At 71.3% G+C, this 115343-nt stretch carries 91 protein-coding genes and 6 pseudogenes (1 of these 97 running past the window's edge); 46 read left to right on the top strand and 51 right to left on the bottom strand.

Annotated features, from left to right (window positions below; all coding sequences use genetic code 11):
* The 3 genes from E0504_RS22620 to E0504_RS22610 all read right to left on the bottom strand — a co-directional run.
* Positions 1 to 1498, bottom strand: the 5' portion of a protein-coding gene (locus tag E0504_RS22620; RefSeq protein ID WP_131625817.1) for a lipopolysaccharide biosynthesis protein. Its footprint begins 209 nt before the window's first position; 1498 of the gene's 1707 nt are visible here — the first part of the coding sequence; it begins with the start codon at positions 1496 to 1498; its stop codon lies off the left edge, out of view.
* 165 nt (positions 1499 to 1663) lie between these two features.
* The gene (gene gmd / locus E0504_RS22615) at positions 1664 to 2653 is read right to left on the bottom strand and encodes a GDP-mannose 4,6-dehydratase (protein ID WP_071061174.1); all 990 of its coding nucleotides are present in this window, start codon (positions 2651 to 2653) and stop codon (positions 1664 to 1666) included.
* Between the two features lie 64 nt (positions 2654 to 2717).
* Positions 2718 to 5363 carry an acyltransferase family protein gene (locus E0504_RS22610; RefSeq protein WP_235014127.1) on the bottom strand — a complete coding sequence of 882 codons (2646 nt, stop codon included), beginning with the start codon at positions 5361 to 5363 and terminating at the stop codon, positions 2718 to 2720.
* Positions 5364 to 6225: 862 nt separating this feature from the next.
* Between E0504_RS22610 and E0504_RS22605 the strand changes: the two genes are divergently transcribed.
* The 3 genes from E0504_RS22605 (at position 6226) to rpsA (ending at position 11162) form a co-directional block, all read left to right on the top strand.
* On the top strand, positions 6226 to 7488 hold the full coding sequence (locus tag E0504_RS22605) for a glycosyltransferase family 39 protein (RefSeq protein WP_306769261.1): 1263 nt from the start codon (positions 6226 to 6228) through the stop codon (positions 7486 to 7488).
* Between the two features lie 136 nt (positions 7489 to 7624).
* Positions 7625 to 9256 (top strand): acyltransferase, encoded by a 1632-nt coding sequence (locus tag E0504_RS22600; RefSeq protein ID WP_243657581.1) that lies wholly within the window; start codon positions 7625 to 7627, stop codon positions 9254 to 9256.
* Positions 9257 to 9680: 424 nt separating this feature from the next.
* A complete protein-coding gene (gene rpsA / locus E0504_RS22595) occupies positions 9681 to 11162 on the top strand; it encodes a 30S ribosomal protein S1 (protein ID WP_112106892.1) in 1482 nt (493 codons plus the stop codon).
* Positions 11163 to 11180: 18 nt separating this feature from the next.
* On the opposite strand, the gene E0504_RS22590 is transcribed toward rpsA, so the two are convergent.
* Positions 11181 to 11879, bottom strand: a complete 699-nt coding sequence (locus E0504_RS22590; RefSeq protein ID WP_112106893.1) for a thymidylate kinase — start codon at positions 11877 to 11879, stop codon at positions 11181 to 11183.
* A gap of 198 nt (positions 11880 to 12077) precedes the next feature.
* Here E0504_RS22590 and E0504_RS53515 point away from each other — a divergent pair, with 198 nt between their 5' ends.
* Positions 12078 to 12968: a hypothetical protein gene (locus tag E0504_RS53515; RefSeq protein ID WP_306769260.1), complete on the top strand. Its 891-nt coding sequence runs from the start codon at positions 12078 to 12080 to the stop codon at positions 12966 to 12968.
* Here E0504_RS53515 and E0504_RS22580 read toward each other — a convergent pair.
* The 6 genes from E0504_RS22580 to E0504_RS22555 all read right to left on the bottom strand — a co-directional run bounded on the left by E0504_RS22580 (position 12955) and on the right by E0504_RS22555 (position 19234).
* A complete protein-coding gene (locus E0504_RS22580; RefSeq protein ID WP_112106895.1) occupies positions 12955 to 14421 on the bottom strand; it encodes a cytochrome P450 in 1467 nt (488 codons plus the stop codon). The two genes, E0504_RS53515 and E0504_RS22580, sit on opposite strands and share 14 nt — an antisense overlap.
* A 58-nt stretch (positions 14422 to 14479) precedes the next feature.
* On the bottom strand, positions 14480 to 15793 hold the full coding sequence (locus E0504_RS22575) for a cytochrome P450 (RefSeq protein WP_131625816.1): 1314 nt from the start codon (positions 15791 to 15793) through the stop codon (positions 14480 to 14482).
* Positions 15790 to 16410 carry an ATP/GTP-binding protein gene (locus tag E0504_RS22570; RefSeq protein ID WP_071061014.1) on the bottom strand — a complete coding sequence of 207 codons (621 nt, stop codon included), beginning with the start codon at positions 16408 to 16410 and terminating at the stop codon, positions 15790 to 15792. The genes E0504_RS22575 and E0504_RS22570 overlap by 4 nt, the downstream gene beginning before the upstream one ends.
* Complete coding sequence (locus tag E0504_RS22565; protein ID WP_041254845.1) at positions 16391 to 16750, bottom strand: DUF742 domain-containing protein; 360 nt, start codon at positions 16748 to 16750, stop codon at positions 16391 to 16393. The genes E0504_RS22570 and E0504_RS22565 overlap by 20 nt, the downstream gene beginning before the upstream one ends.
* Positions 16747 to 17166 carry a roadblock/LC7 domain-containing protein gene (locus E0504_RS22560; protein ID WP_041256585.1) on the bottom strand — a complete coding sequence of 140 codons (420 nt, stop codon included), beginning with the start codon at positions 17164 to 17166 and terminating at the stop codon, positions 16747 to 16749. The genes E0504_RS22565 and E0504_RS22560 overlap by 4 nt, the downstream gene beginning before the upstream one ends.
* Before the next feature lie 139 nt (positions 17167 to 17305).
* Positions 17306 to 19234 (bottom strand): ATP-binding protein, encoded by a 1929-nt coding sequence (locus tag E0504_RS22555; protein ID WP_112106897.1) that lies wholly within the window; start codon positions 19232 to 19234, stop codon positions 17306 to 17308.
* 1272 nt (positions 19235 to 20506) lie between these two features.
* Here E0504_RS22555 and E0504_RS22550 point away from each other — a divergent pair.
* Together E0504_RS22550 and E0504_RS22545 are read left to right on the top strand one after the other, a co-directional pair.
* Positions 20507 to 21250 (top strand): GNAT family N-acetyltransferase, encoded by a 744-nt coding sequence (locus E0504_RS22550; RefSeq protein ID WP_198541216.1) that lies wholly within the window; start codon positions 20507 to 20509, stop codon positions 21248 to 21250.
* A 216-nt stretch (positions 21251 to 21466) separates the two neighbouring features.
* Complete coding sequence (locus tag E0504_RS22545) at positions 21467 to 22003, top strand: glutathione peroxidase (protein ID WP_020462948.1); 537 nt, start codon at positions 21467 to 21469, stop codon at positions 22001 to 22003.
* An 80-nt stretch (positions 22004 to 22083) separates the two neighbouring features.
* Here E0504_RS22545 and E0504_RS22540 read toward each other — a convergent pair whose 3' ends face one another.
* Positions 22084 to 22530, bottom strand: coding sequence for a helix-turn-helix domain-containing protein (locus E0504_RS22540; protein WP_071061011.1), 447 nt, complete (start codon positions 22528 to 22530; stop codon positions 22084 to 22086).
* A 783-nt stretch (positions 22531 to 23313) separates the two neighbouring features.
* Here E0504_RS22540 and E0504_RS22535 point away from each other — a divergent pair.
* The 4 genes from E0504_RS22535 to E0504_RS22520 all read left to right on the top strand — a co-directional run bounded on the left by E0504_RS22535 (position 23314) and on the right by E0504_RS22520 (position 31514).
* Positions 23314 to 26607 carry a DUF2309 domain-containing protein gene (locus E0504_RS22535; RefSeq protein WP_112106898.1) on the top strand — a complete coding sequence of 1098 codons (3294 nt, stop codon included), beginning with the start codon at positions 23314 to 23316 and terminating at the stop codon, positions 26605 to 26607.
* A complete protein-coding gene (locus E0504_RS22530) occupies positions 26604 to 29267 on the top strand; it encodes a proton-conducting transporter membrane subunit (protein WP_131625815.1) in 2664 nt (887 codons plus the stop codon). The genes E0504_RS22535 and E0504_RS22530 overlap by 4 nt, the downstream gene beginning before the upstream one ends.
* Positions 29264 to 30592, top strand: coding sequence for a proton-conducting transporter membrane subunit (locus E0504_RS22525; protein WP_131625814.1), 1329 nt, complete (start codon positions 29264 to 29266; stop codon positions 30590 to 30592). The genes E0504_RS22530 and E0504_RS22525 overlap by 4 nt, the downstream gene beginning before the upstream one ends.
* A 220-nt stretch (positions 30593 to 30812) precedes the next feature.
* On the top strand, positions 30813 to 31514 hold the full coding sequence (locus E0504_RS22520; protein WP_243657580.1) for a PP2C family protein-serine/threonine phosphatase: 702 nt from the start codon (positions 30813 to 30815) through the stop codon (positions 31512 to 31514).
* Here E0504_RS22520 and E0504_RS22515 read toward each other — a convergent pair.
* Positions 31501 to 34386: a serine/threonine-protein kinase gene (locus E0504_RS22515; RefSeq protein WP_243657579.1), complete on the bottom strand. Its 2886-nt coding sequence runs from the start codon at positions 34384 to 34386 to the stop codon at positions 31501 to 31503. The genes E0504_RS22520 and E0504_RS22515 overlap by 14 nt on opposite strands.
* Before the next feature lie 657 nt (positions 34387 to 35043).
* On the opposite strand from E0504_RS22515, the gene E0504_RS22510 reads away from it, so the two are divergent.
* Complete coding sequence (locus E0504_RS22510) at positions 35044 to 35880, top strand: cobalt-precorrin-6A reductase (protein ID WP_112108238.1); 837 nt, start codon at positions 35044 to 35046, stop codon at positions 35878 to 35880.
* A gap of 11 nt (positions 35881 to 35891) precedes the next feature.
* Here the strand turns inward: E0504_RS22510 and E0504_RS22505 are convergent, their stop codons facing one another.
* The gene (locus E0504_RS22505) at positions 35892 to 36509 is read right to left on the bottom strand and encodes an NADPH-dependent FMN reductase (protein WP_131625813.1); all 618 of its coding nucleotides are present in this window, start codon (positions 36507 to 36509) and stop codon (positions 35892 to 35894) included.
* Positions 36510 to 36612: 103 nt separating this feature from the next.
* Between E0504_RS22505 and E0504_RS22500 the strand changes: the two genes are divergently transcribed.
* The 3 genes from E0504_RS22500 to E0504_RS22490 all read left to right on the top strand — a co-directional run bounded on the left by E0504_RS22500 (position 36613) and on the right by E0504_RS22490 (position 39545).
* Positions 36613 to 37479 (top strand): helix-turn-helix domain-containing protein, encoded by an 867-nt coding sequence (locus tag E0504_RS22500; RefSeq protein ID WP_112108236.1) that lies wholly within the window; start codon positions 36613 to 36615, stop codon positions 37477 to 37479.
* 262 nt (positions 37480 to 37741) lie between these two features.
* The gene (gene lpdA, locus E0504_RS22495) at positions 37742 to 39142 is read left to right on the top strand and encodes a dihydrolipoyl dehydrogenase (protein WP_071062052.1); all 1401 of its coding nucleotides are present in this window, start codon (positions 37742 to 37744) and stop codon (positions 39140 to 39142) included.
* 16 nt (positions 39143 to 39158) lie between these two features.
* Positions 39159 to 39545 (top strand): VOC family protein, encoded by a 387-nt coding sequence (locus E0504_RS22490; RefSeq protein ID WP_112108235.1) that lies wholly within the window; start codon positions 39159 to 39161, stop codon positions 39543 to 39545.
* 55 nt (positions 39546 to 39600) lie between these two features.
* Here the strand turns inward: E0504_RS22490 and E0504_RS22485 are convergent, their stop codons facing one another.
* The 5 genes from E0504_RS22485 to E0504_RS22465 all read right to left on the bottom strand — a co-directional run bounded on the left by E0504_RS22485 (position 39601) and on the right by E0504_RS22465 (position 44056).
* Positions 39601 to 40827 (bottom strand): styrene monooxygenase/indole monooxygenase family protein, encoded by a 1227-nt coding sequence (locus E0504_RS22485; RefSeq protein ID WP_071062055.1) that lies wholly within the window; start codon positions 40825 to 40827, stop codon positions 39601 to 39603.
* On the bottom strand, positions 40820 to 41434 hold the full coding sequence (locus tag E0504_RS22480; protein ID WP_071062173.1) for an ATP/GTP-binding protein: 615 nt from the start codon (positions 41432 to 41434) through the stop codon (positions 40820 to 40822). Before E0504_RS22480 ends, E0504_RS22485 begins: the two co-directional genes overlap by 8 nt.
* 36 nt (positions 41435 to 41470) lie before the next feature.
* Entirely contained in the window at positions 41471 to 41854 is a 384-nt protein-coding gene (locus E0504_RS22475) for a DUF742 domain-containing protein (RefSeq protein ID WP_112108239.1), read from the bottom strand.
* A 95-nt stretch (positions 41855 to 41949) separates the two neighbouring features.
* Complete coding sequence (locus tag E0504_RS22470; RefSeq protein WP_020462934.1) at positions 41950 to 42393, bottom strand: roadblock/LC7 domain-containing protein; 444 nt, start codon at positions 42391 to 42393, stop codon at positions 41950 to 41952.
* A gap of 10 nt (positions 42394 to 42403) precedes the next feature.
* Positions 42404 to 44056 (bottom strand): sensor histidine kinase KdpD, encoded by a 1653-nt coding sequence (locus E0504_RS22465; protein ID WP_112108234.1) that lies wholly within the window; start codon positions 44054 to 44056, stop codon positions 42404 to 42406.
* Positions 44057 to 44478: 422 nt separating this feature from the next.
* On the opposite strand from E0504_RS22465, the gene E0504_RS22460 reads away from it, so the two are divergent.
* Entirely contained in the window at positions 44479 to 45135 is a 657-nt protein-coding gene (locus E0504_RS22460) for a DUF2461 domain-containing protein (RefSeq protein WP_112108233.1), read from the top strand.
* A 123-nt stretch (positions 45136 to 45258) separates the two neighbouring features.
* On the opposite strand, the gene E0504_RS22455 is transcribed toward E0504_RS22460, so the two are convergent.
* From E0504_RS22455 to E0504_RS50470, 3 genes are all read right to left on the bottom strand, one after another.
* On the bottom strand, positions 45259 to 45660 hold the full coding sequence (locus E0504_RS22455) for a hypothetical protein (protein ID WP_112108232.1): 402 nt from the start codon (positions 45658 to 45660) through the stop codon (positions 45259 to 45261).
* 263 nt (positions 45661 to 45923) lie between these two features.
* Positions 45924 to 46634: a hypothetical protein gene (locus E0504_RS22450; RefSeq protein ID WP_112108231.1), complete on the bottom strand. Its 711-nt coding sequence runs from the start codon at positions 46632 to 46634 to the stop codon at positions 45924 to 45926.
* 819 nt (positions 46635 to 47453) lie between these two features.
* The gene (locus E0504_RS50470; RefSeq protein ID WP_165938577.1) at positions 47454 to 47864 is read right to left on the bottom strand and encodes a hypothetical protein; all 411 of its coding nucleotides are present in this window, start codon (positions 47862 to 47864) and stop codon (positions 47454 to 47456) included.
* A gap of 376 nt (positions 47865 to 48240) precedes the next feature.
* Here E0504_RS50470 and E0504_RS22440 point away from each other — a divergent pair, with 376 nt between their 5' ends.
* Both E0504_RS22440 and E0504_RS22430 read left to right on the top strand, forming a co-directional pair.
* Positions 48241 to 49371 carry an RNA-guided endonuclease InsQ/TnpB family protein gene (locus E0504_RS22440; protein ID WP_373693925.1) on the top strand — a complete coding sequence of 377 codons (1131 nt, stop codon included), beginning with the start codon at positions 48241 to 48243 and terminating at the stop codon, positions 49369 to 49371.
* Positions 49372 to 50009: 638 nt separating this feature from the next.
* A complete protein-coding gene (locus E0504_RS22430; protein ID WP_243657578.1) occupies positions 50010 to 50753 on the top strand; it encodes a BTAD domain-containing putative transcriptional regulator in 744 nt (247 codons plus the stop codon).
* Between the two features lie 69 nt (positions 50754 to 50822).
* Here E0504_RS22430 and recQ read toward each other — a convergent pair whose 3' ends face one another.
* The 6 genes from recQ to E0504_RS22400 form a co-directional block, all read right to left on the bottom strand.
* Positions 50823 to 52676 (bottom strand): DNA helicase RecQ, encoded by a 1854-nt coding sequence (gene recQ / locus E0504_RS22425; RefSeq protein ID WP_235013559.1) that lies wholly within the window; start codon positions 52674 to 52676, stop codon positions 50823 to 50825.
* Between the two features lie 100 nt (positions 52677 to 52776).
* Positions 52777 to 53811: a LacI family DNA-binding transcriptional regulator gene (locus E0504_RS22420; protein WP_071062174.1), complete on the bottom strand. Its 1035-nt coding sequence runs from the start codon at positions 53809 to 53811 to the stop codon at positions 52777 to 52779.
* The gene (locus tag E0504_RS22415; protein ID WP_131625812.1) at positions 53808 to 55307 is read right to left on the bottom strand and encodes a GH1 family beta-glucosidase; all 1500 of its coding nucleotides are present in this window, start codon (positions 55305 to 55307) and stop codon (positions 53808 to 53810) included. The genes E0504_RS22420 and E0504_RS22415 overlap by 4 nt, the downstream gene beginning before the upstream one ends.
* A complete protein-coding gene (locus E0504_RS22410; protein WP_131625811.1) occupies positions 55304 to 56143 on the bottom strand; it encodes a carbohydrate ABC transporter permease in 840 nt (279 codons plus the stop codon). Before E0504_RS22410 ends, E0504_RS22415 begins: the two co-directional genes overlap by 4 nt.
* Positions 56140 to 57144: a carbohydrate ABC transporter permease gene (locus E0504_RS22405; RefSeq protein WP_071062079.1), complete on the bottom strand. Its 1005-nt coding sequence runs from the start codon at positions 57142 to 57144 to the stop codon at positions 56140 to 56142. Before E0504_RS22405 ends, E0504_RS22410 begins: the two co-directional genes overlap by 4 nt.
* Positions 57145 to 57168: 24 nt before the next feature.
* Positions 57169 to 58437, bottom strand: a complete 1269-nt coding sequence (locus tag E0504_RS22400) for an ABC transporter substrate-binding protein (protein ID WP_241831425.1) — start codon at positions 58435 to 58437, stop codon at positions 57169 to 57171.
* A 383-nt stretch (positions 58438 to 58820) separates the two neighbouring features.
* On the opposite strand from E0504_RS22400, the gene E0504_RS22395 reads away from it, so the two are divergent.
* Complete coding sequence (locus E0504_RS22395; RefSeq protein ID WP_131625810.1) at positions 58821 to 60071, top strand: ABC transporter ATP-binding protein; 1251 nt, start codon at positions 58821 to 58823, stop codon at positions 60069 to 60071.
* Between the two features lie 57 nt (positions 60072 to 60128).
* On the opposite strand, the gene E0504_RS22390 is transcribed toward E0504_RS22395, so the two are convergent.
* Positions 60129 to 61118 (bottom strand): helix-turn-helix transcriptional regulator, encoded by a 990-nt coding sequence (locus tag E0504_RS22390; protein WP_207974583.1) that lies wholly within the window; start codon positions 61116 to 61118, stop codon positions 60129 to 60131.
* Positions 61119 to 61215: 97 nt separating this feature from the next.
* Between E0504_RS22390 and E0504_RS22385 the strand changes: the two genes are divergently transcribed.
* Positions 61216 to 62745: an MFS transporter gene (locus tag E0504_RS22385; protein WP_235013917.1), complete on the top strand. Its 1530-nt coding sequence runs from the start codon at positions 61216 to 61218 to the stop codon at positions 62743 to 62745.
* Between the two features lie 66 nt (positions 62746 to 62811).
* On the opposite strand, the gene E0504_RS22380 is transcribed toward E0504_RS22385, so the two are convergent.
* Positions 62812 to 64602 carry a LuxR C-terminal-related transcriptional regulator gene (locus tag E0504_RS22380; RefSeq protein WP_112106076.1) on the bottom strand — a complete coding sequence of 597 codons (1791 nt, stop codon included), beginning with the start codon at positions 64600 to 64602 and terminating at the stop codon, positions 62812 to 62814.
* 226 nt (positions 64603 to 64828) lie between these two features.
* On the opposite strand from E0504_RS22380, the pseudogene E0504_RS22375 reads away from it, so the two are divergent.
* Together E0504_RS22375 and E0504_RS22370 are read left to right on the top strand one after the other, a co-directional pair.
* Positions 64829 to 65814 (top strand): annotated as a pseudogene (locus tag E0504_RS22375) (hypothetical protein).
* A gap of 178 nt (positions 65815 to 65992) precedes the next feature.
* Positions 65993 to 66502, top strand: a complete 510-nt coding sequence (locus E0504_RS22370) for a lipocalin family protein (protein WP_243657576.1) — start codon at positions 65993 to 65995, stop codon at positions 66500 to 66502.
* An 82-nt stretch (positions 66503 to 66584) separates the two neighbouring features.
* On the opposite strand, the gene E0504_RS22365 is transcribed toward E0504_RS22370, so the two are convergent.
* The gene (locus tag E0504_RS22365) at positions 66585 to 67217 is read right to left on the bottom strand and encodes a bifunctional 2-polyprenyl-6-hydroxyphenol methylase/3-demethylubiquinol 3-O-methyltransferase UbiG (protein ID WP_112106073.1); all 633 of its coding nucleotides are present in this window, start codon (positions 67215 to 67217) and stop codon (positions 66585 to 66587) included.
* Between the two features lie 190 nt (positions 67218 to 67407).
* Here E0504_RS22365 and E0504_RS22360 point away from each other — a divergent pair, with 190 nt between their 5' ends.
* A complete protein-coding gene (locus E0504_RS22360) occupies positions 67408 to 67950 on the top strand; it encodes an AAA family ATPase (RefSeq protein ID WP_235013916.1) in 543 nt (180 codons plus the stop codon).
* 487 nt (positions 67951 to 68437) lie between these two features.
* On the opposite strand, the gene E0504_RS22355 is transcribed toward E0504_RS22360, so the two are convergent.
* Entirely contained in the window at positions 68438 to 68644 is a 207-nt protein-coding gene (locus E0504_RS22355) for a cold-shock protein (RefSeq protein WP_018502733.1), read from the bottom strand.
* Between the two features lie 302 nt (positions 68645 to 68946).
* Here E0504_RS22355 and E0504_RS22350 point away from each other — a divergent pair, with 302 nt between their 5' ends.
* Positions 68947 to 69132, top strand: coding sequence for an AlpA family transcriptional regulator (locus E0504_RS22350; RefSeq protein WP_112106072.1), 186 nt, complete (start codon positions 68947 to 68949; stop codon positions 69130 to 69132).
* Positions 69133 to 69392: 260 nt separating this feature from the next.
* Here E0504_RS22350 and E0504_RS22345 read toward each other — a convergent pair whose 3' ends face one another.
* The 5 genes from E0504_RS22345 to E0504_RS53510 all read right to left on the bottom strand — a co-directional run bounded on the left by E0504_RS22345 (position 69393) and on the right by E0504_RS53510 (position 75569).
* Entirely contained in the window at positions 69393 to 70061 is a 669-nt protein-coding gene (locus E0504_RS22345) for a DUF4232 domain-containing protein (RefSeq protein WP_131625808.1), read from the bottom strand.
* 128 nt (positions 70062 to 70189) lie between these two features.
* On the bottom strand, positions 70190 to 70837 hold the full coding sequence (locus E0504_RS22340; protein ID WP_112106070.1) for a hemerythrin domain-containing protein: 648 nt from the start codon (positions 70835 to 70837) through the stop codon (positions 70190 to 70192).
* Between the two features lie 53 nt (positions 70838 to 70890).
* The gene (locus E0504_RS22335) at positions 70891 to 74352 is read right to left on the bottom strand and encodes a BTAD domain-containing putative transcriptional regulator (RefSeq protein ID WP_207974582.1); all 3462 of its coding nucleotides are present in this window, start codon (positions 74350 to 74352) and stop codon (positions 70891 to 70893) included.
* Between the two features lie 50 nt (positions 74353 to 74402).
* Complete coding sequence (locus E0504_RS22330; RefSeq protein ID WP_112106080.1) at positions 74403 to 75293, bottom strand: phenylalanine 4-monooxygenase; 891 nt, start codon at positions 75291 to 75293, stop codon at positions 74403 to 74405.
* 147 nt (positions 75294 to 75440) lie between these two features.
* The gene (locus E0504_RS53510; RefSeq protein WP_255565684.1) at positions 75441 to 75569 is read right to left on the bottom strand and encodes a hypothetical protein; all 129 of its coding nucleotides are present in this window, start codon (positions 75567 to 75569) and stop codon (positions 75441 to 75443) included.
* Here E0504_RS53510 and E0504_RS22325 point away from each other — a divergent pair.
* Both E0504_RS22325 and E0504_RS22320 read left to right on the top strand, forming a co-directional pair.
* A complete protein-coding gene (locus tag E0504_RS22325) occupies positions 75568 to 76824 on the top strand; it encodes a cytochrome P450 (RefSeq protein ID WP_112106069.1) in 1257 nt (418 codons plus the stop codon). The two genes, E0504_RS53510 and E0504_RS22325, sit on opposite strands and share 2 nt — an antisense overlap.
* Complete coding sequence (locus E0504_RS22320) at positions 76817 to 77821, top strand: VOC family protein (RefSeq protein WP_112106068.1); 1005 nt, start codon at positions 76817 to 76819, stop codon at positions 77819 to 77821. Before E0504_RS22325 ends, E0504_RS22320 begins: the two co-directional genes overlap by 8 nt.
* 33 nt (positions 77822 to 77854) lie before the next feature.
* On the opposite strand, the gene E0504_RS22315 is transcribed toward E0504_RS22320, so the two are convergent.
* Positions 77855 to 78760: a Dyp-type peroxidase gene (locus E0504_RS22315; RefSeq protein ID WP_112106079.1), complete on the bottom strand. Its 906-nt coding sequence runs from the start codon at positions 78758 to 78760 to the stop codon at positions 77855 to 77857.
* A gap of 113 nt (positions 78761 to 78873) precedes the next feature.
* Positions 78874 to 79254, bottom strand: a complete 381-nt coding sequence (locus E0504_RS22310; RefSeq protein ID WP_112106067.1) for a VOC family protein — start codon at positions 79252 to 79254, stop codon at positions 78874 to 78876.
* A gap of 120 nt (positions 79255 to 79374) precedes the next feature.
* On the opposite strand from E0504_RS22310, the gene E0504_RS22305 reads away from it, so the two are divergent.
* The gene (locus E0504_RS22305; protein WP_131625807.1) at positions 79375 to 80268 is read left to right on the top strand and encodes an effector-associated domain EAD1-containing protein; all 894 of its coding nucleotides are present in this window, start codon (positions 79375 to 79377) and stop codon (positions 80266 to 80268) included.
* Here E0504_RS22305 and E0504_RS22300 read toward each other — a convergent pair.
* From E0504_RS22300 to E0504_RS52180, 3 genes and pseudogenes are all read right to left on the bottom strand, one after another.
* The gene (locus tag E0504_RS22300; RefSeq protein WP_112106065.1) at positions 80198 to 80686 is read right to left on the bottom strand and encodes an MEKHLA domain-containing protein; all 489 of its coding nucleotides are present in this window, start codon (positions 80684 to 80686) and stop codon (positions 80198 to 80200) included. The genes E0504_RS22305 and E0504_RS22300 overlap by 71 nt on opposite strands.
* Positions 80683 to 82815: a WD40 repeat domain-containing serine/threonine protein kinase gene (locus tag E0504_RS22295; protein WP_243657575.1), complete on the bottom strand. Its 2133-nt coding sequence runs from the start codon at positions 82813 to 82815 to the stop codon at positions 80683 to 80685. Before E0504_RS22295 ends, E0504_RS22300 begins: the two co-directional genes overlap by 4 nt.
* A 573-nt stretch (positions 82816 to 83388) precedes the next feature.
* A pseudogene (locus E0504_RS52180) lies at positions 83389 to 83556 on the bottom strand (IS701 family transposase); the annotation flags it as partial.
* Positions 83557 to 83714: 158 nt separating this feature from the next.
* On the opposite strand from E0504_RS52180, the gene E0504_RS22285 reads away from it, so the two are divergent.
* The gene (locus E0504_RS22285) at positions 83715 to 84683 is read left to right on the top strand and encodes an SPFH domain-containing protein (RefSeq protein ID WP_235013913.1); all 969 of its coding nucleotides are present in this window, start codon (positions 83715 to 83717) and stop codon (positions 84681 to 84683) included.
* Between the two features lie 65 nt (positions 84684 to 84748).
* Here E0504_RS22285 and E0504_RS52175 read toward each other — a convergent pair.
* Positions 84749 to 85155, bottom strand: a pseudogene (locus E0504_RS52175) (MEKHLA domain-containing protein).
* Positions 85156 to 85668: 513 nt separating this feature from the next.
* Here E0504_RS52175 and E0504_RS22275 point away from each other — a divergent pair.
* From E0504_RS22275 to E0504_RS22245, 7 genes are all read left to right on the top strand, one after another.
* Complete coding sequence (locus E0504_RS22275; RefSeq protein ID WP_112106062.1) at positions 85669 to 87813, top strand: hypothetical protein; 2145 nt, start codon at positions 85669 to 85671, stop codon at positions 87811 to 87813.
* Between the two features lie 26 nt (positions 87814 to 87839).
* Positions 87840 to 91145 (top strand): ATP-binding protein, encoded by a 3306-nt coding sequence (locus E0504_RS22270; RefSeq protein WP_131625819.1) that lies wholly within the window; start codon positions 87840 to 87842, stop codon positions 91143 to 91145.
* Between the two features lie 1153 nt (positions 91146 to 92298).
* The gene (locus tag E0504_RS50465; RefSeq protein WP_165938576.1) at positions 92299 to 93084 is read left to right on the top strand and encodes a DNA/RNA non-specific endonuclease; all 786 of its coding nucleotides are present in this window, start codon (positions 92299 to 92301) and stop codon (positions 93082 to 93084) included.
* Positions 93081 to 93383 carry a hypothetical protein gene (locus E0504_RS22260; RefSeq protein ID WP_112106059.1) on the top strand — a complete coding sequence of 101 codons (303 nt, stop codon included), beginning with the start codon at positions 93081 to 93083 and terminating at the stop codon, positions 93381 to 93383. Before E0504_RS50465 ends, E0504_RS22260 begins: the two co-directional genes overlap by 4 nt.
* Positions 93384 to 93886: 503 nt before the next feature.
* Complete coding sequence (locus E0504_RS22255; protein ID WP_131625804.1) at positions 93887 to 94936, top strand: ribonuclease domain-containing protein; 1050 nt, start codon at positions 93887 to 93889, stop codon at positions 94934 to 94936.
* A 53-nt stretch (positions 94937 to 94989) separates the two neighbouring features.
* Positions 94990 to 95421, top strand: a complete 432-nt coding sequence (locus E0504_RS22250; protein WP_207974580.1) for a barstar family protein — start codon at positions 94990 to 94992, stop codon at positions 95419 to 95421.
* A 121-nt stretch (positions 95422 to 95542) separates the two neighbouring features.
* Positions 95543 to 96220, top strand: coding sequence for an endonuclease V (locus tag E0504_RS22245; protein ID WP_112106057.1), 678 nt, complete (start codon positions 95543 to 95545; stop codon positions 96218 to 96220).
* A gap of 90 nt (positions 96221 to 96310) precedes the next feature.
* Here the strand turns inward: E0504_RS22245 and E0504_RS22240 are convergent, their stop codons facing one another.
* Positions 96311 to 96952 carry a DsbA family oxidoreductase gene (locus E0504_RS22240; protein ID WP_112106056.1) on the bottom strand — a complete coding sequence of 214 codons (642 nt, stop codon included), beginning with the start codon at positions 96950 to 96952 and terminating at the stop codon, positions 96311 to 96313.
* Positions 96953 to 97355: 403 nt separating this feature from the next.
* Here E0504_RS22240 and E0504_RS22235 point away from each other — a divergent pair, with 403 nt between their 5' ends.
* From E0504_RS22235 to E0504_RS22225, 3 genes and pseudogenes are all read left to right on the top strand, one after another.
* Positions 97356 to 98741, top strand: a complete 1386-nt coding sequence (locus tag E0504_RS22235; RefSeq protein WP_112106055.1) for an LLM class flavin-dependent oxidoreductase — start codon at positions 97356 to 97358, stop codon at positions 98739 to 98741.
* A gap of 49 nt (positions 98742 to 98790) precedes the next feature.
* Entirely contained in the window at positions 98791 to 99486 is a 696-nt protein-coding gene (locus E0504_RS22230; RefSeq protein ID WP_131625803.1) for a TauD/TfdA family dioxygenase, read from the top strand.
* A 114-nt stretch (positions 99487 to 99600) separates the two neighbouring features.
* Positions 99601 to 99864 (top strand): annotated as a pseudogene (locus tag E0504_RS22225) (rhamnogalacturonan lyase); the annotation flags it as partial.
* A gap of 133 nt (positions 99865 to 99997) precedes the next feature.
* Here E0504_RS22225 and E0504_RS22220 read toward each other — a convergent pair.
* On the bottom strand, positions 99998 to 100372 hold the full coding sequence (locus tag E0504_RS22220; RefSeq protein WP_112106053.1) for a tRNA-binding protein: 375 nt from the start codon (positions 100370 to 100372) through the stop codon (positions 99998 to 100000).
* Positions 100373 to 100960: 588 nt separating this feature from the next.
* Here E0504_RS22220 and E0504_RS22215 point away from each other — a divergent pair.
* The gene (locus E0504_RS22215; RefSeq protein WP_131625802.1) at positions 100961 to 102904 is read left to right on the top strand and encodes a TIR domain-containing protein; all 1944 of its coding nucleotides are present in this window, start codon (positions 100961 to 100963) and stop codon (positions 102902 to 102904) included.
* 300 nt (positions 102905 to 103204) lie between these two features.
* Here the strand turns inward: E0504_RS22215 and E0504_RS54305 are convergent, their stop codons facing one another.
* Positions 103205 to 103351, bottom strand: a complete 147-nt coding sequence (locus tag E0504_RS54305; RefSeq protein WP_368672067.1) for a transposase — start codon at positions 103349 to 103351, stop codon at positions 103205 to 103207.
* 124 nt (positions 103352 to 103475) lie between these two features.
* Positions 103476 to 103883, bottom strand: a pseudogene (locus E0504_RS54300) (transposase); the annotation flags it as partial.
* Between the two features lie 420 nt (positions 103884 to 104303).
* Between E0504_RS54300 and E0504_RS22205 the strand changes: the two are divergent.
* The 3 genes and pseudogenes from E0504_RS22205 to E0504_RS54295 all read left to right on the top strand — a co-directional run bounded on the left by E0504_RS22205 (position 104304) and on the right by E0504_RS54295 (position 105616).
* A complete protein-coding gene (locus E0504_RS22205; RefSeq protein WP_112106050.1) occupies positions 104304 to 104870 on the top strand; it encodes a dihydrofolate reductase family protein in 567 nt (188 codons plus the stop codon).
* Between the two features lie 31 nt (positions 104871 to 104901).
* Positions 104902 to 105393: pseudogene (locus tag E0504_RS22200) on the top strand (transposase); the annotation flags it as partial.
* Between the two features lie 52 nt (positions 105394 to 105445).
* The gene (locus E0504_RS54295; RefSeq protein WP_368672034.1) at positions 105446 to 105616 is read left to right on the top strand and encodes a transposase; all 171 of its coding nucleotides are present in this window, start codon (positions 105446 to 105448) and stop codon (positions 105614 to 105616) included.
* A 13-nt stretch (positions 105617 to 105629) separates the two neighbouring features.
* On the opposite strand, the gene E0504_RS22195 is transcribed toward E0504_RS54295, so the two are convergent.
* The 3 genes from E0504_RS22195 to E0504_RS22185 all read right to left on the bottom strand — a co-directional run bounded on the left by E0504_RS22195 (position 105630) and on the right by E0504_RS22185 (position 109833).
* A complete protein-coding gene (locus E0504_RS22195) occupies positions 105630 to 106973 on the bottom strand; it encodes a glycosyltransferase (protein WP_112108251.1) in 1344 nt (447 codons plus the stop codon).
* Between the two features lie 256 nt (positions 106974 to 107229).
* Entirely contained in the window at positions 107230 to 108795 is a 1566-nt protein-coding gene (locus E0504_RS22190) for a class I adenylate-forming enzyme family protein (RefSeq protein ID WP_071062114.1), read from the bottom strand.
* Positions 108796 to 109005: 210 nt separating this feature from the next.
* A complete protein-coding gene (locus E0504_RS22185; protein WP_112108250.1) occupies positions 109006 to 109833 on the bottom strand; it encodes a TIGR03620 family F420-dependent LLM class oxidoreductase in 828 nt (275 codons plus the stop codon).
* Between the two features lie 246 nt (positions 109834 to 110079).
* On the opposite strand from E0504_RS22185, the gene E0504_RS22180 reads away from it, so the two are divergent.
* From E0504_RS22180 to E0504_RS22165, 4 genes are all read left to right on the top strand, one after another.
* Positions 110080 to 110856 carry a peptidoglycan-binding protein gene (locus E0504_RS22180; RefSeq protein ID WP_112108249.1) on the top strand — a complete coding sequence of 259 codons (777 nt, stop codon included), beginning with the start codon at positions 110080 to 110082 and terminating at the stop codon, positions 110854 to 110856.
* Positions 110857 to 110973: 117 nt separating this feature from the next.
* Positions 110974 to 111771 (top strand): MerR family transcriptional regulator, encoded by a 798-nt coding sequence (locus E0504_RS22175; RefSeq protein WP_112108248.1) that lies wholly within the window; start codon positions 110974 to 110976, stop codon positions 111769 to 111771.
* The gene (locus E0504_RS22170) at positions 111768 to 112079 is read left to right on the top strand and encodes a hypothetical protein (protein ID WP_200835426.1); all 312 of its coding nucleotides are present in this window, start codon (positions 111768 to 111770) and stop codon (positions 112077 to 112079) included. The genes E0504_RS22175 and E0504_RS22170 overlap by 4 nt, the downstream gene beginning before the upstream one ends.
* A gap of 89 nt (positions 112080 to 112168) precedes the next feature.
* Positions 112169 to 113152 carry an arsenic resistance protein gene (locus E0504_RS22165; RefSeq protein WP_112108253.1) on the top strand — a complete coding sequence of 328 codons (984 nt, stop codon included), beginning with the start codon at positions 112169 to 112171 and terminating at the stop codon, positions 113150 to 113152.
* Between the two features lie 119 nt (positions 113153 to 113271).
* Here E0504_RS22165 and E0504_RS22160 read toward each other — a convergent pair whose 3' ends face one another.
* Together E0504_RS22160 and E0504_RS22155 are read right to left on the bottom strand one after the other, a co-directional pair.
* A complete protein-coding gene (locus tag E0504_RS22160) occupies positions 113272 to 114240 on the bottom strand; it encodes a DUF5996 family protein (protein ID WP_131625799.1) in 969 nt (322 codons plus the stop codon).
* Between the two features lie 189 nt (positions 114241 to 114429).
* Positions 114430 to 114822, bottom strand: coding sequence for a sensor histidine kinase (locus tag E0504_RS22155; RefSeq protein ID WP_112108246.1), 393 nt, complete (start codon positions 114820 to 114822; stop codon positions 114430 to 114432).
* Positions 114823 to 114877: 55 nt separating this feature from the next.
* On the opposite strand from E0504_RS22155, the gene E0504_RS22150 reads away from it, so the two are divergent.
* Positions 114878 to 115327 carry a nuclear transport factor 2 family protein gene (locus E0504_RS22150; RefSeq protein ID WP_112108245.1) on the top strand — a complete coding sequence of 150 codons (450 nt, stop codon included), beginning with the start codon at positions 114878 to 114880 and terminating at the stop codon, positions 115325 to 115327.
* Positions 115328 to 115343 lie beyond the last annotated feature (16 nt).

Raw genomic sequence — 115343 nt, 5'->3', positions numbered from 1 at the left:
CGGTCGCTCCGAGACAGGTCATAGCTCCGGCCAGCGGGAGGAGAGCGCCGGAGGCACTGGTGAAACGCGGCCCGAAAGCCAGCGACAGCAGTGTGTCGGGTGCGATCGCCGCTACGGTGAGCAGCCCCACCGCGGGCACCGCGAGTATCGCCAGCGTCGCACCGAGCTGATGCAGCGCATGCTGCCCGAGATGGTTGCGGTCCGCGGCCTCGGGCAGGAGGAACCCGGCCAGGACGATCGCGGCCAGCACGATCACCTTCGCCGCCACGGAGACGGCCGCGTAGGAGCCCGACTCGTCCGGGGCGAGCCGGCCCTGCAGCAGCACATCGATGTTCTGCAGCACACCGAGGAACGCCAGTGTCACCAGCGCGGCGCCGACCTCGATGGCGAGCCGCCGCGGCTCCGCGGTGGCCGCCGGCCCGGCGACCGGCAGCGGCAGCGTCGTCGCCCCGGTGTCGGCGTCGCCACGCCCCGCCGCCGGATGCGATCCCAACCGGCCGCCGGTGAGCCGGCGCTGGCGGGCCGGCGGTGCCGGGAGCTGGGTGGGGGCCGGGAGCTGGGCGGGGGCCGGCGGCGCCTGGGCCTGGGGGCGGGTCGGGTCGGCCTGCATGATCGCCGACGGGTGCCGGCGCAGGCTGTAACGGGTGTGCGCGAGTGCGGCGAGTACCCCGAGCAGCACGGCGATGGCCGCGCCGGCCTCGTCCAGTCCGGCCAGGACCAGCGCGATCGTCGAGCCGCTCTTGACCGCCGCGTCCACCAGCAGGTTCGTGGCGAGCGACGGGTAAAGCCGCCCGCACTGCATCAGCCCGCGGTCGACGCACAGCAGGCACCAGGCCGCTCCGGCGATGATGATCTCGGCGACCCCGCCGGCTCCGGGCAGCGAGAGCTCGCGGGCGACGAACCCGCGCGCGATGATCGCCAGGACGGCGACGGAGAGGACGAGGACGACCCCGGCCCGGCGGACCCGGCCGATCCACTCGTCGATCAGGTCGGCCTGGCCGGTGTGCTGCCAGTTCGTGATCCGCCGGACGACGCCGACGAGCAGGGCGCTGCCCGGCATCGAGACGACGAAGAAGATCGCGAAAAGCTGCGCGACGGCGCCGTAGGAGCGGGTGCTCATGGCCCGCGCGATGACCAGGGTGACCCCGAGGTTGGCCGCGTTGGCGATCAGCCCGGCGAGGGCGAGGGGGATCGCGCCCCGCATGGCCGCCCGGATCCGGTCGCTCTGGCCGCGCAGCCGCTCGGGCGCGAGGCCGGCGAGCCCGGGGAAGGCCGCGAGGCTCGGGTGCTGCCGACGCGGCTGTGTCGCCTGCCCGGGAATCATCGCCGGACCGGGCACTCCCCGCGTGCCGGGCGGCGGCTCCTCCTGCAGCCCCTGGCCCGCTACCTGCGCCGACCCGAGCGGCTGGGACGGGGCCGGCGAGGAATCCCGCCGGCCCGAACGGTGCCGCCCGCGCACCTGCGGGGGAAGAGACTCGGTGGCTGGACCTTGGTTCATCGGTTGTCCCCCGGAGTCGCGCACGCGCGTACCCTCCCCATCACACGGCGTGACATGCGCCCGGGTGTGTATTCACCCGCGCCAGGTCTCGGCGCGGGTGGTGCGGCCCGCGCCAGTCGTGCGGGCTCGGTGGCGGGCACCCGGGGAACGTCGGTCACCGGTTGGTCAGTGTCTGTCCGCCGCAGCGGCCTCGGTGGCGAGGTCGGCGTCGACCATCATCTCCACCAGCTCGTGGAAGCCGACCCGCGGCTTCCACCCCAGCACCTCACGAGCCTTCGACGCGTCGCCCACGAGGACATCCACCTCGGCCGGGCGGAAGAACCGCGGGTCGGAGCGGACGTAGCCGGACCAGTCCTCGATGCCCACCCGGGCGAAGGCGACGTCCAACAACTCACGAATGCTGTGGGTCTCGCCGGTCGCCACCACGAAGTCGTCCGGGGTGTCCTGCTGGAGCATCCGCCACATCGCGTCCACGTAGTCCCCCGCGAAACCCCAGTCGCGCCGCGACTCCAGATTCCCCAGGGACACCGAGTCCTGCAGACCGAGTGAAATCCGCGCCACCGCCCGCGAGATCTTCCGCGTCACGAACTCGATTCCCCGCCGCGGCGACTCGTGATTGAACAACATCCCCGAACACGCGAACAACCCGTACGACTCGCGGTAATTCACCGTCAGGTAATGCCCGAACGTCTTCGCCACCCCGTACGGGGAACGCGGATGAAACGGCGTCGTCTCCCGCTGCGGCGTCTCCCGCACCTTTCCGAACATCTCCGACGAGGACGCCTGGTAGAACCGCACCCGGGACAGGTCGTTACCGCCCGCGATCCGCAGCGCCTCCAGAACCCGCAGCACCCCCATACCCGTCGTCTCCCCGGTCAGCTCCGCCTGCTTCCAGGAGAGTCCGACGAACGAGATCGCGCCCAGGTTGTACACCTCGTCGGGCTGGGAGATCTCCACCGCGCCGATCAACGACGGAAGATCCGTCAGATCACCCTCCAACAACACGACCCCCGGCACCAGCCGCTCCACGGTCGCCACCTTCGGGTTCGACTGCCCGCGCACCAGCCCGAACACCTCATAACCCCGCCCAACCAGCAACTCCCCCAGATACAACCCGTCCTGGCCGGTGATTCCCGTAATCAGCGCGCGAGGCACGATCATCCTCCTGTGGCCCGTGGAGTACTGCTGCGGAAGGTTAGCGTCAGGTAAAGCGGCCGGGTCACTCGGGTGCCGGGGCCGGCCCGTCGGCACCACGCGCCGTGGCCGGGCGGGCCAGCTTGAGAAGCTCGGGTAGCACCATCTGGCCGGCCCGCGCTCCACCGCCGTTGCTGATGTGAACACCGTCGTCGTCGCGCACGCGAACGCCGTCGATCTCACCGCGGTACTCGTTGCCCGGGCTGAGTACCGCGGCGAGATCGATGACGGTGGTGACGGCGGAGTGCCGCGCGGCGGCCTGGCGAAGCAGCTTGTTGAACTGGATCACCCGGTCGGCCCGGGTTTCCGGGTAGATGCTGCCGTCCGCCGCCTCACCCTCCTCGAACATCGGGGCGGTCAGCAGCACCACCTTCGCTCCGCGGGCCGAGAGGGTGGTGATCGCCAGGTCGAGCTCGCGCCCGAGATAGGCGTCGAACGCCGGATCACCGATGTGGGTCCGTCGGCCCTCGAGGTCCTGGTCGGTGACCTCCCAGCGCCCGACCAGCAGCATGGCCAGGTCGGGACGGAGCTCGTCGACTTTCCGGCTGAGGCGGGTGGGCCACTGGTCGCACCCCGGAGGTGGCAGGTTCACCTCGCCCATGAGGAGGCGGCGCGGCGAGCGGGTCACCCCGCATCCGAGCTGGGAGCCGTCGTGGATCTCCAGGCCCTCGCGGGCGGCGGACGTGGAGAACTCGCTGAAGCCGAGGGTGAGCGCGAGCGAGTCCCCGGCCAGGACGGCCCGCAGCGGTCGGCCCGTCACCGGCTCGGCCCGGGCCGTCGGCGGTGCCGCGGTAGCGGCCCGCGCGGCCAGCTGCTCGAGGTCCGCCGCGCCGCGGCCGGCGGACGGGTCCGCGATCGTGGCGACCATCACCAGGGCGACGACCGCGCAGATCGAGGCCGGGACGGTGACCCGCGGCATGGGGAAACGGATCTTCCGTCGCCTGATCGGGTTTTCGACCAGGTGGAACGAGGCGATGGTGATCGCCGCCGTGACGGCCACGCGCACGCCCAGCAGCGCCGCGCCGCTCAGCCCCGTGCGGGCCGCGGTGACGGTCAGGAAGACCGGCCAGTGCCACAGGTAGAGGCCGTAGGAGACCCGGCCGATGGTGGGTAGCGGCGGGAGCGACAGCACCCGCGCGGCCGGCCCGCGGGGCACCTCGACGATCGAGGCGATCAGCAGCATCACGATCACCGCCACGCCCAGGAAGCCGCCGGAGTAGAGCACCCGGCTCTCGCCGTCGACGGTCGCCCAGACCGTGAGCATCGCCACCCCGGCGAGGCAGCCGGCGACGGACAGGCCCTTCTTCGTCCGCTCGGTGAGCGGTGTCCGCCGCTGGATCCGCCACACAGCCAGTGCGGCGCCGGCCAGCAGCGCCTGCGCGCGGGTGTCCGTGCCGTAGTAGATGCGGGAGGCGTCCGCGCCCAGCACGACCAGCAGCAGCCCGAGCAGCGCGGACGCCTCCGCGCCCAGCACGGCGACGGTCAGGATCAGGGTCTGCGCCTTGTGGCGCTGGTTGCGCCACCGCGCCGTGGTGCGCCCGCTGTGCCACATCAGCAGGTAGACGGCGAGCGGCCACAGGACGTAGAACTGTTCCTCCACCGCCAGCGACCAGGTGTGCAGCAGCGGGGACGGGGCGGAGAAGTGGTCGAAATAGCTCTGGTCCGACAGCGCGAACCGCCAGTTGGCGACGTACCCGAGGGTCGACAGCGCGTCCACGCGCAGTGTCTCGACCTCGCTGGGCTGGGCGACGAACCGGGCGTAGGCCGCCACGCCCAGCATCATCGTCAGCAGTGCCGGCATCAGACGTCGGGTGCGGCGGATCCAGAACGACTTCAGGTCGATGCGCCGGGTGGTCCGGTACTCGGCCACGAGCAGGCCGGTGATCAGGAATCCGGAGAGGACGAAGAAGGCGTCGACGCCGAGCAGTCCGCCCGGCATCCAGCTCAGGCCCGCGTGGTAGGCCATCACCCCGAGGACGGCGAGGGCGCGCAGGCCGTCCAGCGCGGGAGAGTGGCCCAATGGTGCCAGCACCGGTGCCGTGAGTGGTCCGGTCTCGAGCGGCCCGGTCTCCGGCGATCCGTCGTCCGGCCGCCCGGTCTCGAGCGGGCCGGTCGCATGCGGGTCGGTGGCGCCGCGGGCGCGGGCACCGGGCCTGTCCGCCTCCAGGAGGTCGTCCGCTTCGAGGAGGTCGTCCGCCTCGCCCGCGCCTCGCCCGCCGGCCGGCTGCCGTGACGTGCCTGTCTGCCGTGACGTGCCCGGCTGTCGCGGCGTGCGCGGCCCGCCTGGCTCGCGTCGCCTGGACGGGTCGGCCACCGGCTGGCGGGAACCGGCCCGGCGGGCCTCGGCCGGCTCGGCGCCGTGCGGGCGCGGCGGGCCGCTCCCGACGAGCTCGTGGCCGCCCCGCGGGCTCCGGTCGCCCGCGGGGCTCCCCGTGCGGGCGGCTCGCCCGGCACGGGCTGGGACGCGGGGGCGGGCGATGACGCGGGTGTGATCGTCGGCGTCGCGTGCCGCCTCACGTGGGTCGCGTGAGGCGGCGGCCCGGCGCTCGATGTGCTCGGTCTCGTCGCCGCTGTACGCGCCGCCCCGGCGCAGGCGGCCCTCGGGGTCCGGGTAGGCGTCGTCCTGGTAGGCGGCGTCGAGCCGGGACCGGTCGAGATACAGGCCGTCCAAATGGTCTGTGGCCTCGTCGTACTCCGTGCCACTGCCCGTGTCCGCGCGTCGGCCTGCGGCAGGACGATCGATGTCGGCACCTGGGCCCGTGGCCGCGCCCGGACCGCCGGCCGCGTCGGTGCCGGAGTCCGGCTCCGCACGGCGGTCCGCGGCTCTGCGCCGGTCCCGGGCGGGGCGCCGCGGGTTGCGCTCGGCGGCGTGGCCGTCCTCCGGCTGACCGGGGCGGGGGCGAGCCAGCGGGTAGGTGTCGGTGTCTCGGCGGCTCAGCCCGGTCCCCTTCCGATGTCGTTAGGTGCGCAGGTGTGGCGGCAGGCCACCGGATCGAGCCGGACGGGGCCTGGCACGGACGGTGCCGTGTCCGTTCGCGTACCGGGAGCAGCACATGGGCCCGATCGGCAAGGCTAATCCGCGGTTCCGGTCAGGGGAAACGCGTGGTAGTCCCAGACCGGAGATGTCGGGCTCGGCAATACCTCCAATGGGCCAGCATTGGTACCTTCCGCGGGTGCCTGACAGCAGCTCACCGTCGGTCACCGCCGGTGATCCCGACGGTCCCCCAGTTCCGCGCGATTCATCTGGTATGTCCAGATCGCCGGGTTCCGTGGTCGAGGCTACGACGGATCGATCAGACGGTGCCGCGGACGTTCTGTCGGATGAGGGTCAACTCGCGCCGACGCCCCGCCCGCCCGGGGCGCATCGGTCGGCGGCCGCGGGCCGATGGTCGAGGTCCGGAGGGCGCCCCGGCAGGGGTCGCCTGGCCGGGTCCGGCCAGCCCCCGACACAGGGGCCATCGGATCCCGGCGCGCGGTCCGCGGCACCGCCCCGGCTCGCGCCGGCCGGGCGGGCGTGGTGGATCGGCCTGCTGGTGGTGGTCGCCGTCGGTCTCGGTGTCCGCCTCGGCTACCTGTTCGGATGGATGCATCCCGCGGTCGTCGACGGTGACCCTTTCTATTACCACCAGGCCGCGAACCTGTTCGCGGACGGGCACGGCTGGCCCGATCCGTTCGAGTTGAGGTACTTCGACAGATACGTCCCGGACGCGCAGCACCCACCACTGACGAGTGCGCTGCTCGCCATCCCGTCCGTGCTGGGCTTCACCGGGTTCCTGTCGCACCAGATCTTCTCGTGTCTGCTCGGTGCGGTGTCGGTCGGCGTCGTCGGCCTGGTAGGCCGCCGCGCCGCCGGCCCGGCCACCGGCCTGCTCGCCGCCGGCATCGCGGCGCTCTACCCGGGGATGTGGCTCAACGACGCCCTGGTGATGTCCGAGACCACCGGAATCCTGACCTGCGCCCTGCTGATCGCCGCGGCCCACCGCTTCTGGGACCGGCGGACCGTGGCGGACGCCTGCTGGCTCGGCGCGGCGCTGGCCGCCGCGATGCTCGCCCGCGCCGAGCTCGCGCTGCTCGCTTTGGTGCTCGTGGTGCCCCTGATCGCGATGAGCCGTCCGCTGCCGTGGCGTCGCCGCCTCGGCCTGCTCGCGGCCGCCGCCGGCACGAGCGTCGCCGTGGTGGCCCCCTGGACGGCCTACAACCTGTCCCGGTTCGAGGAGCCCGAGTTCCTCTCGAGCGGCCTCGGCTCGACGCTGGCCGTCACCCACTGCGAGGCGAGCTACTTCGGCAAGTACACGGGGTGGTGGTCGTTCGACTGCATCCAGGCGCTGGAGCAGGCGCCGGTGGAACGGTCCGAGCGGGACGTCTACTACCGGAAGGCCGCATACAGGTTCATCGGTGACAACACCGGAGAGCTGCCCCGTGTCGCCGCCGCCCGGGCCGGCCGGACGTGGGGCCTCTACCGGCCGTGGCAGCAGACCGAGTTCGACGGCGTGGAGCTGCGCCCGCTGGGGCTGAGCCGGCTCGGCATGGTCTGCCTCTGGGCGCTCGAGCTGGCCGCCGTCGCCGGCACGGTGGTGCTGCGCCGACGGGGGGTCGTCCTGCTGCCGCTGCTGGCGGTACCGGTCACACTCACGCTGGCCTCGGTGCTGGTCTACGGCACTACCCGGTTCCGGGCGTGCGCCGAGCCGGCGGTCGTCCTGCTCTCGGCGGTCGGGATCGCGGCCATCGTCGGTGCGCTGCGCCGTCGCCGGGCGGGCCTGGCCACCGCTGAGGCCCAGCGTGAGCGCGTAAAGTGACGACACGGCTGCCTTCCGGCACCGTTTTCGGGGATCGCGTCCGGCTCGCTGGGGTGGCGCGGGCCGCCGAGCCGTCGGGTACCGCCTGGTACCTTGCGACCGTGCCAGACATCGCCGACAGTAGTGGTCACGGTCGGTGACCGCCGGTTTCGACCGCGGGAGCGGTGGCCGGGCGCCGGGCCGGCCGGGCTCCGCGGCCACGGCGAGCACGGGACCGGCCGCGCCCGCACAGGCGGAGGCGGCCCGGTCCGCGCCGGTGGTGTTCGCGGGCTTCGACGGGCTGCGCGCGATCGCGGCGCTGCTGGTCCTGGTCGTGCACGTGTCGTTCAACAGCGGGCTGACCACCGGCAACTCCATCGGCGTCTACACCGCCCGCGGTGAGATCGGCGTCGCGGTCTTCTTCCTGATCTCGGGCTTCCTGCTCTACCGCCCGTTCGCCGTGGCGCACCTGAGCGGCCGCGGAGCCCCGGACGCCGCCGGCTTCTACATCCGCCGGCTGCTGCGGATCATCCCGCTGTACTGGCTGGCGCTGGCGGTCGCGCTCAACGTCGTGCCCAACGACAAGATGGGCGTCCACGGCTTCGCCGGGCTGCTGCAGACGGCCTTCTTCATGCAGGGCTACCGGCAGCACTGGGCGATCCAGGGCCTCACCCAGGCGTGGACCCTCAACGTGGAGTTCGCCTTCTACATCTCCGTCCCGTTCTATGCCTGGCTGCTCGTCCGCCGGCGCCGCCCGGCCCGCTCCCAGCTCAGGGTCGAGCTTGTGGCCCTCGCCGTGATCTTCGTGATCAGCCGGGTCCTGCACTACGCGCTGATCGGCTCGCACATCTGGTGGGCCGACGGCTGGACGGTCTGGCTGCCGGTCTGGTGGGACCTGTTCGCCATGGGGATGCTGATCGCCGTCCTGTCGGCCTGGTACGTCCAGAACGGGCGGACGCCGGCGTGGGCGCGGTGGCGGTGGTCCGGCGGGGCCTGCTGGCTCATCGCCGCGTTCTTCTACTGGGTGGCCAGCACCCAGGTCGACCTCCCGCTGCAGCCGCTGTTCGTGCCGGACCGCACCCAGGACATGGGCCGGCACCTGTTCTACGGCCTGTTCGGCTTCTTCCTGATCCTGCCCGCGGTGTTCGGGCCGCCCGACCAGGGCCTGGTGCGGCGGTTGCTGACCTGCCGCCCGATGGCCTACCTCGGCCTCATCTCGTACGGGATCTACCTGTGGCACACGGTCGTGATCGAGGTGGTCGCCGAGCACACCGGGACGGCCGCCGGCGAGCTGGCGTTCGCCCCGTTCTTCCTGCTGGTGCTCGTGCTGACCTGTGCGGTCTCCACGATCACCTACTTCCTGGTGGAACGGCCCTGCATGACGCTGGGTCGGGAGTGGGCCCGGCGGGTGCGCGCACGGTCCCGGCCGGTGCCGGCGGGGCCCGCCGAGCCGGTCCCGGCCGGCGCGGGGGCGCCGGCCGGCACCGACGAGCGCTGGTCGGTGGAGTCCCAGGTGGACGAGAGGTGGCGCCAGGAACTGTCCGGTAGCGGACACCACGGAGCCGCTGGCGGACACCAGGGAGCCGACAGTGCCCCCGACGGCGAGTCGGCGCGGACGATGCCGCTGCGGACCGGCCGGGCGCCCGGTGCCGGCTCCGGCGGCGGACCCGGCACGCGCCCGGGTGCCCCGGCGGCGGACCGGTCGCCCGGCCCGGCTCCCCGGCCGCGCGCGGAGCCGGGCCGCGGGGCGCGGGAGCGTGGGGTACCAGGTCCCGGCGGCTCCGCGTAGCCGCCGCCGGTCACCCCCGCCCCGCGGCGCCCGGCCGGCGACCGCGCCCGGCGACCCGGCCGGGAGCCGGCCGGCGGGCCCGGCGGGCCCGGCCCGGACGGCGCCGCCGAGAGCCGACTGGGCCACATTCTCGACGGCGGGCGGGACGATGGCTGGTGACTTTTCGTACTATGAAAGCCCCACAGGGTGAGGGGTTCGGCAGGACTGGCTCCGCGTCTGTGTGCCCTCCCGTTGACCTCGTGGGACACCGCTCCCTAGACTTGGGAGTTGCACGAGGGTTCGTGGGTCTCAGACCGAGCGGATCCACTCGAGCAGTCGTTATCGGTTCTGACAGTGTCGTTCTTGCGTTCGGTGCCTGTCCCTCCGTCCCGGCGGTTCGATCCGGCCCTCGCGCTTTGGACGATTCCCAGTCGGAGCCGACCCCTTGACGAGCACCACCGACGTACGACCCGTGGAGACCGTGACCACCTCGCACAGCCCGACCACACCACAGGTTGCGGTCAACGACATCGGCTCGGCGGAGGATTTCCTCGCCGCGGTCGACAAGACGATCAAGTTCTTCAACGACGGCGACATCGTCGACGGCATCATCGTCAAGGTGGACCGCGACGAGGTGCTGCTCGACATCGGTTACAAGACCGAGGGTGTCATCCCGTCGCGGGAGCTCTCGATCAAGCACGATGTCGATCCGCACGAGGTCGTCACGGTCGGCGACCACGTCGAGGCCCTCGTCCTCCAGAAGGAGGACAAGGAAGGCCGTCTGATCCTGTCCAAGAAGCGTGCGCAGTACGAGCGCGCCTGGGGCACGATCGAGAAGCTCAAGGAGGAGGACGGCGTCGTCACCGGCACCGTCATCGAGGTCGTCAAGGGTGGTCTCATCCTCGACATCGGCCTGCGCGGCTTCCTTCCCGCCTCCCTCGTGGAGATGCGCCGGGTCCGCGACCTCCAGCCCTACGTGGGCCGTGAGCTCGAAGCCAAGATCATCGAGCTGGACAAGAACCGCAACAACGTGGTTCTGTCCCGCCGCGCCTGGCTGGAGCAGACCCAGAGCGAGGTGCGGTCGGAGTTCCTCGCCCAGCTCGCCAAGGGTCAGATCCGCAAGGGCGTGGTCAGCTCCATCGTCAACTTCGGTGCCTTCGTGGACCTGGGTGGCGTCGACGGCCTCGTGCACGTGTCCGAGCTGTCCTGGAAGCACATCGACCACCCGTCCGAGGTGGTCGAGGTCGGCCAGGAGGTCACCGTCGAGGTTCTCGACGTCGACCTGGACCGCGAGCGGGTCTCCCTGTCGCTGAAGGCGACGCAGGAGGACCCGTGGCGCCAGTTCGCCCGGACGCACGCGATCGGCCAGGTCGTACCCGGTCGGGTCACCAAGCTCGTGCCGTTCGGCGCGTTCGTCCGCGTGGACGAGGGCATCGAGGGCCTGGTGCACATCTCGGAGCTGGCCGAGCGCCACGTCGAGATCCCCGAGCAGGTCGTCAATGTCGGCGACGAGATCCTGGTCAAGGTCATCGACATCGACCTCGACCGGCGCCGGATCAGCCTCTCGCTGAAGCAGGCGAACGAGGCGTCCTCGCTGGTCGCTGAGGGCGACTCGTTCGACCCGAGCCAGTACGGCATGGAAGCCAAGTACGACGAGCAGGGCAACTACGTGTACCCCGAGGGCTTCGACCCCGAGACCGGCGAGTGGCTGCCGGGCTTCGAGGAGCAGCAGGCCGAGTGGGAGCGGCAGTACGCGGAGGCCCAGACCCGGTTCGAGGCCCACCAGGCCCAGATCCGGGCCGCGCAGGAGGCCGACGCCGCCGCGGCGGCACCGTCCTCCTACACCTCGTCGCAGTCGGAGCAGCCCGCTTCGGCGATCGACGAGGAGGCGCTGCGGCGTCTGCGGGAGCAGTTCGGCCGCGAGTAGGCCGTAGGTAAGTGATCTTCAGGGCCCGTGGGGAACATCCCACGGGCCCTGAAGCACGTTCGGGGCGGTGTCGGCCCCGCCGGCCCGCGTGGTCTGCTCGCGCCGCGCGGCGACGGCCTCGATCGCCGAGGCCGCCTGGTCGAGCAGCCTCTCCCGGGACTGCGTCCCGTCCAGCTCGACGACGTTGTCGGCCTGGGCCATGATCTTCTCGTAGCCGTCGGCCTGCTCGACGAGGTGGGCGCGCAGCGCCGCCGGGGTGAAGGCCCGGGTGCGGCGGTCGCCGCGGGCGACCATCCGCTCGTAGGCGAGCGAGGGCGGTACGCGCAGCCACAGCAGCGGGTCGGGGCGGGGGAGCAGATCCTCCATGTGCTCGAGCCACGGCCGGTGCTGCTCCCCGTAGGGGCCGCAGTGCACCTCCGACGACTGGATCCACCGGTCGAACAGCAGGTCGGGACGGCCGTCCGGGCCGGTGCGGTAGCGCAGTTGGGCGGAGAGCTCGATCAGGTGGGCCAGCCGCCGCACCGGGCCGGGGATGACCGCCTGGTGCAGGACGGTGTCGTCGGGCTCGGCGATCGCACGGAAGATCTCCACGCACACGCGCGCCGGCCGGGTTCCGCGCAGTGGGCGCAGCACCGTCTCCAGGCCGCGGATGAGCGTGGTCTTCCCGGCTCCGTCGACACCCTCCACGGCCACAAGCAGTGGATCTTTCCGGCTCATGCCCGAACTGTAGATCGCCGGCGGCGGGCGCGTCCGCCGCTCGGGTGAGCGGGGCCCACCGGAGTGTTACGACGCCGTAAATGCGGCTGCCGGCTATTGCCGGTTCGCCCGACCGGTACCAGAATCGGACGGGCACAGCTCGCCGCGGGACCATCCGCGGCGGTGATTCGCTCCCTGCTCGGTGCACCAGCTGGTTCGGTGCCCATCGAGCTCGGTGCGCCGTCGACGAACTCTGCCGCGCCGGTCCGCCTCCGCGTCGGGCGGCAGCCGGCAGCCGATCCGGTCGGGATGCTCTTGGCCAGCGACGTCTTCACCTTCGGCGCCGCGCCGGCGCGTCCCTACGCTCTGCTGGCCGTCGAAGGCCCGGCCGGAGCGGGCAAGCTCGCCCTGGTGCGGCGGCTGACCGCGGCACCGGCGGCGCTGCACCTGCACCTGGCGTCGCAGACCGACGCGGTGCTCCGGGACCTGATGCGGCGGCTGAGTACCATCGGTGAGCCGCTCGGCGCGGTCCCGGCGAATCTCGTCCACGCCGCTCGCCTGATCGAGGCCGCCGTCCAGTTCCGGTACCTGGAGGAGTTCCTGGCGGGGTTCGACCTGGTGGTGGCCGACCGCTGGATCCAGACCTGGGAGGTCTACTGCGGGGACCTCGGCGAGTACACCGAGTGGTACCTGCAGATCGCCTCGTACGTGCCCGTTCCCGACCTCGTGCTCTATCTGCGCGTCTCGCCCGAGGTGGCGGCCGCGCGGCTGGCACGCCGGGCGTCGGCAGGGCAGGCCACAGCGGGGCATGGGCCGGCGGGACAGGCTTCAGCGGGGCAGGAGCCGGGGGGGTCGGCCTCAGCGGGCCGGGAGTCCGCGGGCCGGGTGGACGAGGCCGCGGCCCTGCGGGAGGCCGTCGAGGCGTGCGCGCGCTACGACGAGGTGATGTCCGGCGTCGACTGTGTCGTCATCGACGCGGACGCGCCGGCCGCGGACGTGCTGGCGGAGGTGACCGGGATCCTGGACGCCGTCGGGATGCCGCGCCCGCCGATCCCCGGGACAGGTGGCGGGGCGGACGTGCCCTGGCCGGGGCCGCTCAGGGGGGCGTGAAGCGCACCGGGAGCGCGGCGACCCCGCGTGCCCACACCGACGGGCGCCAGCGCAGGTCCCGCGGCTCCACGGCGAGTTCGAGATCGGGGAGGCGGTCCAGGAGCACCTCGATCGCGGTGGTCGCGATCGTCTCGGCCGTCATCTGGGCGGGGAAGGGGCAGCGGTGCTCGCCGTGGCCGAACGCCAGGTGGGCGTGGTTGCCCGACGGGCGCCCGGAGGGCTGGGGACGCGCCCACGGATCGGAGTTCGCGGCCGACAGGCCAAAGATGAGCAGGTCGCCCGTGCGGATCCAGCGCCCGCCGAGCCGGACGTCGCGCCGGGCCCACCGCGCGACGAGGTTCTGGATCGGCGGGTCCGCCCACAGCACCTCGGCCATCGCGTCCCCCGCGCTGAGCCGTCCACCGGCGAGGTCGGTGGCGAACCGGGGGTCGGTCAGCATCAGCCGCAGCGTGTTCCCGATCCAGTCCGCGGTCGGCGCCTGGCCGGCGATCAGGGTCGCCATGACGTCCTCGACGACCTCGTCGTCGCGCAGGCCGGCCGGATGGGTGAGCAGCGCCGACACCGCGTCGTCGCCCGGTTGCGCGCGGCGGCGCCGGACCACCCGGGTGAGCATCGCGTGGGCCCGCCGACGCGCGTCGCGGGCCCCCGTCCCGCCGCTGACGAGCAGGGTCAGATCCCGGGCGAGCGCGGTCAGGTCGGTGTCGGGCAGCCCCCACATCCCGGCCGCGACCATCGCCGGCAGCGGGCTGGCGTACTGGGTCATGAGCTCGGCGCGGCCATCGCCGGCCATCGCGTCGATCAGGGCGTCGGCGCCGCTGGCCGCCCGCGCCCGCAGGCCGTGCGGCTCGAACATGCCCAGCACGTCGCCGACGGCGCCCAGCCGGCGGGCGTGGGCGGGCCCGTCGAGGGCGCGTAGCGACGGCCGCTGGCCGACCACCGACTGCAGCGGCCAGGCCGGCGGGACAAGATCCCAGGCGTTCCAGATCCGGCAGTCCCGGCCGAACAGGGCCGGGGTGCCGGCGACGTAGACGACCTCGCGGTAGCCGAGCACCAGCCAGGCCGGGACGTCCCCCTCGAGCAGGACCGGGGCGACCGGGCCGTGCTCGTCGCGGATACGCCGGTAGAACGCGGCGCGGTCGTCCCCGGGGCCGTCGGCCGGTAGCCGGACGGCGGTGGCGTGCGCTGGCCAGCGCGCGTCGAGATCCGGCCGTACCGGCGGGTGGGCGCCCGCCGCGCCGCGCACCGACCCGCCGCGCGGTCCGCTCGGCGGGCCGCTGGATGGTCCGGGCACGGGCTCGCCGGACGGGGTGTCCTCGGGCCCGCCGCGGCGGGTGGTCGGTGCCGGGCAGGACGCGCCGTACTGGCGCAGCGTGCCGAGCTGGCGGACGGCGCCGAGCGCGCGGGGCATGCCGCTCGCGCACGTGCCGAGCTGGCGGGGGTTGGGATGGGTCATGTGCTGTCTCCGGCCTCCGGGTCAGCGTGGTGCCGCGCGGTGCGGCCTGTCGCGGTCCTCACACGGGACTGAACCGGACCGGCAACGCCGTCAGAGCGCGGTTCCACGCGGTCCGCCGCCAGCCGAGGGCATCGGCCGGGACGGCGATCCACATGTTGGGCAGGCGGTCGAGGAGTGCCTCGACCGCGGTCCGGGTGACGACCTCGGCGATCTCCTGCGCGGGGTACGGGCAGCGGTGCTCGCCGTGGCCGAAGGACAGGTGGGCGCTGTTGGCGCTGGTCCCCGGGCCCGTCTGGGTGTCCGGGGCGTGGCCGCGGCGGACCTGCGGATCGGCGTTGCCGGCCCCGAGCCCGAGCGCGATCATGTCGCCGGCCTCGATGCGCTGCCCGCCGAGCTGGGTGTTGCGGGTCGCCCACCGCCCGGCGACGACCTGCATCGGCGTGTCCTCCCACAGGACCTGGTTCAGCGCCTGCATGACGCTGCGCCGTCCGCCGGACAGGTCGAGGGCGAACGACCCGTCGGTGAGCAGCAGGCGCAGCGAGTTGCCGATCCAGCCGGCCACGGCGCGTGCGCCGAACCCGAACACCACGGCGAGGTCCTCGACGACCTCCTCGTCGGCGAGCCCGGCCGGGTGGGCGATCAGGCGCGAGACGATGTCGTCGTCGGGATGCTCGCGCCGGTCGGCGAGCAGCCACCGCAGCCGGTCCAGGACCCGCTGGTGGCTCTCGGCCGCGTCCGGGCCGTCGTCGATCAGGACGATCAGGTCGTGCACCAGGCCCGCGGTGTCGACCTCGGGCGGCCCGCACAGCGACGCCAGGACCAGGGCGGGCACCCGGTGCGCGAACGAGTCGATCAGATCGGTCTCCCCGCGCCCGGCGAAGGCGTCGATCACGTCGTCGGTGATCTCCTCGGCGCGGGCCCGGAGCTCGAAGAGGTCCACCGCGCCGAGGACGTCCTGGATGGCGGTGTAGCGCCGCCGGTGCTCCGCCCCCTCGGCGCGGAGCACGGACGGGCGGTGTCCGACACCGGGCAGGGCGGCCCAGTCGGGCGGGACGTCGTCCCAGCCGGCCCAGTGACGCGGGTCATGGGCGAAGATCTCCGGATGGCTCAGGACGTAGTGCAGCTCCCGGTAGCCGAGGACCAGCCAGGCCGGCAGGCCGCCGTCGAGCAGCACGGGCGCGACGGCGCCGTGCTCCCGGCGCAGGTCGCGGTAGGCCCGCGCCGGCCCACCCTGGAACTGCGCCTCGCCCAGGTGGCAGGGCGGGGTCCGGCCGCCGGGCGGCCGCTCCCGCGCCGCGCCGGCCGGCTCGCGGGCCGGCTCACGGGCCGGCTCGCGGAGTGACTCGCGCGCCGGCTCGCGGGCGGTTGTCACGACGCCTCCGCCTCGCGCTCCTCGCGCGCCGCGGACAGCTCGCAGAGGTGGCGCACGAGGGTGATCAGCACGTCCTTGCTGGACGACCGGGCCCGGGCGTCGCAGTCGATCACGGGGACGTTGGGTGACAGCGAGAGCGCCTCGCGCAGGTCCTCCAGCGAGTGCTCGGGGGAGCCGAAGTTGTTCCGCGCCACGATGAAGGGCATCCGGTGGTGCTCGAGCCGGTCGATCGCGTACCACGAGTCGGCGACCCGCCGGGTGTCGACGAGCACCACCGCCCCGAGCGTCCCCGCGAACAGCCGCTCCCACAGGAACCAGAACCGCTCCTGGCCGGGGGCGCCGAACAGGTAGAGCACCATCTCGGCGTCGAGACTGATCCGTCCGAAGTCGAACGCGACCGTGGTCGTGTTCTTCTCGAGGACGTCGCCGTTGTCGTCGATGCCGACGCCGGCCTCGGTCATCACCTCCTCCGTGCTCAGCGGCCGGATCTCGCTGACCGAACGGACCATCGTGGTCTTGCCCACACCGAAACCACCGACGATCACGATCTTGACGCCGTCCCGGGCCGTGGTCTGCAGCGGCGGCCGGGCGGCGGGCTCAGAGCTTCTGGAGTCCAACGAGCACCTGCTTCAGGAACGCGGGATCGGGCAGTTGCGAGGGGTCGTTCGGGGTCGAGGGGTGGCGTGCCGAGATCCGGCCCCGCTCGAGCAGATCGGACAGCAGGATCTTCACGATGCTCACCGGCAGCTTCAGGTCCGCCGACAGCTCGACCACCGCGGTCGGCGCGCGGCAGACCCGCAGGATCCGGACGTGTTCGGACTGCATCCCGGGCGTCGGCTCGCTCCTGCTCGTGACGAGCGTGACGAGGTCGAAGGCGGTGTCTCCGGCCCGGCTGCGGCCGCCGGTGACGGTGTAGAGGCGGTCCGGGTCCTCGCTGTCGACGAGCCGACGGATCATGGCAGTAGCGCGGGCTGGACGGGATCGCGTGGCGCCGCGCTCAGGTACTCGCCGATCTGTTCGACGAGCTCGCTCATGTTGTGGCCGATGATGCCGGCGTCGGCGTCGTCGGTGGCGATCACCGCGAGGTGCGCGCCCTGGCCGGCGTCGACGATGAACAGCAGCCCGCCGTGGTACTCGGTCATCGACTGCCGCACGCCGCCGGTGCCGTCCCCGAACTCGATCGACGCGCCGTGCGCGAGGCTCTGGATCCCCGAAGCGATCGCGGACAGTTGGTCGGCCTGGTCGATGCTCAGTCCGGACGAGCGGCACAGCTTGAGCCCGTCCCTGGAGAGCACCAGGGCGTGGCGGGTCCCCGGGGTGCGGGCGAGGAGGTTTTCCAGCAGCCAGTCGAGATCGCGCTCAGTGGTGTTCATCGGGATCGCGGGGCGCCGGGCGGGTGGGTCCCATCCGGTCGTGCCCCTGCCTCCAATCAGGTCGTCCAGTGCTGTGCTGGTCGTCATGCAGGGCGCTGGTCGTCATGCGGGACGTTCGTCGTGACGCGGCGCTGGCAGGTCACGTGTCCTGCTGGTCCGGCTCGCCGGTGCCATCGGGGACGTCCGCATCTCCGGGGGCTGCCGACGGGCTGGCCGTGGTGCCGGTGGCGGCTGCCGTGACCAGCGCGCCCGCGCGTCCGGGCGCCGGACCGGCGGGCCGGACGTGGCTGGTTCCGGCGGCGCGCATCGCCCGGCGGAAGGCGGCGAAGTTCGCGCTGGAGTTGCGGCGTGGCCGGTGGGTGCGCGGCGGCGCGGCGAGCAGGGCCGCGGCGCGTGCGCTCGCCGCGAGGGACTGCCCGCGCTCACGCTTGGGCAGGGTCAGCAGCGGCGGAGCGCCCGCCTCGTCGGTGCTCCCGTCGGCGTCCGCGGCCAGCGCCGGCGGGCTCGGGACGGCGCTGGCGACCGTGGTCGCGTCCGGCGTCGCCTCGCGGGCCGCCCCGGCCTCGCGGGCCTCGCGGGCCGCCCCGGCCGCGCGCGCCGAGGCGGCGGCGTGGCTGGCGTCGAGCCGCGCTGGGTGGCTGGCGTCGAGCCGCGCGGGGTGGCTGGCGTCGAGCCGCGCTGGGTGGCTGGCGTCGAGCCGCGCGGCGTGGCTGGCGTCGAGCCGCGCGGGGTGCTCCGGCGTCCGCTGGGGCAGCGAGATGAACTCGGTGACCGGGTCGACCGCGATTCGCGCCGTGGCCGCGCCCGCCGCGCTCCCCACCTTGCCCGTGGTCCCCGCGCTCGTCGCGTTCGCCTCAGGGGAGAGGAGCGCGGGCAGCCTGGACGGCACGACCGTGGGCAGCCCGGCGGTGACCGTGTCCGCGGAGTCGGCGACCGCCGGCGGGGCGACAACCGACCTCGGCGCGGTGATGAGCTGGCGCGGGATCATGACGACGACCCCGGTGCCGCCGCGTGAGGAGGGCCGGAAGGACACCGTCAGCCCGTGCTTGCGGGCGAGGACGCCGACGACCGCCAGGCCGAGCCGCGTCCCGGACAGCGTGGTTAGGTCGAGGACCTCCGCCGAGACGGCACGCTCGGCCCGCTCGAGGGCGGCCGGCCCCATGACGAGGCCGCCGTCCTCGATGGTGATGACGACCCCGGCCTGCACCTCCTCGACGTAGACATGCACCTCCTCGGAGGGCGGCGAGAAGCTGGTCGCGTTGTCCATCAGCTCGGCGAGGGCGTGCATGATGCCCTCGGCGGCGTAGCCGACCACCGCGACCGCGCTCACCGAGTGCAGGCGGACCCGCTGGTAGGCGCTGATCCGTCCCATGGAGCCGCGCAGGAGGCTCTCCATCACGATCGGCTTCGTCCACCGGCGCCCGGAGCGCCCGCCGGTGAGCACGGCGATGCTGTCCGCGAGCCGGCCGGCCTGGGCGGTGAGGTGGTCGAGCCGGAGCAGGTCGCCGAGGACCTCCTCGCTGTGCCGTTCCTCCATGGCCCGCAGGTCGGCGAGCATGCTGGTGCTCAGCGCCTGCATCCGGCCGGCCGCGTTCGCGCAGGCCGCCATGGCCGCGCTGCGCATCCGCTCCCCGCGGCTGACCTCCTCCGCGACGGTGCGCAGGATGTGCTGGTGCGTGCCCTCGGTGCCGCGCGGGGCCTCCCCGAGCGCCGTCTGGACGGACGACCCCTCGCGCAGGCGTTCCACCACCGCGGGGAGGACCTCGCGGGCGAGCCGTTCGGTCTGGGCGGCCGAGCGGCTGGCGCGCGTCTCCAGGACGACGACCCGGCCGCGCAGCTCCCGCACGGTCTGCCGGTTGCGGACGGCCACGGTGCTGGCGAAGCCGACGAGCAGCGCGGCGACCGAGACGCAGAACAGGATCGCGCCGCGGCCCTCGGCGGGCGACACGGCCGCCGCGACCAGGCCGATGACCATGACGACGAGCACGGCCGCGGCCGGCGGCACGATCAGGTCCCGGGCCGTCGCTGGTCGCTGTACCTGATGACGAGCGATTGCGTGTTCTGACATCGATCAGGTCCTCGTCGTCGGTGGTCGGTGGGCCAGGGCCGGCCTGCCGCGGTCGGGAGGGACCACGGAAAATCCAACGTCCCACGGGAAGATCATGGTCGGAGTCGTCTGTCGGGAAGAGTTCTCGGATACTTCTCGGTAATCCTGAAAAGGTACGGCTGGGACCCCCTCCCGGCCTTTTTCTGAACTGTTCGTGCCGTTGCGGCGGAATACGTCCCCCCGGTCGCGCGACCGTGATTCCCGGTGCGTGGGAGCACCGGTGTGGGTCGCGCCGCCGGCCGTACTGACCACGTCGATCTTCGCCCCCTCGCCGTCGCCGCCCTGCGCCGTGATCCGAGTCCGCGCCCGGGATCGCCCCCGGGCCGAAGCTGAACCATCAGTGCAGGTCATATGCGCGTCGCACATGCTAGGGACACCTCGGACGGGTCGCGCGCCAGGCGCGGGGCGGCGCTGTCGGGCGATAGCCGCAAGTGGTATCGGAGTGTTACTGTTGTTCGTCTGTAGTGTGTAAGGTTTGTTTCTGTTTTGCTGGAATCCCGTTCGGTCGCCCGGAGGGAAGGATTCCGGGTGCTTGAAGAGTTGACAGCCTGGCATTGCTGCTGCCCGGTTCGGGGCGTCACGGGTCGCTTGTGGCAATTGCGGCGACACTTTTGGCGGGCGGGGTGGCCCGGGTGGATACTTGTTGAATTCCTTCTCAGTTAAGGACGGTCGCGCGTCGGTTCATCCTGTGCCGGCGGGGAATCGCCCTGCTCGGGGCGCCGCCCGGCTCCCGCCCCGCGGCGGTGCCGGCGCCGCGATCACCCCCGCACGGGTGCACCGGGGACGCTCGGAGGGGCCGTTGCGCCGGAAGATCGCCGCGTGTCCACGCTGTCTGTCAAGCGGAACGTGGCCTGACAGTGGGGCGTGCCGCCGTCCCGGGCGCACCCGACCGCCGGCTCCCGGTTGGGGTGGGGGTGCGCCGACGGGTGTCTCCGGGGGTGCCGTCCGCTCCGCGCGTCCCGCTCGCCGGCCGCTCGCCGGGGCCGCGGTGGCCGTTCGACGGCGGGCCCGGTCGCCGCGGCGTTGGTATGCCGCGGGGCGTTGGTATGCCGCGGCGGTGCGCCGGTGGCGTACTCACAGGACGTGCTCCCGGGGCGTGCTTCCGGGGCGTGTTCCCAGGTCGTGGGGTATCGCCCGGACCGGCAGCGGGTGGGTGTTTCGCACTGATTCGGAGCCGGCGCATAGTCTGACGGCCGGGCGCGCTGTCCGCGCCCGTCGCCGGCGGGAGGTTCGATGGGTCCGACGGGCGTGAGCCCGAGCGCGCTGCCGGAGCCTGCCACGGGATCGGTGACCGTCGCCGAGTCGGTTCTCGACAACCCGGTCTGGGAGTCACTCGCGGGCGCGCACGCTCATCTCGCCATCGCCACGTCTCGCGCGGCGCGCTATCCACCCGAGATCTCGCCGTTCGCGGCGGTGGGTGACGGCGCCGACCCTGGCGCCTGGGCGGAGCTGGCCGAACTCGCCGGGCCGGGAGTCCTGCTGGGTTTCTCCGGCCTGCGGATGCTCCCGCCGCCCGGGTGGGAGGTGACGATGGCGGTGCCCGCCCTCCAGTTCCTCGGTGACGACCTGGTGGACCGGCCCGACCCGGAGGCCGTCCCGCTGCGGGCCGGTGACGTCCCGGAGATGCTCGACCTGGTCGCGCGGACCAGGCCCGGCCCGTTCTCGCGGCGCACCATCGAGCTCGGCGGTTATCTGGGTATCCGCCGCGGGGGGCGCCTCGTGGCGATGGCCGGCCAGCGGATGCGGCTGCCGGGGTGGACGGAGATCAGCGCCGTGTGCACCGATCCGGCCCATCGCGGCGAGGGCCTGGCGAGCCGGCTGGTCCGGGCGGTGGCCGTGGGCGTGCGGGCCCGGGGCGAACAGCCCTTCCTGCACGTCTCGGTGTCGAACACCGATGCCCTCCGGCTGTACGAGGCGCTGGGCTTCGCGCCGCGCAGGGAGGTCTCGTTCGTGCAGATGCGTACCCCGTCGAGCTGACGCCGCGGCTGATTCTGTCACCGGGGCGGTGACAGAATCCCTGGAGGCCGGGTAGCGTCCGATGTGTCCGCGCGCCGTCCGCGTCGGCCCGTCCGGCTCCACCCGTGCGGGCCAAGGCTGTGTCCGGTCCTGCCCGGCCGGCTCCCGCTACGCGTCGGCGTCCCCGCCGCCGGACCTGCGGTCGTCGGGTCCGCACCACCGAGAGCTAGGTCGATCATGACTGTCCATGACTTCACCGTCGAGGCGACGGACGGCACCTCCCGATCCCTGCGCGACTACGCCGGCAAGACGCTGCTGATCGTCAACGTCGCCAGCAAGTGCGGCCTGACCCCGCAGTACGAGGGGCTGGAGGCGCTCTACCGCGACCTGAAGGGGCGCGGGCTGGAGATCCTCGGCTTCCCGTGCAACCAGTTCGGCGGCCAGGAGCCGGGCACCGACGCCGAGATCCAGGAGTTCTGCTCGACGAACTTCGACGTCACCTTCCCCGTCTTCAGCAAGATCGAGGTGAACGGCCCCGGTGCGGCCCCGCTGTACGACTACCTGCGCTCGGAGGCCCCCGGCGACTTCGGGCCGGAGTCGGGCTTCCTCTACGAGCACATCAAGCGCTCGCGGCCCGAGGCGATCGGCACCGACGAGGTGAAGTGGAACTTCACCAAGTTCCTGGTGGACGGCGAGGGCAAGGTCGTCCGCCGCTTCGAGCCCACCGTCACCCCGGACGAACTCCGCGGCGAGCTCGACACCTCCCTGGCCTGACGGGAGCGCTGTCGCCGACCCGGTAGCGCTGTAGCTGTCCGCCGCCCGGCAGACCGCCGGGCGGCGGACACGCGTGGCGGTCAGTGGCTCGGGCGGACCTCGCCGAGCCGCACGACCGTGGTGTCGCCGAGGCGCACCTGCTCGCCGCAGCTCGCGCACACGCACCGGGGCCGCAGCTCCGCGCCGCAGGAGTGCGCCCACACCGTCGGTGGCGGACCGGGCGTCACGTACCGGTCGCCCCAGTCCATGAGGCCGAGCAGCACCGTGTTCAGCGCCCTGCCGGACTCGGTCGCCACGTACTCGTGACGCGGCGGATGCTCGCTGTACTGCCGCTTCTCCAGCACCCCCGCCGCGACGAGCGAGCGCAGCCGGGTGGCGAGGATGTCCCGGCTCGCGCCGGTGTTCTCCACGATCTGGTCGAACCTGCGCGCGCCGAGCAGGACCTCCCGCAGGGCGAGCAGGCTCCAGCGTTCCCCGACGACGGCGAGCGCGTTCGCGATCGAGCACTCCCGCGCGGTCTTGCCCATCGCGGGCCTCCTCCATGGCCATGGACGTCCCCGGGACAGTGGCGAAGGTCCTGGAGCAGGGGTCCCGGGCACCAAGTCCATCCAAATTTCGAACTTACCACCGCGCCGCGGGGCCGGCCCGCCGCCGGCTACGGAGGTGCCGGGCGCTCCCCCACCCACGCGGGCGGGTCGCGCGGCCCGTGACGGAGCCCTGGCACGGCCGGGTGACAAGTCGGCCGGTAAATACCCTGGTGAGGGGCGGGCGTGGCGTGGGGTGGAACGCCTCCGGGTGTTCGCGATGTAAACAATGTCACCGCTCGAAAAGGTAGTCCTGTGTTTGTCGGGCAGCATTGGTGAACGCCTTCGCCGGTGATCGGCGACATATTCGAGGCTCATGCCACCTGTCGGCCGGCAAGGTCCGCGAGTAGCGTTCACGGTGATTCTCACCACCGCCATGACCGGCGCGGTCCGTGAGGGGCCAGGGTCCTTCATACTGATGTGGGACAGGCGGTCTGGCGCCGGCGGTACACCGGTCAGCCCGGCCGGCCCACGGATGGGCGGAACCGGCCGCGCGTCGTCGCTGGATTCGCGGCCGCGTTCAACAAAGTACTTCTCCCTGGCGCCGGGCCACCCGCCCGGATTATCAGGTTAACCCGTCCAACGGCGGTCGGGAGCTCGCTGGGCCGACACGGTCGTCGCGATGCTGGAAGACATGTGAGTACTCACCGCCATGGCGGGGGAACCGGTCGTTCGGAAAGAAGAACAGAACCCCGGATTCGTCGCCGGTAAGGGATGGGAGGGGACATGGCCTACGCCGCGGACCAGATCGAGATGATCACCCGGATCGTGGAGGAGGCGGGCGAGCTCCTGCCGCCGCAGGCCCCACTGGGGTACTTCTCCCATCACAACCCGCTGCACGCCCTGGAGGAGCTCCCGTTCCAGCGCGCGGTCGAGCACGCCTCGGCGATGCTGGGCACGGAGGCGCTGCAGACCGAGGAGGCCTTCGCCGCGCATCTCGCGTCCGGCCGGATCCTTCCCCGCGATCTCGCCGCGGTCCTCGAGCATCACGGCGACCGGGCGGGCGCTGTCCCCGGCCGGCATCTGCCGGTGGGAGCCCAGGGCACGCGCGGGGCCGGGGAGGAAATGCTCGACGGTGACGCCGAGGTCGTCCCCGGCGGGCCGACGTGGAACGAGTTCCGGCTCGCCCGGCTCGGGCTGTTCATCGACGTGCCGCGTGGCGCCGGGGCGTTGTGGGCGCTGGCCGACGGCGGTGAGCTGCACCGCGTCCACCCGCTGGTCACCGAGGCGCGGCGGGAGGAGCTGACCCGCCAGGGTCGGCGCCGTTTCGCGACCACGGAGCGGCGCACCCGGCGCGGCCGGGCGGCCCGGCTGCAGGCGCTGCGGGCCCGGCTGCTCGCGCAACTGTGGGAGGACCTGCGCCGGCACGCGCCGCCGCCGGCGCCGCGGCCGGTACCGCTGCGCCGCCGCGACCAGGTGCTCGAACAGTTCGGCGTCGACACCGACGAGGCCGTCCACCCGGTGCTGATCCGGCTCTGCGCCGCCTTCCTCGACCAGGGAGTCGCCGCCTGGGAGATGCCGCACCGGGAGAAGGGCCTGCTGGCCGCCTTCCGGCACCTGTTCGGGACGCTCGGCGCCCCGCGGGAGGCGTGCTGGGCCGGCCTCGGCGGCCAGCTGCGCCAGCAGCTCCGGATGAACTGGTCCGCCGAGCGGACGGTCGCCTGGGCGCTGTGGGCGCTGCAGGTGCCGGTGCACGCCTGGGCGGACACGGTGCGCGCGACGCTGGTCTCGCTACGCGGCTGGGCCGGGATGGTCCACCAGTTCGAGTGCCGTCCCGACCGGGCGCCGTCGCGCCCGGCACCCGCCCGGCTCATGGACTACCTCGCCGTCCAGCTCACGCTCGAGGTCGTCGTCTCCCACAACGTCCTGGCGCGGCTGATCGGCCCCGACGCGCGGCCGGAGGACCTCGGCCCGCTCGGCGCGCCAGGCGCGGCCCAGGGTGTCCTCGCGACCGGCACCACCGTCCAGGACGATCTCACCCGGGGTGAGCAGGAACTTCGCGGGGGCGACCTGGAGCTTGCCTACGAGGCGTTCGTCCTCGCGCAGGTGATGGACGTCGAGACCGAGGTGCTCGGTCATCCCCGGTGGGCGCGGGCCTGGTTGCGGGCCGTCGCCGAGTTCGACGCGGGCCGGCGGCGCTGGCTGCTGCACCTCGCCTACGAGCGCCGCTACCGGACCCAGGTGCTCGACGCGCTGTCGGCGCACGACCGGCGCTTCCCCGGGACGGTGCCGCCCCCCGACTTCCAGGCCGTGTTCTGCATGGACGAGCGGGAGGAGTCGCTGCGCCGGCACCTGGAGGAGAGCCATCCCCAGGTCCGGACCTACGGCGCCTCGGGGTACTTCGGGGTCGCCATGGCCTACCAGGGCCTCGACGACGTCCGCCCGCGTGCGCTGTGCCCGGTCACGATGACGCCGCGGAGCCTGGTCGTCGAGCGCGCGGTGGACGACGGCGAGCTGGTCGCCTACCAGCGGGCCCGGCGCAGGAAGGCCCAGCTCCAGCACACGATCTCGGCGGCCCGCGGCCGTCCGGCGCGGGCCGCGGCGTACTCCGCCATCGCCGGGCTGGCCGAGCTGGTGCCGCTGGCCGCCCGCGCGGTCGCGCCCAGGGCCGCCGGCGAGGGCGTGCGGATGCTCGGCCGCCGGGAGCCGGCGCGTCCGCTCACCCGGCTCGTCATCGAGGCGGCGCAGGACCACACACCGTCCACCGGACCGGCGGGGGATGGCGCGCAGGCGGGCGAGGCGGAGGAGCTCGTGCCGGGCGTGGGGGCGGGGCCGCTGCGCCTCGGGTTCACCGTCGAGGAGATGGCCGAGATCGTCGACACGCTGCTCACGACGATCGGCATGAGCGGCCCGCTCGGCCCGGTCGTGTTCGTGATCGGGCACGGTTCGTCCAGCGTCAACAACCCGCACGCGGCGGCCTACGACTGCGGCGCCACCGGCGGCGGCCAGAGCGGCCCGAACGCGCGCGCGTTCGCCGCCATGGCCAACCATCCGCGGGTGCGCGCCGCCCTGGCCCACCGCGGCCGCCTGATCGGCCCGGACACCTGGTTCGTCGGCGGCCACCACGACACCTGCGACAGCTCCCTGGCCTACTACGACACCGACCTGGTGCCCGCGCACCTGCGGCCGGCCCTCACCACAGCCACGGACGCGCTGCTGACCGCCGTCCAGCTCGACGCGCACGAGCGCTGCCGCCGGTTCGAGTCGGTCGGCCCGGACGTCGCCGCCGGCACCGCCCACGCCCACGTGCGGGGGCGCTCGGAGGACCTCGGGCAGTCACGACCGGAGTACGGGCACAGCACGAACGCGACCTGCGTGATCGGCCGGCGCTCGCGGACCCGGGGCCTGTACCTCGACCGCCGCTCCTTCCTGGTCTCCTACGACCCGACCGCGGACCCCGACGGCGCCGTGCTCACCCGGCTGCTCCTGTCGGCCGCCCCGGTCGGCGCCGGCATCAACCTCGAGTACTACTTCAGCCGGATCGACCCGATCGGGTACGGCGCCGGGTCGAAGCTGCCGCACAACATCACCGGCCTGGTCGGCGTGATGGACGGGCACGGCTCGGACCTGCGGACCGGGATGCCGTGGCAGTCGGTCGAGATCCACGAACCGATGCGGCTGCTGGTGATCGCCGAGGCGGAGCCCGAGCGGCTGGCCCGCATCGTGCGGGAGAACCCGCCGCTGCGCGGGCTGGTGGAGGGCGGCTGGATCCAGCTCGCCGCCTGGGACCCGTCCGGCCCCGAGACCTACCTCTACCGCGACGGCGCCTTCGAGCAGCACCAGCCCGAGAACCTGCGCTTCCCGGTGGTGGCCCGCTCGGAGCACTACTACGCGGGCCAGCGCGACCATCTCCCGCCGGCGCACGTGCTCGCCGCCTTCGGCGAGTCCCCGGACGTCGTGATCGACCGCCCGGGCACGGTGGCCGTGGCGGGCGCGGGAGCCGTCCAGCCCACGCGGGAGGCGATCGAGCTGCCGGAGCAGGCGAGCGGGCCGCTGCCGGTGCGGCGGGACGGCCAGTGACCACCGACCCGTCCCACCCGCTGCTCGCCGCCGCGCTGATCACCAGCGTCGCCGCGCCGGGCACGGCGGTGGCCGCGCTGGCGGTGCCCATGTGGTTCGGCCGCCTGCGGTCCGAACGGATCATCGGCATGATCGTGGCCGCCGCGTTCACCGTCTCGACCCTCGCCTGCGCGGTGCTCGCCCTCGGCCTGATGGCGACCGGCCGGGACACGGTCGACGCCAGCATCGGCCCGTGGTTCGGCGCGCACGGCCACACCTTCGCCTGGAGCCTGACGGCGGACATGCTGTCCGTCCCGTTCGCGCTCGTCGCGGCCGTCCTCATCGGGCTCACCGGCGCCGTCTCCGCGCGCTACCTGCACCGAGAACCCGGATTCGCCCGTTTCCACCTCCTCCTCGTCCTGTTCGGGACGGGGGTGGAGCTCACCCTGGTCGCGGGCGAGCTTCCGGCGCTTTTCTTCGGCTGGGAGCTGGTCGGCCTGACCTCGGCGCTGCTCATCGCCTTCTTCGTGGAACGGCCCGGGCCCGTCCGGCACGGCCTGCGGGCCTTCCTCACCTACCGCGCCGGCGACGCCGGCCTGCTCGTCGCGACGGTCTGGCTCGGGCACCTCGCCGGCACGGCCGGCGGAGACAGCGGCGGCCACGGCGGCAGGCACGGCCTCAGCTGGGACGACGTCCTGTCGTCACCCGGTGCCACCGCCCACGCGGAGATACTGGGCTTCCTGCTGCTGACCGCGGTGCTGGGGAAGTCGGCGCTGGTCCCGGTCGGCGGGTGGCTGCCGCGGGCGATGGAGGGACCGACGCCGTCCAGCGCCGTGTTCTACGGGGCGGTGTCGATCCACCTGGGCCCCTACCTCCTGCTGCGGGCGCAGCCGATGCTGGACCACGCGCCGGCCGTCCGCGCCGCCCTCGTCTGCGTCGGGGCACTGACGGCGCTGCACGCGACGCTCGTCAGCCGGGCCCAGAGCGACGTCAAGAGCGCGCTCGCCTACGGGTCGATGACCCAGGTGGGGCTGATCGTCGCCGAGATCGGGCTGGGGCTGCACACGCTGGCGATCCTGCACATCCTCGCCCACGCGACGCTGCGCTGCGCGCAGATCCTGCGCTCGCCCAGCGCGCTGCGCGACAGCCAGCGCCTGGAGCAGGCGCTGGGCGGCCAGGCCCCCGTGCCCGTATCGCGGCTGGGGCGGATCACGCCGGGACGGTGGCAGCCCCGGCTCTACCGGCACGCGTTCGAGAAGGGATACGCAGACGTGGTGCTTCGCAGAGTCGGAGGAGCCGCCGCCCGTGCGCTGACGGCGATCGACCGCTGGCAGCGACAGGCCGCCGACCTGATCGGTGGCCGGGGCACCGACCCCGGCCCGCCCTCTCCGGCCCGCCCCCCGGGACCCCCGATGCGGCCACTGACAGGCCCGATCAAGCCCGTCGAGGACGTCCCGGCCAGCCCCACCGGCGATGCCTCCGCCAGGGCCGCCGGGGACCTCCCGGCCGGGGCCCGGCCGCGGCAGCCTGCCGACACGCGGGCGGAGCCGCCGGCCGGGGCTGGGGCCGCGCCCGCGGAACCGGAGCGCCGTCCCGCGGCCGACCCCAGGGCCCGGCACGGATCCGGGCCTTACGGCGCCGACTCCTACGCCCTGGACTTCTACGGCCCTGACCCGTGCGGGCCTGACCCGTGCGGCACGGACAACGCGGTCCCGGGCGAGGCCGCCCTGACGACCCGGCCGATCGTCGGGGAGACGGCGGAGCCTGCTGCCGGTGCGGAGGTCGCTGAGGTGGCGGAGGCCTCGGGTCTGCAGGAGGCCCCCGCCGCGGCCGAGACCGCCGGCAGCGCCGGCAGTGCCGAGATCGCCGAGGATCCGGCGTGCCCCGGGGCGGGGGAGCACAGCGGGCCTGCCGAGGAGTCTGCGCCGGTGACCCGGCCGGCGGCCTCGTCCCGGCTACCGAACCTGCGCAAGCTTCCCGACCAGGCCCTACCGCCGGCGGTGTCCCGTCCCGGGGCGCCTTCGCGCCATGCGGAACCGTCCGCACCGCCCTGGCTGCCGGGCCCGCGCCCGGCGGCTGACGACCTCGCACCAGGCGCCGCGCCGTCGGATGCCGCGCTGTCGGGTACCGCGCGGTCGGCCGCACCCTCGGACGGGGCCCCCGACGAGCACGATCGGCCGGGCGCGGCCGACGACCGGGGCTCGGTGAGCGACCGAAGCCCAGTCACCGGCCCGGGTCCAGTCGATGGTCTGGAGACGGCCGACGCTCCGGAGGCTGTGGACGATCCGGGCACGGTTGGCGATCCGGCGGTAGATGTCGTGGGTACGGCGGACGCCCCGGAGGCGGTCGACGGTCCAGGGACTGCCGACGCCGCGGAAACGGTCGATGGTCCGGAGGCCGTCGACGGCCGGGAGGCGACCGACGGTCCGGACGCGGTCAACGGTCCGGAGACACCCGGGGGTCCGGAGACGGTCGACGGTCCGGAGGCGACTCGGGGCCCGGAGGCGCCGGAGAGGCCGGGCGGTCTGGCGCGCCGGGACGACGATCCCGCCACGCACCGCCTCCGCACCAGGAACGGTTCGCCCACCGTCGGCGCCTCGCGTTGGCGCCACCAGGAGGACCGGCCCCGGTTCCCCGCGGATGTCCGCCCCGTCCGCCCCCGGGGAGGAGGGCCCTGGTGACCGTCGCGGTCGTCCCGTTCGTCGCGGCCGCCTTCCTGCTCGCCGGCTCGGTGGCGGCGCGGCGGGCGCCGGACCCTCTGGCCGCCCGGGCCGCCGCGGCCGGGTGCGTCACCGTCACGGCCCTCGGCGTCGCCGCGACGATGGCCGGCACCCGCTGGACCGGGTGGCCCGACGGCCACCAGGTGGGCCTGCTCGCCCCCGGGTCCGGGTGGTGGATGCCGTTCGTGACCTGCCTGGCCGGTCTCGGCGCCACCGCACTGGCCCCGATCACCCCACCCCTGACCGCTGCAACGCATGGCGACGCGCGGGCGGTCGCCTCTCACGACCAGGCGACATTCGCGCGGATCATGCTCGTTCTCGCCTGCGGCGCGGCGGCGACGGCGGTGGCTGATCCGGTCGCGGCTGTGATCTCGTGGGCGCTTTCGGCCTGCGTCGTGTGGCGGGAAATGCGTGAGCGCGCCCCCGGCCGCGGCCCGACCCGGCTGTTCGCCCTGCACCACTTCGTGGGAGTCGGGGCCTGCGCCGCCGGGCTGCTCCTGGCCGACGGGCTCGGCGGCACAGCGGCCGCACTGCTGCTCGTGGCCGGTGTTGGTGTCCGCCAGTGCCTACTGCCACTGCACCTGTGGTTCGAGCCCTTCGCCCGGACGGCCCCAGCCGGGCTGGTCGTCGCCTTCGCCGCCGGGCCCGCGGGCGTTCTGCTGCTCCCCGAGGTCGGACGGGCCGTGCCGGACCGCGGCTGGGTCGTCGCCGCGGCCGCGGCGACCGCCCTGCTGGGCGCCGGACTCGGGCTCGTCGCCCGGGACGTCCGGTCCGCGCTGGCTCAGGTCGGCCTGGTGCTCTCCGGCATCGTGAGCTGCGGAGTTCTCATCGGGTCCGAGCCGGCGCGGTCGGGGGCCGTCCTGGCCTGGCAGGTCGGCGCCGTCGCCGCGGGCGGTGCGACGATGATCGCCGCGGCGACCGAGGCCCGGCGGGGCCCGATGCTCCTGACCGGCCCGGGTGGCTGCTTCGCCCGCACGCCGCGGCTCGCCGTCGCGTTCCTGCTGTTCGGGCTGACGTCGATCGGGTTCCCGGCGACCCTCGGCTTCATCTGGGAGGACCTGCTGCTGGACGGTGTGGGCGGCTGGTCGCTACCGGTGACCGGCGCCCTCGTCCTCGCGATCGCCGGAGCCGGTGCGACGGTGATGAAGTGGTATTTCGCCGGCTACACCGGCCGGCGTGACCATGTCGGCGAGCAGGACCTGACCCCGCGCGAGTCCAACGCCGTCACCGTCCTGCTGGCCGCGCTGATCCTCGGCGAGCTTGCCCCCGCCCTCCTCCTCCCCTGATCACCCACCCCGCGCTCCCCGCACCCCACCCAACTGGCGACCGGCCGGTCGCCCTCGCACCGGACTGGTCGACCCCGCACGCTGGACCGAAACCGAGCGTCGCACCGGCGCCGAGCCCGAGCCCGGGACCGGGACGGAACGCGGGCCGGATGCCGCGCCCCGGGGGGCAGATCAGCAGGGGCGTGGGCCGCGGGCACGCCGCCTGATCGCCAGGTGGGCGGTGCGGGGAGCCCCGCTGGCGGCGATGGTGGGCGGTGATCTCTACGAGGTGGTGGACAGCCCGTGGGGCACCCGGCTGCTGATCGGTGATGTGCGCGGCAAGGGCCTGGACGCGGTCGGGATCGCCAGTCGGGTGCTCGGCTGCTTCCGGGTCGTCGCCCGGCTCCGCCCGGATCTCGGCGCCGTCCTGATCGACCTGGACCGGGAGGTCGCCGAGATCAGCGGCCTGGACGACTTCGTCACCGCCGTCGTCGTGCAGATCCGCGGCGACCGGATGGACATGGTCAACGCCGGGCACCCCGATCCGATCCTGGTACGCCGGACGTCCGCGCGACCGCTGACCGCGGTCAGCAGGCGGCCGCCGCTCGGGCTTCTGGTCGGCGGGGCCGACAGCACCTCGATCGTGATCGAGCCCGGGGGCCGGGTGCTGCTCTACACCGATGGCATCGCCGAGGCCCGCCATCCCGGGTCGGGGGAGTTCTTCCCGCTGTTACCGGCCGTGGGCGCGGCGCTGGCCCGGCCCGCCACCCTCGACAACTGCTTGGGCGATCTTGTCGCCCGGGTCCGGGAGTGGACGGGCTCGGCGCTCACCGACGACGTCGCGCTGCTGGTGGCGGAGGTCCTGGGGCCCGGGTCTCCGGTATCGGGGCGCCGCCCGGCGGCCGCTGACCTCGCGGATCCCGTCCGGCCTACTTCTTGGTGACCTTGCCGTCGCAGCTGTAGACGAGGACCTCGCCGTCGCCGTCGTCGTCCGTGTAGTCGACCTTCATGTCGTCGTCCCGGACCCAGCCGTAGGTCTCGGTCCCGTCGAGGCGTGCCCACCACCACGTGTCGTTGGTCTTCGTCACGACGTTGCACCACAGCCAGAACTTCCGGCCCCGCACGAGCGTCACGACCGCTCCGCAGGTGTCCGCCGGGCCCTCTCGCAGGACGCTCGCGTTGATCAGGACACCGGTCCCGTCACCGTTGGCCCTGGTGGCGGGTTTGGCGGGGCAGCTGAGCCGCTGAGTGGGCGTGGGGGAGACCCGCGGGGCGACGGGTGCCGCCCGCGGGGTCTCGCCGGTCGCCGGCTTCGGGGCGGGGGCCGCGGTCGGCGTCGGCGTGGCCGTGGGCGAGGCTTCGGCAGCCCTCGGCGTCGTCCTCGACTCCCGGCGGATGGCGCCCGGCGACGCTTCGGGGGAGCCCGGACCGTCCGTACCGACGTCCTGCGACGGGGTGACCACGAGCGCGACGGGCTCGCCGCCAGCCGGCTTGGAGGCCAGCCAGAAGAACACCGCGCTGACGGTGACGAGCAGGGCCAGCACGACGGTCACCAGGCGGCGACGCCGACGGCGGCCGCGGCGGCGGGCCCCGGACGGGTCGCCGTCGCCCGAGTCGGACGGGGACGCGGGGTCACCGGCCTGCCGTGGCCCGTCCGACCCGGCTGACCCGGACGCGCCCCCGGCACCCCGCTCGCCCCCGGAGTCCCGAGCGTTCTGGGAGTCCTGGGAGTCCTGTGCGTTCCGCGGCGTGGCCTGCTCGCCTGGGGCGGCCGGGCCGGATGAGTCGGTGGTCCCGGCTGGGCCGGGGGCGCCGGCGGCGCCGGCGGAACCCGGCGAGCCCGGGGACGGGGCCAAACCAGGGAAAGCTGAGCCCGCGGCGGCCCGGGGTGCGGATCCGCCCGGCGCCGCGGAACCGCCGGAACCGCCGGAACCCGTGAGTCCGCCGGAGCCCGCGGGCCCGGGCCCGCGGGAGTCCGTGAGCCTGGGGGAACCCGCCGGGCCGGAGGAGCCGGTGCCCGGAGATCCGGTGGCCTTGCCCGGCCCCGCGGGAGCGCCCGGCCCCGCGGGAGCGCTCGGCCCCGCGGGAGCGCTCGGCTCGGCAGGGCCGTCCGGTGTGGATCTGCCGGATGGCTGAGCCGGAGCGTTCGCGGGGGCGGAGGGGCCGGCGGCCGCGAGGGCGCCGCGAACCGCGGACGACCCGAACGCGGCCTGCGCACCGTTCATCCCGTTCGCGACGGACTCCGGCATACCCGCGCCGTCCTCGGGACTGGGGGCGGGCGTTCCGAGTCCACCGGAGGTGTCGTAACCGGCCGCGGCACCCGCGGCGTCGAGCCTCCCGGGCTCGTCGGACGCACCGGCCGCGCCCGGCGAGCCGGGTGCGCCGGATGACTCAGGGCCACCGGCGCCGCGACGGCTACCAGGGCCGCCAGGACCACCGGCACCGCCAGGGCTACCAGGGCCGCTGAGGCCACCGGAGCCACCGGCCGGTGGGCCGGCCAGGGCTTGTGCGCCGCCGGCCGCGCCGCCGCCGGCGGCGACGCTCGCCGCCCCGATCGCGCGGGGGACGCGGGGTGCGCACAGGGCCCGTGGCTGGCGGGCCGCGTTGAGGGCCCGCGGGGAGTTCCCCGCGTTGAGCGCATGGGGCGGATGAGGGGCACGCGCGATGTGGGTGATCGACGCCGACGAGTAGGACGACGCCGAGTGGGGGGCGGCGACGTTGTCGCTCGGCTCGCTCGGGAACGGCGTGCCCAGCGCGTCCATCGCGTCGGGCGCGCCCGTCGGCGCCGACTGGAACGTGGGTGGCGGGACCGCCGACATGCTCGCGGTCGGCGAGGGCACCGTGGAGATCCGGTACCGGGTGACCTCGGCCGCGACCGTGGGCGGCAGCCATCCGCCGCCGGTCTGCAGGTACAGGTCGTCGGTGATCGCGGATCGGCACAGCTCGATGACCTGCGTGGACGTCGGCCGCTCCGCCGGGTCCTTCGCGAGGCAACGGGCGAGTACCTCCCGCACGTTGTCCGGGCAGTGGTCCCAGTCGGGCTGTTGGTGCTCGATGCGGTGGAACACCGCGGCATCTGACCCGAACGGGGGACGTCCGGTCAGGGCGTAATAGGCGGTCGAGCCGAGTGCGAAGACATCGCCCGCGGCGTCGATCTGCTTTCCCCGGACCTGTTCCGGTGACATGAATGCGGGTGTTCCTATGCGTACACCCGTTTGGGTCATGGCCGCGGTCGATGTCTCGATGGCGCGGGCCACACCGAAATCAATGACGCGCGGCCCGTCGTCGGCCAGGATGACGTTGCCGGGCTTCAGGTCGCGGTGGATCACACCCGCCCGGTGTATGGACTGCAGTGCCTCGGCCACGCCCGCGATCAGCATCAGCACGGTCGCCGACGGGAGCGCGCCCTGGCGCACCACGGCGACCGCCAGCGAGGGGGCGGCGACATAGGCTGTGGCGATCCACGGGCGCAGGGCCTCGGGATCAGCGTCGATCACAGGAACGGTGTAGGGCCCCTGGACCCGCCGCGCGATCGCGACCTCTTTCGAGAACCGGCTGCGGAAGTCGGGGTCCGCCGCGAGTTCCGGGCGGGCCACCTTGAGGGCGATCGGACGTCCGCCGGGGGTGTACGACAGGTACACCGCGCCCATGCCGCCTTCGCCGATCCGGGCTCGCAGCAGATATCGGCTCACGCTGTGTGGATCGTGCGGCGTCAGCGGGGTAAACACCGCATCGCGCACGGGTTCGATCCGACTGGCGGGCGCTGCCGGCTCGCCTGGACCCACCCCGACCGCGCTCTGCGGAGTGTCGCTCATCGTCCCCCTCCCGGGGCCGCGCCCAAATCGAATCGACCATGTCGGAAGAACGACCATGTCGTAAGAAATGGGTTTAAGGCAGTCACGTGCATCTTATGGGTGGCTACCGTGCCAACCGCCTGTTCGGGCGGGTGGTCTGGGTCCGGTCGGGGTGTGACCGTGCGCTCGTGTGGATCGCGTTACGGCCTACTTGACGGCCGCGGTTTGACGGCTTTCAGTCCCATGACCTGCACGGAGTCGAAGCGGCGGGTGCCGGATGGCCGCAGCGGCGCCCACCGGTCGGCACCTGGTCGGTATCCGGACGGCACCCGGCCGCGCGTCCGACGGCCCGCCGCATCGCCCAGATGGGTGAGAACCCGCGAGCCCGCCAATGCCGGACGGCGCGACCTCGCGCATGCCCGGATGCGCACGGCACCAGGAACCACACGGAGAGACAGCAGAGGCGAGATCGAATACCAGGGAAAGACGACCGGGCGACCCGGGAGGAAGGGAGGAGGCGCGGCCGTGAAGAACGGCCTGCAGAACGGAGCGGACGAGACGAGGCGGAGCTGATGGGGCGGAGCGGAGCTGATGAGACGGGCGGATGGGGGAGACTGGCGCTGTGCAGCCGGCCGGTCCCTACCGAGCACTCGGGGCACGCCGGCCGGGTGCCGGCCGATGACCCGGCGCGTGCTGCTGTTGGGCGGGACCGCCGAGGCCCGGCGGCTCGCCGCCGCCCTCGCCGACCGCGCGGATCTCGACGTGGTCTACTCCCTCGCCGGCCGGCTGTGGCCCCCGACAGCGTCGACGGTGCCGGCGGGGGCCACCGTCCGCAGCGGTGGGTTCGGTGGCCCGGACGGCCTGGTCGAGTTCCTGCGGGAACATGACGTGGCCGCGGTGGTCGACGCGACCCATCCCTTCGCGGCGCGGATCACGGCGGCGGCGGTCGCCGCATGCGCCGCGACCGGCGTGCCGCTGCTGGTGGTGCGCCGTCCCGGCTGGACGGAGAGCGACGGCGACGACTGGCGGCGGGTGCCGTCGCTGCCCGCGGCGGCCGCGCTGCTCGCCGCTGGCCGCCCCGGAGGGCCCAGTGATCCCAGCGATCCCGGTGAACTCGGTGAACCGGGCGAGCCCGGCAAGCCCGGAGAGCGGCGCGGTCGCCGGGTGTTCCTCACTGTGGGCCGTTCCGGGGTCGCCGCCTTCGCCGGGCTCGACCACTGGTTCCTGGCGCGATCCGTCGAACCGCCGCCGGGGCCGGTCCCGCGACGGCTGCGCGTCCTGCTCGACCGCGGCCCCTTCACCGTGGATGCGGAGACCGCGCTGCTGCGCCGCCACGAGGTCGACACCGTCGTCACCAAGGACAGCGGCGGCTCGCTGACGGCGGCCAAGCTGGTGGCCGCGCGCCGGCTCCGGCTGCCGGTCGTGATGGTCGACCGGCCGCCGCTGCCCCGGCAGGCCCGGGTCGTGGCCACGCCGTCCGCCGCGGTCAGCTGGGTCACCGACGAGCTGCGCTGACATGCCCGCGGCTACGAGCGAGCCGCGGGAACCAGCCCGAGCGGCCGCGTCAGCCGGGCGTCGCGCAGGACCTCGCCCCACCACTGGAGCTCGTCCAGCAGGATCTTCGCGGCCTCGGCGGGCTCCTGCGGGTCGGTGAGCGTCCCGGCGGCGTCGAACAGCTGGTAGTACCGCGGGAACGAGACGTAGTGGCGCACGGTGTGCGCGTGCAGCTCGCCGAACACCTGCCGCAGGTGCTCGATGGCGAGCAGGCCGCCGCTGGCCCCGCTGTACCCGACGAACCCGATCGCCTTGGCCCGCCACTCCAGGTGGTACCAGTCGATGGCCGCCTTGAGCGACGCCGGATAGCTGCGGTTGTAGTCGGGCGTCACGACGACGTAGGCGTCCGCCGCCGCGACCCGCCGGCTCAGCTCCGCCATGGCGGGGGGACGGGCGAGGTCCGGCGCGAGCGCCGGCGGCACCGCCGGCAGCGCGAGCGGGAGCGGGGTGTCGGCGAGGTCGATCAGGTCGACGGCGAATCCGCCGTGCGCTTCGGCCTGCTCGACGAACCACCGTGCGACCACCGGGCCGAACCGGCCCTCCCGGACGCTTCCGATGATCACAGCGAGGTTGAGGGTGTCTTCGGGCATGCCGCCCACGGTGGCGCGCCGCGGCCGGTGCCGGGAAGGCCGGCCGGAGGCTGGTAGTGAGAGGGCCACGATCCGTCCGTCGCGGTGGGTTACGGTCGTAACCATGGCCGGCAACGAACTGGGTCTCTTCCTGCGGGCCCGGCGGGAGGCCGTCCACCCGTCGGACGTCGGCCTGCCGGTCGGCCCCCGCCGGCGCACCCCCGGGCTGCGCCGCTCCGAGCTGGCGACGCTCGCCGGTGTCAGCGTGGAGTACGTGACGCGCCTCGAGCAGGGCCGTGATCGCCGGCCCTCCGCCGCGGTGCTGGCCACCCTCGCCGACACGCTGCGCCTCACCCCGCGCGAGCGGGTCCACCTGCACCGGCTCAGCAAGGGAGCCGAGGGCGGATTCACCTGCGGGGTGGGCGCGGCGCCGGCCCGTGCGGTGCGCCCGACCGTGCGGGCGCTGTTGGCGCACCTCGAACCGGCCGCCGCGGTGCTGCTCAACCGGGTGAGCGACGTGCTCGCCTACACCCCGGCCTACGAGCGGCTCGCCCGTCCGATCGGCCTGCTGGACGGCTCCCCGCGCTCCGGCGCCGTGCCGAACCTGGCCCGCTTCGTCTTCACCGACGAGCGGGCGCGCCGGGCCTGGCCCGACTGGGGCCAGGTCGCGGACGACCAGGTGGCCGCACTCAAGCAGGGCCCCTTCCTGGCGGACCGTTTCGTCGCGGCGCTCGCCGACGAGCTGACCGTCACCGCCGGCGCGGCCTTCGCCGGGCGCGTCGCCTCGGTGCCGGGCCTGCCCGCGGCCAGCGGCGTCACCCGCCTCGCCCATCCCGAGGCGGGCGAGCTGCGACTGGCCTTCGAGACGCTGGAGCTGCCCACCGACGACGACCTGCGACTCGTCGTGCAACTACCGGCGGACGCACCGACCGCCGCCGCCCTGGACCGGCTCCGGGTTGGACGATCCCCGCTGCGCGCGGTGCCCGGCTGAGCCACGCGGGCGGGCGGTGACCGCCGGGCCGAAATCCGCGGCACCGGTGGCATCCGTGTGATCCTGGAAAACGTCCGTCCGCTCTGTGCGCACCTACTGCTCCGGCGCGCATCCGCCGCCGCGGCACGGGGAGTGCCGGACATGGCCGGCCGGCCTGGCGCGCCCACCTGTGGGCGAGGCGGAATGACGCTGGCAGCATGCGTGGTTGAAGTCTCCGCACCGCGCCGCGAATCGGCGTCCTGACTGATCGTAGGGTGGACCTATGGCAGCGCACTTTGATCTCGTCGTCCTAGGTGGAGGTCCTGGCGGCTACGTCGCGGCGATCCGGGCGGCCCAGCTCGGGCTGTCGGTCGCGGTCGTCGAGGAGAAGTACTGGGGCGGCGTCTGCCTGAACGTCGGGTGCATCCCCTCGAAGGCGTTGCTGCGCAACGCCGAGCTCGCGCACCTGTTCGCCCACGAGGCGAAGACCTTCGGTATCTCCGGCGAGGTGAGCTTCGACTTCGGCGCCGCCTTCGACCGCAGCCGCCAGGTCGCAGAGGGGCGCGTCAAGGGCGTGCACTTCCTGATGAAGAAGAACAAGATCACCGAGTTCACCGGCCGCGGTACCTTCCGTGACCCGAACACCCTGGACGTCGCGCTCTCCGCCGGCGGCACCGACCAGGTGAGCTTCGACCACGCGATCATCGCGACGGGTTCCCGGGTCCGGCTGCTGCCCGGCGTCGAGCTCTCCGACAACATCGTCACCTACGAGACGCAGATCCTCACCCGCGAGCTGCCGCGGTCGATGGCGATCGTCGGCGCCGGGGCGATCGGCATGGAGTTCGCCTACGTCCTGCGCAACTACGGCGTGGACGTCACGATCATCGAGTTCCTCGACCGCGCGCTGCCGAACGAGGACGCCGACGTCTCCAAGGAGATCGTCCGCCAGTACAAGAAGCTCGGCGTGCCGATCCTGACCTCGACCAAGGTCGAGACGGTGACGGACAACGGCTCCTCGGTGACCGTCGAGTACACCGGCAAGGACGGCGCCCGGGGCTCGCTCGAGGTGGACAAGGTCCTCATGTCCATCGGGTTCGCGCCCAACGTCGAGGGCTTCGGCCTGGAGAACACCGGCGTGGCGCTCACCGACCGCGGCGCGATCGCGATCGACGACCACATGCGCACCAACGTCGAGCACATCTACGCCATCGGCGACGTGACGGCGAAGCTCATGCTGGCGCATGTCGCCGAGGCACAGGGCGTCGTCGCGTCCGAGACCATTGCCGGTGCGGAGACGGTGACGCTCGGTGACTATCGGATGATGCCGCGGGCCACGTTCTGCCAGCCGCAGGTGGCCAGCTTCGGTCTCACCGAGGCGCAGGCGCGGGAGGAGGGCCATGACATCAAGGTGGCCAAGTTCCCGTTCACCGCGAACGGCAAGGCCCACGGCCTGGGCGACCCGAACGGCTTCGTCAAGCTGATCTCCGACACGAAGTACGGCGAGCTGCTCGGTGGCCACCTGATCGGCCCGGACGTCTCCGAGCTGCTGCCCGAGCTGACGCTGGCCCAGAAATGGGACCTCACCGCGCTCGAGCTCGCCCGCAACGTGCACACCCACCCGACGCTGAGCGAGGCGTTGCAGGAGGCGATCCACGGCCTCGCCGGCCACATGATCAACCTCTGACAGTCGGGGAGCGGCGATGAGGATCAACCTGACCAGCGTCCTGGTCGACGACCAGGACAAGGCGCTGCGCTTCTATACCGAGGTACTCGGCTTCGTGAAGAAGACCGAGGTGCCGTTGGGCGAGCACCGCTGGCTCACGGTCGTCTCCCCGGACGGCCCCGAAGGCGTCGAGCTGCTGCTGGAGCCGGACGCGCACCCCGCCGCCCGCCCGTTCAAGGACGCGCTCGTCGCCGACGGCATCCCGTACACGGCGTTCGCCGTCGACGACGTCCACGCCGAGGTCGGCCGCCTGCGCGCCCTCGGAGTCCGCTTCACCCAGGAGCCGTTGGAGATGGGGCCGGTCACCACCGCCGTCCTCGACGACACCTGCGGGAACCTCATCCAGATCGTTCAGCATCGCTGACAGCTGACAGCGCCGGGGCCGGCCGGAGCCAGCCCCGGCGGGTCTCCCCGCGGGCTCAGGCGGAGGCCAGGTAGGCCGCCGCCTTCTCCGGGTCGAGGAACCAGTCCTGGAAGTCCGACGGATTGTCGAAGCCGTTCACGAACCGCCGGGCGACCGTGGGGTTCGCCTGCGCGGCGCCGAGGATCTGCTGCACGTGCGGCGGCGGGGGCTGCAGCAGGGCGTTCGTCCAGACCGTGACGTCCTGCGCGCTCGCCCAGTAGCGGTCGAAGGCGGCCTGCATCCACGCCTGGTCGAACGGCTTGGCACCGTGCTCGAGAATGCTGTCCAGGTAGGAGGCGGCGCACTTCGCGGCGTTGTTCGAGCCCTGGCCGGTGATCGGGTCGTTCGCCACGACGACGTCGGCCATCCCGAGCACCGCCCCGCCCGACGGCAGGTTGCCCACCGGCCGCCGCACGACGGGCGTGTACCCGCCGGAGAGGGTCGCGTGGGCGTCGGTGAGCTCGACCTTCGCGCAGCGCTCGTACTCCCAGGGCAGGAACCGCTCGATGAGGTCCAGGATGCGGCGCAGGTGCTCGTCGGGCTTCGGGTGGTCGTCCCAGCAGTCCAGCGGACCGCCCGGGATGCCCTCGAAGAAGAGGATGTCGCAGTTCCCGCTCAGCGTGTAGGCCGGGATCATGAACAGCTCGCCGACGCCGGGGATGATGTTGAATCGCACGCCCGGCGCGGTGGGATGCTCCGGCCTGGGCGCCAGGCCGTGCACGTACGCGAGCGACAGCGCGCGCTGGGGTGAGGTGTACGGCGAGCGGGCTGCGTCGCGGTCGAACAGGCCGACCAGCTCGCCCTTGCCGGCGGCGACCACGACGAGGTCGTAGAGCTCGGCGAGCCCGTTCAGATCGGCCGTGGTGACACCGTGCAGGATGAGCTTGCCGCCGCGCTCCTCGAACAGCTCGGCCCAGCCGGCCATCTTGACCCGCTGGTCGACCGACTGCGCGTAGTGGTCCAGCGGGGCGAACCAGTCGAGAGGCCGGCTGCCGTCCGGCCCCGCAATGGACAGCCCGAGGCCCTCGATGCGGACGGTGTCGGCCTCCCAGAGGTTGAGCCCGTGGTCGCGCTCGGTCTGCAGCGCGCTGTGGAACATCGCCTGGGTCGACATGACCCGGCCCCGGCGGATCTCCTCGGGGGAGCGCGCGGACATCACCGTCACGTCGTAGTCGTGCTCGCGCAGGGTCAGGGCCAGCTGCAGGCCCGACTGGCCCGCGCCGACGATCAGGATCTTACGCATGCGTCCGTGTCCTCCTGGGTTCCGGGACCTGGGCCAGTGACATCGTGTGAACAACCAGATCCCGCAGCACCTGGGCCGTCGAGGCCGTCTCGCGGGCGTCGCAGGTGACGAGCGGGATGTCCGGGCGCAGCGCGAGCGCCTCCCGGACCTCGTCGACGTCGTGCCACAGCTTTCCCTCGAAACGATTGACGGCGACGATGTACGGGACCGTCGAATCGTTCTCGAAGTAGTTCAGCGCGGCGAAGGACTGGTCGAGGCGGCGGCTGTCGACGAGAACGACCGCGCCCAGCGCGCCGCGGGACAGGTCGTCCCAGAGAAACCAGAAACGGGGCTGGCCCGGGGTGCCGAACAGGTACAGCACCAGATCCGGGAACAGCGAGATCCGGCCGAAGTCCATCGCGACCGTCGTCGTGCTCTTCGCACCGCTCATCGACAGGTCGTCGATGCCTTCGCTGGCCTCGGTCATCCACGCCTCCGTGTTGAGCGGAGGCACCTCCGAGATCGACCTGACCAGCGTCGTCTTCCCCACTCCGAACCCGCCCGCGATCACGATCTTCGCGGAGATCGCCGTGGCGGGGTCAAGTCCGTCGGCGTCGGTCGGGATCATGTCCACCCCGCACCGCCGTCCGGGTCCGGAGGTGCGTCAGACCGGGAGCTCCCGCAGGCCACTGAGAATCCTTTCGAGCACGTTTCGATCGTGGTGGTAGGTGTGGGCCGTGGGGTGGATGAGGATCGCTCCCTGCGCGGCCAGATCGCTGATCAGGACGCGGACCACCCCGAGCGGGATCGACAGCATCACCGAGAGCTCGGCGATGGACAGCTGCCCCCGGGCGCGTTCGTACAGCGCCTTGGACTCGGGCATCAGCGTCTCGCTGAGCGTCGGGTCGTAGCTCGGCACCGAGACCAGCGTCTCGACGAGCAGGTGATGGCGGGCCCTCGTCCGGCCCCCGGTGAGGGCGTAGGGGCGGATCCGCTTGCTGCGCGGGCCACGCCTCGGCCGTCCGTTCTGTGCGGAGTCTTCAGGCATGCTCTTCACGATTCTGGTCCGTCACCCGTCCTGGTCCGGTGCGTTGGTTCGCCGCGGCGGATCATCCGTGCGGTGATCCGCCGTGTTGGCCCGGCTCAGCTCGGTACCTGACGTCCGACCAGGACGCGGCGCAGGTCCGCGCGCCGGTCCGGGGTGAGCGCGTGGCCGGCGTGCAGCACGAACTGCGTCATCTCGTAGCCGACCACCTTCATGTCGCAGTCCGGTCCGGTCAGCACGGCGAGTCCCGCTCCCTCGTCGATGCTCATGAACAGGAAGTAGCCGCCGCTGAGCCGCACGATGATCTGCTCGCAGGTTCCGCGGTCGAACAGCGTCGCGCTGTTGCGGGCAAGGCTGAGCATCGCGCTGGCTATCGCCGCCAGCTGGTCCCGCTCCGCCGAGCTCACCCCGTCGGACGCGGTGAGCGACAGGCCGTCGGACGAGAGGATCAGGGCATGGGTGACGCCGTGGACCTTGCCGACGAAGTCATTGATCAGCCAGCTGAAGTCGTGGTCCGGCTGGCGATTGGTCTGATCCGTCACGGATATGTCCTCAGTCCTCTCGCTGGTGTTCGTGGGCGATCCGTTCGCCTTCACTGAAGGCGTCGAGATCCGCGAGTAGTCTCGCGTGGTCCGCGGCCCGGGCCGAAAGCGCCTGTGTGGCCGTCGATCCGCCCTCCTCCGCGGGAGGGACGCCTTCCGCGCCTGTCGCGTCTTCCCGGTCTTCCGTGGACGCCGCGGCGGGTGTCGGTGTCGACGGCGCGGGAGCCGCGGCGGGCACGGCGGCTGCCACGGGCATGGTGGCTGTGGGTGCCGTGGCAGCGGGTGGGCGCGCGCCGTCGCCGGCGGGGTTCTTGAGGCTGCGCGACACCCGGCGGGGGAGACCGCTCGCGGTCGTGCCGCCGATCAGGGAGTCCGCCGTGGGGGGTGTGGCTGGAGTCGCCGCATCCTTGCTCGGCGCTGGCGCCGGCGCCGGCCTGGCCGACGCGCTGCCCGCGCGGGTGAACAGCGTGGATTCGCGTACGTGGCCCGCTCCGTTGCCGGACCGTTTCACGCCCGGCCCCCGGCCCTGGACGTCCGCCCGCGGCTGACCGTCGCGCGCGGCGGGACGCGCGGACGGACCCGGCGCGGCGGGGTCGCCGCCGCGGACCGCCACGGTCTGCGTACCCGACCAGCTGCCCTCGGGCAGTTCACAGATCAGGGCGGAGGGGATGAGCACCGAGGCGGTCGTCCCGTGGGGGTGGCGGCGATCGAGCCAGATCCGCAGGTCGTGGCGGATCGCGAGCCGGCGCACCACGGCCAGGCCCATGTGGCGCACCGCGTCGTCGTCCAGGACGGGATCGCCGGCCAGCCGCTCGTTGAGCTGCCGCAGCCGGTCCGGCGGGAGCCCGATGCCCTCGTCCTCGACCCGCAGCAGCGCGCTGCCCAGCTCCGTGAGGTGCACGCCGACCCGTACCGGCGCGGTCGGGGGAGACGACTTGGTCGCGTTGTCCAGCAGCTCTGCCAGCAGCCGTCCGACGTCCTCGGCGGCGAAGCCGACCACACCGAGCGGGACCACCCGGCCGATCGTGACCCGCGAGTAGTGGTCGATGGACGACATCGCCGCGCGCACGACGTCGACCAGCGCGGCCGTGTCGGACGAGGCGTCACCGGCGTCACGGCCCGCGAGCACCCGCAGGTTCTCGGCGTTGCGGCGCAGCCGGGTGGCGAGGTGGTCCAGCCGGTACAGCTCGGCGAGGCGGTCGGTGTCCTCCTCCTTGGCCTCCATGTCCTCGAGCTGCGAGAGCAGGGAGTCGACCAGGTTGAGGTCGCGCAGCGCCACGTCCGCGCAGATCGCGGAGAGCGCCTCGGCCGCGGGCGGCGCCGTCACGGCCGACCCGTTGGCCGGGGAGGCCGCCGGGGACGTCTCGGCCCGCATGGCGTGGGCCGACTGGTCCGCGGCGCTGGTGCTGATGCCGGTGCCGCCGCGGCGGGCCTGTCGCGTCACCCCGGCGTCCGCCGCGGGGATTCCCGGCCGAACCCACGGCTCGTGCGCGGACCTTCCGCCATGGGCCGCGGGGCGCCTGACGAGGCCGGCGGGGGCCGGCTGCTCCGGCCGGGGCAGGGGAGTCGGGAGATCACCACCCCGCAGCTGGGCCGCTATGCCGCGGGAGCCACCCAGGAGCGCGCGGGATCGGTTGAGCAGGTCTCGTGCCCGCGTCGTCATCGCGTCTCACATGCTCTCGTCGGGTACGGGTTCCACCCGCTTCTGCCAACCCCCGTCGGGGAGCTATGCAATCAGACGCCCCGGTTTGCGTCCAACCTGTGCCCATCGCGGCCGGCGCGCCTCGGCCCGGATGCCGCGTGTCGTTGTTCTCGGTTCATTCACGCCGGCGCGTGATGTGCTCGTTTGACCACGACCGATGTCTTCCAACTCCCACCGTCCTGGGTGTGCAGGCTCCTGACCTTGGACAATTCTTTGACAATTGCCCCGACCTGCCGGTCTCGATCGGTCTCTGTTGGGGTATAGCGATGCCGCGGGGGCCCGGTGCGGGCCGGCCGTGCTGTCCGGCCGCGCTGTCCGGCCGAGTTGTCGGTGGGCCGCCGTAGGATGCGCGCGTCCCGCCGGTTCGCGGCCCAGGAGCGCCGATGCCCGAGTTCACAGGCTTCCCCGTCGAAGCGTTGATCTTCTTCGAGGGCCTCGAGGCCGACAACAGCAAGGCGTACTGGACGGATCATCGCGACACCTACGAGAAGGCCGTCCGGGCCCCGATGCTCGCCCTGCTCGACGCCCTCGAGCCGGAGTTCGGCGCACCGCACGTTTTCCGTCCGCACAGGGACGTTCGATTCTCGAAGGACAAGTCGCCCTACAAGACCGCGATCGGCGCCCACAACGAGCGGGGCGGCTACGTCCAGGTCTCCGCGCGCGGGCTGATGATCGCGGCCGGTTACTGGCAGACCGCGCCCGACCAGGTGGAGCGGCTGCGCGCCGCGGTCGCCGACGACCGGACGGGGCTGCGGCTCGAGGCGCTGGTGCGCGAGCTGCGGGAGGCGGGGTACGAGGTCTCGGGCACGACGCTCAAGACCCGGCCGCGGGGCTACGACGCGGATCATCCACGCATCGAGCTGCTGCGCCATCGGACCCTCACGGCGGCCCGTGACTTCGGTGAGCCGCCGTGGCTGGCCGAGCCGGAGTGCGCCGAGCACGTGGCGGCGGGCTGGCGGGAGACGCGCCGGCTGACCGGCTGGCTCGACGACCACGTCGGCGCGTCCCGCCTGCCCGCCGCCCGCCGCGGTTCCCGGTGAGCCCGTGCTGTCGATCAGAACGACCCGGGGTCACTCACCGAGGGCTCCCCGTGTGCACACGCGCCGAATCCGGGTGTGCACACGGGGCCGGTCGGCCGGGCTGCCGACCGATGCCTGGCCGGCCTAGTCGACCGCCTGGAACCTCCACCCCTGGTCCTGGCGGAAGATGGGCGAGAGCGCCACCATCGGCGGATAGATGAGTGCCGGGTGCAGCCCGACGGTCAGGTCGCTGTCCACGGCTCCGATGACGAAGGAGCCCGGCCTGGGGCCCTGCTCGATCCGCCACTCGCGAGGCTGCGGAAACGGGCGCACCAGCTCGAACGTGTCAGGGTCACCGTCGAAACCGAGGAAAAGCTGGTCGGACGTCTGCTGGATCGTGTATGTGTCATTATCCGTGCGTCGGACCTCCCATTCCTGGCCGCGTCCGTTTTCGGGCAGAATAACGCTGCGATCGCGGCCTTCCGCGGTGAGAAACTGATTGTTGTCAAGGCCGATCCGGTAAACGCCATCGGTAACCGTTGCCACGTTGTTCCCGCTTTCTGTCGTGGACCGTCGCTCGGTAATTCTGCCCGGCAACGCGGGAGTGGGCCGGTAGCGACGCACGCGAATCGCGGCATGGCCCCGAGCGGCCTGCCGAAAGAAGGTCAGGTCGAGGCCACCGTCACATCGCCGAGGATAAGGCGCGAACGGCTTTCATGCTCCACCGGGGTGACGGGCGCCCCCGTGTCGGTATTCGACTCCGGTTTCGTGGGGCTTGTTCCTCTCGGCGCGGGAAGGGGTGCGGATCCTCAGCGGTCCGTGACCTCGAGCACGACCTGAGTGGCGGTGGCGAGGCCGACGGGACGCCCGACGCCTCCGACCCGCAGGCTTACGGCGGCATCGATCAGGTGGCGCCCGGTGGGCAGCCCCGGACTGGTCAGCCGGATGACCGCGGCGTGCGCGGAGAGCTGTCCCTGGGCGCGGAGCACCGTCCCGCCCGGGGCGGTCCCGTGCTCGGCGCTCCCCGCGGCGCCGGGCGCGGCATCGCCGGGCCGGACACCTGCGACGGTGTGGTACTCCAGCGGCCCGGTGGGCAGCGGGCGGGCGGGGGCGAAGCCGACCGACAGTGCGACGGTGAACGGTTCCCCTGGGCGAGGCCCGGCGGGTTCGACCTGAACGCCGAGCCGCACAGGGAGCGGTTCCGAGCTGCTGAGCGGTTCCAAGGCGGCGGGCGGGTCCAATGTGCTGAGCGGGCCCGACATGCTGAGCGGGTCGGGGGCGCCGTCGGTGCCGAGTGCTGCCTGGCCGCCCGCGTCGACGCCGGCCGGAGCCGTCGGGGCGAGCCGGCCGGCACGAGCCTCGATGAAGGCGATCACCTCGGACGGCCTCCAGCCCGGCCAGCGCATCGGGGTGTTCTCGCGTGCGTGCTGCACGCTGGTGCTGCGGACGCCGTCGCAGTCGAGGAGGAGGCGCACCACGAAGCTCTCCTCGCGCTGGGCCTCGTCGCTGTCAGGTGCCATCGGTGCCCTCCACAGTCCACCTCCATGAACGGGATCCCCGGGACGGGGAGGCCGCGCGCCACCGGCACGGGGCGCGCGGCCTCCGTCGGAGCGGGGTGGGCGCCCGGCGCGCCCGGTGACCTCCTAGGCGTAGATCTCGATGATCTTGGGTGGGGTGAAGACGGTGAGCGGGTAGTGGAGCAGGTGGTATTGGGGCTCGTGCCACCCGTGCCGCGGTGGCGGCCTCCCGGTGTGGTTGCGCGTAGCCGGGGTTCGCCGGCCGTCCACGGCTGAAGTGGTGGATTTGGTGGCGCTGTCCGCGCGCCCGGCGCAGACCTCACCACCTCCTGGCCGAACGGTGATATGGATGTGGATGTTCTTTCGTTGTCTTTACGGTGTCTTCACTGTCGGCTGCATGGGGGATGCATGCTCGCGGGCAAGGTGCTGGAACCTCTCGGAGCTGAGCCGGTGGCGGCGCATTCTTTGTTTGTCGACGCGGTGACCGGCGGCGTCACCGTGTTTGTCGCGCCACCCGGCACGCTGCTCACCGACGGGCTCGCGGCCGCGCTGGAGGCGGTCGGCCGGACACCGGTCTGGCTCCGGCTGGGCGTCGAGGACCGCGATCCGGCGACCTTCCTGGCAACGATGATCACCGCGGTGCGGCGCAGGGCTCCCGGGTTCGGCGCCACCCTGCTCACGCGGGTGCGGGCGTGGCCGGGCCCGGTGCACGGGTGGGACGACATCTTCCGGCGGCTCGGCGCGGAGCTGGCCGAGCGGCTCCCGCCCGATTCGGCGCTGGTCCTGGAGCATGCAGACCGGATCGATCCGCACGGGCCGTCGTTACGCCTCGCGTGCGGCCATGTTCTGGGCGCTCTGTCCGAGGCGACGCCCCGCGTCCTGATCGGCCACGACGCGCTCCCGAGCACCGAGGCGCTCGGGAACGCCCGCCGGCCGCCGGCCGAGCACGCCCGGCTGCACCCGTCGGAGGTGGAGCTCCCCGGCGGGCTCGGACTCCGGCGGCGTCACGCGGCGGCGCTCCTCGGCCGGTCCGCGGCCCTCCGGCACGCTGTCGAGTTCGCGCGCACCACGCTGTCGGACGGTGATCTGGCCCAGGCTCTGCGCGGCCGGACGCTCGTCGGCGTGCTCACCTCGCTGGCCCGCGCCGTCCTCGCGGGCGCCACCGGGGGAGCCCGTCGGATGCTCGCACGGCTGCTGCACGTCGAGTACGTCCTCCCGGAGGCGGACCGGCATCAGCTCGCCGAGCTGGCCGGACCGTGGTTCCAGCCGTTGATCGGCGACTGGTCACGACTGCGCACCGTCTGGCGCGCTCCGCTGCCCGCGGCTCTGGCCGAGGACGCGGCACTGGACCGCGAGATCCTGCGCGGCACCGCGCTCGAACTGCTGCGGGCGGGCGCTCCGGAACGGGCGATCCCCATGCTGCTCGAGTTCGACGATCGCGCGGTGGCGGCGCGGGCGCTGGCCAGGGTCGCCGACGACATGATCGCTGCCGGCCAGTGGGTGACCGAGATGCGTAGCGCGCAGGCCCTGTCCTTCAGGACAGGGTTAGCGCATCGACGACAGTGTGACGGGCGTGCCCGCTACGCTGGCACCTGTGGGGTCGAAGGTGGTGAAGCGGGCGTACCGCTACCGCTTCAACCCGACCCCCGATCAGGCCGCCCAGCTCGCGCGAACCTTCGGCTGCGTCCGCTACGTGTACAACAGGGCGCTCGCCGAACGGCACCGGGCCTGGTTCCAGGAGCAGCGGCGGGTCACTCACGCCGAGACCGACCGGATGCTCACAGCGTGGAAGCGCGACCCGGAGACGGCGTGGCTCGCCGAGCCGTCAAAAGGCCCACTTCAGGCCACGCTGCGGAATCTCCAGACCGCGTATGTGAACTTCTGGCAGAAACGTGCCGGCTACCCGACGTTCAAGAAGAAGGGCAGGGCTCTCGACTCGGCGACCTACTTCCGGAACTGTTTCAGTTTCCGGGACGGTCGGATCACGCTGGCGAAGCAGGACGCGCCGCTGGCGATCGTCTGGTCGCGTCCGCTGCCCGACGGGGCGGAGCCCTCGCAGGTCACGGTGTCGCGGAACGCCCGCGGCCAGTACCACGTCTCGATCCTGGTCGAAGAGACGATCACCGCTCTTCCCGTGTCGCCCGGGCGGGTGGGGATCGACGCGGGGGTCACCTCGCTGGTCACCCTGTCGACTGGGGAGAAGGTGGCCAACCCGAAGCACGAGCGTCGGGATCGGGCCCGGCTGGCCTGTGCGCAGCGGGACCTGTCCCGGAAGGTGCGGGGGTCGGTGAACCGGGCGAAGGCCCGAGCGAGGGTCGCCCGGGTGCATGGTCGGATCGCCGACCGGCGTCGGGATCATCTCCACCAGCTGTCCACGAGGATCATCCGCGAGAACCAAACGGTGGTCATCGAGGATCTGTCCGTCCGTAACATGGTCAGGAACCATTCGCTCGCGCGGGTGATATCCGACGCTTCGTGGTCGGAGTTGCGGCGGATGTTGGAGTACAAGGCCGGCTGGTACGGTCGCACCGTCATTGCGGTCGATCGATTCTATCCGTCGTCCAAAACCTGTTCGGTGTGTGGGTCGATCGTGAAGAAACTGCCGCTCAACGTCCGGGAGTGGGCCTGTCGTGGCTGCGGCACGGTCCACGACCGGGACGTGAACGCGGCGGTCAACATTCTGGCCGCGGGGCTCGCGGTGGCTGCCTGTGGAGATGGAGTGAGACCGCCTCGCTCCTGAAGCGAGGAGGCGTCCGTTGATGAAGCAGGAACCCGCACCGCGAGGTGTGGGAATCCCGGTCTTCAGGCCGGGGAGGAGGTCAAAGTCGGCGGATGGCTGGACCAACTGCCGCTCGAGGCTGTCGAGGCGGAACCGGATCTGCTCGACGCGGCCGCGCACGTCGCCTCGGCCCGGGGCCAGCAGGGCCCCGCCCGTCATCGGTCCCCCGCGGCGGCCGCCGCGGTCTCCGAGACGGACCGGCTGGCCCGGCGGCTGGCGGACATCCGGCGGGACCGGCGCCTGCATGCCGAGGCCGAGGCCGCGCTCGCCCGGTCGGAGCACGAGACGACGGCGCTCCTGCACGCCCACATCGCCGGTGTGTCCGGCGGCCCCGAGACGCCGAGGGCCGCGGACGCTCCGCCGGGCACCCCGTTACTCGGCCTGGTGCCGGGGCCCAGAAGCGCCGGTCTGGAAGCGGCCCGCCGCGGGGATCCGTTCCCAGGCCCACTCGCGGGCCGGCCGGACGTCACCGGCCCCGTCCCCCCGGACGGGACGACCGCCCTCGTGTCCAGGGACGACCGTCTCGTCGCCGGGACCGGGACCGGGGGCGGGGCGGGAGAGCTGGGAGCACGGCCGCGACGGGCCAGGTGGAGATGGCCGTGCACGTGCTGGGACCGCTGTCGGTGACGGTGAACGGGCGGCTCGTGCGAGGCTGGGGCACCCGCCCCCGGTCCCTACTGGCCTACCTGGTGATCCATCGGGCGGACCTGCCCCCGCGGGAGGTCGTCACCGAGGCGTTGTGGCCACGCGCCGACCTGCCCGCGGCGCGGAACAACATTCAGGTGGCCGTGTACGGCGCGCGCCGCGCCCTGCGGGAGGCGGTTGACCGGCAGGTCATCGTGTTCGAGCGCGGCGTGTACCGGCTGGCCGCCGACGTCATGGTGTCCATCGATCTCGACGCGTTCGAAGGCCATGTCCAGGCTGGTCAGCGTTTCGCCGACGCGGCACGCGTCGAGGCCGCCATCGCCGAACTCGAAGCGGCGGTGGCGCTGTACCGGGGCGATTTCCTCGCCGACGCGCGTTCCGAGGACTGGGCCGTCCTGCGGCGCGAGCAGCTGAGGCTGGCCTACCTGGACGCGCTGGACCGGCTCAGCTCGCTGTACCTGGAGACCGGGCAGTACTCGGTCTGCGCGCTGCTGTGCCGGCAGATCCTCGAGCGCGACCCGTGCCGGGAGGACGCCCACCGCCGGCTCGTGCGCTCCTACGCCCGCCAGGGGCAGCCGCACCTGGCGCTGCTGCAGTTCCGGACCTGCATCGACATCCTCGCCCGCGAGCTGCGCGTCGCCCCGGGACCGGCGACCGCGCGCCTGCACGAGCGGATCCGCCGGCACGAGCCCGTCTGAGCGTCGCCGCGCCCTGCTCTCCCGCCGACAGCGATGGCCGCGCCGCGCCGTGGGCCGGTCCGCTGTGGGTCAGTCCGCGGGCGTGGCGCTACACAGCGGGAGGATGTGTTCGCCGTACTTGGCCAGCTTGTTCTCGCCGACGCCGTTCACCGTCGCGAGCTCGGCGAGCGAGGAGGGCGCGCGGGTGGCGATCTCGCGCAGCGTGGCGTCATGGAAGATCACGTAGGCGGGAACGCCCTGTTCCTTGGCGGTGGCCCCCCGCCAGGCGCGCAGCCGTTCGAACAGCGGCGCCGCCTCCGCGGACAGTTCGACCGGCTCGGCCCGGCGTGCCTTCGTCGCAGAGGAGCCGGTGGCCTTCGCCGGTCGCTTCGGTTCGCGCCGCATGGAGACCGTCCGCTGCCCGCGCAGGACGTCCGCGCTCGCGTCGGTGAGGACGAGCGTTCCGTGCTCACCCTCGACGGCCAGCAGCCCCTGGGCCAGGAGCTGGCGGACCACGCCACGCCACTCGGCCTCGCTGAGCTCGGTGCCGATGCCGAAGACCGTCAGCGAGTCGTGGCCGTGCTGGTCGACCTTGGGTGTGCGCCGGCCCAGCAGGATGTCGACGACGTGGCCGGCGCCGAACTTCTGCCGGCGTTCCCGGTGCAGGCGCAGCACCGTCGACAGCAGCTTCTGGGCGGGCACGGTCGCCTCCCAGGACTGCTGCGGGTGCAGGCAGGCGTCGCAGTTGCCGCAGGCGCTCGACCCCTGCTGCCCGAAGTACGCCAGCAGGCCGACCCGGCGGCACTCGATGGTCTCGCACAGTGCGAGCATCGCGTCGAGGTGGGAGTTGAGCCGCCGGCGGTGCGTGGCGTCGCCGTCGGAGGCGTCGATGAGCCGGCGCTGCTGGACCACGTCCTGCAGGCCGTACGCGAGCCAGGCGGTGGAACGCAGCCCGTCCCGGCCGGCGCGGCCGGTCTCCTGGTAATAGCCCTCCACCGACTTCGGTAGGTCGAGGTGGGCGACGAAGCGGACGTCCGGCTTGTCGATGCCCATCCCGAAGGCGATCGTGGCGACCATGACCAGGCCGTCCTCACGGAGGAAACGGGCCTGGTGCTCGGCGCGGGTGCGTGCTTCGAGGCCGGCGTGGTAGGGCAGCGCGGCGATCCCGTTCGACACCAGGAACTCCGCGATCTTCTCGACCGACGCCCGGGACAGGCAGTACACGATGCCCGCGTCGCCGGGATGCTCGGTGCGCAGGAGCTCCAGCAGCTGTGCCTTCGGGTCGTTCTTCGGCACGATGCGGTACTGGATGTTCGGCCGGTCGAAGTCGGCGACGAAATGGCGGGCGTTTCCCAGCCCGAGCCGGTTCGTGATCTCCTGGTGGGTCGCCGGGGTGGCGGTGGCGGTCAGTGCGACGCGCGGCACCTGCGGCCAGTGCTGGTGCAGCTCGGAGAGCAGGAGGTAGTCGGGCCGGAAGTCGTGCCCCCACTGCGCGACGCAGTGCGCCTCGTCGATCGCGAACAGCGCGATCTCGCCCTGGTCGAGGAGCTCGATCGTCGCGCGTACCCGCAGCCGCTCGGGGGCCAGGTAGAGCAGGTCGAGCTCGCCGGCGAGGAACGCGGACTCCACCGCGCGGCGCTCGTCGGCCTGCTGGGTGGAGTTGAGGAACCCCGCCCGGACCCCGAGCGCCAGCAACGCGTCGACCTGGTCCTGCATCAGCGCGATGAGCGGGGAGATGACGACGCCGGTGCCGGGCCGGACGAGCGCCGGGATCTGGTAGCACAGCGACTTGCCGCCGCCGGTCGGCATGAGGACCAGCGCGTCGCCACCACCGACGACGTGATCGATGATCTCCTGCTGGCCGTCGCGGAAGGACTCGTAGCCGAAGACGCGGCGGAGCACTTCCACGGCGTCACGCGGGACGCGAACCGAGGGCGAGGTCACCGCGCCACTGTAGAAGGCCGCACGGGACGAGGGTGACGCGAGTTCGCGCCTGTGGACAACCCGTTCCCGACCCGCCTGTTGTCCCCAGCGGGGAACCGGCTCAGGCTGACGAACGGATCACCAGCTCCGTCGGCAGGATCACCGACGCCGCGTCGCCGGTGGGATCGGCGATGCGCCGCAGGAGCTGGTGCACCATCTCCGCGCCGAGCCGCTCCACCGGCTGGCGGACGGTCGTCAGCGGCGGGTCCGCGTAGACCGCCGGCGCCGCGTCGTCGAAGCCGACGACGGCGACGTCGTCGGGAACCCGCCGCCCGGCGGCCCGCAGCGCGCGCAGCACGCCGAGGGCCATCAGGTCGGAGGCGGCGAACACCGCGTCGATCGTCGGGTGCTCCGCCAGCAGCCGGGCCGCCGCCGCCTGGCCGCTGGCCTCGGTGAAGTCGCCGGTCTCGACCCGGGTGGCCGAGGCCGGCAGGCCCGCGTCGCGGGCCGCCTGCGCGTAGCCGGCCAGGCGGTCGACGCCCACGCTCATGTCCACCGGCCCGGCGACGGTCGCCAGCTCGCGGCGGCCCGTCGCGACGAGATGGCGCACGGCCTGCCGGGCGCCGCCCACGTTGTCGGCGTCGACCGAGTCGACCGGGTCGCCGGTGAGCAGCCGTCCCGCCATCACCAGCGGGACCCCGGCGCCCGAGACCGACATCGGCATGATGTCGTCCCCGTGCAGGGAGATCAGGAGCACTCCGTCGACGTGGCCGTTGCCGACGTAGCGCAGCGCCCGGTCGCGCTGCCGGTCACCCTGCACCTGTAACAGGACGAGCTGGAGCTGGGTGACGCTCAGCGCCTGGTTCACCCCGCGCAGCACGCTGGCGAAGAACGGGTCGGCGAACACCGTGTCGGGCCGCTCGTGCACGATCAGCACGATCGTGTCCGTCCGCCTGGTCACCAGGCTGCGGGCGGCCTGGTTCGGCACGTAGCCGAGCTCGGCGATCGCCCTGGTGACCGCGGCGTGCGCCGCGGGGGAGACACGGAGCGACCCGTTCACCACCCGGGAGACCGTCGCCCGCGACACCCCCGCCAGCTCGGCGACGGCCTCCAGGGTCGGCGCCTGGCGGGTCCGGGCCGGTGGTTCCGGCGTCACCGCGTCCCGCTTGCCGCGCGGTGCTCCCGGATCAGCCGCGAGTACCACAGCCCGCTGGACTTCGGCGTGCGCACCAGGGACTCGAAGTCGACGTGCACGATGCCGAACCTCATCCGGTACCCCTCGGCCCACTCGAAGTTGTCCAGCAACGACCACACGAAGTATCCCCGAACGTCGACCCCGTCCTCGGACGCCTGCCGGACGGCGTCGAGGTGACCCGCCAGGTAACGCACCCGCAGCGGGTCGTGCACCGTCCCGTCCGGGGACACCTCGTCGTCGTAGGCCGCGCCGTTCTCGTGGATGTAGAACGGGACCCCCGGATAGTCCGCGCCGAGCCGGCGCAGCAGGGCCAGGAAGCTGCGCGGCCGGACCGGCCAGCCCAGCGCCGTCACGTCCTCGTTCGTGGGCACCCTCGTGACGTTCCCCGCGCCGGCGAAGGGGGTCGGTTTCGGGGACGGGTCCGGCCCGGGCGCGACGATGTGCGGCGCGTAGTAGTTCACCCCGATCCAGTCCACCGGCTGCGCGATGACGGCGAGATCACCGTCCTGGGCGGGCAGCTCGGCGCCGGCCCGGGCGAAGTCGGCGATCACGTCGGACGGGTACGTGCCGTGCAGGACGGGATCGAGCCAGAGCCGGATCTGCTGCCCGTCGACGAGCCGCACGGCGTCGCCCGCCCCGGTGTCGCCCCCCCGGGTGTCGCCCGCCCCGGCGGCGTCCGGCGGCGGTTCCGCCGGAATCAGGTTGAGGGTGATGCCGACGTCCGCCGCGCCGTGCGCCCGCAGCACGGCCGTGCCGAGACCGTGGGCCAGCAGCAGGTGGTGGACGGCCCGGACGGCGGCCCCGGCGTCCCGCACCCCGGGGGCGTGCCGCCCGGTCAGGTGTCCCTCGAAGGCCGAGCACCAGGGCTCGTTCAGGGTCGACCAGTGCCGGACCCGGTCGCCGAGTGCGCTGACGACGTGCTCGGTGTAGTCGGCGAAGCGCAGCGCCGTGTCGCGGTTCGGCCAGCCGCCGGCGTCCTGCAGCGGCTGTGGCAGATCCCAGTGGTAGAGCGTCAGCCACGGGTCGATCCCGGCGGCGAGGAGCTCGTCGACGAGCCGGTCGTAGAAGGCCAGCCCGTCGGGGTTCACGGCCCCCGACCCGGCCGGGACGATCCTCGGCCAGGCGACCGAGAACCGGTACGCGCCCAGGCCGAGGCCGGCCATGAGGGCGACGTCCTCGCGGTAGCGGTGCAGGTGGTCGGCGGCGACGTCGCCGTTCTCGCCGTTCGCGGTCATGCCGGGGGTGCGGGCGAAGACGTCCCAGATCGACGGCCCGCGGCCGCCCTCCCGGGCGCCGCCCTCGATCTGGTACGCGGAGGTGGCGGCACCCCACACGAATCCGGTGGGCAGGCCGGTCGCGATCCGGGCCGCGAGCTCGTCGGCTCCCGGCGACGCTTCGGGCGCCGGTACTCCGGTGGCCGCTGTCGTGTCCGTCGCCGGGACGGGGCTGGTAGTCAACCTTTCACCGCGCCTTCCATGATTCCGCCGATGATCTGGCGGCCGAACAGGGCGAATACGACGAGGACGGGGAGCGTGCCGAGCGCGGTGCCGGCGAGGACGAGGGTGTTGTCCCGGTAGTGGCCCGCGGCCAGCGTGCTGAGGGCGACCTGGACGGTCGGGTTCTCCGAGTTCAGGACGATCAGCGGCCACATGAAGTCGTTCCAGGCCTGCATGAACGTGAGCAGGCCGAGCACGGCCAGGCCGGGGCGCAGCGCCGGCAGCGCGACGTGCCAGTACAGCCGCAGCGTGCCGCAGCCATCCATGCGCCCGGCGTCGAGCAGCTCGTCCGGCACGGCCTGGATGACGTTCTGCCGCATGAACACGACTCCGAACGCGGTCACCGCGGTAGGCAGGATCACCGCGACGAGATGGTTCGCCCAGCCGAGCTCCTGCATCTCGAGGTAGAGCGGGATGATCCCGAGCTGCATCGGGACCATCATGGTGGCGATCACGGTGAGCAGCAGCGCGCCGTGGCCGCGGAAGGTCAGCTTCGCGAACGCGAAGCCGGCCGCCGAACAGAACAACAGCGTGCTGACGGTGATCGACCCCGCGACGATGAGGGAGTTCAGCAGGGCCTTGCCGAAGTTCACCGTGTCGAACACCCGGGCGGCGTTCTCGAAGAAGTGCCCGCCGGGCAGGAAGGGTGGCGGCAGCTGCCCGACCGCGTCGTTCGTCCGGGACGGGATCATGAACGTCCAGTACACCGGGAACGCGGAGACGAACAGGGCCAGGAGCAGGAACGGATAGCGCAGCGGGCCGGAGCGTTCGCCCGGGGTGCGGGAGAAGGCGGTCACCGGGAACCCCCTTTCAGCCGGGAGCCGCCGCGGGTGACGAGGTAGGCGAGCGCGGCGAACACCACGGTCACCAGGAACATCACCCAGGCGATGGCGGAGCCGTAGCCGAAGTTGTGCAGTCGGAAGCTCTCCTCGTAGAGCAGGAGGGCCAGGGTCTGGAACTGGTGGCTGTTGCCGCCGGAGACGCTGCCCGGCGAGGTGTCGAACAGCAGCGGCTCGGTGAAGAGCTGGATCTGGCCGATGACGGAGACCAGCGCGGTGAAGGCGATGGTCGGCCGCAGCGCGGGCAGTGTGATGTGCCAGAGCTGCCGCCAGGTTCCGGCGCCGTCCATCGCCGCGGCCTCGAAATGCTCCTTCGGGATCGCCTGCATCGCGGCCAGATAGATGAGCGCGTTGTAGCCGGTCCACCGCCAGATGACCATCGACGAGATGGCTATCTTCGACGTCCACTCGCCGGCCTGCCAGTTGACCGGGTCCAGGCCGACCTCGTCCAGTAGCCAGGTGACGAGGCCGAACTGGCGGCCGAAGATCTGGCTGAACACGATTGTCACCGCGACGATGGACGTGATGTTGGGCAGCAGCACGCCCATCCGGAACAGGGTCCGCCCGCGCAGCCTCGCGTTGAGGATGTGCGCGAGTATCAGCGCCAGCGCCAGCTGGGGAACCGACGACATCGCCATCAGCAGGAAGGTGTTGCCGACCGCGTTCCAGAAGAAGTCGTCGGAGAGCAGGTCAGCGTAGTTCCGTAGCCCGACGAACCGCTCGGCGCCGGGGTGGAGCATGTCCCGGTCGGTGAGCGAGATCCAGGCGGTGTACAGCATCGGGAAAAGGCCGAAGGCCGCGAATATCGCGAAGAACGGCGCGATGAGCCCGTAGGGAACCGCCGCGCTTGCCACCCGCCGCAGCACGGAGCGTGCGGTGTGTGGGGTGCGGTCGCCCCCCGGCGTCCGCCGCCGGGGTGGGGCGGGGTCGGCCGCGGGCGCCGGGGTTGCGATCGTCATCGCCGGATCTCCCTCCTGCCGCGCTCAGCGGGCCGCGCGTTCCGCTTCGTCGACCGATTCCCGGAACGCGGCGTCGGGGGCCTGGTCCTCCTGCTCGATGCGCTGGATTCCGTGCTCCATCGCCTGCCGCACGGCGCCGTGCTTCGCGCCCTGGTACTGCGGCGCGAGCTTGATCGCCGATTCACCGAAGATCCGGCCGGTGGGGGCGTCGTCGAAGAACGGGTTGGTGAACGACTGCACCGCGGGATCCCTGATCGCCCCGAGGCTGGAGGGGAAGTTTCCCGTCTCGGTGAAGATGCGGGTCTGCTGTGCCGGGGCGGTCAGGAACGAGACCAGCTCGTAGGCCAGGTCCTGGTGATCGCTCTGCGCCGGGATGGTCAGCCAGGAGCCGCCCCAGTTGCCGCTCCCGCCCGGGATGGCGGCGATGTTCCACTTGCCGGCCGTGTCCGGCGCGTTCTCCTTGATGTAGCCCTGCATCCAGGCCGGGCAGGTGATCGTCGCGAAGGTGCCTGCCTTCATCGCGGTCACCCATTCGTCCTCGAACGCGACCAGCCCGGCGGACTGGCCGTCTGCGATGGCCTGCGCGGTCGCGTCGAAGGCGGCTTTGACCTGCGGATTCGAACCGACGATCAAGTCGGGTGTGCCGGTGGCGTAGTAGCTCTCGTCGAGCTGGAAGACCTGCGCGTTGTAGATGTTGGTGCCGGCGTCGAAGAACTTCGGGCCGGTGTTCTTCGCGGTGAAGGTGCGCCCGGTCTTGAAGTAGTCGTCCCAGCTCGGCCAGAGCGCGCTGACCGCTGCCGGGTCGGTCGGCAGCCCGGCGGCGGCGAACAGGTCGGTGCGGTAGCACATCGCGAGCCCGCCGACGTCGGTTCCCAGGCCGATCTGGGTCTTCCCGTCGGCCGACAGCGACCCGGCCCACTTGAACTCGGGATAGTCGGCCTGCCGGTCGCCCGCTCCCAGGTCGAGCAGGTTGACGAACTGCTCCGGAGCGGCCTTCAACTGCGCCATGAAGCCTTCGTCGACCGCCTCGACGTCGGCGGCTCCGGACCCGGCCGCGAGGTGGTTGACCAGGTTGTTGTGGTGGTCGTTGTACTCGCTGACGGTCTCGACGATCTCGATGTCGGGGTGGCTCGCCTCGAACTCCCGGTACAGATCCGTGTAGCCGAAGACGCCGAACGTGTTGATGGTGAGCTTGGTCTTCCCTCCGTCGTCACCGCAGGCGCTGGTCAGTAACGCCATGGCCAGGACGGCCGTCCCGGCCATGGCCGCGTGGCGACCTCGTCGTGCCCTCATGAAGCCCTCCCTCTGGCTTCACACCCACCGCGCTGATCGCGTGTGAGCGCTCTCATGGCTTCGAAACTGTGAACGGACATGACGGGACTGTCAAGGGTTGATGACCCTCGGATAAATAGACTCCGAAGAGTGTTCGGCGGACTCCGTAAAGGAGTCGAAAAGCGTCCCGGATGAGGGTCTGGACGGCCGGCGCGGATCATGCGAACCTGGCCGGACGGCGCCATGACGCGGGCATCGGGAACTCCCTCTCCCGAATGCCCACCACGGCCGGTCGGGCGCCGCACGCACCCCCGTCCGACGCGTCCGGAATTCCGCGCCCGGAATTCCGCACGTCGGGGCGGCTGACACGTCCGGCACAGGTGCCGCAGGGAAGAGGGAGCCCCATGTCCACGATCGAGTTCCGCGACGTCACGCTCACCTACGATGTCCGGCCGATACTCGACAACCTCAGCCTCGTGATCGGGGACGGCGAGTTCCTCGTCCTCGTCGGTCCCTCCGGCAGCGGCAAGACGACGGCGCTGCGGATCGTCGCCGGCCTGCTCGCGCCCACCGCGGGCCAGGTCCTCGTCGGCGGCCGGGACGTCACCCGGGTGGCGCCGGCCGACCGTGACCTCGCGATGGTCTTCCAGAGCTACGCCCTGTACCCGCACATGACCGTGCGTCGCAACATGGAGTTCGGCCTGAAGCTCGCCGGGGTCGACCGGCGGGAACGCGACAGCAGGGTGGCCGCCGCGGCCGAGACGCTCGGCCTGACCGAGCTCCTCGACCGGCGGCCGCGGGCGCTGTCCGGCGGCCAGCGCCAGCGTGTCGCGATGGGGCGTGCGCTCGTCCGTCAGCCGCGGGCGTTCCTGATGGACGAGCCGCTGTCGAACCTGGACGCCAAGCTGCGGGTGCGGGTCCGCGCGGAGATCGCTCGCATCCAGCGCTCGCTGGGCACCACCACGCTCTACGTGACCCACGACCAGACCGAGGCGATGACGATGGCCGACCGGGTCGCCGTCCTGCACGACGGGCGGCTGCAGCAGGTCGGCACGCCCGATGACCTGTTCAACCGCCCGGCGAACGTCTTCGTCGCCGCGTTCATCGGCAGCCCGCCGGCCAACCTCGTCCCCGGCCGGCTGGTCTCAGAGGATCATGCCGTCGCGCTGCGGGTCGGCGACCAGACCCTCGTGCTGCCAGTGGACGTCGCCGCCGGGCTCACCCCGTCGGCCGGCACCGAGGTGATCGTCGGCGTGCGGCCGCATGACGTCCAGATCGAACCGCCGCCGGGACCAGCCCTGATCCTCGACGTCGACGTCGACCTTGTGGAGCGGCTCGGCACCGAGACCCTCGCCCACGGCGAGATGGTGACGGGTGCCCTCACCGGGAGCGCGGCACGGGCGGCGATCGCGCTCGCCGCCGGCGACGACGAGCTCACCGGCCGGGAACCCGGCCAGGAGGCCGGTGATGAATCCGGGCGCGCGCCCGGCGGTCGTCCGGGGACGTCCCGTTTCACCGCCGCGCTGAGCCCGCGGACCGACGTCACCGCCGCCGGGCGGCTCCGGCTGTACGCCGCGGCGGACCGGCTCCACCTGTTCGACGCCGATACGGGCGCGACGCTGCGCCCCGCGCCCGCCGCCCTCGCCGCCGCCTGAGGAGCGCCGCCCGCCCTCCTGCCGGGCCGTGGCCGGCGGGCGGTGCGGCGGGCGGGATCAGTGCTGGTGGTCCGGGACAGTCGCCTCGGGGTGGTCGCGGAGCCAGGCGATGTTGGCCCGGCTCTCGTCGTCGACCGGGGTGTAGATGACCATCCGGGTGCCGGGCAGGGCTGTGAGGTCCAGGTTCGTGGAGCGGGTCGCGATGTCCCCGACCGCCGGATAGTGGAACACCTTGTCGCAGGGCCGCGGCGGGGCCACGTCGTGCGTCGCCCACAGCCGGGCGAACTCGGCGCTCGCCGCGCACAGCCGCTGGACGAACTCCTGCCAGCCCGGGTCTCCCATGTGCTGGCTGTACCGGTACCGGAAGATCGCGACATGTTCGGGTGCCTGCTCGTCCAGGTTCACCAGCGGGTTGCAGCAGCGCGGGGTCGTGAACGCGAACCAGATCGAGTTCCGCGCGGCGGCGGGGGCGTTCACGAGGATGGGGAACAGCGCGGCATAGGCGGCGTTCCAGCTCAGCACATCGGAACGCGCGTTGACCAGGCACGCGGGCAGCGGGTCCAGGCTGTCGAGGATGGTGCGCATGTCCCGCGGCAGAGCCGGCGCCTCGTCGGTGGCGGGCTGCGGCCCGGGCGTGTCGGCCAGGCGGTAGAGGTGCTCGCGCTCGGCGGCGTCGAGCCGCAGCGTGCGCGCCACCGCGTCCAGCACCTGCGGGCTGGCGTTGATCGGACGGCCCTGCTCCAGCCAGGTGTACCAGGTGACGCCCACGCCCGCGAGCTGGGCGACCTCCTCCCGGCGCAGGCCCGGCGTGCGGCGGCGGGGCCCCGGCGGCATGCCGACCTCGTCGGGGGTGATGCGCTCCCGCCGACTGCGCAGGAACGAGGCCAGCTCCGGCCGGCGCCGCCCGTCCCGCGGGCCGGCCGTCGCCCGCGGGCCGGCCGTCGCCCGCGGGCCGGCCGTCGCCCGCGGGCCGGCCGTCGTCGAGCCCGCCGGCGCCGGGCGTACGTTGCGGACCGCCGCGGCCGGAAGGGCATGGGACTGCGTCATCGTCACGGCCACCAGCTTGTCCGCTGGGTGGCGCCGGTGCCAGGTGCTGCGAGTACCAGTATCGACAGGCTCTCGTTACCAGTATCCGGACCGCCTCATGCTGAGGCTCATGGTCGAAGCAGCACACACCTCTCGGACGCGGGCACCACATCCCGCCACTGAGCGCCCGGCGGCCGGCGGAGCCCTGCTGGCCGTCATCCTCCTCGGCCAGTTCATGGCCATCCTGGACGTCAGCATCGTCAACGTGGCGCTGCCGACGTTGCGGACGGATCTGGACGTCTCCGGCGCCGGGCTACAGCTGATCGTCGCCGGCTACGTCCTCTCCTACGCGGTTCTGCTGATCACCGGTGCGCGGCTGGGCGGCATGTTCGGGCACCGGCGCGTGTTCAACGCCGGGCTCGCCGGGTTCACCGTGGCCTCGCTGGCCTGCGGCCTGGCACCCGGGACGTCCTCACTGATCGCCTTCCGGTTCCTGCAGGGGGTCAGCGCCGCGCTGATGACCCCCCAGGTCATGAGCCTGATCCAGCGCAATTTCGCCGGTGCCGCGCGGATGCGGGCGCTCGGCTACTTCTCCGCGGTGATCGCGGGCGGTGTCGTCGTCGGCCAGGCCGCCGGCGGGCTGCTCGTCAGCGCGAACCTGTTCGACGCCGGCTGGCGGACCGTCTTCCTGGTGAACGTGCCGATCGGGGTGCTGCTGCTCGTCGTCGGCCGGCGGGTCATGCCCTCGGACGAGGGGCGCGCGGGGGTCGACCTCGACATTCCCGGCCTGCTCGTCCTCAGCGCGGCGGTGCTGCTCTTCGTGATGCCGCTGATCCTCGGTCACGAGCTGGGCTGGCCGGCCTGGACGGCCGTGTCGCTGGCGGCGAGTGTCGTCCTGTTCGTGGTCTTCGTCCTGGTGGAACGGTGGGTCGCGGCCCGCGGGCGACGTCCGCTGATCTCGGGACGGGTGCTGCGCGCGCCCGGGTTGCTGCCCGCCGCCGGCACGCTGCTGCTCGGGCCGGCGTCGTGGGCCGGGTTCCTGTTCACCACCACCCTGCACCTGCAGGGCGACCTGGGGATGAGTCCGCTGCGCTCCGGGCTGGCGTTCGTCCCGTGCGTCGTCGCGTTCGCCGCGGTCGGGCTGAGCTGGCAGCGCCTGCCGTCCAGCTGGCACGCGAACCTGATCCCGGTCGGGCTGGTGTTCGCCGCCGTCTCGTATCTGTTCCTCGGGCCGCTGGCCGGCGGCGGCGCGCGCTACGAGATCCTCACCGCGCTGATCGGCCTGGGACTCGGCGTGATGTCGATCATCATCTCGGTGACGCTCGAACACGTCCCGGTCGAGGACGCGGCCGACGCCAGCGGCCTGCTGCTGACCCTGATGCAGCTCGGCCAGGTCATCGGCATCGCCACGGTCGGCACGGTGTTCCTGACCACCGCCGCCGACGGCGGCTCGACCCGCGACGCGGAGTACAGCACCGGCTGGGCGCTCGCGGCGGTCGCGTTCGTCGCGGCGGCGAGTGCCCTCCTGCTCGCCCGGCGTCGCGGGCGGCAGCTGAGAGTGGTCGTTCCCGTCCAGGCACACGACGTCGATCCGGATCGTGCGGATCAGGTGATCGTGGCCGCTCCCACAGTGCCGACCGGCGTCTAACCCGCGGCCGTCCCCAGCCGGCCCGCGCGTGGCCCGCCCGCCCCGTGGCCGGGTGGGCCTGCCGGTCTATCCGGTGGCCCCGGCCGGCTGGTCGGCGATCCAGGCCGCGATCCGGGAGCGGGAGGTGAACCCGAGCTTGTTCAGTATCTGCTGGACGTGCGTCTCGGCCGTGCGGGGGGAGATCACCAGGGCCGCCGCGATCTCCTTGTTGCTCAGCCCCCGCGCGACCAGGTCCGCGACCTGGCGTTCCCGTTTCGTCAACCGACAGCCCGGATCCCGCCCGGCGGCGCCGGCCGGCGAGGCGGAGTACGACCCCTTCGTCGCGCGGGCGCAGGCGTCCTCGGAGGAGAGGGCGGCGCCCTGCGTCCAGGCGGCGTCGAAGGACCGCCTGCCGAGCGCCTTGCGGGACCTGGCCTCACAGCGCCGGCGGAACCTGAACAGGGCGGGCAGCGCGACGGTCGAGGTGCCCATCCGCTCCCAGAGCCGGTCCGCCGCGCCGAGCAGGACGGCGGCTGTGGCGCACTCACCGAGGCTGGTCTCGATCCAGGCCAGCGTCTCCAGGCACAGCGCGAAGCCCAGATGGTCGGGCCGGCTGGTGAGCGCCGCCGCCAGGGTGAGCAGAGCCAGGGTCTCCTGCTCGCGGTTGAGGTCACCGTCACGGCGGAACTGGGCCAGCGCCTGCTCGAGGCTGAGCCACGACTGCTGCCCGGGCCCGGTCCACTCCTGGTCGGCCCGCGCGGCGAGATCGGCGTACCAGTCACGGTGCCGGCGTCGCATCGCCTGCCACCCGCCGCTTTCCTCGAGCTTCTCCTGCCCGTACTGCCGCAGCATCTCCAACAGGAGGAAACGGCCGCGTTCCGCGCCGGGTTCGTACGTGAGAATTGACTTGTCGACCAGGGAGAAGATCAGATCCAGCAGGGGCTCGGCGAAACGCTCGTCCCCACATATCCCCTCGGCGGCGTCGAGCTCGAAACCGCCGGCGAACACCGACAGATGGGTCCACAGGAGCCGCTCCTGCGGCGTGCAGAGATCGAAGCTCCGGTCGACGCAGGTACGCAGTGTGCGCTGACGATCGGCGACGCGCCGGCCGTCATGGCGCAGGATCTCCGTGTTCTCGCTGAGACGGGCCAGGATTTCGGCGGGCGGTAGCGCCCGGGTCTTGACCGCGGCGAGCTCGATGGCGAGGGGGATCCCGTCCAGCCGGCGGCAGATCTCGCCGACCGCGGCCCGGTTGTCCTCGGTGAGCTCGAAGTCCGGGCGGACCGAGCGTGCCCGCTCGCGGAACAGTGTCGTCGCGTCGGAGGCGGCGTGCCGGCGCGCGTCGTGCCCGTCGGGTACCGGGAACGGAGAGACCATGTAGACCGTCTCACCGGCGACCCGCAGCGACTCCCGACTCGTCGCCAGGACGTGCAGATTGGGGCAGGCGCCCAGCAGGATGTCGGTCAGCTCGGCGCAGGCGTCCACCAGATGCTCGCAGTTGTCCAGTAACAGCAGAATGCGTCTCGACGCGATGTGATCGGTCAGCGTCGCCAGAAGCTGGTCGGCTCCCCTCGGCGGGCATCCGAGAGTGGCGGCGACGGTGTGCCCGAGCAGGCGTGGGTCGCGTAGTTGGGCCAGCTCGATGAACCAGGCTCCGCCCGGGTACGCCCGCCGGGCTTCGGCCGCGGTGCGTAACGCCAGCCGGGTCTTGCCCACTCCGCCGACACCCGTCACCGTGACCAGCCGAACATCGCCGAGTAGCCGTCTGAGGTCCGCGCATTCGGTCCGTCGTCCGACGAAGCTTGTTCGTTCTGCCGGCATCAGCTCGTTCAGGGACCGCAGCTCGTTCAGGGGCCGCAGCGGCGTTGGCGCGGGCATGGATCATCTTTGGCCGCCGCGGTGGGGGTCGTCAAGGCGCTACGTAGTACGGACGGTCCCCGTACCCGCCTGCGTAGTTCCGCTGAGGATTCCCGGCGGTCAGGCATCGATGCTGTTCCGGCACACCACCACGGGCACACCGGTGGGGGATTGGCAGGAGCGGGCCGCCGGTCTACCGGTTCTGCCGATCTGACGGCGCGAGCCCGCGTACGCTGAAAGGGACTACATGCTCACGCCGTTTGACGACTATCCGGTTCACCAGACCGCACTGCCTGTCGCGCACGCGGGCGGTGGCCATCCCGATCACTACGACCGGTTCTGGTTCAACGGCTACGACGGCAGATGTATTTCGCGCTCGCGTTCGGTCTCTATCCCAGTCGTGGGATTATCGACGCCGCCTTCAGCGTGGTTCACGACGGGGTGCAGCGGTCGGTGTTCGCGTCGGGGCGCATCCCGTTGGACCGGACCCGGACGAGCATCGGCCCGATCTCGGTGGAGATCGTCGAGCCGCTTCGGGTCAACCGCATCCTGGTCGACGCCGCGGAACACGGGCTGGTCGCCGACCTCACCGCCACCGCCCGTACGCCGGCTCACGAGGAGCCGCGGGCCACGCAGTATGACGGGACCGAGCTTCGCACCGACTCCACCCGGGCCACCCAGATGGTGACCTGGACCGGTCAGCTCGCATCCGGCGGCCAGGACATCCGGGTGAACGACGGGACCTACGGCACGAAGGACCGCTCCTGGGGAATTCGTGGTGTGGGTGAACGTACGCCCGCCGCACCGCGTACCGCTCTGCCGCAGGTGTTCTTCCTGTGGGCGCCGCTGAACTTCGCCGATGAGTGCCTGCACTACGTGGTGATGGAGAACGAGGCGGGGCAGCCCTGGCTGGAGCGCTCCGCCGGAGCGTCACTGCTCCTCGCCCCGGGCGAGACCGTGGAGCTGGAGCCGCTGCAGACCTTCCGGATGAAGGGCGTCGGCTACCTGCACCCCACATGGGGACACGGCCGATGGCACGACGAACTGGCCGTGGGTGGCGAGACCTTCAAGGTGGCGGAACTGGACACCATTGCTCCCGACTGTGTGCACGTTCAGCAGGTCGTACGCGCGGTCTGGGGTGACCGAATCGGACTCGGCGTGCTGGAGCAGCTCGTCATCGGATCCTACGAACCCGGTGGATTCCGCGGCATGCTCGACGGCGCGCCGGAATGATCCATCGATGCCCCAATCCACACCGTCCACGATCGCACCCCAAAGGAGACCGCAGAATGAGATTCATCCCTGACCGCTTACGCAACGGGAGACGGCGCCGAAGTCCGCTGCTGGTGGGATTCGTCGCCGCTGCCTCGTCACTTCTCCTGCTCGCCGTGGGTGCGCCCGGCGCGTCCGCGTGCCCGTGAACGTCACCGGCACCGCCTGGCAGGACCACCAGTGGGGTGACTTCACTGCTGGTCCGGGAGGCTGGGAGTGGTTCAGCATCCAGCTCGACGACAACACGCAGTACATGCTCTACTTCATCCACAATGCCAACAACCAGCTTGTTGAGACGGTCGGCACCCGGGTGAACGCCAACGGCACCACCACGAACCTCGCCCCCGGCACCATCTCCTCGACGCCGCTGGGTAGCTGGACGAGCCCACACGCAGGCATCACCTACCAACAGAAATGGTCGATCAACGTTCCTGGTGGATCGTTGACGATCACACCCCGGCTCGCCGACCAGGAGCTGTACAACCCGCTTGTTCCGCAGGGTTCGTACTGGGAGGGCACCTCGACCGTGACCGGCACCATAAACGGTGCGAACATCACCGGTAAGGCGTACGCCGAGCTGACTCCGTCCATCACGCTTCCGACCCGCGGATCTGTGTGGCAGGGAATCCTGGACGCGCTCAACCTCTGATCACACCCAGAGAGACGATGTCGCCACCGTCGCAGAAGCGGCGGTGGCGACATCCTTGATTCCGGGCCGAGACGACCGGTGCTCAGAGCCGGGTGATGGTGGCCAGCCAGGACGGGATCGCGCTCGGCCCGATGGTGATCTCGATCTCGGCCGGTTCGACGGAGTCGACCCGCCAGCCGTCGGTGAAACCGGCTCGGATCTCGTGCTGGCTGACCCGGCGTGGTCCGGTCTCCCCGGGAACCTGATCATTGAAGCAGAGCATGAAATAGCGGCCGCCGCTGGCGATCGTGGCCCCGAGGGTCGCGATGAAACGGGCGCGGTCGTCGTCGGTGAAGACGTGGAACAGGCCGCAGTCGAGCACCGTGTCGAACCTCTCGTCGAGGGCGACCAGCTCCAGCGCGTCCCAGACCAGGAACCGAGCCGAGATGCCCCGGTCGGCCGCTTTGGCATCGGCACGGGCGATGGCTGCCGCGGCGGTGTCGACGCCGGTGGCCTCCAGGCCGCGACCGGCGGCCATCAGAGCGTGTTCCCCGGTGCCGCAGCCCACGTCGAGCACCCGGCCGCGGATCAGCCCCGCCTCGGCGAGGGCCTCGAACGCAGGCTGGGGGCGGCCGATGTCCCAGGGCGGTGTCCCCTGGTAGAACGCGTCGAAGTCAGCCGGATGTCGCGGCCGCAGCGGAATGGGCACGCCGTCCGGACCGTTCGCGATGGCCATGCGCAGCGGTCCTCCTCGGTGTTCGGGAGCGGTGCTTGTGCGCCTGGGACGGCGACGATGGTCACTGTGGATAACCCATCCATCGCTCCTGGCGTCCACCCAGACTACGGCGCTTGCCCCGGGAGCACCCGCTGGCCGCAGCTGCCCAGGCGACCGCGCGCCGGTCCAGGGCCGGATTAAGATCATCGCTGTGCGCAGGGTACTGGTGGTGGGGGCGTCCGGGGCCGGGAAGTCGACACTCGCCCGAAACATGGCGGAACGCCTGAAAGTGCCACACGTCGAGCTCGACGCGCTGTACCACGGCCCGGGCTGGGTGCCCCGCCCCGCCTTCCGGACCGACGTCGACGAGATCACCGGCGCCCCCGGCTGGATCGTCGACGGCAACTACGCGGCCGTGCGCGAGCTCCTGTGGGCCCGGGCGGACACGGTCGTCTGGTTGGACCTGCCGCGCTGGCTGGTCGAATGGCAGGTCGTGACGAGGACGGCCCGCCGGATCGTGTGCCGGACCACGCTGTGGAACGGCAACCGGGAACGCTGGCGTGAGCTGCCGCGGGCCTCGCATCCGATCCGCTGGGGGTGGCGCAAGCATGGTGAGTACCGGACGCGCTACGGCGCCCGCTTCGCGGATCCGCTCAACGGCGGGAAGGAGCTGGTCCGGCTGCGCAGCCGCCGGGAGGTCCGCCGCTGGGTCGCCGCACTGCCACCGGCGCCCCTCGACCGGACTGCACGATGAGACCTGAATCCCGAAACAGACCTGGCTTCTGGGACGAAACAGACTGAGCCCCTGGGACCTTGTGGGTCCCAGGGGCTCAGTCTTCAGGAGTCAGCGACATATTTGATCACAACAGCCCCGCGGGTACACGGGCGCGGCCGCGTCGGCCCATGATCGACCGACCTACTCCCGAACCGACCGCTGGCGATCGGCGGCAGTAGTCCCCGCGCAGTAGTTCCCGCGGTCTGTACGTGAACTGTCTGCCCAAGTCAGAGGTACCGCCGGACTGTTGGGTATGCCCACCAACTATGTCAAACGCACGAATCCTCGCGCGCCCCCGCGTCCGAAAACCGCACTTCACGGACAGCAGGGTGAATACGTTCAAGTCTTGAAATGATCTCGATGGCGACGTGGGCCGGTTGCCACGCAGCTACGCGATCGGGCTTGTCGGACCCCTGCAAAAACTGAGGTTCTAGCCCCAAGACGAGCTGGCTTCTATCTACTTGTGCTAGCTGAGGGGCTGCACCTTGGCGGCCTGCGGCCCCTTCTGCCCCTGCTCGATGTCGAAGGAGACGCGCTGCCCCTCTTCGAGCGACTTGTAGCCGTCACCCACGATGGACGAGAAGTGGGCGAAGACGTCGGGCCCTCCGCCGTCCACTGAGATGAAGCCGAAGCCCTTCTCGGCGTTGAACCACTTGACAGTACCTTCTGACACGGTCGCTCCTCGCTCGCTTGCTGCGGTACACCCACGTGGTGTCCCGAATCTGCGCGGTGATCTCCAACTTCTGATCACCGGTGATGCCATCCTGAAGGTGACCGGCGGCACCCAAATAGAAGAGCAACGGATCCACCGTACACCTTGATCGCGAGTGTGTCGCCTGCGGTCGATCGTGGACAGGAAGCGGCCGGCGGGTCGTGTGCTCCGTGCGTGGCCGGATGCGACCGGGTGGGCGTCGGACCCGCGCACGCCCGGATGACAGTCACCGCGCCTGTGGGGCATACGCGTAGCATGCTGTTGTGACAGCCGATGACCTGTGGAGTACCGCGGACATCGCCCGTCGGCTGGGCATCTCGGCGGATCGTGCCCGGCGGCTGTGCGCTCGTGATGATTTTCCCGAGCCGATCCGGTCCGTGCCCTTTTTCGACCTGTGGCGGGCCGGCGACGTCGAGGCCTGGCTCCTGGAGGGCCGGACCGCGGAGTGACCGTCCCGGCACCGTTATCGCCCCCGAACACGGGCCACACGAGGGCTACACGGCACACCGCGACGTCGACACACGCCAACCCGGCTCAGATGGGTCAGAGGATCGCGTTCGGCTGAATCCGCGCAGGACGGATAAGTCGTTACCAGCTGACAGCACCAGCTGACAACACCAGATGACAACCAAGCCTTGAAGCCAAGCCTTGAAACGTGAAAAACGCGGGCCGCGTGCCCGAGGGGCAGCGGCGTCCACCTGGGAAGGCTTCAGGCGCCCGGTTCGAACGCGGAGATGTACGTGCCGGGGTGCGTGGCGCCGTCCTGCCGCAGGACGGGTCCGCGCGTCCACGGGACCGACAGCGAGTCCCGCTCGTCCGGAGGGGTCAGGACGAGGGTGACCGGAGCGAAGACAGGGTTGCCGGTGCCGTCGCCGGGGTCGGTCGGCAGGTAGGCCAGCGTCGCGTGTGCCCGCTCGCCGGGCGCCAGGACGACCCGCGTGGGATTGACGAGGGTGGACCGCACGAGGTCCCAGGTGTCTCCGGTCGCCGACCGCAGCTGCGCGCCGGGGTGTCCGTACAGGGCGCAGCCGGCCGCGGAACGGTTGGCGAAGATCACGTGAAGCTGTTGCTGGCCTGTGCCTTCCGCGGGTGCCGCGTCCAGTGACGCGGCGAGTCCCGCCGCCGTGCACCGCGCGACCGCCGGGGACGGCTCCGCGCCGTCCCGCGGATCGGCTCCGGCAGCCGCGCCGGACTCGCCCGATCCGACCGACCCGCCGGGCGAGACCGCGGCCCCGGGCGAGATCCTGGTGCCGGGTGAGATCGCGGGGGAGCCCGCCGTCGTGCCGGCCGAATCGCCGCACGACGCGGGAAGGACGGCCGCGACCAGCACGAGACCGATCGTCCACCTGCGGTGCACCACACCTGACGGCCGTCGCACGCGTCCTCCATGACGATCGAGGGCCCCGCGCCGGCACCGTCTCACGCGCGGACAGACGGCGTCGGTCCAGGGTCGCGACGCCGACATCGTGCGCCGTGCCCGGCCGGGCCCGGCCCGGCCCGGCCGGATCAGACGCTCAGCAGAGCGTGCTCGTCGGCGCCGTAGAGGAGCTCGAAGCGACGCTGGTAGGACGGCCACCAGAAGCGGTTGAACAGAAAGCGCGGGATGGGCGGAACGGTCGCGAGGGCGGCCGTACGCAGCTCCTTGTGCGCGCCGCTCGAGTACCACCCGAAGACCGCGGGCGCGCGCCGCCGGCCGATCTCGGCGAGTGCCTGCCGGCCGATCTCCTCCATCTCGGCCAGGGTCAGATGGTCGAGCATCAGCGGGAGGACGACCGTGTCCTCGTGGTCCAGGTGCACGTTGATCAGGTCGTGCAGCGCCTCGAGAACCTGAGCCCGCTCGGTGAGCGCGACGGCGGTGTCGGCGGCCGCGGCCAGCAGCGGGTCGACCGACTCGTGCTCGGCGGCGAGAGCGTCGAGCTCGCCGGCCGCCTCCGGCGCGCGCAGGCGCAGCAGCGGCCAGAGGTCCCGGTCCTCGCCGGCATGATGGCTGTGCAGGACGCCGGTGGTCAGCGCGATCTGCTCCTCGATCAGCGCGGCGTGCTCGGCGTCCCGCGGGGCACGGGCGACCCGGGCCAGCCGGCCGAACTCCCGGCGCATCCCGGCGTGCGCGATGACGAAACCGGCCAGGTCATCCATGATCAGTGCGCGGGCCATCGAGGTTCCCTCCCTTTTTCCTTCGGATGGGACTCAGCGTGGCGGTTGCCGCTTTACGGGCACTTGGCAAGCGCTTGGTGCGCTCTTGCCGTCCAGTAGGGGGAGTCGTTCGCCTCGAGCAGGGCGAGGGCCGCGGTCAGGTGCTCCCGGGCGGCCATGTGGTCGCCGAGCGCCAGGTAGGCCTCGCCCAGGTGGCTGTCGACGGCCCCGACGACCGCTGTGCAGGTGCCCAGGCTCGCCAGCTCGCCCGAGTGCGGCCGCAGGTGGGCGATGTCCTCCTCGACGGTGTCCAGCACGCCGAGGGCCACCGCGGCGTTCAGCCGCATGACGACCGCGCTGAGCCAGGTGTAGTCGCGCGGCGGCAGCCGCATCTCGGCGAGCGCGGCGCGGCCCGCCTCGGGGCGCCCGGCGGCGGCGAGGGCCAGCGCCAGCGACCCGCGCAGGGCCTCGATGCCGGTGGAGGCCAGCGAGCGGGCCAGCGTGTCGGCCAGCCGGGCCAGCGTGCCGGCCTGGAGGGCCCGGTCGATGACGTTCGCGACGAACGAGCTCTCGACCCCGTTCTGCGCGGCCAGCCCGAGGCGCCCGACGGCGGCGGTCGCCACGTCCGCGGACTCCTCGAGCTCGCCCGAGAAGGCCAGCAGCGCCGCCCGCATGATCGCCGCCTGGTAGGCGAGGGTCGGCGAGCCGAGCCGGGTGATCATCGTGTCCGCTTCGTCCAGCGCGACCCGTGCCCGCGCGACGTGGCCGAAGCGGACCAGGTTGTCGACGAGGGTGAGGTGGGCGCCGACCAGCAGCTCCGGTGGTGTCGACGGCAGGGACGCCAGCTCTCGCGCGCAGGCGTGCCGGTGCTCGGCGTAGTCGACCCCGGTCACGGTGAGGCTGCGCAGGTGCAGGACCCGCGGCAGCAGCGCAGGGTCGTCGGCGACGTCCCGCGCCGCGGCCACGGCCAGTGCGCCGGCCCGCTCGGCCTCGGCCATCCGTCCGACGTGGGATTCGAGCACCGCGAGGCAGCCGACGGCCAGCGCCCGGTCGCGGCCGGCGGCCGGCAGCCCGCCGAGCGCCCGCTCGAGCGCGCGGTGCAGTCGGCCGCGGTCGGTGCCGTAGGGGAACGGGAACCACGGCGAGCCACCCATCGCGGCCTCGGCGACCCGGACGATCAGGTGCGGATCGTCGCCGGCCTCGTCGAGGGCCCGGTCCACCACGTCGAGCCCGTCGTTGAGCTGGCCCGCCGCGTACCGGGCGCTGACCAGGCCGAGGAGGAGCTCCAGCCGGGTGCCGCGGTCTGCGCCCGCCAGCTCGGCCGCGGCCAGCGCCTCCTGCCAGTAGCCGGCCGCGTCCTCGGGCGCGAGCCGGTCGGCCGCCGCGCGCGCCGCGCGGGCGGCGTGCTCCGTCGCGGCACGGGCCGTCTCGGCGCCGAGCTCGGCGGCGGCCAGCCAGTGCCGCGCGACCTCGCCGGCCCGCTCGGGACGTCCGGCGTACCGCTCGGCGGTGACCTCGCCGTACCGGCGGTGCAGGTGCGCGCGGCGCAGCCGGGAGTGGCCGGCGTCGAGCGCCTCGCGGACCAGCGAGTGGGAGAACCGGAACCGGCCCAGCCGGTCGCCGGCCTCGGTGATGAGCCCGGCGGCGAGCGCGGCGTCGAGCAGGTCGAGGGATGTCTCGAAGGTGTGCCCGGCGACCTGGGCGACCACGTCCGCGTCGAACTCGCCGCCGGCCACCGCCGCCGTGGCGAGCAGCGCGGCGGCGGGCTCCGGCAGGCGCGCGACCCGCCGGGACAGCACATCGCGGACGTGATCGGGCAGCGCGCCCTGCGCCCTGTCCTGCTCCGCGCCCCGGTCCGTGGCCGGCCCGGCGGCGCCGGGCCCCGCCAGGCCGCGTCGGCCGGGCCCGCGCAGGCGGACGAGCTCACCGATGAAGAACGGGTTGCCCGCGGTACGGGAGCGCAGGGCGCTCGCCGTCTCGGGTCCCGGGTCCGTGCCGGTGGTGGCCCGCATCAGCTCGCGGACGGCGGCGTCGTCCAGCCCGTCGAGGCGGAGCCGCTCGCAGCCGGACCTGGCCAGCGCGGCGCGGGTGTCCGCCAGCGCGCCGGCCTCGTGGGTGCGGAACGTGCCGATCACCATCACGCCCCGCGGCGCCGCCCCGCCGACGTGGGCCAGCAGCCGCAGCGAGGAGACGTCCGCCCAGTGCAGATCGTCGAGGACGATGACCAACGGCGCGGCCGCCGCGAGGTAGCCGGCGACTCCCTCGTACAGCCGCAGCCGGGCTCCGGCCGCGTCGTACCCGCCGGGCTCCTGCGCCCGCTGGTCGATGAGCGCGGCCACGCCGGGCGGCACCGGGACGTCCGGCCGCGCGGCGGCCACCGCGCGCAGGCTCTGCTCCCAGGGCCACAGGGCCGGCGCCACCTCGTGCTCGGGGCACGCTCCCCAGGCTGTCAACCGGCCGCACCGGCGGCCCAGCTCCGCAACGAGCCGCGTCTTGCCGACACCCGGCTCGCCGTCGACCAGCACCACGCGCCCGCGCCGGGCCGGCGCCGGGATCGCCGCGAGCAGCGCCGCCAGGGCCTCGTCGCGGCCCACGAACGGGCCGGACGGCTCAGGGGCCCCGGCCCCGGCGGGGGACACGTCGGGGAGCACGGGCCGCGGGCCGTCCAGCCCCGTCGTCGGAGACACGGCCGGCTGCGCCGCGGCCGGCTGCGCCGCGGCCGGCTGCGCCGCGGCCGGCTGCGCCGCGGGCGGCTCGTGGGCGCCACCGGTCCAGGCCAGCGCGGGGTCGTGACGCAGGATGGCGAGTTCCAGGGCGGCGAGCTCCGGCCCGGGGTCGACGCCCAGCTCCTCGGCCAGGTGGGCGCGGGCCGCCCGCAGCGCGGCCAGCGCCTCCGCCGGCCGGCCACACCGGTAGATCGCGAGGGCGAACAGCCCCCAGGCCCGCTCGCGAAGCGGGTGACGCGCCGTGAGGGCCTCCAGATCGGCGGCGGCCTCGTCGTGCCGCCCCAGCTCGACGAGCGCCCGCGCGCGGTCCTCGACGGCGCTCTGCCGCAGCTCCTCGAGACGTCCGGCTTCCGGCCTGATCCAGGACGCGTCCCGCACGTCGGCGTAGGCGTCACCGCGCCACAGCGCCAGGGCGGCGTCGAGGGCGGGCAGCGCCTCGGCCGGTCGCCCGGCCTCCAGCGAGCCGCGGGCCGCGCCGAGCGCCGCGACGAACTGCCGGGCGTCGACCTCCGCCGCGCCGGTGCGCAGCACGTACCCCGGCGCCTGGGTCACCAGCACGGTCGCCCGCGCCCGGGGGTCCCGCTCCGGCTCGAGCAGACGGCGCAGGTTCGAGACGTACACCTGCAGGCTCGCCGTCGCGCTGGCCGGCGGCTGGCCGTCCCACAGCCGCTCGATGATCGTCTCGACCGGGATGACGGTGTCGCCGGCCGCCAGGAGAAGGGCGAGCAGCGCGCGCTGTTTCGGTGGGCCGAGGTCGAGTGGCGCACCGCCCAGGAGCACCTCGACCGGTCCGAGGACCTGAATTCGCACGGGCCCGATAGTAGGGCCGGTGCGAGTGCGCCCGTGGCGTGATGGGCCGGTCAGTCGACCGCGGCCGCGCGAAGCCCCGAGATCAACGTGTCGTCACAGCCGGCGAAGAAGCCGCCGACGACGTCCTCGATCTGGCCGAAGGATTCGGCCGAGTACAACACCGGCTGGTATCTCGTGATGTCGTAGTCGGTGGTTCCCATGGCCGTGACGTCCAGCGGGCGGACGTTCACGGAGCGGAACTCCGCCATTTCTCCGTACGAGGAAAGGATTCCGGCGCCGTAGGCCTTGAGCTCGCCGTCCTCGTAGACCGTGCCGAATTCCAGCGTGAACCAGAAGACCTTGGAGATGAACTGCAGCGTGTCGGCCGACTCGGCGCGGCGGGCCGCCGCGCCGGCCGCCCGGTACAACGCGGCGAACCGGTCGCTGGCGAGCGCGTTCGCGTGCCCGACGACCTCGTGGACGACGTCGGGTTCCGGTGTGTAGAAGGGCACCGTGTGGTGCCGCAGGTACTGGGTGGCGTGGAAGACGCCGTCGGCGAGCGAGCCGTAGAACTCCCGCAGCCCGACGAGCCCGGCCGCGGGAACGTAACGGAAACCGGTCAGCTCGCTCAGCGGCCCGCTCACCTCGTCCAGCTGCGGGATCCGGTCGGCGGGCAGGCCCAGCCGCGCCGCGCCGCGCAGGAACTCGGCGCAGGCACAGCCGCGGTAGGCCAGCGCCAGCTCACCGGTGACCAGCCGCCAGAGCGCGTGCTCGGCCTCGGTGTACGCCACCCGTGGAACGGGCTGTCCTGGTCTCCACCGCAGGGCGAGCTGGGCGATCTGGTTGCGCCGGGCCTGGTATTCGCGGTCGGCCGCACCCGGATGGGAGCTGGCCAGGCGGACTTCGACCTGCCCGTCCGCCTTTTCGACGACAGGGGCGAAATACTGCGTCTCCTCGAACACGGCCACCTCCTCCGCCGGGGTAGTACCCACGGCCCAGGACACCACCCGCTCCGCGGGGTCGCAACCACACCGCGCGGTGTGGCCCCGGCCGGGGCGGTGAGCACACATATCGGGCGGGCGGCAGGCGCCGGTCGGGCGGCACGTACGTCACGTTCCGGGCGCGACCGCGGCCGTCGCGGGGGCGGCGGCCGCCCCGGTCACTCTGGACCGCTCGGCACCGACGACGTAATCTTCGAGCGCGATCGCCGCGTACCGGTACCGGTGGGGAGATTCCATGTCGTATGACTCGGCAGCGGTAAGCGGGGAGCGCGCCGGACCACCCGGCGAAACGATCGATGACGACTGGTGCCGGAACCAGTTCGATCACCTGTCGCAGGAACTCGTCGACAACCTGTACCCGGCCCTGACGCGGATGCGATCGTTATGTCCGGTTACCCGCAGTGACCGGTATGGCGGTTACTGGGTCGTCACCAGGTATGACCACGTCCTGCGGGTTGCCCAGGAATGGGAGACCTTCTCCTCGGCGTTCGGGCTGACGGTTCCGCCCAGCCCGATCGCGACGCGGAACCTGCCGGTGGAGATCGACCCACCGCTGCAACGTGAGTTCAAGCGGTTGATCAACGCCTACTTCACGCCGAAGGCCGTGCTGCCGTGGGAGCCGCGGACCAGGGCGTTGGTGAACCGTCTGATCGACGGTTTCGTCGAGCGCGGCGAGTGCGACTTCATGGCCGAGTTCGCCCGGCCCTACCCGGCTCTTTCCTTCTTCGACGTCGCGATCGGCGCACCCGCCGACCAGATCGAGCGGGTCGCCTATCTGGCCTCGAAGTCCGGCGCCCCGAAGGATCCTGACGCGGCGGCGTGCTGGCGTGGCCTGTCCGAGTGGATCAACGGCTTTCTCGACCAGCGGCGGCGTGAGCCACCGCGCGGCGACGTCGTCGACGCCGTTCTCAACGCCGAGATCCAGGGCCGGCCGATCACGCATGAGGAGATCATCGGCACGGTGCAGCTGCTGATCCTCGGCGGGCTGGAGACGACGGCCGGCGCGCTCGGGCAGATCATGCTCCGGTTCTGCCGCCAGCCGGAGATCCCGGCCGCGCTGCGTGCGAACCCCGACCTGCTGCCACAGGCGGTCGAGGAACTGTTACGCCTGGACGGCCCGTTCGTCCAGATCACCCGCACCGCCATGCACGACACCGAGATCGACGGCCATCAGATCAGGCAGGGCGAGAAGGTCATCATCTACTGGGCCTCGGCGAACCGGGACGAGGACGAGTTCCCCGCCTCCGACGAGTTCGACCTCGACCGGAAGATCAACCGGCACATGGCCTTCGGAGTGGGGCCCCACCGCTGCGTTGGCTCCAACCTGGCCCGGATGAACCTGCGCATCGCCCTCGAGGAGCTGCTCGGCAGGCTCCACGACCTCCGGCTGCAGGACGGCGCCGAGATCCACTTCCATCCGACCGTGAACCGGGCGCCGGTCGCCGTTCCGGTCACCTTCGCCCCCGGTCCCCGGCTCGGCGCCCATGGCTAGCCCGCCCCGCGCGGGCCTGCCGACCTCGCGCGGCATCGAGCACCTGAACATCACCGTCGCCGACCTCGACGAGGCGACCGCGTTCTTCGCGGACGTCCTCGGATGCCAGACGCTGTACACGATGGGCCCGTTCGAGGGCCGCCGCGGCCCGTTCATGCGGGTCATCGCGAACGCCGACGTCCGTTCCGTCGTCCACCACGTCCGCGTGCTGCGCAGCCCGTTCCTCAACATCGAGCTGTTCCAGGTGAGTACGCCGCGCCAGCGGCCGCTGTGGCCCGACCTGCTCGACATCGGCGGCTGGGGCCTGGTGGTCGCGGTCGCGGACGTCGACGCGGCCACCGACTACCTGCGCGGCAAGGAGCTCTACGAGCTCGGTGCCGGCAGGTGGATGACCTCGTGGGGCTTCCACTTCGAGGTTGTCGCCTCGCCGGCTCCGGCTCCGGCCTGGCCTCCGGGCCCCGGGGCGCTGCCCGGGTTCCGCGGCTTCGAGCGGATGCACATCACCGTCGCCGACCTCGACGAGGCGAGCGCCTTTTTCGAGGGCGTCCTCGGTTTCGAGCGGGGAGCGGACCTCTCGCCCTGGCCGCGGGGCGGCCCCGAGGGCGGGCTGCGCGCGTTCGCCAACGTCGATGCCCGGGCCAGGCCGACCCGGGCGCGCTCCCTGCGCTCGCCGCACCTGGCGGTCGAGATCATCGAATGCCCGCCGTACCCGGGGCAGAACCAGAGCTGGCCGGCGATGTTCGACATCGGCGGGTGGCACCTGGCGTTCTACGTCGACGACATCGACGCCGCCTTCGAATGGCTGACCACGCGTGACGTCCACATTCTCGGCCGGAAGAAGCCGGCGTACCTGTTCGAGGCCGGCGACGAGGCGTACACCATCCACTGCCTCGCGCCGTTCGGCCTCTACGCCGAGCTGGTGACCTATCCCCACGGGCGGCACCTGGCGGCGGAGCACGCCGGCCCCGCCTGGCACCCGGCCTGGCCGAACGGCTGAGCCGCCGGCCCGGTCGGGCTGCCGGGAGTTCGGTCAGCCGTCCTCCTCGGGCGCGTACCTCGCCAGGGACGGCACCGCCGGGATGAAGTAGTAGGCGCCGGTGACGGGCGTCGTGTAGCGGGTGAGCGCGTCGCGCAGGCCGTCGTCGCCGCCGGCCATCCGCCGCAGCATGATCTCCAGGCGTCGTTGCTCGCTGCTGAAACCGACGAACATGGTGCCGTGGTCGGTGACCGTGCCGAAGGCGGTGTTCCGGCGGAAGATCTTCAGCTCGGCGCCGTCCTCCTCGACGACCGTCCGGGAGACGTGCGAGGTCGGCGGCATCACGTCCTCGTCGAGCTCGACGCTGTCGGCCTTGGTGCGGCCGATCACCCGCTCCTGCTCCTCGACGGGGAGCTCCTGGAAGCTGTCGGAGTCGTGCCGCCACTGCTGGACCAGGACGACACTGCTGCCGGCGCCCGCGCCCTCCGCCACCACGGCCACGCCGGCCGCCTCGAGCAGTGACGGGTTCTCCGTCCCGTCGATGAACCCCGTGAGATCACGGTCGTGCTCGTACAGCCAGCCGGTGACCTCACTGGCGACCGTCGCGATCGTGGCCAGCGCGGCGACGACATCCCGCGTGTTGTTGAAGACGGCGGTGCGGTCACCTCCCGCGACCCAGACCCACGCGTCATGCTGGGTGGTGGGCATCTGGAACCCCTCGATGCCCACGACCGGCTCGGTGAAGCTGTGAACCCCCGGTGGCATTCCATCGGGCTCGACGAGCGCCCACAGCTCCGGGCGGAAGCCCACGACGAGGTTGACCCCGCCGCCGGTCGACAGCGGGCCGGTCAGCGCCGCGACCGCCTTCACCAGCTCCGCGGCTGACGCGCCGTCACGAAGGTCGAACTCGAGGTAGCAGTGCTCCGGCGTGCCGAGCCCGAAGATTCCCGTCTGCGTCACCAACCCAGCCTTTCCCGTCCGCGGCCCCATGGCCGCACGCCCCATCCTCGTCGACTCCGCCAGTGGGGGAGACAGCCGACCGGCCCCGGAGGTGCCGAGGACCGGTGAGCCCATCAACCTCCGTGATGGACGGCCTCGATGTTGTGGCCGTCGAGATCGCGGAGGAACACCGCGTAGTAGCCGGGGTGATACTCCGGCCACTCGCGTGGCGCGTGAAGCACCTCGACGCCCGCGCCGAGCGCGGCCTCGTGGACGGCGTCGACGGCCTGCCGGTCAGCCGCATGGAACGCCAGGTGCAGCTCCCGTGCCTCGGCACGCGCCGCAGGGCTGAGCCAGAAGGCGGGCACCCCGTCAGGACCGGCGAGCCCGACGACGGCGGACCCCTCGAGCGGGATGCGCATCGCCTCGCGCATCCCGAGCGGGGCGAACACCGCGAGATAGAGGGCGAGGGAGGCCTCGACGTCACCGACCTGGACACCAACGTGATCAAACATGGGCACACCGTAGCCACGGCCTACGACAGTTTCGGCCCTCGCGCCGCGGCCGGGCGCGGTTGGCCAGGTCAGGGCCGTTCCACCCGCGACCCCGGAACCGGGCGCGGAAAACCGGCGAAGATGCCCTGCACCGCCGACGATGCCAGCACGGCGTGCTGCCATTCTGGGCGCGTGGTCAACGAGCGCAGCGGCCAGGCGCCGCTCGTGGAACTCGCCGACGAGCTTGCCAGGATCTACGCGGAACCGGCGGTGGCCTGCCACCTTCTGGAGCGGGCCGGTCTTGACCGGAGCCGCCACCCACGATGGAGCAACACGCCCCGGGAGTTCTGGTACGAGGCCGGCAGGCTGCTCACCGACGGCGCCACGGTCAACGGCTGGGACCGGCTGCTCGCCGAGGCCCTCAACGACTATCCCGGTAACGGGGTCCTGCGCTCGGCGGCGGCCGCCACGGAGCCGCCACGGTACATCCGGCCGGGTACGCAGCCGCCGGCCCCCGGCGAGGGGGCTGGCGCCGAAACCGCCCCCGGCGCGGACGACGTCGTCACGAATTCGCCGCCGCCGCACCGACCACTCGGGCCACTCAAACCACCCGGATCAAGGAGACCACGCCGGTCACGCGGGCGCGGCGGCGTCGTCGGGCTCCTCGCCGTCGTCGGTGTGGTGGTGGTCGTCCTGGTCGCCGAGGTTGCCTTCGGTGGCGACAACCCGGACACGGTGGGTTCCGCCGCGGGAAAGAAGCGGTGCGCCCTGGTACGGAAGCCAGTGTCCGACGTGTTCGACAGCGCCGGAGGTCAGGGGCACGTCAAGGTCAAGTACACCGGCGACCGGGTCGTTCTGGTCGAGTTGCCACAGCGCGTCCAGGACGGTGTCCGCTGGGCCGCCGTCGCGCTTCCCTCCCGAGGTGACAGCCGGACCGGCGTCGGCTGGATGCATGCCGACGACCTCACGTCCACGCCCTGCGAAGGACCACCGGCACCGCACGGCGCGGACAGCCCGCCGCTCCCGCGCGGTTGACCGGCATAAATCCCGTTTCGCGTCCGCCATCCGGCTCGCATTGCGCCGGCCCGGCCCGCCACCCGGGAACGAGACGGCTCAGGGCCGCCTGCCCGTGGAGCACGCCCTCCCCGTCGACGAGGTTCCAGATCGTCGTGTCCTCGATCCAGAATCGGCGTCCGGACCGGGCGGTGCGTTCGCCGCGATAATCGCTGGCGTACCCGAGCAGCAGGACGCTGCCCATGAGCCGACGGCGCGCGTCCCGGCTGTCCGCCCGAGCCGACAGCCGGGACGGCATGCCCACGAACTCGTCCCAGGTGTATTCGAAATGCCGTTGCGCGGTGATGTTCGCGTACACGAAACGCGGATAGCTGCCGATCAGCAGGCCGGCGAACGTGTCGTCGTACGGCCCGCTCTCATGATCGGTAATCCGGGTCATTCGATCTGCCACAGTCGAACAGTGCGGTCCTGACTGGCACTGGCGAGGACGCGTCGGCCTGGGCCGATGAATCCGGTCGCCAGCGACATTACCACCCCGGTGTGACCGGCGAGGGGAGAACCGAGAGAGACGGGGGAAGCAAGGTCGGTCACGTTCCACAACCGGACCATCGCATCGCCACCGCCACCGGTGATGAGGGTCAGGCCGTCGTAGAAAGAGACCGACTGCACCCAGCCGGTGTGGGCGCGGAAGGGCGGTCCGAAGGGAGTGGGTGAAGTCAGGTCGGAGGTGTCGAACAGCCGCACCGTGCCGGTGCCGCCGCCGATCGCCATGGCATGGCCATCCGAGGTGAAGTCCACGGACTGTACCCATTGGGTGTGGCCGCTGATGGGGGCGCACAGAGCGCGAATATCTGCCGGGTTGGAGATATCCCACAGCCGGACCGTGTCGTCATGGCCGGCCGTCGCGATGGTCCTGTCGTCCGGGCTGAAGACCACCGACTCTATTCGATTGGTATGGCCGGTGGAAATGGTCCCGATCAGGTGGGCGGCGGCCGGATCGGCGACATCCCATAGCCGTACCCGGGCGTCATCTGTCACGGTCACGAGAACGCTCCCGTCCCGGCGAAAAGCGACTAGAAATGTAAACTCTACGAGGCCGGGAAGCGAGCCGGCGAGTTCGACCTGGGCGTTCTCGGTGATCCGCCACAGGCTGACAGTACTGTTCCGATCGCTTGGCAAGCTATTGGTGACGGCGGCCAGTAGGTGCCCGTTCGGAGCAAGAGCGACCGTGCCGACGGAGTCGGGGCTGTCGGTGTCGGTCGAGCCCAGCAGGCTTGCCGCCGCCGGGTCGGTGACATTCCACAGCCGCACCATGCCGTTCCTGGTCGCCGTGGTCAGGATCGCGCGTTCCGTTCTGTAGCTGGGAAAGGTCGCTGACCATACCGCCTCGGAGTAGCCGGTTAGGGGAGGTCCCAGCAGCCGGGGGTCCGCCCTGGGCGGATCGGCTGCCGCCTTCCTGAAGGCGGGGACGGCGACGGTCGGCACGACCGTGCCAGCGACGGCGAGCGGGACAGCCGCCGCGGCGCCGAGGAACCAGCGGCGGGTCGAGGGCCGGCTTACCGGTTTACTGGTCTCCTCGTCGCCCACCGTCGGGCGGTCATCGGAGTGAATGGGAATCGCCGCCGTCCCGGCCGATGCCCTGGAAACCGAAATGTCCCAGGTCGGGTCGGTGTGTATGACGGGCTTCTCGGTGGCCGCACGGACGTCGCTGTGGAGATGCAGTATGACGCCGGCGCGGTCCGTCCAGCCCGGCCCGTGAACGGCGGTGGCGGCGCGGGCGAGATCGAGGGCGAAGGCGTGGGCCGAAGGGGGCCGGTCGCGGGGTTCCTTTGCCAAGGCGCGCATCACCACGTCGACCAGTGGGGCTGGCACGCCTTCCGGTACCGGCGGGGGAACATTGAGGTGATGGTGCATGAGTGCCGGGATGGTCATGGCTGTGGCGAACGGAGGTGCTCCGGCGAGTAGCTCATAAATCATCACCCCGAGGGAATACAGGTCGGTCGCCGGGGTGAGCTTGCCGCCCAACAGCTGTTCCGGTGCCATGTACAGCGGAGTGCCCATCACCGCGCTGGTGGTGGTCGCCGATCCCTCCATGATTTTGGCGATACCGAAGTCGGTGACTTTGAGTAGGCCGGTCGAGTCGAACATGATGTTGCCGGGTTTGATGTCGCGGTGTAAGACTTTTTTTGGCTGCTCGTGTGCGTGAGAAAGGGCGACCGCCACTGCCAGTCCCACGGCGCAGAAGCCTTCGGTCGTCATGTCCGTGCGGCGTTCGCTAAGGGTCCCGTCGCGGAGGAGTTCCATGACGATCAGGTACAGGTCGTCGACGGCGGCGGCGTCATACACCCGGACGATGTGTGGATGGTCGAGTGTTGCCAGCAGCCGACCCTCGGCGCGGCCACGCTCCGTGGTTCGCTCCGCCTCTGCGGACAGAATTTTGATGGCGACGTCGCGGTTCAGTTCGCGGTGGCAGCCGGCAACGACCAGCCCGAATGCACCCCGGCCCAGCTGGGCACCCAGTTTGTAGCCGGGTAGCGCCGCAACCACCCGTTCCCGATCGACGATCACGAAGCGTGATCGAATATGCGTCGACGAAAATGCTCACCGTTCACCATGGTGGATTTTCAATCCCTCCATTTTGGAATGATGCTTAATCAGCATGGGGTGGTCGAGAGTCGGCGCTGTCCGGGGCGTCGACCATCTTGCGGGTGCGTCTGGGCTCGCCGGGCTGCTTACCTGTGTCGGCCCCGACCTCGCTCGCGACGACCGCTTTGCCGCCTTGACGCATGGACAGTCAGACGACGGCGGACGCGACGACGACCAGCCGTCCTTACCTGCCCAGCCTTCCAGATCGGCTGCTCGCTGGACCCCACGCCCCGAGCCTAGCGATCACCACTCACAGCGACATAACCGCAGAAACGATCGTCAGACACGGGACGGCTAATGCTGCAACCGTACTTTTGCGATCATATGGGCTGGTCGTTTCGTTGGTGATGGTGGATTGTGTAGGTGTTGGCTCGGTGATGTCACTGTGACCAGCGCACGACGTGGGCGATGGTCTGGGTTGTCTGGTGATGGGGGTGATGAACAGTCGACGGCCCAGCGGCGTCCGGTGAGCCTGGCCGGTGCGGACAGTGGGACCGGGTCGGGTGCGTGGGTGCGGAAAAAGGAGAGCGCCCAGTCTATGAAAGCGTTGCCCCGGTCGGAGGCGTAAGCCAGGTAGGCCGTGACCTGGGCGTTCTCGATTCTTTCGGCGGTTTCGGTGCGCTGGCGTTGCACCCCGACCGTGGTCGTGCCCTTCTTCAGGTCCCGGTGCCGAGGGCCGGGTTTCCGACACAGTGAGTGCTCAAGGGCGAGGTATGCATCGATAGTGGTACTCACCGTTTAGCCGCGATTCGGCTACCTGGCCGATCCGTGCCCGTGTCGAGGAACCCCTGATGCCCACCCGGAAATCGAGATTCCGTGTCTTGGTCGCTCTGCTCGCCGTACTCGCGATCTACCTGATGATTCTTGGCTTCAGCGCGCTGGGCTCGTTCGACCGCACGAGCGGCGGCGAGGTCGCCGTCGTCCGCAACGGCGGCCCGCTCGACAACCACCGGATCCGCCAGGTCATTCAACCGGCCTCCGGCCGGGTCTGGGTCGGCCTCTACTCCGACGTCCACAAGTACCCCGCCCAGCAGCGCTTTTACACGATCACCGCGAACGAGGGGCAGTGCGACCGGCCTGACCACGAGGTCGTGCGAGTGCCGTCGAAGGACGGCGTCGAGATGGGTATCGAAGGGACTCTCTACTTCTCCCTCAACACGGACCCGGGGGCGTTGCGGACCTTCGATGACAAGTTCGGCACCCGCAAGTTCCGGCTGCTGTCCGATGGCGACAACTACGCGCCGTACGAGGGAGACAACAGCTGGTCGGCGTTCCTCGACACGATCATTCGGCCGGTCATCGACAACGACCTGCGCGAGCAGATCAACACGTTCGACTGCGCGGCGCTGGTCTCCTCGTGCACGCTGGTGCAGCTGGGAGCGAACCGGACCGTGAGCTCGGGCGCCGTGGGAACCTCGCCGGTCGCCCCGACCGAATCGTCGAACGGCAACATCGCCGCAGTTCAGAAGGCGATCAACGAGTCGCTCGCCCGGGACCTGGAGACGACGCTCGGCGCGCCCTTCCTGATCAATCTCAAGTTCAACCTGGTCCGGATCACTCTGCCGACCCAGGTCCAGGAGGCGGTGAACAAGGCGCAGGCGGCCTTCGCGGGCGTGAGCGAGGCGCAGGCCCGGGTCGCGCAGGCGCGGGCCGACGCGGAGGTGAACCGGATCCACCAGTCTGGTTACGCCGAGTGCCCGGCGTGTGCGGCCATCGACGAGCTCAAGGCGATCCCGCCGAACGTGACGACGTTCGCCCCGGGCTCGGGCTTCGCGATCACCCAGCCCTGACGGGCGTCACGCCCAGGTCGACCGCTCGGCGCGGACAGCCTCTCCCTCCGCTCGGCTGAACCCACTCAGGAAACGGCCGGCGGTGAGGGGGCGGCGGTCCAGCCGCGGATCAGAGCAGCCTGGCCGTGGAGGGTGCCCTCCCGGTCGAGGAGATTCCAGATCGTCGTGTCCTCGATCCAGAAGCGGCGTCCGGACCGGGCGGTACGTTCGCCGCGGTAGTTGCCGGCGTAGCCCCGCAGCAGGACGCCGTCCATGAGCCGGCGGCGCGCGTCCCGGCTGTCCGCTCGGGCGGACAGCCGGGACGGCATCCCGACGAACTCGTCCAGGTGTATTCGAAATGTCGCTGTGCGGTCGTGTTCGCGTACACGAAAAGCGGGTCGGCCGAGGTGTCGTGCGCGAGCAGCCCGAACGGAGCGGCATCGTAGAGCCAGCGGGCAACGTCCGCCTCGACGGGATAGCCGGCCGGCAGCATCGGTTCACCGAGGAGACGCTGATAGCTGTCGGTCAACAGCTCGGCGAACGCGCTGTCGTACGGCCCCGTCCCCGAGGAAGCCGCCGGCCGCCGGGACACCTCGTCGCGCAGCGGCTTCCGATGTGTGTCGGGCATGTCTGTCTCCCATCCCCGAATCGATACCCGGGAGGCGTACACCCGCTGTGCGCGGCCCGTTCCGCCGTGCGCGGCCCGTTCATGGTACCGACGACTCCTGCCGGGGGAGCGGGCCGGAGAACCCGCGCCCGGCCGGCACCGGAGCCGACAGAAAGTAGTCGCATGACGAGTAGTGGTTGCAGATTGTCACGTAATTGGAGTGCCTCGAATGAGGCGGCCGGGCCTGCGGCGGAGTCCGGTAGGACGCCGTGCGGGCCCATTACGCATGTAGCGTGGACGGATGTAACGTTCATCTGTCCACGGCATCCCCAGGGCACCTGAAGAGAACGCCTGGGGACGTCGCCTACCGCCGCTTCGGGGGAACAGGCAGGTAGTTCGATGATCAAACCGCAGGTCAACGCGCCGAGCGAAGAGCTCGTCAGAAAAATCTTCAGTTCGAACGAACGCTGGGGCTGGGAATACGCGCCTCCGCATCCCGCGACAGCGCACCACGAGGCCTTCCACCCGCCGACGCGGGTCCAGCTTCCGGTGCCCGACCTGCGGGGGCTGGAGTTCCGCAGGCGGCAGTTGTCAGGGAAGGTCTGGCGGCCGATCGTCGGCGGACTGTTCCTGCTCGGGGGACTCGGAGCACTGGCCGAATCGCCGAGCGGCGTCGGCCCTCTGCTCATCGGCGTCGTCCTGCTTGCCTGGTATTTTGTGCCGATTCAGACGGTCAGCAAACAAATGAAGTCCATTCAGGCGGGCCACCAGGCGGAGGTCGCCCGCCGCGAACAGGACTTCCAGGTCGCGTACGCCGCCTGGCAGCAACGCGTCCACCAGCACGACCAGGCTGAGCAGTACCGGATCGGCTCGGCGCTGGAGTTCTATCCGTTGGATCCGGAGCGCCCGGCGCGGATCGATGTCTTCGGCGGTACCGGCGCCGGCTGGACAAGTCTGTTGGCCACCGGTGGCACGTCGCTGCTCACGAGCGGGTCCGGAATTCTGCTGCTCGACCTGTCCGAGCTCAGCGTCGGTGCTGGTCTGGTCATGCTCGCCAACAACGCGGACGCGCCGATCTCGGTCGACGTGCGGGAACTGCCCAACTCGCTGGAACGGATCGGCCTGCTCGGCGAGCTCGACCTGCGAGAGGCCTCCGAACTGCTCGCCGACGCCTTCGACGCGGACCGCCGGGGCGGGGGCGACCAGAGCCTGCGCGCGATCGACCTCAACATCCTGCGCAGCGTGGCGTCGTCGATCGAAGCGCCGTTGACCTTCGCCCGGCTCGCCGCCGCGCTGCGCATCCTCGACAACCAGAGCTCGGCCGTCCACGAAGGCGTGTTCAGCGACTACGAGGTGCAGGCGCTGCAGCAGCGGATGTACGACCTCGGCCAGCGGGAGCGGACGGTCGACCAGATCAGCTTCCTGCGCACCGAGCTGGAGACACTCGCCGGCTCCGACGCCTCGGCGGCCGATGTCCCGCCGGCGGAACCGGCGGCCTGGTGGCCGGGCGGCGGCCTGCGGGTACTGGCGACGACGAGCTCGGGGCGCGGCAACTCCGGGCGGCGCAAGCTGCTCACCGACCGGATTCTTGTCGAGACGCTGCTGCACCAGCTGCGCGGCAACGGGCACGCCGGTCTCAACGACGTCGTCGTCATCGCCGGCGCCGACCATCTCGGCCGCGAGACCCTGACGACGCTGACCCGGCAGGCGGAGGCGGCCCGTGTCCGGCTCGTCCTGCTGTTCAAGAGTCTCAGCGACGACGCGGAAAAGCTGATCGGCACCGGCCACAGCGCGGCGATCTTCATGCGGCTGGGCAACGCCCGGGAGGCCTCCGCCGCGGCCGACCACATCGGCAAGGGCTTCCGTTTCGTGCTCTCCCAGGTCACTAACCAGATCGGCGACAGCTTCACGGAAGGGCTCGCCAACAGCTACGGCGAACAGGACGGCACGGCGTTCACCGAGGGAGAGGGCCGCCAGCGCGGTTACGGCCCCGGCGGAGGCAGCGGCGGCCGGAACTGGAACCACTCGACCACGACGTCGCACTCGTCGACGTGGACCAACACCCTCAACGTCTCCAACACGGTCAGCCGGAACCTCGGCACGACCCTGCAGCGCGAGAAGGACTACACCGTCGAGCCGACCGTGCTGCAGAGCCTGGCCACGACGGCGTTCATCCTGGTGGGCACGTCCAGCGGTCCCGGCCGGGTGCGCTCCGGCGACTGCAACCCAGGCCTGTTGCTGCTGCCCAGGGTCTCGGAGCAGCCCCGGGATCTCACCGGGGCCGCACCCGCCTACGGCGCGGGGAGCCTGAACCAGGGCGGTGCCACGGCCACGCAGCAGCTACCGGCGCCACAGCGAGAGTTCCAGCACCAGCTGCCGCCGGGGTACCCGCAGCAGCCGGGCTATCCGCTGCCGCCGGACTACCTGCAGCAGCCGGGCTATCCGCAGCAGCCAGCGCAGCAGGGCCCCTACCACCCAGGCCACTCGTCCGGTACCGGCGCCCATCCGAACCAGCCTCCGCACACCTGGCCGGGGCAGAAGTAGCCGGTGACAGGAATCCGGTGACAGGAATGCTGGACGGTTTCCGCTTCCACAGGCTGCTCTCCGCCCCGCGTCCGCCAGACCCGTCGGAGAGGCCCGACCCGGCGCCGGCCCAACTGTTCGCCGCACTCATCGCGGCGCATGCCGACCTGACCCAGGGCGCAGAGGTCGAGGCCGACCCCTACCCGTGTGTCCCGGGCCAGTTTCCCGCGGTGGACGCCGGCCCGGCTGCGGCTGCGGTCGCGGTCGCCTGGGTGCGAGTGCCCGGCGACCCGCATCTGCGGATTCTGGTCGGCGGGAACCCGTACTTCCCGGCGGCGGGCACCGTCGCGTCCGCCGCCGTGGAAGGCGTGGCGGTGCCGGTGCTGTACCCGCCGGGCAGCACTGGCGTTCCGGTCGACACGACCGACCTCGTGACGGCACTGGCCGGCTTCCCGCACTGGCTGCGGTGCGATGGGACGGCCGACGCCCTCTGGGGCGCGGACGCCGGCGGTGGAGCCCGCAGCGGGGCTCGCAACGGCGGCGGAGCCCGGCAGGGCGACGGGCCGGCGCGTCACGGCTCCTTCGACGACTACGCCGCTCACCTGCCGGGCGCCTTCGCCTGGCTGGTGATCGGGCAGCCGGTGCCCACCGGGGTCGTCGACACCGAACGCGGCGACCTGCTGCGCATGATTCCCTTCCTGCGCCAGCGGGAGCGCGACGAGCACGCCTGTCTCGAGCTGGAACGAGCCGAGGCCCGCTACCGCGAGCTGACCCGCTCGACAGCGACCGGAATGTGGGACGTGCGGGTGCTCGTCGGCGCGCCGACGAGCACAGCGGCGCGACTGACCGCCGCGCTGCTGTGCGGCGCCGGGGACCTCGACGATCTGCCCTACCTCCTCACCCCGGCGCGGGGCGGGCCGATGTCGCTGGCCGAGGCCCTGGGCCCGACCGCGCCGCCGCGGGCCGCCCCGCCGCCGCAGGCCATCAGCGCCGGCCCGGGCGGCACGTGGACGGCGGGCCCGTCAGGTCCCGCCGGGCGTCCCGGATTCGGTCCCGGCACCGCCCCCGGCCGTACCGGACCGGGAGGCATCGCCACCGGGCCGGCCGGCAGTTCCGCGCCCGGGCGTGCCGGCCCCGCCGTCGGAGGCCCGGCGACAGCCGGCGTCGAAGCGACCTTTCCGTTCCGCGCGGGCGGGGAGCTCCTCGCCGCGCTCGCGCGCCCGCCCAGGCGCGAACTCCCGGGGATCACACTGGTGACCCCGCACACCTTCGACGTCACCCCCGAGGGAGTCGTTCAGGCGAGCCGGCCGATGGCACCGGCGGCGACCGTGCCCGGCGGCGGACTCGTGCCCGGCGGCGGGCTCGTGCTCGGCCAGGTGCTCGACGCGGCCTGGTCGCCGGCAGGCGTCCTGCCGGTTCCGCGCTCGACGCTGAACCGGCACGGCTTCGTCAGCGGCGCGACCGGCTCCGGCAAGTCGCAGACGGTCCGATCACTGCTCGAGTCGCTGGCGCGGGCCGCGGACCCGGTGCCGTGGCTGGTGCTGGAACCGGCGAAGGCCGAGTACGCCCGGATGGCCGGTCGGCTCACGGGCCACAGCGAGGTCATCGTGATCAAACCGGGGCGCCTGGACGCGCCACCGGCCGCACTCAACCCCCTGGAACCGGAACCCGGCTTCCCGCTCCAGAGCCACATCGACCTCGTCCGCGCGCTGTTCCTGGCCGCGTTCGAGGCGCACGAGCCGTTCCCCCAGGTACTCGCCCGGGCCCTGACCGTCTGCTACACCGACGCTGGCTGGGATCTGGTGGCCGGCCGGATGCGGCCCGAGCACCGGCCGCGGTTCCGCGACGACGAACCGGCCGTATCCGTGCGGCCCCGCTATCCGACGCTCGGTGACCTGCAGCGCACCGCCGCCCGGGTCGTCGAGAACATCGGCTACGGCGCCGAGGTGACCGCGGACGTGCGCGGTTTCGTCGACGTGCGGATCGGCTCGCTGCGGGAGGGGACGCCCGGACGGTTCTTCGAGGGCGGTCACCCCCTCGACGTCGGCGCGCTCCTGACCCGCAACGTGGTCTTCGAGCTCGAGGACATCACCAACGACCAGGACAAGGCCTTCCTCCTCGGCGCGGTGCTGATCCGCGTCGTCGAGCACCTGCGGGTCAAGTACGGCAGCGCGGGGACGGGTGAGCTGCGGCATGTCCTCGTCGTCGAGGAGGCCCACCGGCTACTCAGGAACGTCGAGAGCGGCCCGGCAGCGGCCGCCGTCGAGCTGTTCGCGTCGCTGCTCGCCGAGATCCGCGCCTACGGCGAAGGCGTCCTCGTCGTCGAACAGATCCCGTCGAAGATCATTCCTGACGTGCTGAAGAACACCGCGCTGAAGGTGATGCACCGGCTGCCCTCGGCGGAGGACAGAGCGGCCGTCGGCGCCACGATGAACCTGCGGGAGGAGCAGTCCGAGCTGGTCGTCGCGCTGCCTCCGGGCGTGGCGGCGGTAGCGGTCGACGGGATGGACCGTCCGGTGCTCGTCCGGATGACGCCGGGCTCGGATCGGGAGTCGATGGACGAAGCCAGCTACGACGGCACGCCACTCGGCGGACGACGGAGCAATCTGTGCGGCGCGGACTGCCGGCGTGACGGCGCCTGCACGCTTCGCCAGATCAACGACGCGGCTCACCTCGCTTCCAGCCCCCGCCTGGTCATCTGGGTCGAAACGGTGGCCGCGTACCAGGTCATCGGCTTGGCCCATCTGCTCGGCCAGGCGCCACCGAAACCGGTGGCGCCGCTGTCCGGTGAGCTGCTCGCCCTGCCGACCCGGACCAGGGACTGCCTGCTCGCGCAGGCGGTGGACCGGGCGGTCGCCGCGCGGGCGACCCTGCTGCGCGGCCACGTCGATCCGGACGACTTCGCCGGCCGGCTCGCGGGCACACTCGCCGGACTGCTCGCCGGCACCGCGCAGGACGACGCCGACACCCGTCGCTGGACCGCCGGCTCATACCGCTACCAGGACGTCCGCCGGACCCTGAACGAGGCCCAGAGCGGCCCCGACGCCGACCGCCCCCACCCGGAGACGCCCGACTGGCGCCGCCGTGGGCTGTCACTGGTGAGCCAGACGGTGCCCGCGCAGTTCGCGGAGCTCCGCGACAGCGCCCACTACGCCCCCGGCGCGGACGCCGTGAGCCTCGGTGACCTGGCGACCAGTGGCCTCGCCGTCGCCGTGAAGACGCTTACCGGCGGGACGTCCAAGGAGCACCTGCGCGCGGCGCTGCGCCTGGCCTGCGGCGACGCCGACCTGGAGGCGCTGCACTTCCAGATCGCCGACCTGCTGGAGAAGTACGTCGCGGACGGAGGGCGCTGACCGAATGGCGACCGACGGCCCGACGACGACCGACACTCCGCCTCCTCCGCCACCACCTCCGCCGCCGGACACGTCCACCCGGGAGAAGGCCTCGGCCCTTGACGGCCGGGGCCTGTCCGGCGGCGCCGCTCAGTACGCCACGCGACCTGAGCACGAGAGCGACAGCGCGCGGACAGCCGAGCCCGGCACCCAGGACAAGATGAGTCCGCTCGACGGCGATCCCACGCCGCACGAACCGCAGAACACAGACCAGCAGAGTCCGGCGAAGCAGGACCGGGAACCACAGGGGCTGGAACCGCCAGGCCGCGGTCTTGAACCGACGCCTGAGTTCCAGTCCCACCTCGACGAGCGCAAGGCCGCTATCGAGGAACGCAAGGCCGCCAGCGAGACGAGGCCCTCCGACCAGGCCACCGAGCCAGCGGTTGCGCCCGAGCGGGACGTCGAGTCCGAGCCGGCGGCTCGGCCCGGAGCTCCGCCAGATGCCCGGAATGCAAACAGCGAGCCCGACGCGTCCACTGCGCCGGGTACGCGACGTGCACCTGAGGTGCCCGCCGCCCGGGAGGAACAGCCGGACAGGACGGAACAGCCGGACGGGCGGGAGCCGGCAGATGCCCAGAACATCCCGGAGCAACCGACGGCTTCCGCTCCCGGGAGCGGGCCCGACCGTCCGCAACCGTCCCGGCAGGAGCCCGACGTCTCGGCAGGCCCGGGGACCTCGGAAACTCCCGAGGCACCGGGGGAGGAGGAGACGAGTTCCCCCGACGTCGTCGGCGACGCCGACAATCGCCACGATCCCCACAACGACACCGATGTCCAGCCGGAACCGGAACCGGAATCCGCAGAGGAGCCCAGGCCGGCAACCGAGGATGAAGGCAGTTCTGTAGCGGGGAATTCGGCTCCCGAGTGGGCCTCGGACGAAGTTCGTGCCGGCGAGCTGGAGACTGATCCTTTCGACCGGGCTGAGCCTGCTGCCGCCGAGGCGAGTAGTCCCCACGAGGAGAATGTCGCCGATCAGAACGATGCCGAGCGCGACCAGGTCCCACTCGGTCTGACGCAGCATGGACAGGAAGACGCTGGCCGGGGTGCCGACCAGATCAGCGGCACGACAAGTAACGAGGACTTCAGCGTCAGCGGTGCCCGCCAGGAGCCCGTGGTGCCTGAAGGGCCTGATGCGCTGCGGCGAGCGGAGTCACCGGATCTCCAGCATGCGGACGGGCGCCAGGCCCACATCGACGATCACGAGGTCACCCAGAGCGGCCACGTCGACGAACCCGTCGGCACCGTGGCCGACCAGGACCTGCAGACCGGCCCACAGAGCGAGCAACATCTTGCCGCGACGACGCCCGAGACCCAGGCCGACCGGAATGAGCAGCCCGACAGACGGACTGTCGCGAGCCAGAACGAGACCCCGAACTCAGTGGATGGCGAAGCGCCGCCCACGGCCAGCTCCGACAACCTCAGGTCAGCCGGAGAACTCGGCGACCCGCCGACAGCGTCCGAGACGAGGAGCCAGGATGCTCCGGCAGCCGGTGACCACACGATCAAGGGATATACGTTCACCGTGGATGAGCATGGCCGTACCAGAAGGGCGACCGGCACGTTGAATGTCGATACTCCGGACAGGCGTGACGCGGCCGCGGCCAGGGAGGCCAGAGCAGCCGGCAAACCGGGCGACGACGCCGGCCACCTCATCGGCCATCGGTTCAATCCACCGGAGGGACGCATCAACCTCGTTCCTCAGGACATGAACCTGAACCGCGGGGCTTACCGGAGCCTGGAGAACAAGCTGGCCCAGGCGGCACGGGACAAGAGCGTCGAAGTCGACATCCGGGTTGTGTACCCGGAGGGTAGTCAGCGGCCGAGCGGGATTGCGATCCGGTATAAGATCGACGGCGAGACCGAGATAGTTCGATTCAGGAACAGGGCGGGTGGACGATGACGGACCGGGATTCCCAGGCGGACGCGATCGAACGGCTCGGGCGCGCTATCTATTCCTCGGTCGACTTTGAGTTCGACGTAATACGATTCAGCTGCGATATCTCCGAGCCGGATGTCCAGAAAATCAAAATCAGTGCGAGTAAGAACGATGTGAAGCATGAGGTCGATCTTGGTGACGATGTGTACGAGGCGCTGGACGAACTCGAGGACGCCTTTCGGGAAAGCCAGAAAGAAACGCCAAAGGTAATAAGTGGCAGCATTGCGCGCGATGGAAAGATTGAGATTGACCTGGCTTACTGATCAAGGGGTTGCGGTGAGGCAGGTCGAGGAAGCTGAGGCGCTGCAGGCCGAGCTGTGTCGGCTTGTCCAGTCTGAAATGAGGCCCGGTCGTGGCGACCGACAGCCCGACGACGACTGACGCTCCGCCTCCCCCTCCACCACCCCCGCCGCCAGACACGTCCACCCAGGAGAAGGCCTCGTCCCTCGACGGCCGGGGCGTGTCCGGCGGCGGCGGTCCGGACGCCACGCGACGTGAGAACGTGGACGACAGCGGCCCGGATACCGGTACGCAGGACCAACAGACCGGATCCGCCGACGTTGCCGATCAGCGGGCGGACAGCCTGGCCGCGCACACCGACGCGCCAGGACCGCCCGACAAAGCCGCCGCTTTGGATCGCGCCCCGGAGGATCGACAACTCAGCCACGAGGGCCCGAGCAGTGCGCCGGAGCAGCGCCAGCCCGCAGAACTGTCAGACCGGAGCCCGTCGCCGACAGTCGAGCCCAGTGCCCAGGACAAGGCGGGCATGCTCGACGGCGATCCCTCTTCTCGCGAACCGCAGAACGCAGATCAGCAAAGTTCGGCGAGGAACCAGGAACCGCAGGGGCTGGAGCCGCCAGGAAGCGGTCTTGGGCCGACGCCCGAGTTCCAGTCCCACCTCGATGACCGCAAGGCCGCCATGGAGGAGAGGTCCTCCGACGGAGCTGGCCCCAGCATCGACCCGCTGTCCCGGTCCGAGGAAGGCGTCGAGTCCGAGCCGGCAGTCCGGACGGAGCAGGGCAATGAGTTCCGGCCAGCGGTCCAGCCCGAAGCTGGACCGGACATCCGGAACGCAACTGATGCGCCCGATGCATCCACTGCGCCCGGTATACGAGGGGCGCCTGAGGCGTCTGCACCTGCCGCCCGAGTCGAGCAGCCGGACGGGCAGGACCCAGTAGACGTCCGGAACGACTCGGAGTCCCTGACAGCGCCCGATTCCAGCAGCGTGCGCGACCGTCCGCAACCGTCCCGCCAGGAGTCCGTTGACGAGGCGCCTTCGCCCACCATCGTCAACGACGGCACGGTCCACGAGAACGACCCCACCGGCAGCCCGTTGTCTGTCGAAGCAGACCCCGACCCGACGACCAGCACCGACGGCGAGACTGCCGAGGATCTGTTGCCGGATCCCGGCACTCCCGGCACCGACGGCACCGACGGCACCGACGGCCCGGAAAGCTCGGACGGCCGTGACGGCGACGCCGATCATGAAAGTGATGATCGTGACATCCCCTGGGGAGGCGAGCCTGAGGTCACCGGCCCGGCAGACGGCGTTGATGGTGTGAAGGCGGATGCGGTTCCCCGTAAGCCATACAACGGCCTGACGGCCGGCGAATACTCCGGTGGCACCGCCTACAAGAACAGATCGGAGCCGAAGCTACCCGAGACCACTGAGGATGGCACGCCCATCAGGTACAAGGAGTACGACCGCGACCCGTACGACGGCGTACAGAGAAATGGTCGGCGATTCGTCGTCGGCGACGACGACGCGCATTACTACACCGACGACCACTACCAGAGCTGGGTGAGGTTCCGTTGAGACAAGATCCACTGGAAGTGATCGGAAGCGGTCTGTTCGGTGGTGTTCACGCAGTGCCGGTCGACGGACTCGCGGCGACCGGTCGACTGGTTGCCGAGCTCTACCACAAGCTCGACCTCGGGACGGCCTCGCCGCGAGTACGGACGCTGCACGTCCGCGGCTCACGCTGTCGCACCTCCGCTGGCCTGTTTGACGAACTGGCAGCGGTTCTCCAGTTTCCCGCCTATTTCGGTGGTAACTGGTCGGCCCTCCATGACAGCTTGTACGATTTCCAGGTACCGGCCGACGCCGTCATCCTCGTGTTTTCCGACTTCTCCCAGGTGCTGTCCAAGGCCAAGAAGGAGGAGCTCGACTGGCTTCTCGAGGAGCTGACCGAGCTCTGCGGCACGCCGCGGACACCCGCTCCCGGAGACCGAAGTGTCACGGCCCTTCTAACCGATCATGCCGCGGGACTTTCCGCCGTCGCAAAGCTGCTGCCGGGCTGAACCAGACCAGCTCCGCGAGATTGAAACCTGTGGAAACGGCCGCCCAAGAAGGGACAGAGTTGAGCTGATCTACATTCGGCTCGGTTGCACGAGTTGGTGTTCGGTAACGCAGGGGGTTGCGATGAGGCAGGTGGAGGACGCTGAGGCGCTGCAGGCTGAGCTGCGTCGGCTCGTCCAGGCTGACGTGCCCGGCCCCGACCTGATCACGACGACGGCTGGCTTTGACGTCGCGTACGACACCGACTCCGATCTGGTCGCGGGCGCGGTCGTCGTTCTCGCCGCGCCGGGCTGGGAGGTGATCGCATCAGCCGCGGTGGTAGGTCGGGCGGCGTTTCCCTACATTCCGGGTCTGCTGTCGTTCCGGGAAATGCCGCCGCTGCTCGAAGCGTGGAAAACCGTTCTCCCGCAGTTGGCCGCGCCGCCAGATCTGTTGGTGTGCGACGGGCATGGCATCGCACACCCCCGACGGTTCGGACTGGCCTGTCATCTCGGTGTCACCCTGGACCTGCCGACGATCGGCGTGGCGAAGACCCCGTTTGTCGGCGACCACTCAACGCCTGGGCCGCGTCGGGGAGACCGAACGGCGATCATTCTCGACGGCGAGCCGGTGGGAGCCGCGCTGCGGACCCGTGACGGTGTCCGCGAGGTGTACGTCTCGGTCGGGCACCGCACCAACCTTGACTCCGCCTGCCGGTGGGTACTGGAGCTGTGCCCCAGGTACCGGCTGCCGGAGACGACCCGGGCGGCCGATCAGCTCAGCCGAAGGGCGCTCGCCGAAGCCCGGACCGCGTCTCGCTGAGGGAGCATGGCCGGTGCGGCCCGGCCGAGGGCGCACAGCAAACAGTTCGGCGACGCACCAGTTCGGATGCTGGCTCCCACCACCATCAGGTCAGGACGCGACCGGGGACGATGCTCGACGCAGGGCGTCCAGGATGGTCTCCACCGGCTGGGCGCCGGAGATGCCGTAGGTGCGGTCGACGGCGTAGAACGGCACGCCGCTGATGCCGAGCGCGCGGGCCTGGCGGATGTCGTCATGGACGTCGTCGGCGTGCGCGTCGCCGTCGAGGACTTCGCGGGTTCTGTCTGCCGGCAGGCCGGCTTCGGTGGCGAGTCGGACGAGCGTGTCCGTGTCGTCGACGGCCGCGCCGTCGGTCAGGGTGGCGCGCATCAACCGTTCCTGCGTCGCGCCGGCGAGGTTGTACGTGGCGGCGAAGTGGATGAGGCGGTGCGCGTCGAAGGTGCTGGCGGTGACGGCCCGGTCGAGGTGGTAGGTCAGGCCTTCCTCGGCGGCCAGTGCGCTGACGCGGTCGTTCATGGCCTTGGCCTCGGGCGGGGTGACGCCGTACTTGCGCGCGAGCATCTCGGAGGTCGGGATGTTCTCCCCGCGTGGCTGCGTCGGGTCGAGCTGGAAGCTGCGCCAGACGACCTCGACCTCGTCGGCGTGCTCGTACCGGGTGAGTGCCTTCTCCAGCCGTCGCTTGCCGATGTAGCACCACGGGCAGACGATGTCGGACCAGACTTCGACCTTCATGGTGCCTCACCTTACTGCGACGCAACCGGCCGCGGCCCGTGCGCTCCCTGGGCATCGTCGGAAGGGACCCGCGGTGCTCGGCGGGTACCTCGCCGGGAACATGGGGAAGGATCAAAGGCGACAGGTATGCGGCATTGTGTTCCGGTCGGGGCCGGCGCTGCTTTCCGCCGGATGGGATTCCTCTTCGCAGTCAAAGAGGAGAAACATTTCGGCAGTAGTTCAGTAGTAATCGGTCCGGTGGTTGACGGTGCTTACGCCACGATGCGACGCTCGGCGGGTCCGGTGGTCCGGTGGTCCGGTGGTCCGGTGGTCGGAATGCCGGCAGCGTTCGCGTGAGGAAAGCCCCGAGCGGGCAGACAGGCGGTGCCGTGGCGAGCACTGGCGGTGTGGTCGGGGCCGTCCGATGAATGGCCAGGTGCAAACTCGGGCGGGTGATGGCACGGCGGGGAGGCCGCGGCGGCTGACATTCGGGGCGTTGCTGCACGGCTCAGGTGGGCACATCGCGGCCTGGCGCCATCCGCTCTCGCCGCCGGACGGGCAGCTGGACCTGCCTTTTCACATCCGGCTCGCCCGGACGATGGAACGCGGCACCTTCGACGCGCTGTTCATCGCGGACGTGGTCGCGATCTGGGGCCACGACCTGGACTCCCTGCGGCGCACCGCGCGCGCCGACCGCTTCGAGCCGCTCACCCTGCTTGCCGCGCTGTCAACGGTGACGGAACGGATCGGCCTGGTAGCGACCGCGACCACCACGTACAACGAGCCCTTTCACATCGCCCGCAAGTTCGCCTCGCTCGACCATCTGTCGGGAGGCCGCGCCGGCTGGAACGTGGTGACCTCGGTCGTCCCGTTGGAGGCGGGCAACTTCGGCCGCGACACCCACCTCGACCATGCCCTGCGCTACCGGCGGGCGGAGGAGTTCGTCGACGTCGTCCGTGGTCTCTGGGACAGCTTCGACGACGACGCGTTCCTCCGCGACCAGAAGACCGGCATCTACTTCGACGAGGCCAGGCTGCACCGCCTCGACCACCGCGGGAAGCACTTCGCGGTGACCGGGCCGCTCAACATCCCGCGGCCGCCACAGGGCCGTCCGGTGATCGTGCAGGCCGGCTCGTCGGACGCCGGTCGCGCGCTGGCCGCCTCGGTCGCCGACGTGGTGTTCACCCACCATCCCGACCTGGCGGGCGCGCAGGCGTACTACGCCGACCTGAAGGCGCGCACCCAGGCGGCTGGCCGGAACCCGGACGAGGTGGTCGTGCTGCCCGGCCTGTCGACGGTCGTGGGCCGCACGATCAGCGAGGCCGAGGACAAGTTGGAACGGCTGACCGCGCTGCTGGACCCGCGCGTCGCGCTGGCGGACCTCGCCTACTGGCTCGGTGGCGTCGACCTGACCGCCCATCCGCTGGACGGGCCGCTGCCGGATCTGCCGCCCTCCAACCAGAGCCGGAGCGCCCAGCGGCACATCGTCGAGCGGGCCAGGGCCGGCGGCCTGACCATCCGCCAGCTCGCCCACCAGCTCGCCCGTGACACCAGGACCATCGTCGGTACCCCGGAGTCGATCGCCGACCACATCCAGGAATGGTTCGAGGGCCGCGGCGCGGACGGCTTCAACGTCGTCTTCCCCTATCTCCCGGACACGCTCGACGACTTCGCCACCCTGGTGATTCCGGAGCTGCGCCGCCGCGGCCTGTTCCGTACCGAGTACACCGGCCGCACATTGCGCGAGAACCTCGGGCTGTCTCTCCCGCCCAGCCGCTGGTCCGCCGTCCAGGCACGGTCGCTCCGGTGAGGATTGCACGCGATCGAGTTCCAGATGTCCCGTACAGAGAGGGGTCACGGTGACCGTCACCCGAACCGCGCCTTACGAAACGCGCCGGGCCAGCCCGGTCCTCGGCGCCGAGATCGTCGGTGTCAACCTGGCGGACGGCGTCGACGACGCCACCGCCGAAGCCCTGCGCGAGGATTTCTGGAAGCACAAGGTCCTGGTGTTCCGTGGCCAGAACCTCTCACCGGACGCGCACGTGAAGGCGGGCACGGCCGCGACGTGGCACGTCGGCGGAACCTGGCAGAACCCTCCGTTCAACAGCGAGTCACTGACCTATCAGGTCGTGCCGGAGGTCGGCGGTCACACGCTGTGGGCCGATCTGCAGGCGGCATACGACGGCCTGTCCGAGCCCTTCGAGCGGCTCCTGGAATCGGTCAACGCCGTGTACAGCGCCTACCCGGGGGACGGGACCTACAACCGGCCGCCGGTGACCGAGACCATCGAGCACCCGGTGGTGCACACACACCGGCATACCGGCCGTAAGGGGCTCTTCATCAGCTCGTCGGCCCTCCGCCTGACCGGAATCAGCCCGGCTGAGGGAGAAGCCCTCCTGCCGTTCCTCCTGGCCCACGCCTCCTCACCGAACCACACCGTGGGCTTCGGCTGGAAGCCGGGGGACTTCGTGATCTGGGACAACCAGGCCACGTGGCACTACGCGGTGAACGACTACGACGGCCCGCGCGAGTATTGCAAGGTCATCGGCAGCTGATCTTCAAGGGGTCTCCCGCCGGTCCCGCCGGTCCCGCCGGTTGGGGCCGGGCGGTGGGTTCGAGGACCAGATCGGCCGCCAGATCGGCCGCCCGCCTCCGAGCCCGCGTTGCGGCTGGGCGGCGGATATCCGGACGTCCCGCTGCAGATACCGGCTGGTGGCCAGACCCCGGACGGCGCTTCCTACACCTACAGCGCCAACGAGGCCAGTGTCGGCGACCTCGACGGTGACGGCGAGTACGAGATCGTCGTCAGGTGGGACCCGTCCAACGCCAAGGACAACTCCCAGGCCGGCTACACCGGCGACGTCTACCTCGACGCGTACGAGCTGTCCGGCACCCGGCTGCGGCGGATTGACCTGGGGCGCAACATCGGCGCCGCCATGCCCGCCGCCCCCTGGCCGGACGTGTACACGCCTCGGTAGCGGCCGCTCCGTCCTTGCGGGTGGCTGGCTCGGGCGCAGCGGCCTCGGGCCACGGGGCCCTGCTCGACTGGAAGATCGTGAGGCAGAGTCAGTAGACCTGATCGCCTGGTGTGGCCTTCTCGTGGGCGAAAAGTGGAGCAGCTTGCGCCTGATCTTCCGGGCCATCCGGATGGGGAACCCCAAGTACCAGGGCGTCTGAGGTGTACGGACCTATCTCTCGTGAGCCGAGATTCGCGCACACGATGACATTTCTGCCGACCAGTTCATCCTCTGACAGCAGCGCATACTGACCTACCGAGTGACGGATTCCGAGACTCCCCAGATCCAGTTCGATGACACGGCACGGAAACCTTGTACCCTCGGCCAGTGGAGCCGAGATCACTCGCGCTACGCGCATGTCAATGTTCTCGAACTTGCCAAAGGTGATCTTCGGCTTGAGTGGTGGTCCTTTTTTGGCTGCCATCCCGCGCGCGTCCTGTTCTCTGATTCTGCTGGGGTGTAACTCTCGCTGGTGGGCCTAAGGGGTCGAGGTTCATTCGACTGCAAGCTGGTCCCGGCGACGCGGGTGCAGCAACCCGAAATGATACCCGATCTTCTTCGGGAGGATTTTCAGTGCCCACCCAGATGATAAACGCCGGCCGCGATCAGATCCTCCGGCCCTTGTTTCGCAAGCACCCTCATCTGCGGGATTGGGCCGGAGGGTCGGGCGACGGCCGCTGGGCAAGAAGGGTGCGCGGTAGATCCCAGTGACCGTCCGTGGCGCAGTGACCTGCATCCACGGCTCCCTACGTCCGTCCCTGACGCGCGACCCCGGGTCGTCGCCTGCCTCGCCCGTGAAGCCAGCTGCCCCTTTGGTGCAGATTCTCCCTGATGTCCGGTTGTTGTGTCGGGTGTGGTTCCCCGAGGGGGCCGCAACGGAAACGGAATAGGGATCGTCCGATTACCTGTAGTCACCAATGTGTTTCCTAATGCGATTACGACAGGTTTCGGGATATTGAGGCCATCGGCCACGATATCGTCGCGCCAACTGTGAGCAAGTAGGCCTTCGGAGGTGCTGACTGTGGTCGGTTCCAGCTCAGATGTTCCTGGATGGCGCCCAACGATCTTCATTGGTAGTTCAGGGAAGTCCGTCAACAGGGGAATCGTAAACACGCTGGCAGCCGAGCTGGTCGACCGGTTCGAGCTACACCTCTGGCGAAATGTATTTCCGCCGGGGGCCTACATCCTCGATGTTCTGCAGAAAGAACTCAGAACCGTCGATGCCGCAATACTTATCTTCGGTGCGGACGACGAAGTCGCCCGAGGTGAACGAGACTTCATTTCAAGTCGCGACAACGTGATCCTGGAGTATGGGTTCTTTGTTGCTGGGCTGGGTCGGGATCGGGTCTGCGTACTTCTAGAGGAGGGAGTGACACTGCCGACGGATCTGGTCGGTCTGACGGTCGAGCAGTTTGACGGCAGTAACGATATAAAGCTCGGCGTGACGCTGGAAGGATGTGCCCGCCGGATCAAGGAGCGATGGGAATCTCTGCGCAGGAACAAACTTAGCACGTCAATTCCAAATGACTCGGTCGGAGCGCTGTTCGGCTACTCGAAGACCATTGAACGCGAGCAGAATCGGCTGGACAAGCTTGTCAGCTCACTCGGTGAGTCGGTTGCAAGTATTACTGACGTTTATGACGAACCAGTTTACTTTGACTCCCCGGACAGCGCGTTGTCCAGCTATGCGGAAGCACTCGCTCTGGTGAAGCGCCGGTTCTGGACAACGACGTTCCTTTCTAGCGGATTTTGGAGCCGGCCGCAGCCGAGTGTTCTCACTGCGAATGCTCAGATGATGGTGCGGCTCAGTCGCAACGGCGGCGAGGCGCGCCGGCTGTTCATTCTTGACCAGGATGTCGAAGCTGTGGTCCAGGCCTTCCGGGCGGACCGCATTCATCTCCGTGAACTGGCGCGAGGACGGGAACTGCGCGAGTCGGCCAACCGTTTTGAGCACGTCAAGCGCAACATAAGGGCGATGATCGCCGCAGGTTTTGAAGTCCGGGTGGTGTTCGATGCGTGGAGCCTGCATCGCGCTCTCCCGCCGGGGTTGATTGATGACCCCTACGACAACGAGCTGGCAATTTACGACGAGTTCCGAGTGGACTCTTTCCAGGGTGGTAGTATGGGAAGTATTCGCGGCGTGAAAAGTCATTGTGCGACGACGCGCGAGTTTGCGTCGTACCTAGCCGCGACTGAAACCTACTTCGATGACCTATGGCAGGAAGCACAACCAGTGGATAGTTTCCTCCAACTCATGCAGAACTCCATCAGGAGCGCCGATACAAGGATCGACTACACGGGTAACTGGTTGACGGCGTACGAGTTCGATCTCGATGGCGAGGACGAGCGATTGAAGACACTTGAAGCTCGTCGAGCAGTAGCCGCGATTGAGTCCATCGGGCGCTGGGGAAACCTGCGGAGTCATCTCGATGTTGGCACTTGCACGGGCAGGTACATCGCCCTCTTCAGGGATGCCACGGTTCCCAGCGGAGAACTCATCGGCATCGACGACGACCCTGACTGCGTCCGTTTCGCTCAGGCCAGTCTTGAACGACGTTTCCCGGGAGACGAACGGATCAGGATTGAACACGTTGATTTCTCCTCGGATCGGCTACCGAGAGGAGACTTCGATCTTGTCACCTGTATGCTGGGCACTCTGTCTCATTTCGGCTGGGATCGGAAGCTCTCGCGAAACGACAATCTGCAGAGCATAATCCAGCGTATGCGGGAGATACTCGCGGACGATGGTGTTCTGCTACTCGGAACGTGGTCGCAGTTTGCTCGCGATCAACGGCGCCTGCTCGGCATCTATCAAGATTCGGATCGCGAGCGACTGGCTCGATGGACTCCTCCGGTCGACGAGCTCCACGACCGTCTCCGACAGGCCAGATTCGAGATCGAGCTGTTCGAAAAGCCTGAGGCCAGGCTGGATCTGACAGTGTGTCGCCCCGTCTGATCTTGTCGTTGGTCACACACTGTGGGCCGATCTGCAGGCGCCGCTATGCGGTCCCGTCCGTCGGGCCGGGCAGGAAGCGGCTGGTTGCGGCGGCGAGCGCGGCCGGCTGCTGCTCCTGGACGTTGTGGCCCGCCTCGATCTCGACGATCTCGGCCCGCGGCACGCGGGCGCGGAACTCGCCGATCGTCTCCGGTGCGAGAAAGCCGTGCGTGCCGTGAACCAGAAGAACCGGCACGGTCGACGTCTCCAGCGCTGCACAGGCCGCGGAAGTCGACGTCGATCTAAAACGGGTCTTCGAAGTTATGCGGTGCGGAGGTGTCCGCGGGCTCGGCGGGTGGTGACGCAGCGTGCTCGGAGGCGCTGGTTGGTCGGGTTGCGGAAGCCGTAAGCGGAGCGGCCGACGAACTTGATCACGCGGTTGATCCCCTCGCTCTTGGCGTTGCTGATGCCGGTGTTCAGGAAGGCTTCGATCTCGGGCCACCAGCAGCGCCTGGCCGATCGGGCCCTGGTCCATCAGCGGGTTCCACATCCGCTCGAACTCAGCGTCGGTGAGGTCTTCGCGGTTGCGCAGCAGCTTGCGCCGGGCCTTCCACTCCGTGGTCCGGCCACGCCGGCCGCGGACGCTTCGGGTGAGACGGCGGCGCACCAGATTGAGCGTCTTGTTGGCGAGCTGAACGACATGGAAGTGATCAACTACGACGGTGGCGTGCGGCAGGCCGGTGCGCACGGCGGCCCGGTAGGACGGTGACATGTCGATGGCCACGAACCGGATGGCCTGGCGCCAGGCGAGCGGGGTGCCGGCCAGCCAGGCCAGCACATCACCGGTGGCCCGTCCTTCGATCTGGCCGAGCAGCCCACCGTGACCTGCGGCGTCGATAAATCCGGTGTGCCAGCGATCCGCTGCCGGAGACCACTTTCCTGTCTCCGGGTCCTTCTCCCAGCGGGCCCTGCCCCGCCGGGTCTCGTCGATGCCCAGCACCCGATATCGGCAAGCGGCGCCTGAGTCACCGCCTCGGCGGCGCTGCGGAACGCGGCCATCACCTGTAGGGTCTCAGCGCGCGTGACATGTCGATCTTGTTTGACCGGCGGGTTCGTTGGTTGTCTCACGGAATATCACTTGGCTTGAGTCTCAGTTCCACGGCATTTCTTCAGATTTCGCGCTTTCTGCGTCGTAGCTTGTTCGGCGGCCTGGTTGCGCTTGAGGTGCCCAGGTCCGGTTCGCTGGCGGGCTGCTGCCGTGCAAGGGCGAGGTCGAGATCCGTCGGGTGCCCGAGCTGGCGAGTACGCCACACTGAGCCCTGACCACGAGGACTACCTGTGAGCCCAGATCGCGCACCGATGAGTTTCCCGCACGGCGCCGGTCTATACGCCGGAGTCCGACTCACGGAAGGCTGGCGCCATGCGGAAACTGATCTACGGCATGAACCTGACCCTGGACGGCTACATCGCCGCGGCCGGCGACGACATCGGCTGGAGCGGGCCGCCGAGCGACGAGCTGTTCCAGTGGTGGCTCGACCACGAGCAGGCGAGTGGCCTGTCGCTGTACGGGCGCAAGCTGTGGGAGACGATGAGCTCCTACTGGCCGACCGGCGACCAGCAGCCCAACGCCACCCCGGCGGAGATCGAGTTCGCGCGGAACTGGCGGGACACGCCGAAGGTGGTGTTCTCCTCGACGATCGACAAGGTCGACTGGAACACCCGCCTGGTCACCGGCGACGCGATCGCCGAGATCACCCGGCTCAAGGCAGAGGACGGCGGCCCGATGGGCATCGGCGGCGCGACGCTCGCCGGGGCGGCCATGCGGGCCGGGCTGATCGACGAGTACGCGATCGCCACCCATCCGGTTCTGGTGGGCGGCGGCACGCCCTTCTTCGCCGCGCTGGACAGCTGGGTGAACCTGGATCTGGTGGAGACGCGGACGTTCCCCGGCGGCGTGGTGCTGACCAGGTACGAGACGAGGCGCTGAGCGGGAGGCTTTCCGTACCGCTGCCACTGCGGTGACCGAGGCGCCGCTGCCGGACATCGAGGTGCTGGGGATCGACGAGACCCGCCGGGGCAGGGCCCGCTGGGAGAAGGACCCGCAGACGGGGAAGTGGTCTGCGGCGGCCGATCGCTGGCACACCGGATTCGTCGACGCCGCAGGCTGCGGCGGTCTGCTGGGGCAGATCGAGGGACGGGCCGCCGGCGATGTGCTGGCCTGGCCGGCCGACACCCCGCTCACCTGGCGCCAGGGGGTTCGTTTCGTGGCCATCGACATGTCCCCGTTGTGTCGGGCGGCGATCCGCACCGGACTGCCGCAGGCCACCGTGGTGGTCGATCATTTCCATGTGGTGCAGCTTGCGAACAAGATGCTCAATCTGGTGCGCCGCCGTCTGACCCGCACACACCGCGGCAGACGTGGCCGGGCCGGAGATCCGGAGTGGAAGGCCCGGCGCAAGCTGCTGCGCAACCGCGAGGATCTGACCGACGCTGAGTTCGAGCGGATGTGGAACCCGCTGATGGACCAGGGCCCGATCGGCCAGGCGCTGCTGGTGGCCCGAGATCGAAGCCTTCCTGAACACCGGCATCAGCAACGCCAAAAGCGAAGGGATCAACCGCGTGATCAAGTTCGTCGGCCGCGCCGCCTATGGCTTCCGCAACCCGACCAACCAGCGCCTCCGAGCACGCTGCGTCACCACCCGCCGAGCCCGCGGACACCTCCGCACCGCATAACTTCGAAGACCCTCTAAAACGCGGCGTGGTCTGGGTGGAGTCGATCGCCCGTCGTCCCTGACACAAGCTCGGACCGGCCCGGCGTCGATCCGTCGGCGAGCTGCTCGAGCAACTCGGCTGCCCGGGTCTCGCGTCCTGCCTGCGCGATCTCGGCCTGCATCCGACGCGCGGCGGTGGCGTACCGGGAGTCGGCGAGAACCTTCGCGACAGCTCCACGGATCACGTCCGGCTCCGGGGTCTGAGTGCGCAGGTTCACCCCGACGCCGGACGCGGCCACCCGGGCGTTGACCTCGATCTTGTCCTCGGTCCTGCCCGCGCCGACGATCGGGACACCGTGCGAGAGCGCGAGCTGCACGCCGCCGTAGCCGCCGTTGGTGACGAACACCTCGACCCGCGGTAGTAGCTGGTCGAACGGGATGAACCGCTCCACCCGCGCGTTGGCCGGCAGCGGCCCGAGCTCTGCCGGGTCGCTGCCCCCGGTGACCGCGACGACGAGGACGTCCTCGTCCGCGAGCCCGGCCAGCGCCGGTCGGATCAGCTGATCGGCGTCGGTGGCGACGGTCCCCTGGTTGACGAGCACGACCCGCCGTCCGGACAGCTCGTGCCACCAGGACGGCGGCTCCCACCCGGGGTCGACCGGCGGGCGCGGCGGCCCGACGAAGGCGACCTGGCCGGGCAGGTCCGAGACGTCGTACTCGAAGCTGGGCGGACTGAACTGCAGATAGAGCTGAGTGGCCAGCGGGTAGGAGAAAATCGTCCCGGCCGTCGCGGGAAGGCCGAGCATCCGCCGGGTCCGGTTGATTTCGGCGGTGACCGGCCGATACACCACCTGGCGGGTGAAGCCGGCCAGCGCCTTGTTGCGCAGCCGGCCCAGTGGGCCGGTGGCCGGCGCCAGACCCATGCCGAAGGGCGCGAGATCCCTGCTGGGGAAAGGCAGGACGCTGATGCCGAAACCGGCCACCGGCGGTCCGCCCAGTTCCTGCAGGAGTACCCCGCCGATGAATGCGGTGTCGGTGACGACGGCGTCAGCCGGCTCCTCCTGCAACAGTGCCATCAGGTCCCGCACCTGGTTCGGCACGGGCTTGGAGAACCCCTGAACCAGGTCGAACTGCAGCTTTTTCAGCCCGGACAGCTCCCGACGCCGCGGATAGTGCTCCTCCAACCCGACGAGGCTGTAGTCGAAGTCGGGATCTGTGATCGGGTGGAATTTCGCACCAACGGCGGTGATCTTTTCCGCGAAAGCGACGCCGGTGTACCAGCGCACGGTGTGGCCGCGTTCGATCAGGGCGCGGGCGATGGGCAGCGCGGGCACGGTGTGGCCGACGGCCGGGACTGTGGCGAACAGGAATCGGGCCACGACGGATTCTCCTCAGACAGGTCGATGTCTGTGCGACAGTCTGCGTGCGAGCTGCCACATCGGGCGCCAGTCAAGCATTCTGTTCGAGCGATGCTCGGACTTTGTCGGTGGCATGACAGCGTACGGTGACTGATCAACTCCGTGCGCCCACCGGAGGCCTCAACCCACATGCCGCCACGCCGACGCGCCCGTGCTCACACCTGACCACAGACCCGATCTCGGGGCGGACGAGCTCAGCCGGCCCCGCAGCGCGCGCCTACTTCAGTCGGCCGTCCTCGATCAGTGTGCGCAGGCCCCGGCGGTCCGGCTTGCCGCTCGGCAGGGCCGGCACCTCGTCGTCCGCGGCGACGATCCACCGGGTCGGAACCTTGTAGCTCGACAGGAGCGTGCGGGTGCGTGAGGTCAGACCGTCCACGTCGACGTCCGTGCCGGTCGTGCCGGCCGGAACGATGACCGCGCACACCTCCTCGCCGCGGGTCGGATGCTCGACACCGGTCACGACACAGTGCGCGACCTCGGGGAACTCCTCGATGACGGCCTCGACCTCGCGCGGTGCCACGTTCGAACCGGCGACCTTGACGAGCTCGCTGTCCCGGCCGACGTAGAACAGCCGCGGGTCGCCCGTCCTGCGGTAGACGCGGTCGCTGGTGTGGTACCAGCCGTCCGCGTCGAAGACCTCCGCGCGCTCGCGCTTGTTGTAGCCGGCCATCGAGCCGATGCCACGGATGAGCAGCTCACCGACGGTCCCGTCCGGGACGCGCTCGCCGGCGGCGTCGACGATCGCGGTCTCGGTGAACGCGAAGCTGCCGCCGGACTCGGTCAGGCTGCGGTGGATCGGATGGCCGTCCGGGACGCCCGCCATCGCGAGGTCCACCGGCCCCTCCCGCAGCGCGGGGGCGCTGCGCAGGTCCCGGCTGGGGAAGGACGGGTGCAGCCGCAGCTGCTGGGTGAACGCGGGCCATCCGACGACGCCGTTCGCCCGTTCCCGTTCGGCGAGGTCGAGGGCCGGCCCGGCTTCCAGCCGCGCCAGCACCAGGACCGCGACGGGTGCGTGCAGAGCTCCGGTCGCGGCCAGGATCCCGCCGATCCAGAAGAACGGCATGGCGCACAGGATGCGTGGCCCGTGGTCGACGCCGGTGAGCCCGCGGATCGCCGCCGGCCAGGTGGAGGTCTGGCGCACCAGCGTGCCGTGGGTGTGCAGCACGCCCTTCGGGTCGGCGGTGGAACCGGAGGTGTGAACCATGATCGCCAGGTCGGCCGGGGTGACCTCGGCCTGCACCGCGGCGAGCAGCTCGGCCCGCACCAGCGGCGGGTCCCGCGGATCCCATCGGGTGGCCCAGCCCCGGTCCGTCCGCCCGGTCAGCACGATCCGCCGCAGGTACGGCGCGCCCGCCAGCTCGAGCTGGCCGGCCGGCTGCCCGGCCAGCTCGGGGAACGCCGTCTCGAACCGCTGCGCGACGTCGATCCGCAGCACGGTCGTCGGTGCCACCAGGAGTTGCACATCGGCCAGCCGCACGACCTTGGCGATCTCCGCCGGCGGGTACAGGGTGCTGAGCGGAACGGCCACGGCCCCGATCCGGCTCACGGCCAGCCACCAGACGGCCCACTCGACGCCGCTGGGGAAGAACAGGCCCACCCGGGTGCCCTTACCGACGCCCTCGTGCAACAGCCACCGGGCCACCCGGGCGGACTGTTCCTCCGCCTCGGCGTAGGTCAGCCGGTCGGTGAGGGAGACGATGTAGTCGGCGGAGCCGAACTCCCGAGCGCAGCGCCCCAACAGGTCAGGGATGGTCGGTCGGATCTCGTCGCCGGTCGACGTCATCGCCCTCGCTCCGTCCTTCAGCCGGTGGCGGCGCCAGGCGCGGCCCCGACGCGACGCCGGCCCCGACGCGACGACGGGGCCTACGCACATGGCGGGGGCCTACGCGATGGCGGGGCCGCACCGCCTGACGGCCGTCGCCTGACCCTCGCACGGGCCCGCCACCACCCATGCTCCCAGAACGGGCGAGCCACTCGCCGGCCCGCCCGTCGGTCAGGGCAGCAACGCCTCGGCGAACCGGTGGAGCCAGCGGTCGAAGAACTCGGCTTCGCCGCTGAGACGCAGGACGACCTGGTCGGCGCCGGCGGTGTGGTACTCACGGATGCGGGTGACGATCGTGTCGAGATTCCCCCAGGCGGTCACCGCGTCGACGAATCTGGCGTCGAGGTCGGCGATCTCGGAGTCCGTGAATCCCATGCGGAGGAAGTTGCGGTGGTAACCCGGCACCGTGCGCAGGAACCGCAGCCCTTCAGCGGCCGCGGCCCGTGCGGTGGCCGGATCGCTCTCGGGCACGACCGTCAGCAGCACAGCCAGTGCCGAGCCCGGGCCGAGCGTCGCCCGCGCCTCCTCGACATATTCAGGGGTCACCAGGTACGGGTAGGCGCCGGCCGCGCGGTCCCGGGCGAGGGCGAGGACCGCCGGGCCGAGTGCGGCGAGCACGCGCGAGGCCGCGGGCACGACAGGGGCTTCGGTGTCGAGGTCGTCCAGGTAGGAGTTGAGCGTTCGCAGGGGCTTGGGGCCATGCGCGCCGCCGAGGCCGACGACGAACCTGCCCGGTGCGGCCTTCTCGAGGTCCGTGTAGCTTTGCGCCACCTCGCGGGCCGGTACGACGTCCACCGAAAGGATGCCGCTGGCCACCTGGATGTGCTCCGTCGCACGCACGACCCGGTCGATGGCAGGCAGGTTGTTTCCCTGGCCACCGGCCAGCCAGACGGTCGAGTAGCCCGCGGCCTCCGCTTTCCGCGCGAGATCGATCTGGGCGTCGGGATGGTCCGCCGCGAGCCCGGAAGCCGCGATACCGATCGGTCCAAGAGTCACCATGACTGGCACAATCGCACGGCAGGCCTTCCGTGTTCCGCACGGTCGCCTCGCCCGGACGGCGGCACCGCGGCGGGGCCGGCGGCGTGCGATGACCTGCGCGTCGAGTGCTTCCGCGCGCTGCGTGCGGCTCGCGGATCAGATCGGCGATCGCTTCCGTCGGTTTCGTCCCGTACGGAGACCGGGCGCCTTACGCTCGGCGATGGCGATGGCGATGGCGATCGGCGGCGGCGGCGAGGAGGAGGCACCTTGACCACACCGGACCGGGTGCGCGTGGGCAGGGGCAGCTGGCCGAAGGACGGTTACGGGGGCACCGTCGACGCCGCTGGAACCGGTTTCGGCCCCTACTACGGGATCGGTGCCGGCGAGCGAGCTCCCGAGGGCAGCAGCCAGGACGACATCGCGGCCGTGCGGGCCGCGGTGAAAGCGATCCAGCGGGCGCTGAACTGGCACAACGGCCCGGGCACGCCGATCCCGACTGACGGCCGGTTCACCGAGCGGACGAGGGCTGCGGTGATCGCCTTCCAGCAACACCGACAGCCGGTCATCAACCAGGACATGTACCTCGCCGCCACCGAGCGGAACCCGCCGGGCCTGGTCCACAAGGAGACCTCGTACGCGCTGTTCATGCCGATCGCCGACCGGTACGCAACCAAGTACACCGTTCCGCGGGGACTGCTGCGGGGCGTGACGGCGCTTGAGAGCAACTGGGATCCCGGGGCCGTCGGCTACTGGACCAACTCCGATTTCGGGCTCTGCCAGTGGAACACCACACTGCCGGACGTGACGAAGGACCGGGCGCTCGATCCGTACTGGGCCCTTGATTCGACCGCCAGGGCGATGCGTGAGCGGTACGACTCCGACCGGTGGGGCCACAACTGGACGTATGTGATCGTCGCCCACAACGTTCCCACCTGGGCTGCCGAGTGGGCGCAGGGCAAGCTCACGGCGACGAACCCCGAGGACAAGCCGAAGCTCGACCGCATGACCGGCTACCTGACCAACGTGCTCGCCCGGACCTGGTGACGGCACACGACTCAGCCGGAGGGGGACGGGCGGGCCTTCTGCGGGCTCGTCCTCGGCACCGGCACCCCGGCCCTCGGCTTGACCTTCGAGTCGGGTCGAAGGTTTACCGTCCGGCTCATGGCCACCTATCGCATCTCGCAGCTGGCGGACCGCTGCGGCGTTCCGGCGAGCACGTTGCGGTTCTACGAGACCGCGGGCCTGCTGCCCGCCGAGCGCGCTCCGTCGGGTTACCGCGTCTACGGCGAGGAGGCGGTGCAGCGGCTGGCGTTCATCTCGTCCGCGAAGCTCCTCGGCCTGGCACTGGAGGAGATCGGTGATCTCCTGACGGTCTGGGAGCGGGGGGTGTGCGCGGCGGTCCGGGAACGGATGCTGCCGCTCGTCGCCGCCCGTATCGCTGACGCCGACCGGCGGGCCGCCGAACTGGCCGCGTTCTCGGCGCGTCTGGCAGCGTTCCACACCGAGCTCGCCGAGCCGGCACCGGCGGGTGGCTGCGGCCCGGACTGCGGCTGCCTGACCACCACCCCGGCGCAATCCAGCACCCCGGCGAAGTCCGGTCCGGTGCCGCTCACGCTCACCCCGGGGCGACCTGAGATCGCCACCGACGATCCGGCATCGCAGTCGATACCGGTGGCCTGCACTTTGAGCGGCGGCGAACAGGCCGAACGGGCCGCCCGATGGCGCCGGCTGCTCCAGGAGGCAGACAGCCGGGAGGAGATCGTTGACGGCCTGCGGCTGACGTTTCCACCCGGCCCCGACCTCGCCGCGCGGGTCGCCGCACTCGCCGCGGCCGAGCAGGACTGCTGCGCCTTCTTCGCCTTCACTCTCCAGCTCACCGCCACCGGTCTGGTGCTGACCGTCCATGCCCCCGAGACCGCCACCGCCCTGCTGACCGACCTGTTCGGAGTGTCCGCATGAACCCCTCCGCTTCTGCGACCCGTCCGCGCCGTTGGTCGACGATCGGGGCCACCGCGGCGGCGTTCGCCGCCTGCGCGGTGTGCTGCATCGGGCCGTTGCTCGCCGTGCTCGGCGCCGTCGGCGCCGTGGCGACCGTCGCCGCCGTCTGGGTTCCCGCGCTGGCCGTGGCGGCGGTCGCGGCGCTGCTCGGCGCCGTCGTGGTCCGCCGTCGCCGCCGCACCGCCTGTCAGGCAGTCACCGGACCGGTCGACCTGGGCCTGCCCACCCCCCGCAATCACCAGAACCCGGCGACACCTACCCGGCGCTGAACCGCACGACCCCGACGGGAGACGGCGGGGCGCCGGTGACCTGCGACGATGACAGGAACATACTCGGCCAGCGATCAAGGAGTCTGACGCTGACGCAGAAACCGGTCGGCCTGGTCGCCCGGATGGAACACCATCAGGTCGCGGTCTATCTCACTGCCATGACCGCCGGTGCCGTGCTCGGCCTTACGGCACCCGGCCTCGGACCGGGTCTGGAACACGCGATCAACCCGCTGCTCGGGGCGCTTCTCTACGTGACGTTCCTCCAGGTCCCCGCCGCCGAACTGGCCCGCTCCCTGCGCGACGGCCGGTTCCTCGCCGCCGCGCTGGTCGTGAACTTCGCAGTCGTGCCGCTTGTGGTCGCCGCGATGTTTCCGTTCCTGCCGGACGATCAGGCCGTCCGCCTCGGGGTGCTGCTGGTTCTGCTCTGCCCCTGCATCGACTGGGTCATCGTGTTCACCGGCCTTGCCGGAGGCAGCAGCCGGCGTCTGCTCGCCGCGACCCCGCTGCTCCTGCTCGCGCAGATGCTGGTCCTCCCTGTCCTGCTGTTCGCCTTCCTCGGCTCGGACCTGGCCGACATCGTCGACGCCGGGCCCTTCCTCCAAGCGTTCCTCACCCTGATCGTCGTTCCGCTGGCCCTGGCCTGGGTCACCCAGGGCTGGGCAGCCCGCAGACCAGCCGGGCAGCACGTGTCGGAGACGGCCAGCGCGGCGATGGTCCCGCTGATGGCCGCCGTGCTCATCGCCGTCGTCGCCTCCCAGATCCCGAAACTCGACGGCAGGCTCGGCGACGTCGCCGCCGTCGTCCCGTTCTACCTGGCATTCCTCGCCGTCATGGCGTTCACCGGGAAGGCGCTGGCCCGTCTGTTCCGCCTCGACGTCCCCTCGGGACGGGCGGTGCTGTTCACCGGTGCCACCCGTAACTCCCTCGTCGTCCTCCCGCTCGCCCTCGCTCTGCCCGACCAGTTCGCCGTCGTACCGGTCGTCGTGGTCACCCAGACCCTCGTCGAAGTCCTCGGCATGGTCGCCTACGTCCGCCTCGTGCCACGACTACTCCCCGCACCCCACCCCGCCTGATCTTCGGTGGTATTCACGCCTGTCCCTGGCACATTGGTCACGCCCCAACTGCTGGTCACTGTGCGCCCCCGAAACGGCGTGCCGATAATCGTGCGCCGGCCCGGACGGTGCCCCGGGTGTTACCGCGTGGCGCTGCCGGTGGACGCCATGGAGGGAGCCAGCTGGGGGTCGGTGATGCCGTGCGGGCAGGTAAGCCGGTCGATATCCCATCCGGCTCGGGTTGCTCCGGCGCGGTAGGCACTCTCGTAGAAGTCGAGGACTGTGCCCCGGCGGTCGGGGCTGTCCTGAATGGCGCCCAGGGGTAGTACCGCGAGGTGGCTGCTGCCGCGTGGCGTCCAGAGAGCGGCATCTGGTCGTAGCCGCCCGTCGGTGATTCCGGCGGGTTCGGGGGCGGTGTAGGAATAGAAGGCCGGTTCGGGCATGGAGGCGTCGCCGAACCAGAATCCGAAACTGATGACCTCACGTGAGTACGCTTCGCGCGTCACCGGGTCGACGTCGGTAGGCTGGTCGATCCGGCGGTCACTGAAGCGGGTATGGGACAGGTCGAACGTATGCCAGAAATGGTGCACCGGGCTGACCTTGCCGGAGAAGCCGCCGGCGAACTCCTCCAGGATCAGGTTGACCTGACTGAGCAACTGCCAGTAGCGCGTCACCTGTGCCGGGTCGTACGCGGCGTGTTCCGTGTCGTCCTGGAACGGCCGGGCGGAGTCGGGAAGGTCGAAGGGATGCGGATGGTCGATGTGCACCGTGATGCCGAGCGCTCCGAGCGCCTCGAGCGTCTGATGGTAGAAGGATGCGACCGATCGCCCCGCGAGCGGGAACGACACCGTCTCGCAGTCCAGCCTGTGTACGACGAGGTCGTGTCCGACGAAGTCGAAGTCGATCGTGAAAATCGGGTTACCGTCGACGAGGCCCATCGGACGGGACGTGATACCGCGGCCGGTGAGGTGGAACGGGACGTTCCACCAGTGGTTCCGACGTGGGCTGGCGCTCAACCGGATCTTTCCTACGACCTGCACGTACCGGTGCAGCGTCTCTTTGGTGCCTGCCCATGACGACAGCGGCATCGGGGCCAGCAGTTCGATCATGGCGCTCCTTCGACGGCGAACCCTCGGACCGCACCAGCATGGGCACCTACCGCTCGGCGCGCATCCCGGCGGCCAGGTGCGGCCGGTTTCGGTCGGCCGTGGCCTGTTCGCCGGCGTCCACCGGCGACGTTGTCGCCGTCGAGATCAGGCAGGACACCGCGTGCGGGAAGTGCGTCGCATCGCGTATCCCTATAGGGGTGAATGCGCTGAGACAGCGGGCGAGCGGTGCCGCCTTATCCGGCGGACCAGGGAGGTAAGGGGGACGCGGGTAGCCTCCCGGAAACCGTGGTGCCGTTTCCAGGCGCCGAGCGGATGCTCAGGGCGCCCCCCCGCCGCGCCCACCCGGTCCGCCATCCCGAGCAGGCCCGTGCCACCGCCTTCCGGGGCGGCCGGATCGAAGCCGGGACCATCATCACTGACCGTGAAGCTGAGGACCCCGTCGGCCAGCCCGATGTCGACGCACACGGCGGCACCCGGCGCATGTTTGGCTGCGTTCTGCATCGCCTCCAGACAGGCGAAGTACGCGGCAGCCTCGGTCTGACGGGGCGGCCGCTGGCCGTTCAGGGACTCCGTTCCCGTCACCCGGACCGTCCCGGGCGCGGTTCTGGCCCGGGCCCGTGGGAGTAGGCTTAGCCGAATGCTCGCCGCCGACGATGGGCAGACACTGCGTATGCGCGATCCAGGAGTGGTTCCCGACAGTGCGGAAGTCGCGCGGCGGCTAACAGCCGAGGCGCTCGTGGCCGAGCTGTTCAGCCGGTTCGACGCCCGCGACGTGGACGCCGCGCTGGCGCTGTACACCGAGGACGCGACGGTGTTCCAGGCCCACGGGAGGGACGCAGTCCGGTCCGTGATGGAGCGCGGTATGTCGCCGTTGCGTGGCCGACACCTGATCACGAACCTGCGGGCCTGGTCGCTCGATGCCGATCGCACAGCGGTCGAGTACACGGCGGCGGCGTTCACGCTTGAGGGCGACGGGCCGTTCACCGCGCGGTCCGTGTTCGACCACCGCCAGCTCCAGCGGCGCGAGCCGGACGGTGTGTGGCGCATCGCCGAGCACGAGATCCACGGTTACACCCCGCCGGCCTAGAGCGCCGGTCAGGTAG

The organism is Parafrankia sp. BMG5.11 (assembly GCF_004337455.1).
Note: the sequence above shows the minus strand (reverse complement) of the source record. Positions and strands in the feature narration are given on the sequence as shown.

Coding starts and splice junctions, on each gene's coding strand:
- E0504_RS22205 (WP_112106050.1), top strand. CDS start 104,304: ATGCGGAAACTGATCTACGGCATGAACCTGACCCTGGACGGCTACATC.
- E0504_RS22535 (WP_112106898.1), top strand. CDS start 23,314: ATGGCCTACGCCGCGGACCAGATCGAGATGATCACCCGGATCGTGGAG.
- E0504_RS22245 (WP_112106057.1), top strand. CDS start 95,543: ATGAGGCAGGTGGAGGACGCTGAGGCGCTGCAGGCTGAGCTGCGTCGG.
- E0504_RS22340 (WP_112106070.1), bottom strand. CDS start 70,837: ATGGCCCGCGCACTGATCATGGATGACCTGGCCGGTTTCGTCATCGCG.
- E0504_RS22190 (WP_071062114.1), bottom strand. CDS start 108,795: ATGACGTCGACCGGCGACGAGATCCGACCGACCATCCCTGACCTGTTG.
- E0504_RS22305 (WP_131625807.1), top strand. CDS start 79,375: ATGCCCTGCACCGCCGACGATGCCAGCACGGCGTGCTGCCATTCTGGG.
- E0504_RS22515 (WP_243657579.1), bottom strand. CDS start 34,386: ATGAGCGACACTCCGCAGAGCGCGGTCGGGGTGGGTCCAGGCGAGCCG.
- E0504_RS22450 (WP_112108231.1), bottom strand. CDS start 46,634: ATGGCACCTGACAGCGACGAGGCCCAGCGCGAGGAGAGCTTCGTGGTG.
- E0504_RS22560 (WP_041256585.1), bottom strand. CDS start 17,166: ATGAACACCACTGAGCGCGATCTCGACTGGCTGCTGGAAAACCTCCTC.
- E0504_RS22510 (WP_112108238.1), top strand. CDS start 35,044: ATGACCCGGCGCGTGCTGCTGTTGGGCGGGACCGCCGAGGCCCGGCGG.
- E0504_RS22160 (WP_131625799.1), bottom strand. CDS start 114,240: ATGATCGAACTGCTGGCCCCGATGCCGCTGTCGTCATGGGCAGGCACC.
- E0504_RS22260 (WP_112106059.1), top strand. CDS start 93,081: ATGACGGACCGGGATTCCCAGGCGGACGCGATCGAACGGCTCGGGCGC.
- E0504_RS22175 (WP_112108248.1), top strand. CDS start 110,974: ATGGCCACCTATCGCATCTCGCAGCTGGCGGACCGCTGCGGCGTTCCG.
- E0504_RS22475 (WP_112108239.1), bottom strand. CDS start 41,854: ATGCCTGAAGACTCCGCACAGAACGGACGGCCGAGGCGTGGCCCGCGC.
- E0504_RS22490 (WP_112108235.1), top strand. CDS start 39,159: ATGAGGATCAACCTGACCAGCGTCCTGGTCGACGACCAGGACAAGGCG.
- E0504_RS53510 (WP_255565684.1), bottom strand. CDS start 75,569: ATGGAATCTCCCCACCGGTACCGGTACGCGGCGATCGCGCTCGAAGAT.
- E0504_RS22255 (WP_131625804.1), top strand. CDS start 93,887: ATGCTCGACGGCGATCCCTCTTCTCGCGAACCGCAGAACGCAGATCAG.
- E0504_RS22465 (WP_112108234.1), bottom strand. CDS start 44,056: ATGACGACGCGGGCACGAGACCTGCTCAACCGATCCCGCGCGCTCCTG.
- E0504_RS22235 (WP_112106055.1), top strand. CDS start 97,356: ATGAATGGCCAGGTGCAAACTCGGGCGGGTGATGGCACGGCGGGGAGG.
- E0504_RS22310 (WP_112106067.1), bottom strand. CDS start 79,254: ATGTTTGATCACGTTGGTGTCCAGGTCGGTGACGTCGAGGCCTCCCTC.
- E0504_RS22565 (WP_041254845.1), bottom strand. CDS start 16,750: ATGATCCGTCGGCTCGTCGACAGCGAGGACCCGGACCGCCTCTACACC.
- E0504_RS22590 (WP_112106893.1), bottom strand. CDS start 11,879: ATGAGCCGGAAAGATCCACTGCTTGTGGCCGTGGAGGGTGTCGACGGA.
- E0504_RS22240 (WP_112106056.1), bottom strand. CDS start 96,952: ATGAAGGTCGAAGTCTGGTCCGACATCGTCTGCCCGTGGTGCTACATC.
- E0504_RS22580 (WP_112106895.1), bottom strand. CDS start 14,421: ATGACCCATCCCAACCCCCGCCAGCTCGGCACGTGCGCGAGCGGCATG.
- E0504_RS22460 (WP_112108233.1), top strand. CDS start 44,479: ATGCCCGAGTTCACAGGCTTCCCCGTCGAAGCGTTGATCTTCTTCGAG.
- E0504_RS22380 (WP_112106076.1), bottom strand. CDS start 64,602: ATGCCCGCGCCAACGCCGCTGCGGCCCCTGAACGAGCTGCGGTCCCTG.
- E0504_RS22300 (WP_112106065.1), bottom strand. CDS start 80,686: ATGACCCGGATTACCGATCATGAGAGCGGGCCGTACGACGACACGTTC.
- E0504_RS22275 (WP_112106062.1), top strand. CDS start 85,669: ATGATCAAACCGCAGGTCAACGCGCCGAGCGAAGAGCTCGTCAGAAAA.
- E0504_RS22505 (WP_131625813.1), bottom strand. CDS start 36,509: ATGCCCGAAGACACCCTCAACCTCGCTGTGATCATCGGAAGCGTCCGG.
- E0504_RS22390 (WP_207974583.1), bottom strand. CDS start 61,118: ATGACGCAGTCCCATGCCCTTCCGGCCGCGGCGGTCCGCAACGTACGC.
- E0504_RS22385 (WP_235013917.1), top strand. CDS start 61,216: ATGCTGAGGCTCATGGTCGAAGCAGCACACACCTCTCGGACGCGGGCA.
- E0504_RS22170 (WP_200835426.1), top strand. CDS start 111,768: ATGAACCCCTCCGCTTCTGCGACCCGTCCGCGCCGTTGGTCGACGATC.
- E0504_RS22320 (WP_112106068.1), top strand. CDS start 76,817: ATGGCTAGCCCGCCCCGCGCGGGCCTGCCGACCTCGCGCGGCATCGAG.
- E0504_RS22185 (WP_112108250.1), bottom strand. CDS start 109,833: ATGGTGACTCTTGGACCGATCGGTATCGCGGCTTCCGGGCTCGCGGCG.
- lpdA (WP_071062052.1), top strand. CDS start 37,742: ATGGCAGCGCACTTTGATCTCGTCGTCCTAGGTGGAGGTCCTGGCGGC.
- E0504_RS22480 (WP_071062173.1), bottom strand. CDS start 41,434: ATGATCCCGACCGACGCCGACGGACTTGACCCCGCCACGGCGATCTCC.
- E0504_RS22270 (WP_131625819.1), top strand. CDS start 87,840: ATGCTGGACGGTTTCCGCTTCCACAGGCTGCTCTCCGCCCCGCGTCCG.
- E0504_RS22550 (WP_198541216.1), top strand. CDS start 20,507: ATGGGTCCGACGGGCGTGAGCCCGAGCGCGCTGCCGGAGCCTGCCACG.
- E0504_RS22220 (WP_112106053.1), bottom strand. CDS start 100,372: ATGGCAGCCAAAAAAGGACCACCACTCAAGCCGAAGATCACCTTTGGC.
- E0504_RS22540 (WP_071061011.1), bottom strand. CDS start 22,530: ATGGGCAAGACCGCGCGGGAGTGCTCGATCGCGAACGCGCTCGCCGTC.
- E0504_RS22400 (WP_241831425.1), bottom strand. CDS start 58,437: ATGAGGGCACGACGAGGTCGCCACGCGGCCATGGCCGGGACGGCCGTC.
- E0504_RS22365 (WP_112106073.1), bottom strand. CDS start 67,217: ATGGCCATCGCGAACGGTCCGGACGGCGTGCCCATTCCGCTGCGGCCG.
- E0504_RS22150 (WP_112108245.1), top strand. CDS start 114,878: ATGCTCGCCGCCGACGATGGGCAGACACTGCGTATGCGCGATCCAGGA.
- E0504_RS22555 (WP_112106897.1), bottom strand. CDS start 19,234: ATGTCAGAACACGCAATCGCTCGTCATCAGGTACAGCGACCAGCGACG.
- E0504_RS22325 (WP_112106069.1), top strand. CDS start 75,568: ATGTCGTATGACTCGGCAGCGGTAAGCGGGGAGCGCGCCGGACCACCC.
- E0504_RS50470 (WP_165938577.1), bottom strand. CDS start 47,864: ATGCCGGTCCGCCTCCGGGAGGACGTACTCGACGTGCAGCAGCCGTGC.
- E0504_RS22405 (WP_071062079.1), bottom strand. CDS start 57,144: ATGACGATCGCAACCCCGGCGCCCGCGGCCGACCCCGCCCCACCCCGG.
- E0504_RS22485 (WP_071062055.1), bottom strand. CDS start 40,827: ATGCGTAAGATCCTGATCGTCGGCGCGGGCCAGTCGGGCCTGCAGCTG.
- E0504_RS22500 (WP_112108236.1), top strand. CDS start 36,613: ATGGCCGGCAACGAACTGGGTCTCTTCCTGCGGGCCCGGCGGGAGGCC.
- E0504_RS22395 (WP_131625810.1), top strand. CDS start 58,821: ATGTCCACGATCGAGTTCCGCGACGTCACGCTCACCTACGATGTCCGG.
- E0504_RS22545 (WP_020462948.1), top strand. CDS start 21,467: ATGACTGTCCATGACTTCACCGTCGAGGCGACGGACGGCACCTCCCGA.